Source organism: Aquimarina muelleri DSM 19832 (genome assembly GCF_000430665.1).
Lineage (GTDB): Bacteria > Bacteroidota > Bacteroidia > Flavobacteriales > Flavobacteriaceae > Aquimarina > Aquimarina muelleri.
Genome location: NZ_AUML01000002.1, coordinates 1 through 115,343 on the forward strand (window position 1 = coordinate 1; position 115,343 = coordinate 115,343).

Below are 115,343 nucleotides of genomic sequence, written 5' to 3' on the forward strand. Positions count from 1 at the left end.
ATTACCAGTACTCCAACAACCATATCCAATACCCCAAAAATGTCTGCCCCAATATTTATGCTTCAATTCAGGAAATTCCTCTTGAAGCTTTCTAGAACTTCTGCCTTTTAATTTCTTAACTAAATCACTTACTTTTTGAGATGGACGATACTCTAAATGCATATGAACGTGATCTTTAGAAATCACTCCCTTTAAGATTTGAATATCCTCAGAATCACATATTTGTATCAATAGAGAACGACAGCGTATCTGAATATCACCTTTCAAAACATGATAACGATATTTTGTACTCCAAACTATATGAACGCTCAACCGAGAAACACTATGACCATTTGACCTTTGTTCTTGCATAAAACAAAGATAAAGGTTTTTAGAAGCTAAAGCGAAATGCACTAAAGTACATAGTTTTAACTATTTTTGAGACCAATAAATTAATAGATTTAATCAAAAGAGTTTGATTTGGAATGCATTTGTAAAAAAATACTTTTTCTTTATATTATAATTTAGGAATACAAAATTAAAAACACTCCTATCATAATACCCAATAATGGAATTAATTTCTTTCGCTTATTTTTTTCTTTAAAAACAAGACCACCAATAACAACAGCAATTAATATCTGACTTCGTTTTATAGCAGATAATAGCATAATTAATGCTTCAGGATCTTGTAAGGCTTTAAAATAAAAATAATCTGCAGCTTGTAATAAAATACCAACAGCTACAATAGTCCACCTCCATTTAAACTCTTTTCGTTTTTCAACATAAGGAAACCATGTTATCGATAAAATGACCAATAAAATTAATATAGTGTACCAACAAAACCAAAACTGTAAGGTTTGTGGATTCAACTCCAAATGTTGAATTAAGAATTTGTCATATAAACCACTGGAAGCTCCTAAAAATGTTGCTCCAATAATAGCGAATATCCATTTATTACTTTTAAAATTAATCCCTTCTTTTTTTCCTATTTTAGAATATAGCAATACTGAAAAGATAATAAGAAAAAAACCTATCCATTGTAAAAAATTAGGTTTCTCCTGATAAATTAAAATAGCACCAATAAAAGTAAAAAAAGGACCAGCTGAACGTATCGGAGTAACAATAGTTATAGGCAAATGCTTTAAGGCTTGATATGCCAAAACCCAAGATGTTGTCATTATCATTGATTTCACAAAAATAAAACCATGAGTTTTCCAAGAAATGCTAGTAATCTGAAATCCTATTTCTTTAGTATATTCTGGAAAATAGAGAGAGCCTATAAAAAATGGAAGAAGTAACAAAAATCCAGAACAAATTGTGCCCAAAAGCACAGGAAAAACTTCATTTCCTTGTACCGCATGTTTTTTACACAAATTATGTAATCCTAAAAAAAGTGCTGCCAATAAGCCTAAATACATCCACATGGCGCGAATATAGTTTTTTAAGCCATTTTATAATTAAAAAACTAAGTGATTTTTATGATTTTTAGAAATAACCAATTTTATTTAAATGTATAGCGTTGCTCATCTGTTGAAGATGCATTTAGTAATTGATTAAATGTTCTTATAGTATTAAAATTTCGGGTAATTTCTCCAGATACAGCGACTCCAGAAACACCTGTCTCTAGTATATTTGTAACATCTTCTATAGTTATACCTCCAACACCAATAATTGGAGTTTCAGTTTTTAAGATCTCTGTAATTGCAGTATATCCATTTAAACCTAAAGCTGTACTTAAAATGTCTTTGGTTGTTATTTGTCTAAAAGGACCTAAACTAATATAATCAACTTCTTTACCAATTAATGTTTCGCAATCTTGTAAGGTATTTGCTGTACCACCAATAATTTGCCAAGAGTCTAAATATTTTCTGACTATAGTAGGACAGTAGCCTGTTTTTTTTAAGTGTACACCATCTGCTTTAACTTCTTTTGCTATTTTGTAATGATCGCTAATAATTAATCTAGTTTGAAAATGAGAAGTAATCTCTCTGGCTTCTTTTGCTAATTTTAAAAGTTTTTTTGGGGAAATATTTTTAAAACGTAATTGCACTAATTCTGCGCCAGAGGTACATGCTTTCTGGATGTTTTCCAGATGTTCTTTGGGAGAATTTCCTTGAGATATGTAGTGTAGTTTAGATATAATCATGTCTTAGTTAATTATTATTGGATACATTTTACCAAATAAACTTATGCTTAAATTAAAAAAAAGTTGTGTTCTAATATTTTGCATTTTTAAAGGTATTCATAAAAATATCTTTCTTAACTATTACACAAACATAGTAGTGTTTAATTAAGGACATGTTATAATATATCCTAATAACGGTACCTTAAATACTAACTATTTTGGAATGTTCCATAAAGTAAGACTCAAAACGTTTTAGTTTTGGATGTATGTTTTCTGAATATAATACAAATTGGCATTTTTTAATACTTTGAGTAATCGAAACAAGAGCAGTATATACTGAATTTTGAGTTAGAAATTCAGCATCGTCTATACTAAATATCTTTAGTTGAGAAGTACTTACTCCATTCAATAAGAACAACTTGTTCATGGTCTTGGGTGTAGAAATAAGAATATCTACCCCCATAAATATTTCTGATTTTTGCACATCAATATGAAGCTGTTCATACCCTACATAAACTCGTAATGAATTATGTTTAGTATATGTTAAAAAAGCATCATATAATTCCATAGCTTTTTCCTTATTTTCTACAAGAACTACGGCTCTTGGTGCATTTCCCACTGCTTCACATTTTAATTTTTGCAAAGTTGTAAGTATAAGCGTAGTTGTTTTTCCACTATCCTTTGGAGCGGTGCAAAAAACATTAGCTCCACTTTTTATTACAGGAATACTACTTTTCTGAAAAGGAGTAGGTGTTGTTATTTCTAGATACTCTAGCTTCTCTTGTATATCGGAGTGTAATTTTTTAAAAGGCATAGAAATTAAAGAGGTAACAGTTTAGCGTAAAATTCATAAATAATAAAAGCAAATATACTACCTAGAAACGAAATAAAAGGACGTAATCACTTTTTCTATTTTAGAACTCCAGTTGCTGATATGCTATTAAATTAATAAAACCCTTATATAAAACAAATAATACATTTACCAAAAGGGCACTTTCCTTTGGTAAAAATGAAGTTAAATCTATCTTAATTGATATAAGTCAACAGTATTGATTTTTATAGTAATGTAAATTTGTAATATTAATAAACTATAAATACAGTATATGAGCAAACAACATTTATTAACTCCATATAGTAAAAACATTACCCTAAATAACAGAATTGTCATGGCACCTATGACACGTAGTAGGGCAAATAATGAAGGTAATGTACCAACTGATGATTTACATGGTTTGTACTACGAACAACGTGCATCAGCAGGTCTAATAATTACAGAAGGCTCCCAAGTATCAAGTAAAGCCGTAGGTTATATAAATACCCCTGGTATCTTCACAGAAGCACAATTACAAGGTTGGAAAAAAGTAACAAAACGAGTACACGATAAAGGTGGAAAAATATTTATTCAATTATGGCATGTAGGGCGTATATCACATCCTGATTTTCATGATGGAGAATTGCCATTATCCGCATCAGCTATAAATCCAAATACTAAGTCATATACTCCAGAAGGATTTAAAGATACTGTTACACCTAAGGAAATGACTATTACTGATATTAAAACTACGGTTAGCGATTTTCAAAATGCAGCAAAAAATGCCGTAAAAGCAGGTTTTGATGGAGTAGAAATACATTCCTCTAATGGCTATTTATTTCATCAATTCTTTAGTGAATCCTCTAATAAAAGAAGGGATGAATATGGTGGTAGTATAGAAAATAAAACTCGTTTCTTTTTTGAAGTATTAGATGCCATGAAAGAAGTGATCCCACAGGAAAAAATTGGAGCACGTTTTAATCCATCACTAAATGGTCTATTTGGTATGACTATAGATAAAGACACAATCCCAACGTTTGAATACATCATTAAAAAATTAAATAATTATAATTTAGCATATGTACACCTTTCTGAGCCATTTACAGATGTTTCAGAAACACCATATGCCGTAACAGAAATTGCTAAGCATTTCCGTCCGCTATATAATGGAACATTAATGATTAATACAGCGTTCGATCAAGAAAAAGGAAATAAAATAATTGAAGAAGGATATGCAGATTTAGTTGCTTATGGCAAACCATTTATCTCAAATCCAGATTTAGTGGAGCGTTTTAAAAATAATTTAGATTTGGCAGAATGGGATCAAGACACATTTTATACAACAGGAGCAAAAGGCTATACAGATTATCCTAAAACCTCAAAATAAATAGTTTAACTAAAACACGTAGCTTTGAAATCATTTTATGGAGAAAATATTATTATGGGGATAACGCGTATTGCTATATCTTTAATTCCATCCTAAATTAACATCTGGAAACTTATTATGTTTTCTGTTTTATTTTAGATCAAAAAGCAGTACCTAAAATGATTTTAGATACTGCTTTTTTGTTGTAACTCGAGTTCGATTAATTAATATTCAGATGTCCCATAAAAATCGTCAATTTGAGTAATTTTCCGTATCAGTATCTCGACAAATCCTGTCTTGAATTCGATACAAAATTCTTAGCAGAATTTTACTCAAACAGACGTATTTCAAAAATGAATCGAACTCAGTCCATCAATGGACAAATCCAAATAATTAGTCATATGATAAATTTGTTGTATCACTATAAATATTTTTTTTCACTACACTTATCCAGTATAGATATAATTACTGACTATAATAAACTCAACTTGTTTCGTACAATCTATATTCTTTAATTGTTTCTTTTAAATAGGTAATACCCTCTAGATACATAAGGGAAAACACTCATTATAAAGGGGGTAAAAACCTATTGTATCATGCTTACCTATAAATTAATTTAGCTACTCAATCAAGATATAAAAGATCTCTTGATACAATTCTAAATATTAATCATAATACTTTTTAGATGAATTATTTAAAAAAACTTTTTCCTAGCATAGTTAGTATTCAAGATTTAACAAGAATAGGTGCTAGTCTTACTTTTTCTATCTGTTTTGCAGAACTGTTTTTTAAATTTGGAAGTTTTACTTTAGAATGTTTATCATTTCTTATTCTATGGTTTTTTACCAATAAACTCATTGACTTCTTAATGATGAAAAAGAAATAACATGAAAACAATTACTATAAAGCAAATCAAGTGTTTCGAAAATGAAGATTTAGCAGGGGATGATGAAATACGTCTCGAAATTAGAGCCGATGGTAATACTACAGACACCTTACATAATGAAGATTTTAATGATGGAGAGACATGGACATTAAATAAATCTTATAATTTCACTAATCATATACAGTTTAAGATGATGGAAGGGGATTGGCCAGATCCTGATGATCATTTAGGAACACATATCATTAATTCGAACACCTCTCTTATTAATGCAGCAGTATCTTTTACAAAGGACGATGCTGATTATGAATTGCTATTTGATCTTATCGTTCAAAACACAACGACCCCTGCAGAAACAACTGATCCACTCACAGGTTCTATAACAATTCGCCAATTTTTTAGTAGAATAGGAAAAGGCATTATTCCCCAAGCAGAATATGATAATTATATTGAGGATAATAGGCTATACAGAATAGGCAATGAAGTTATTAGTCTAAGAGATACTTTTCAACGTCATAGTTCTCAAGATGGTAATAAAAGTAACACAAAATGGGTTCGCAATTGGATCCAGACTCATTGCAACTATAGAAGTCCGGATACGTATATAGGAGATAAACCAGAAGTGTCCTCAGCAGTTAGCATTTTTTTTACAGGAAAAAATTGGAAAACAGTTAAAAATGAAAAAAGTGTTCAGATTTCAGGATTTCAAGACTATAGCAGAGTTACTTATACAGATAATCCATTTACTCATGAAACCAGAGATTGGAACTGGGATGTAATTCCAGACCCTCAATTCATGTATTTATTAGGAGAAGGGTATAAAGGTAAGGGGAGTGGAACAAACAGAATACCTGTTATTCATAATGAATGGGAAACAGGATCATTTCCCTTGCAATGGCGTCCATTTTGGGGAGAATATCTTACCTTTTGGGGGCGTCATATATGGGATGTAGGACATGCCCCAACAGTTACCGAAATTCATCCAGCACACACTATTATAAGAGAACATACCAGTGCTGCTCCCATAGGAACAAATAGAGTAGTGGTACCTATTAATGAAGCATATATTGGTATGGGGTTATCTGGGGGGTATCCAGGACATAGCGGAGATAGATGGGATGCAGAATTTGGAGGAGTTCCGGATGATGTATGGGGGGATACTACAGATTGCTGGTCTACAAATCTAAAAAAACATCCAGTTAAATTTAAGTTTTACCCACCTGTTAAAAGACCCAATAATAATGCTACTCTAAAATTTAACATAAAACTTTGTCAACATATTTTAGTAAATAACAATAATGAGTTAGACGATTTTCTCGAACTTACCCAAAATGATAACCCAGCCTATGGCGGAGAGGATTTAGCATTCAGAGATTGGAATACAACTTCTGGTTTTAGTAGAGAAAATACCAGTAATGAGTTTAAGCCTTCTTTCACTCTTAAAGAAGGCCCAGATGGTATGCAATCCTATTATGATGTTGTGATAGACTTAAGCGAAATGTCTAAGATCCCTGTGGGCTATCATGCAATCATTCAATGTGGGTGGAATACCACAGCAAATACTACATTACAAAAATATGAAGTAACTTTTAAAACCATTAAAGCACTATCAACAGATGAATGGTATGATGATTGGCATTTGTATTATGGGGTTAATGGCCTTTGGAGTGCCTGGTGGACTGATGATTTTGTAGAAGAGGGGGATACCTATACACACAATAAAAAATTTAGTTTTTGGACCGTAGATGATATGCCTATTGTAATTAGAGATACAGGTATAGAATGGGATGGAACAGATTATGCTAATGAAAAACTAGATACTATAGATCTAATTCTTAAAGGGGCGGATCACTTTAATAGTCTTCGAAGTAAAGCAGCCACAGACGATCACTTAACAATACTCTCAGATACTTCAAATATTATCGAGTTTAGAGTAAAGGGAAAAGGTGGAGATACTTCACATCAATGGAAGATAAAAATCGAAAAAAAATAAACTGTATTATGAATATAATACCACAAATAGAATTAGCGATCACCCAAGGAAGATTACTAAAAAGGCTCAAAAATACAAAAGGAACCCACAATTATATAAATCCAATAGAATTAGCAATTCCAGCTTTACTTTCCGTATCAGGAGGACCTAAAGAAATAGTGCCCTATTATCAAAATACTTCCGATAATATAAGTGATATTAAGGTAGTTTTCAAAGGTATATTATACCATACAGCCAATGCAATGCTTACTCATAACAAAAAATTAGGCGAAATGGCACTCAATCATCCCGCAATACGTGACAAAATTCATGTCGGCCCACTTGCTCGATTAACATATCCAGAAAAAACAACTAGAGCTCTGGGATTATTATTCGTAGATACATCAACATATTTAGGATTACGTAATAAAGGAAATATGGATTGGGATGATGGTACTTATGAAACTGCAATGGCAATAAGCTATCTTTGGAGAAGGGTTATGACCGATAAGTTTAAGTTAACCCAATCGCATAATCAAGTTCATTTTGAAACCAGAATATATTTAAAAAACTTGTTGAAAAAATATCCAGACCAACCCTTTGTTCGGTTTGTAGAAGAACGCTTTAAAATGGCATGGTATTTAAAAAATGATCCACAAAAAAAAGAAGTTAAAAATTATTTCTCTACACTTTCTAAAATCAAAGGTACAGATGATACCTCTAAGTTATGGCGTTTACTTAGTAATTCATCACTCATTGATTTTGGTTTACGCTATCCTGATCCAGAACTACTACAAGAAAGTTTTGAAAATCTGGAATCTGATTTAGAACAAAAAATAATAGAACAACCTGCAATACAACTAGCGAAGGCAAAAATGTTTGCACAAATTAAAGATACTACTTCAGTAAAAAAAATAGCATTAAAACTTTCTAAATATAATAGTATATTTTATAAAAAAGAGTCCATACAACTCTACAATATAATTGGAGACACAAAAAAATCAACCCTTTTACAAAAACAACTTTTAAACACACAAAATTATGGCAACTGATATTCGATTAGATAATACTGTAGTAGAAGTAATTGGTAATTTCACCAATTTCAAAAAAACAAAAACCAGTAATACTTCCGTACAAATTGATTCCAGATATGGTAACATTACATTAGGAGGTAATAATCAAGATGGTGATTTTACAGTAAAAAGCAAGAATGGCGAAAATACATTATCTATTAATGGTGATGGTGCGAATATGGTACTCGGAGGAGGTGGACAAAATGGAGATTTTTATGTCAAAAACAACCAAGGTAAAAATACGGTTCATATTAATGGTAAATATGGTAACATTGCTTTAGGAGGTAATGGTCAAGACGGTGATTTTGTAGCACTTAATAAAGAAGGAAAAAATACAGTTAACATTAATGGATTACATGGCAATATTATATTAGGCGGAAATGGACAAGATGGAGATGTGCTGGTAAAAGATAAAAATGGAAATACAACTATACATTTAGATGGAACTGCTAAAAGTGCAAGAATAGACAATAACCTTTCTGTAGGTAATACTGGATCAGGAGGAGATATATTTGTAAAAAACAATGAAGGAAAAAAGACTGTTTTTTTAAGTGGTGATCAAAATAAAATTACAATAGGGTCAACTACAAATAGCGGGAAAATAGATCTTAAAAATGCAGATAATATTAGTGTAGTTTTTATGGATGCAGAAAATAAAACAGTAACCATTGATGGCGAAATTTTCTTAAAAACTACAGATAGCACAACTTTGGGGGTATTAGCAGAACTTCAAGCTTTACGCCAAGAGTTAGAAACCTTAAAAGCAACTGTAAATGATTTGTAAACTACCATATTCTTAAAAAAGGTAACACTATAAATTCACACACAATATGTCTGGAATGGAATGATTAATTAATAGTTTTAATTTTGGTATGCTTAATGAATACTATATATTACACCAATAGTATGATTATATAAACATTCAATTATGTCAACAATTAGAAAAACGATCACATTTACAGAAAAACAAGATAAGTGGATCAAATCTCAAATTAAGGCAGGAGAGTTCACAAATGATAGTGAATATCTTCGTGATTTAGTAAGACGTGACCAAGCTAAAAAAGCAAAATTTTCAGTACTTAAAGCTGCTATAACTGAAGGTATGGATAGTGGTATTAGTGATAAATCTGTGTCAGATATTATGAAAGAAGTGGAAGAACGTATGCGAGCGGATGGGCGTTTATAAAATATCAAGAAAAGCAGAGATGGGTCTTTTCAAATTATATGAATACGGAATTGAAACATTTGGGTTAAAACAGGCACAAGCATATTTAATGGGAATGCACGATATGTTTCAGATTCTATCAGACAATGTCAATCTTGGGCGTGATGCATCAGAGTTTATTTTATCATTAAAACGATTTTCTTATAAATCTCATTCTATTTTTTATTTGGCTACAGATATTGATGTTTTGATTGTTCTTGTATTGAATCAAAGTATGGATTATGAAAAAAATTTATAGATTTTAATTCACATTTTTGATACAATTTTATATAATGCAAATTATGAATTACAGTTTTGTATTATAATGTACTTGCGTGAAGTTTAATTTATAAAAAGCAATCGAGCGCATAGGCAGCGGCAATACGGCACCCATTCGATGATAGGAGAGTAGGGAAATGTGTGTGGAATGGGAATATATGTTATTATTTTAAATTGTTTAAATCATTTTCATCACATTGTATTACAATATATAATAAAATGTATTTTTGAATAAAAAAAGAATTAAAGAAATCAATGGAATCTAGGATATATAATACTGAAGGAATTAAGTGAAAAAAAATGTCTATTTATGATGTTGCAAATATTTTGAAGAACATAGTATATTAAATAACAACCAGTTGATTTATTCTTTGATGTTTTTATATTCAGCTGATATAATAGATTTTAGTGAACCTTACATTTATGCTAAATGATTAGATTAAGAAAACTCTATACATTTCCTAAAATCACTAAACCTATATTTTTAAAGATGGGATAAATTTCATTTTAGGTAAACGTGATTTATCATCCAATAAAACCAATGATGTTGGGAAATCTATGTCTATGGAGTTTCTTAATTTTTGCCTTTTGAGAAGAGAAGATGGAAGTAGGGTTCTTAAAATTCCAAAAACGATTTTAGATCCAGATACTCAAATATGTTTGGACATTGAAATTAATAGTAAACCTTTAACAATAGGCTTAGGAGAACAATTAAAAAAATCATTTGATCAAGTTAATAGTTTTAAATAAAAAGTAGAATCTTTTCAAAACCATATTATTCTAGGACGATATTAACCAAATCTGATAGGTTTATTAGAGGAAATAAATATTCTGAAAAATAACATTTTATATAATGAATAATAAAGATATACGTTGGCATCAACGTTTAAGTAACTATAATAAAGCATTAGCACAATTTAATAAGGCTATCAATATAGCTAACGAAAGAGAATTAACTGAATTAGAACAACAAGGTTTAATTCAATCGTTCGAATTTACGCACGAATTAGCTTGGAATGTAATGAAAGATTATTTTTTTTACCAAGGTAATCCAGAAATACGAGGTAGTAGAGATGCTACAAGAGAAGCTTTTAAATTTAACTTAATAAGTACTGGAGAAATATGGATGGATATGATTATTAGTCGTAATAAAACCACTCATACTTATGATGAGGATACAGCTAATGAAATTGTTAGTAATATCTTAAATGATTATGTTCAGTTATTTAATGATTTTAGTGTTAAAATGATTGAGTTAAGAGAAGGAGAACAACAAGATTTATTTGAAGAAGAATAAATGAAATATGGTTTAAGCAAGATATCAATTGAAAAAATACTTGAAGTATTTAAAGCTAACTCGGAAATAGAAGAAGCAATTATCTTTGGATCCCGAGCTAAAGGTAATTATCGTGAAGGATCAGATGTAGATATTACGTTAAAAGGGGATAAATTAACTTTTGATAAATTATTAAGAATTGAAAGCCAAATAGAGGATAAGTTCTTACCATATAAATTTGATCTATCAATATTTGAAAATATCGATAACAAAGAATTAATAGATCATATAAATAGAATTGGTAAGGTGTTTTATAATAGAAAAAGTCTATAAATTCTTTAATATTATGTAAAATAGAATTTAAAAGTTTAAAATCTGTAGTCATATCCTCACTTAATACCCAAGAAACTACTTTGTCGGTCTGCTAAATCTATAATAACGGTTAAATAATTCCATACGCGATTTTTAATAAGAGCAAAAAGGTTAGCTTTTATTTTGGCGTTGACAAGCGTTGGATAATTGTGTGTAAAATAAAATTGAATCACTGTGGGATATTTTACATAATATTACATTATAGCTACGAATGATCTTAACGTTTCTCAAATTGGCTTTTACATAATTGCTGACGATATAAAACACCTGACGGTGTTATGATATCTGCAACTATGTAAAATGCAAGCATCCGCCAATTTGCTACAATAACATTTGTACTATAATGTTCTGCGTTATGTAACTTTGCTTTGGTAAAAAGCTTTTACCAGAACTAATCTTCTTTTATTTTTTTCTTTCTAGAAGTTTCTTTAAAAAATGTAATGGAATATGCTTTTCCCAAAGCGAAGATAGGAGCGAAGTGGGAATGTGTATGGAATGGGATTATTCTTTCTAATCTTCAATTAATTACGGAATTCCATAAAAAGATACTTGTTAAAATTAACTAAATTTGAACTATGGATTATTTTACACTTTGCGTCACTTTTATTTCTCTTTTATTAGGTATAGCCTATCCTATCCTGATACAAATTACATCAGAAGACAAGTATTCTTCCGAAGCTATACTTGACCTTTTCGAAACCAGTAATAGAAAGAGATTTTTTACTATAAATTTAATAATATCTCTGGTTTTAGTCCTCTTAGTATATCTAAAATTCCCACCTCTTTTTTCATTCAACGTTGAGTGGATGGATTATTTATTTAATAATTCAGCCAAGATTTTGCTTTTAATTTTTTCTGTTCTTCTCATAATAAATTTCTTTAGACTTATTAATTTAATACAGACATTTTATAGAACCACTAGACTCATAGACTTTTTAGGCAAACAAAGGAAAAAGGTAATTGAGAAAAATGATTTTACTTCTTTTGAGGGAATGTCTGATATTTTGTTTTGGTCTATCCAAAATCAAAATTTAAAAGTTGCTAGAAAAGTTAGCGGTTATTTTTATGAACTATTTCAAGAATATAGAGAGAATTGGGATAAAGAACAGGATAAAAAAAATGAAGGTTTAATTTACCCTGATTTATTTTATGGAGTGGTTTATAATACGATAGAGCAAAGTGTAAAAGCGGACAAAAACAGTTTCAAATTTTTAGAAGCTAGAACAAGCGGTTTAACTTGGTTACTTGGGGAGTTTAGATGTCCAAAGATTAGTGAAAGAACTTATGTCTGGATGTGGAGAAATATTGTATTAGCAATTGAAAATAATCGATTGGATTTAGTTTTTATGCATTGGAGTAGTGCGCATCAATACTTTCAAATGAATTTAGAGTATTTAACTCCTGAGTATGACAATTCTTCTAGAGAATTAATAGTAACAAATCAAAAATTAATAGATGAAAGAGCTAATGAAAGAGAACTTTTCTTAGAATTTCATTACGCATTAGGAGGATTACTTCTTTATAAAAACAAAATTAAATTCATTAAAAAATTGTTCAGCTATACGACAAGTCAACCAGCTGATTATTATTTGTTACCGATACATATGAATCAAGTTTTTCATATGTTTTTTAAGTTTTTTGACCCAAATGAAAGACATTTTCCGTGGATAACTACCAAATATTATTTTCCAGATTTGGATGGAGTAGGGGCTCAAGGAGTTATAAAAAATTGGATATGTCAGTATATTGGAATACTGTTCATAAGGCAATTTAACATTCACGCATATTACACATATCAAGTTCCAACTGAAAATCCAATTTTGCCAACTACTACATCAGAAAAAAGGCATTGGCTTGATAATATAAGTTACTTTAAGGAAATAATTAAAACTAAAGTTAATGATAAAGAATTAATGAAAATTTTAAATTTCAAAATTGATTCTCAATATTTAGATAAAATAAATAATATAGAACAAGAAATTAAGAATGACTTTGATTATGCAGAAAGAACAGCTGTTCCTTTGGATGAAAAAGTCGAATTGTATTTTAATACTGTAAAGCAACTTTTACCACCAACATTTGAATCATTAGAACTTATTAATAACAATAGCAAAGAGCCTGAAAAAACTGAAACAGAAGTTTTAAATATAGTCGGACAAACTAATTTAACTGAAAAGGGTTCTTTTACGGACAATGGAATTGCCCATTTAAATTTTCATAGCTTTTTGCCTGAAACAACAAATAGAAGAATCAAAGAAAACTTATCTTCAATTTTTTATGTAAAATCGAATGAACATTATTACGTAACACAAGAAGATGCCTTTAAATCATTAGACAATCTTAAAATTAAATCAGATAAACATATTATTATTCTATTTGGGATAATGAATTTCTCTTATTACATCAATAACTTAAATATCCAAGGTCTATCTGAAAAAGATTATAAAGGAATTAAAATCATACATTTTCCCGTTAGCGTTAGAAATGTTGGAACTTCATTATTTGTGCTTAAGAAAAAGCATTTGCCTTGGATAGGTTTCAATGAAATTCCAGATGAGCATATTAACCTCTACGAATTAAAGCTATTAAATGATAAGTATAAATTATATAGTACAGTATCAGATTTAAATACTAATAATGAATTACGAGAAGCAATAATTAAAGAGGGAAAGGATAAAGATACAGATTTAGAAAAATATGTTTATCAAGGAATTAACTTTAGGACAACTCTGAGATTTAGTAAAAAACTCAAATTAGTTAGAATTCAAATCAAAGGATATTTTGATAATGGAAGAACTGTTAATAGTTTGAGTGATATCAAGAAGTTTTAGGAAAATGTTAGAGTAATGAAGGGGGTTCTTTAAAGCTAATCTCTATAATTTTGGAGTTGAATCAATGTCCAAACAAAAAATGATATATATACTTACAATACATAGTGAAAAAAGATAAAAAATATTACGGAGACATCTGGTTTGTAGGTAAAGAAGATAAAAAACAGTTTTGTGTTCTCTTTTTTAAAGATGATGATATATTTCTTGAAACAAACCTGTGCTCTGAAAAAAGAGTTTATAAAGAATTACAAATTGTAGGCACATTCACAGGTGTTGGTTATGTTACGTTTATTGATTGTAGAATCCAAAACTCTGCTTCTGGTATCTCAGAACTAAGAATATATAGACCTAAATATACATTTGTTAGTACAAGTCATTTTATTAATGCAATTGATTTACAAATCAAGGAATTCTCTGTTGTAAATAATGCTATTGTTAAATGGGTTAATTTTATGAATTGGTTCGATACTCAAACAAATAACTTATCAACGAAAGAGTTTAAAGATGAATTCAAGATTGAAAAAGAAGGACTAATAATCGAAATTCAACATTACATAAATTATCATTCAAAAAATCGTTCAGAACTCCATATAACAAATAAAGGAGCCATAAAGTTTACTTTAGATAAACCAGTCGCAATTCTCAAAGCTATTGAGATTTATAATCAGTTCCAAAAAGTATTACAGCTATTAAGAGGTGGCTCAGAAAAATTTAGTGAGTTTAGCTTTAAATGTCTTAGTTGCAATGAATGGAAAGAACTTTATTATAATGACAAAAATTTATCTAAAAAAACACCCACTTTTGTCCATACAAATTATGATGAGATAACAGATGATTTGAATAAAGTCTTGGAAGTAGTTTATAATGATAATGACTTTAAATTTTGTCTTGATAGATTGATGGAAAATTTTATTACCAACCACTCAAGTCATAGCAAGAGATTTACAAATAGTATATCAGCATTTGAAGCATATTGTAAAATATATTCTGGTATTAATCCTCCTAACTTAAAGAAATACATAAAACATTATAAATCTGCTTTTAAGTTAATAGGAAAACTAACTGATGAAGATTGGGAAACGTTTCCTAGTAAACTGATAAGGTCTAGGAATTATCACATTCATAGTGATTTAAAAAATAAAAATATTTTTACAGATTTCGAGCTATTGTATATTAGTTTTTTAATTGATTATGTTATTGGGTATCTACTTTTAAAAAACATAGACGCTTCTAATTTATTACTTGATAAATTTATAATGCACGGTAATTCTGTATATGTAGATATGAAACGTACTAATCAAATATTGGGAACAAATCCATTAGAGAATGAATAGTGAATATTTAAAATACGAGCTAAAAGAATTCAATTTAGAATTATTTTCAAAACCAAATGGGAGGGAAGGAGTTGATTTTTTAATAGGAGATTACCAATTATGAATATAAAAGATGAAATCTTAGTCATACACAAGGTTTTTGAGTCCATAAGTAATAAAGTTGTGTCTGAAACTGATGATAGGGTAAGTAAAACATTTAAAATAAGCGACTTACCCAACCACAAAGACTTTACTATAGATGTAAATGCACACGCAAATTCGAGAAATATATTTACCGAGTTAGATAAAATAAAATGTGATTGTTTATATTGGTTTGATTTAAAAACAGTTGAACAAGCGAAGGAATTAAATAACCTTTTAAATAAATATAGAGAGACTAACATAAAAGGGACTGAAAGTTATAGAAGTGTGCCTGCAACAAACAAAAATGATAATAGTAATGTTTTATATGTAGGTGTTCGTCGTGGTGGCTATACTAAAAAATGGAATTTAACAAATATCACTGGAAGAATTAATCAACATCTTGGTTATTATCACAATGGAAACACACAAGGTTTGCAATTAATACACTTTGCAAAAGATTGTGATTTTGATATAACAATTAACGTTATTAAAATTGAAAATCCCAATAGTATTTATCTAAATATAATTGAGAAAATAGTTGCACAAAAACTAAAACCTCTTTGTGGTAGACATTAAACATTATGTAAAATAGAATCTAAAATCTCAAAAATGGCCTCAGAAAACTTTGGGCTAAACAATAGGCAAAGGAGCGTCCATATTTTAGAGGTCTAGTACTAAGGTTTAATCAAAGTTTTCCATATTCATTCTAGTTATAAACAATCTTATAAGTTAGAATGTTTTCTAAAATATAGCGACTGCGCCGTACATTGTTTCCAAAGTTTTGTGCAGCCTTGATTTTTTTGTTTAGCTCACGCGTTAATATTTTATTGGAGTTCGTGAATCTCCTAAAGTCGATTTCTTTTTTTATCAAGACAAAAAGATATGCAAACCCTTAGAATGTTTAATCTGTGTTCTGCAGATAGCATGTGTATAGAAATTATCTCGTCAGAGTAATTTTATACTTATGCGGCAACCTTCACGAGAATAGCGTAAAAACTTTTATCACGTATATTTTATCAAATACGCGATTTATAAATTACCTAAAAGTGTTTGCTTTTTTTGGTGTGGCCAAGCGATGGCAAATTGTGTGTAGAGAAAAATGCATTGAGCATTTTTATTTACAAAACAATAAAGCGGTCGGGCGCGGCAATTTTACATAACGGCAAATTATAGCTACAAATGGTAAACGTGAGGTTTAATCATAAACGCTACAAAATAATTTTAATGACCCCAGTAGCTACGATTATTATGAAATAGAATTATCCTGGGATATTTTACATAGTATTACATTATAGCTACTAATAATAAACTGGCGTGAGTAAAACGGCTGTTACATAAATGCTAACGATATAGACCTAAAGGCGCTATATCTGCATCTATGTAAAATAGAACCGAAAAAGTTCTATTCGCCGTTTTACTCATATATTATATTTGTACTATAATTTATATTATGTAAAATAGAATGTTTTAAAACAGCTACTCTATATTAGAATTGCTGTTTTAAAATTTATTTATGATTTTGGTGTTTTAAGCTTTTCTAAAACGTAACATATTTATCTTACCAAGATATCGGCACATAGTCTTTTAAAAATTTTCCTGCCCAATGTTTTCCTGTATTGATACCGTCAAATAATGGATCCATAACTCGTGCTGCACCATCTACAATATCTAATGGCGGTTGAAAATCATGTAGTTCTTCTTTTCTTTTTGCCAAAATTGCAGGATCTTCGTCTGTAACCCAACCTGTATCTACAGCATTCATAAAGATTCCTTCTTTTGCTAAACTACCCGCCGCTGTATGCGTTAACATATTTAAAGCTGCTTTTGCCATATTGGTATGCGGATGACGATCTTCCTTAAAAAAACTATGAAACTTTCCTTCCATAGCAGAAACATTAATTATATGTTTTTGCCCTGTATAGTCTTTTTTCATAATTTCAGATAAACGATTGCATAATACAAATGGCGCTACCGAGTTTACCAATTGTACTTCTATCATTTCTGTAGTTTCAATTTCTCCAAGTTTTAAACGCCAACTATTTGTGGTTCTTAAATCTACTTGCTGTAAATCTGCATCCAACTCCCCTTCTGGAAATACCTCCTTAGCAACCAGTGAATTATCAAAACTATATGGTATTTGTGATAGCTTTGCAGATGCTCGTAAACCTATTCCTGGTTCTGGTCCATGCCAAGTTACTGGCATATTTTGATTAGATGATGCTCCTGTAGTCAATGCTTGCAATTCTTGTAAACACTCCAGATGATCTACTAATACGTCTTTAGCATATTTTGGTAATTCTTCTATTGGCAATTGCTCATTTTCCATTAAATGGGAATAAAACCCAGCAGGACGCCTAACCGTTTGTGCAGCGTTATTTATTAATATATCTAAACGCTTATACCGTTGCTCTATAAAATTACAAAAAATCTCTACACTAGGTATATGTCGTAAATCTAACCCATGAATTTTTAACCGATGTCCCCACGAAGTAAAATCATCTTCTCTAGAAAAACGTAATGCTGCATCTACAGGAAAACGTGTAGTTGCTACTACCGTTGCACCTCCTCGTAATAGCATTAAAGCAATATGGTACCCTATTTTTAAACGGGATCCGGTAATTATAGCTACTTGCCCTTTAACATCGGCTGTTTGAAAACGTTTCGCATAATTAAAATCACCACATTCGCCACACATAGTATCATAAAAATGATGTAGTTTGGTAAATTCGGTTTTGCATACATAACAATTTCTTGGTGAAGATAATTCTGGTTGCTCTGTATTCCTGATTTCAGATACTGGAAGCAATTTTGGAGCTACAAATACGGTAGCTTCTCGAGCACTTCGTATTCCTGTTTTTTTACGGGCATCTTTGTTTCTTGCAGCAATCTTACGCTTTGCCGCTTTTTCAGAGTCCTTTTTTCTTTGTTTAAACTCCTCCTTATTAGGTCTGGATAACATCCCTGCAGCTTTCATTAACGCGACTCTTCGCTCTTCAGAAATATCAAAAATAGTATTAGTATTAGATATTAATTTTTCTAATGTTATAATGCACTGATCTATTTCTTCGATAGTAACTCCTTGTTTACTATCTATTTCATTCTGTTCCATAAAAAAAAATAAGCTGGCAAATTTAGTTTTAAAATCGGTATCTATACCATCTTATTTAAACATTTTACCTAAGTAAGTGACGAAAAACCATACTTTAGCATTAATTATTGATATTCAATTAATTACACATGAATTTGTTTTGATATAGTGTTATTTATGAATAGATTCCGTTCTTCAACGGAATGATAAATCAGCTCATCTCCATATTGTGTGTATTTTGTCATGTATAAAGACATTTTATGTATAAAATTTTAGGAGGACTTCTACGCAAAAAATCTCCTGTTTTCATACATAAATATCATACTTTTGCGTCATGTCAAAAAAGAAGCTTGCACAATTAGAGTTTATAACTCTAATGGCCTCCCTAATGTCAATCGTAGCACTTGCTATTGATGCTATTTTACCCGCTCTGGATAATATTGGAAAAACAATCGGAACCACACAACTTTCGGATAATCAACTGTTAATAACCATGATTTTTTTAGGTCTGGGTATTGGTCCATTAATTTTTGGCCCTATTTCTGATAGTTTAGGCAGAAAACCGATTGTTTATATTGGTTTTTTAATATTTATTGTAGCTAGTTTTATTTGTATTTATTCTACGAGTATAGAAATGATGGTTTTTGGCAGAATCTTACAAGGAATTGGACTTTCTGCCCCAAGGACTATAAGTATTGCAATGATAAGAGATTTATTTACAGGAGATTATATGGCACGTATTATGTCCTTTATTACCGTAGTATTTATTTTAGTGCCTATTATAGCACCAGCAATGGGCAAATTTTTTCTGGATCATTATAATTGGCAAGCAATATTTTATGTACAGCTTATATTTAGTATTCTGGTTTCTATCTGGTTCTGGAAAAGACAAGCAGAAACCTTAGAGTTATCTAAGCGAATAAAATTTACTCCCACTATTTTTATAGATGGTATAAAAGAATTAGTTAAACATAAAACTACAATTGGCTTTACCATTATTTCTGGCTTTATTACAGGTTCTTTTATGGTATACCTAAGTACCTCTCAACAAATATTTGAGCAACAATATCATTTAAAAGAAGAGTTTCCTTATATTTTTGGGCTTTTGGCAATATCTATTGGTTCTGCTATTTTTCTAAACGGAATATTTGTGATTAAATATGGTATGGAAAAACTGGTAACAGCTTCTTTATTTGCTTTTTTTGGTGTTTCCTTATTGTATATTCTACTATTTTATAATTCTCCCAACCCAAGTGTCGTTGTTTTGTTATCGTTTTTTGCAATGCAATTTTTTTCTATTGGCTTTTTATTCGGAAATTTAAGAGCTCTCGCAATGCAACCAATTGGGCATATTGCAGGAATCGGTGCAGCAATCACTGGCTTTATTTCTACTATCATGGCTGTTCCTATTAGTATGTACATAGGTAAATTTGTAAAAGACTCTACTTTGCCTTTATTTATAGGTTTTTTACTATGCGCAACACTATCTATCGTTATACTTTTATACTTAAAAATAATAGGAAAAACAGAAAGATAAATTATTAATTTCATTACATTTCTTCTTAGAATGATGTTTGATTATCTGTATCTTTAAAAATTTACTTTTAGTATATGAAAATTTTTATTTACATAGTAATAAGTATGTTTTTAATAGAAGGAGTCGCTCAGAATATTCTTACAAATGAATTAGCTCCTAATCCAAAACTTGATTATACTCTAATTAATGATTTTAAAAGACTTGAATTTGATAAAGAAAAATCTAGAATATCTTTTGATTGTAAAGAAGGAAATACTTCTGGTACCATTTCTGGGTTAGATTTTAAAATTAAATTTAACCCAAAAGACCCTGAAAATTCTAGTTTTATTGGAACTGCCCTTGTAAAAACATTAGATACCGATAATTTTTTAAGAGATGGTCATCTTATGTGGGAAAAATTCTTTTATAAAAAAAAGTACCCAAAAATATTATTTAAAAGCACCCACGTAGTTGCCTTTGGCGAAAACACATACAAAGTTATTGGTAATTTGACTATAAAAGGGATAGAAAAAGAGGTTATTATTACATTCTCCCAAGATGATAAAAAATTACTGGGTATTACCACTATTTATACTAGTGATTTTGGAATCCATATTCACGAAAATCGAGAACAGAATAAACTGGATGTACGTTTTTATTTTCCTATTCTCCCATAATTTTTTAGATCAAAGCTACAAATGCCGAGTATTGCCCATGATGCGTTATCGATATTGGTATTGGTGTTGTTTTTTGATCTATACGTATAGTCGGTACGCCATTATTATCCTTTTCAAAACAAATTAAAGATATATGTGTATTTAGTTTTTGACAGATAATTTTCTTTGCTTCATAGCGTATGTCTGCAATATTTTCATAAACCGAAGAAAAATAATCTTTATCCGAAATCCTAGCAATTGTATACATATATGTATCCTTAATTTCTGTATTTGTTTTATAGACCGAATTATCGATATACACTTTCCCTACTAGGGTACACTCAAAACTTTTTGGATTGAGCGCAGGAGATAGCTTAAAACGCCTTTGATGAGCTTTATATACAGCTTCTTTCATGCTCCAATATTTCCACACTAACATTTCAGGATTTTTAGAGCTCAAAATATCCTTTTGTTCGGCACTGGTACATATTTTTTGTAACCAGCCCCTTCTCTGCCAATTACTTTGCTCTTTGGCTACTTGAAGATCTACAATATCATTGCCGATCATTTTGCTTTCAATTTTTGTTCTATTACTTGTATAGAAGCTTTAACGGTTAACATTTTTTCCATTGCTTCATTATCTATTTCGATATCAAACTCATCTTCTACATCGAGTATTACATCTACCAAATTAGCTGAATTAATCTCCAGATCTTTTATAAAATCGGTGTTTTCATTAAGATTTTGAAGCCCTTCTTCATTTTGCACATACGGCGTTATAATTACCCTTAGTTTAGATAGTAATTGTTCTTTATTCATTTTTTTGTGTTTAAATCGTCTATTTTAGGAATACTTTTTAAAAATAACACATGCATTTACATCTCCAAATCCAAAACTAGCTTTGGCTATAATGTTTGGAGAAAAATCTAGTGTACGAGTAGGAATTTTTTCTCTATTAATTAAAGATGCAATTTCTGGATGCAGATCTTCACAATTTATGTTACCAAACACATAATTTTCTTTAAGCTGCAATACCGTTGCAACACTTTCTATACTTCCTGATGCTGCAAGACAATGCCCTACCATACTTTTTAAGGAATTAATATAAGGAAAATCTTCTCCTTTTCGTTTTAATGCTTCACACCAATTTTGTATTTCATCTACATCTTTAATCGTAGCAGTTAAATGTCCATTTATAACATCTATATCCTCAGATTGTATACTTGCATTATCTATTGCTTTACGAATACAACGTTGTACTGCTTCATTATTGGGAGCGGTCATACTACCGCCACCACGTTGTCCACCACTATTTACATGACCTCCTAATATTTCGGCATATATAGTTGCTCCTCTTTTTTTGGCACTCTCCAAGCTTTCTAGAACCAAAGCTCCTGCTCCACTACCTGGTACAAAACCACTAGCAGTAGCACTCATAGGTCTGGAAGCTTCTGTTGGGTTATCATTGTATTTATATGGTAAAATGCGCATAGCATCAAAACCTCCCCAAACGTAAGGACCACTATCACTAGTACTTCCTGCAAGGATAACTTCTGCTTCGTTATTAGTAATACGGTTATACGCCATTAAAATAGCTTCTGTACCTGTACTACAAGCAGAAGAATTAGTGGTAACCATATTTCCGCAACCAATCATCCCCCCCAAAAAAGCACTAATCCCGCTCGCCATAGTTTGTGTAACTGTTGTGCTTCCTAATCTTCTAACATTTCCATTATCTACTTTATAAATGGCTTCTCTAAATTTATCTACTCCCAATATTCCTGTACCAAAAATCACTCCTGTATCCCAAAGAGGAATATTTGATTTGTTTACAGAAAACCCTGCATTTTGCCATGCATCCATACCTGCCATCACTCCATATTCCATACCAGAAGCACTTAAACCTTTTAATTGAATAGAGTTAAAGTAATCATTTAAATATTCTTTTTTATATATTGGTAAACCAGCTATTTGACACGAAAAATTTAATCTTTTTAATTCTTCAATATAACATATACCACTCACCCCCTTTTGAATATTTGAATTAAATTCTGAAACGTTCGTTCCGCTTGAAGAAATTACCCCTAACCCCGTTATAACTACACGTCTTTTATTCATTATTTATAGCAAGATTAATAATAGATATTATTTTTTGCAACCCCTTTTTTGCTTCAGGTAAGATTGGTAAAAAAGGCCAAATATGTGGCATCTTTTCACCAAAAATTACATCGACAGTTGTTTTATTTAGTTTTTCTATTTTTTCAACCAATATTTCTTGATCTGGTGTTAAAATATCGTTACTAGCCATAAAAAGATGTATTGGAGGAAAGTTTTTAAAGTCTCCATATAAGGGTGAAATTAAAGGATCTTTTAATGATCGTTCTCCAGCACACATTTTTTTTGCTGATTTCACTCCTTTTTTACTAAGAATAGGATCGATTAAATCTATAGATTCTATTTTTGGATTAGTTAAACTAGCATCAACCATAGGCGTAATAGCAATCAATCTACTCGGAGTTTCTTTTTCTTCTTTTAATAGTCGCTGTGTAAGAGTCATTATTAGGTTTCCTCCTACAGAATCCCCAATCAAAATAATTTTAGATGGATCAAATATTTTGATAGCTTCTAAATAAACTTGATATATATTTTCTGTTATTGTTTTGATAGTATATTCTGGTGCTTTTGGATAATCTACCACCCAAGCACTAGAACGTGTCTGTTTTACAATTTTAGAGATAGTTTTCCAGTTTTCTTGAGTTGGACCATAAATAAAAGCTCCACCATGACAATATAATAATAAGAATCCTGTATCTGCTTCATTAGGCCAAATGTGGGTTACTTTGCTATTATAAATTTTTTTAGACTCAAATTTCAATCCTAATAGCAGTCGTAAATTTGGAGTATGTATGTCTTGTTTTCTTTTTTTTAAAAAATCAATTGGATCTTTGGTCCAAGATTTTTTTTCTCTTTTTATTTTAAGTGCTAATTTTAATAATGAATACCTTAAACTCATACTTTATTTTTGTTAAATGCCAATCCTGACACTATCCCTTTAGCAACTAAAACACCTTTAGAGTTATGCATTACTACATTACATTTTAATTTATTAAATCTGAAATAAACTTTATTGGCTTTAACAATTACTTTTTCTTCAGGAAATACAGGCTTATAAAAATTCATTTCGTTGCTAGTCATAGCAACTCCAAAGTCCTGTGTATCCCAAACTCCTTTTAGCAAATAAATACCAAAACAAGCTAATCCTATCTGCGCCATACATTCTGTAAGTATAACACCAGGAGTAATAGGGGTATCTATAAAATGTCCTTCATAAAAATATTCATCTTTTTGAAATATATAATTCCCTATAATATGATCATCATCTACCTCTATTATTTCATCTACAAATAAAAACGGTTTGGTATAGGGCAATTTTTGTATGATATCTTTATTCATCAAAATAATTGGATTAAAAAGCACATCCATTTGGTAATGGCTCTACGGTTTCTAAATTACTGGCAAAAGTATTACCCAAAGTACTTTTTTTAAATCCTTTGGCTATACTACCTGTATATATTTTGGTACTATATCCTGTAGTATTCATGTGTACGCGTATATACACCTTTTGCTCTTTTGTTATTTTTACAGGGCCACCTGACCTTACAAAAGGTTGTTCGTGTACATGGCTATGTGCCAAAACTCTACGGTAGATTAGTTTTTTATCCTCAGAGATAACTTCCCACCAATTTGCATATTGATCACACCCTTTATCAGGGCTTTGGATACCCACACTAAAAGAGTACCCATTTTCGATACTTGTAACCGAAACACTGGTTACTTTTGCTTCGCTATTAGAATTATTATCTAAATTCTGCGCAATACTATTATCTTTTTTACAAGACATTGTATACAAAAGAAATGGTAGAAATATAAGTAGTCTATTTTTCATATCTTATAACGTTAATTAATGGGTTCATTTTTTGTATTCTATAAATTTCTGTTATGTTTTAAAACTTTAATTCAAATGCTCTCCTCCATTTACAGGAATGACACAACCATTAATCCATGCTGCTTCATCTTTACATAAAAGATATGCTACATTTGCAACATCCTGAGGTGTTGTAATTCTATTAAATGGATTTCGATGTATACTATGCTCTATTATTTTTTCATAACCTGGGATAAGACGCAAAGATTGTGTGTTTACTGCTCCTGGTTGTAAACAATTAGCTTTGATACCGTATGGCGCAAACTCTAGAGCTATACTTCTTGTAATTGCTTCTAAAGTTACTTTTGCTGCAGAAACTGCTGCATAATTCTTCCATGCCTTTGTATTTCCTTCACTTGTAAAAGAAATAACTCTGGCATCTTTGGTAAATAATTTAGCGTTAAAAACAGATATTACCCAGTCGTACAGGCTTATTGCCATAGCATTTATGGTTAAATGAAAATCATCATTTTTTAATACTTGTTCTGCATTAATCATAGGTTTTAGATTTCCTTTTGCAATACTATGTATTATTGTTTTTATGCCCCCTTCATCTGTAATCTGAATAATTTTCTCTATTGTTTCTGCTCGTTTTTCTGGTTTTAACATATCTATATGAAAAGAACAAAACTTTACTTCTAAATTTTTAATTTCTTTAAAATCAATTTCAATTTGTGGTAGTTCACTTTTACGATTGCGGTAGACAATAATAATATTCATGCCATGTTGTGCTAATTTTTTAGCGGTAGCTAATCCCAAACCACTACTACCACCTAAAATAAGCGCCCATTCATTTTTATTTTTAAAATCTTTGTTCATCTCATTTGTAAGATTTCTTGTTTATAAAAAACTACTGATTATTTACCATTCCAGTAAGATTCGTTGTGCTGTGAATCCTGGTCCAAAACTTAACATCAACCCTGTTTCTCCTGTCTTTGGTGTTTGCTCCATAAAGCGTTCTAACACATAAAGCACTGTAGCGCTACTCATATTACCATATTCTTTTAAAACAGCTTTAGTATCGTCTATATTTTTACCCAAATATCCAAAAAGATCTTCTACAGTTTGCACTATTTTTTTTCCTCCGGGATGAAAGATAAGATGATCGATATCTTCGATGTTTTTACCATGTTTTTTCAAAAACGGATGGATTATCTCGGGAAAATGTTCTGCGATTGTTTCTGGTACTTTAGGATCTAATATCATTTGTAAACCGCCATTGGTTACTTGAAACCCCATCATAGATGTTGCATTATAAAAATGATACATTTCATCTCCTAAGATTTTAGGCCCTATAGCATCTTTTTCTGAAGATAAAAGCGCACATGCTGCTCCATCCCCAAAAATAGCCGCACTTACCATATTGGTCATGCTATAATCGTTTAACTGAAACGTGGCCGTAGGAGATTCTATAGCAACTACTGCTGCTCTCTTACCAGAGTTTGCTTGTAGAAAATTCCTTGCATAAATAATACCAGAAACCCCTGCTACACATCCCATTTCTGTAACTGGTAGCCGTACAATATCTTGTTTAAGATCAAGATCATTAATAATATATGCATCTACAGAAGGGATCATAATACCAGTACAACTAACCGTAATTATATAGTCCAGAGATTTTGGATCCCAATTTGCTTTTTCTAACGCTTTTTTAACCACTGATATGCCTAGTTTTTTTACTTCTCGTACATAAATATCATTCTTATTCTCAAAAGAAGTAGCAGAAAAAACCTCTTCGATACTCATAATACCATAGCGCCGATCTACAGCTGCATTTTCAAAAATCTTAATTACTTTTCTTTTGAAACGATCATTCTGAGCGGCCAACCATGTAGAAACATAAGGCAAGATATCTTTCGTATCTCTCACAAATTGTGGCAATTGTTTGGCAACAGTAACTATTTTTACACTCAATATCTTTGTTTTTAAATTTTATTACTCTTTTATAAGAATCCATCTAAATCTGAAAGCCCATTTCCAATCTACCATGTATTTAGATACATTTATTTCTTTAGAAAACTGTAAGAGTTCTTGTTTATTAAACCCTCTTTTTATAGAAACCAATCCATCATTTTTTGCTATATAACTTTTAATAAAAAAGAAACTAAATATTTTAAAAAGATAATATGCAATTACACTACGATGCAAATCATTTATAATAACTGCTTTATTAGCAAGTATAAAAGACTTTTGCACTATTTCTTTAATCTGTTCATTATCAAAATGATGCAATGTTAATGTACTAATTATAATATCACAAGAAAACTTTGAGGCATCTATCTCTAAAATATTTTGTTTAAAAAATGATATTTCTGGATAAGACTCACTCATTTTTTTGGCACTTTGTAAACTTTTTTCGTTTAGATCTATTCCGATTAATTTTACGTTTCTTTTTTTCCTTCTGAATATCTCTGCTATAATTCTTAGCATTTCTCCATCTCCACATCCCAAATCACAAATAATAATTTCTTTTGATGTAGGCACTTTCTTAATCAATCTGTGTATTGCTTTAATGGTGATATTATTACCTCCTAACCATCGATTTACTTTAGAAATATCCGACAAAGCTTTTTTTAATGCTTCTTTTTCTGTGTTTGGATCATCCATCATCTCTAGTTCCTTGCTTCTATGCTTAAAGTTTACAGACATACTAATGGTTCTCCGTGGGTTTGTTTTATAATTTGGGGTACAATACCCGGTATTGCATTTGCTACCAAATAAGAAATATACTGTAGATTTTCGTTTAATACTATTTTTTGTAAAACTCTACCAGCATATAGTCTCTTGTAAAATGTATTCTTCCATTTTAGACTATATTCTTTTTCTATATATGTTCTATGCAATGATGTACTATCATAATTATTAATCAATAACTCGCTTAGTATTTTTGCACTTTGTATTGCCATTGCCATACCATTTCCACAAAGTGGATGAATTAAACCAGCTGCATCTCCTATCATAAAAACGTGGTTCTCCACAGGTTTTTTCTTTTCAAAATTAATTTGACTTATAGTTATTGGGGATTCAAAAAGAGGTTCTGCATTCTTAAAAAAGTGATTTAAAAAAGGATTTTTACACAGTACTTCTTTTTGAAAGATAGCTATGTTTTTATATTTTTTAAAACTATCATAAGAAACTAGATAGCAAGAATTTACTGTATTATTTTCCACCATAGAAAGCCCACAATATCCGCCTTTAAAATTGTGCAGAGCAACAGTATCTGGTATTATATCTGCCTTATAGTGTGCTTTTATTGCTAACCAAGGGGATTTTTGAAAAGCAAAATCTCTTTTTAGAGTTTTATCTAACTGCGTTCGTTTGCCATATGCCCCGATTACATAATCGCTAGTTATTTCGTGATTATTAGATGTAGTTATTGTAAATATATCTTTTTGATAGGAAACACCAATTACTTGATCATTTATTAATAAAACTCCTAGTTTTTTTGCTTTTTCCCATAGGTAATTATCTAAAGTATATCTACTAATACCAAAACCTCCTAATGGCATAGTACTATTTATACTATTTCCTTTTTGAGTACTAATGCAAAACTTTGAAATAGATACAGGTTTTAGAGAATCTAGATCTATATCTAAAAAATCAAAATAAGGTAATACTTCATTTGATATATACTCTCCGCATACTTTGTGTTTAGGATATGTATCTTTTTCAATAATAGAAACAAAAATTCCTGCTTTAGCCAAATGTATAGCACTTATTAACCCTGCGAGTCCTGCACCAATTATAGTTATATGTAAATGTTTATTCAAGTATTGAAGGTACATAAAATTTGAGCATAAAAAAATCCCAACTATTTTAGTTGGGATTTTAAATATTGTGTAGTACAATAACTTATTATTGTTTCACTTGTTTTTTAGCATCTTGCTTCATTTTTTCATTAGCAACAACACCAAGTTCCACTCTTCTGTTTTTAGCTCTACCTTGTGGGGTTGTATTATCATATTTTGGAAGTGTTTCTCCATGAGCATAAGTTGTAAGACGACTTTTACTTATTCCTTGGGACACCAAATAATTGGTGACTGCGTTCGCTCTTTTTTGAGATAATGTCATATTATAAGTGTCATCTCCAGTACTATCTGTATGTCCTTCAACAATTATGTTTGTATCTGGATATTCTTTAAATATACCTGCAAGTTTATTAAGATTAGTTTTTGACTTTGTGTTAATATCTGATTTATTAGTAGCAAAATAAACACCACTATTTTCATCGAATACAATATTAACTCCTTCTCCTACTCTGGTTACTTCTGCTCCAGGTATTTCAGATTCGATTTTTTGAGCTTGTTTATCCATTTGTTTACCGATAACACCACCAGCAACACCACCTACGACACCACCTATTACAGCTCCAAGGGCAGAATTTTTACCTTTTACATTATTCCCTATGATTCCTCCCAGAATAGCTCCAGCAGCAGTACCTAATACTGCTCCTCTTTGTGTTTTATTTGAATTTTTAACAGCCTCACAACTTGTTAAAATTGTAATTGCAATTACAGCCGCTATTATATTTTTAAGATTTGTATTCATTATTTAATGATTTGAGTTATTGTATTTTATTAAAATTCATGGTGATCACAAAAGGTTTACCTTCCAAACTTACAGTCATTGCCCAAGTCATTGTAGCATCATCTAAGTGTTGTAAAGCCATTCTATATCCAGCATTATTATTTGTACTCTTTTTCTTTTCGTCAACTGGTTTAAACATGAAGTAGTATTCTCCATCACCTTCTGGTTTTGGGATTGTAAATCTAAAATTTCTTGCTCCTGTAGAAATACAACTACTTTGATTTACATTATACATTCCTGTATTATTATTAGGAATAAATTTCCAAACACTACCTGTAAAACATTCTGCAGTAGCATCATTATAAAGTTTGACATCAAAAATACCTTGACGATCATAAGAGATTTTATCAAGTGACCACTCCCCTTTTAATGTTTTTTTGGCAGCAATAACAGTTTGTTGTGTAGTATTACAAGAAGCTAGTAATACTACGGCAATCAATAAGATAAGTTTTTTCATGGTTATAAATATGGTTATAAATTTTTGTTTCATAAAAATAGCTAATAATGTTAACGTTTCAAAGATTATTATATTTCTAATTAAATAAATATTAATGGAAAATATAAATGAAAAACTTCGATGAAATACACCTATTTCAGCCAAATTTAAAATAAAAGAAATATTTCTTTATTACACATAATATTAACAAGAAAATACTTTAATAATTGTCTCTATTAAAAAAATAATTACCTCAAAATAAAAAATAAAAACTTGCTACTACTTCTTATTTATTAAGACTCTGTAGGATACGGTAAGATTAATAAGTAAAGAAGGAGTTAAAAAAAGAATGGGATACCTAATATTTATAGATAATACTACATTAGTGTGATATACAACACGAAAATATTGCTGTTTTCACGTAAACAAATCTAAACAAATTATATTTAATTTGTACGCGAGTATAACAAGTATTAAGTCATAAAACTACAGATGCAAATCCAGCAAGACAAATCATAAATATGTTTAAAATAACAATGAATAAAATCTATATTCTTTATGAAACTCGAGGTTTTTTTTTATATAAATTTTTAATCTCTTACGCTATAAAATATTTAATAAATAAACAATAATCATACTTACTCTAAGGGGGCTTAGAAATTTTCATCAACAAAACATGAAAGAAATAAAAACAATAGGGATAATAGGAATGGGAACCATCGGTAATTCGATTTCTTATATTTTACAACAAGCAGGTCTAAATGTAATTGGGTTTAAACATAAAAATAGAGGAGGACAAATGTTTAAAGAACTCATGGAAAATGGTAAAATAGAAATAGTCAATGATACAGGGTATGACATATTTCCTAGAAAGGATACTTTACAAATAAAAGTTACCTCTTCTTTACAAGAAATTGTGGCTAAATCTGATTTAATATTTAATTGTTGCCTCTTTCCTCAAAACTCAACAATATATGAGTTTAGTAAATTAGAAAAAGCATCCCTTAAAAAACGAAAAATCCCAATTTTAGCTATTCCAGGAACCTTAGGGACTAATTGGTTAATTGGTCTGGAGAGTCTAAATGTAGGGTTAATGGGATGTTCTCCTATATTCGCAACAAAAAAAGATACCCATTCTCTTGAAGGTATAACCACAAGCTTATTAGATTTTAAATCAAAAATACCTATAGGTTATGATGATTTAGAAACTCGGTTATTTTTATTAGACTTTCTAAATGAACACTTTAAATTTAAAAATAATGCTTCAACTTTTATAGATGGAGGTAGTTCTATTCAAACAGCTTTAAGTTCCCCTGTTTCAGCAATAAATGCGTCAGCAATTTGTGATAATGCTGAAAAGCTTATCCATTCAAAAAAAGAAACAATAAAGGAAGATATATATATGCTAAGTGAAGAATACTCCCTGCTCTTCCAAAAAATTTTTGATGAGCAATTAACGGTAGCCAACCTATTACAAATTCCGAAACCTCAAACCATAAAAGAATGGTTACGAAATCGTAAAAAAAATATTCAAGCTGATAATATAACTGAGATGCTAGAAGAAATCTATAAAGAAAAGTACATTACTATTTCAAAACAAGATAGACGCTTATCAGAAACATTTTATGCATTATCCTATTTTAGTTTTTTTGCAGAAGCACTTGGGCATACGGTATCTACAACAAATCATTTACTCTATAAACTCAATGACTTACAAAAATCTGTCAACACAGATCCTTTTTCTGAAAATATTATTTTATCACTTAAACAATCAGCAACATCATACGCTGAGCATATAAAGGTAAAAAGAAACTCAAATAAAAGAAAAGAAACCCAAATGGTATGATATTGATAGGCTGTTGGTTGTATTGAACTATTAAAACGATTTTTTCTGTTTTTTTTAATACTATCCGTTTTTAATAACCTGAGTTAGATTCATCTAAAATGTATCATTTTGAGTAAAGTTCTGCTAAGAATTTTGTGTCGAAAAGTAGCTTCTCAGTACTAAAAATCTATTCTCAACAGCTCTGTTGATTTTGCCAAAGTATAATTTTTTATCCATGTCATATTGAGCCTTTCAGAAGGCTCAATACAGGCTGACTAATGCGAAAAATCGAACTCGAGTTAGTAGTATGAAAAAACAATTTGTAGATTACATTGGTATAAGATGAAACAAAAAATATCTATCTCATTTTGTCAAAATTTACTATAAATTTCATTACTATTTTTAGGAATATTTTTCAAATATATTTATTTTTTTTATCTGAAAGAGTTTTCATAAATGGAAGAATAATTATTTAAATTGTATTATTCTTCCTTGTTTCTCGGCACTCTAAATAATAGAATAAGACCTATAATAAAAAAGAGAACTAAAAAGAGAATTGAATACCTAACGCTTCCTGTTATTTGAGCTATAATACCATAAGAAAACATACCTATTACAATACCAAGTTTTTCGGATACATCATAAAAACTAAAATAGGATGCTGTATCTACAGCATTTTTAGGCAAAAACTTAGAATATGTAGACCTAGATAAAGCTTGTATTCCTCCCATAACTAGTCCAACAACTGCTGCTGTAATATAAAATTGAAATGGCGTTGTTATTGTATATGCATATACACAAATCCCTATCCATATAAAATTAAGAGAAATAAGTACTTTTATATTCCCAAATTTTGAAGAAGCCTTGGATGTTAATATCGCTCCAAGCACAGCCACTAATTGAATCAATAGAATACTTATAATTAAACCTGTAGTTGCATTTTGTTCACCCCAGTCAAGTTCTTCGATTCCGAAATAGGTTGCAATAAGCATGATAGTCTGTACTGCCATACTATACACAAAAAAAGCACTTAAATACCTACGTAGTTTTATATTATTTTTAAGGGCTTTCCATATCATCTTTAGTTCTTTAAAACCATTAAAGACAACGGCTTTAGTCAGCACGTCTTTTTTGTTCCCTTTTGGAAGATAATAATAGGTGTACTGACTAAAACCAATCCACCACACTCCTACCATTATAAAAGATAATCTAGTTGGCTCTCCTTCATCTTCAAAACCAAACCAATCATATTTCAAAATCATAATTAAATTAATAATCAAAAGGATTACACTACCCACGTATCCTAAGGAATATCCTTTTGCACTAATTGCATCTTGTTGCTCTGGAAATGCAATATCTGGAAGATAAGAGTTGTAAAAAACTAAACTAGCCCAAAAACCAATTAATGCTAAAAAATAACATAACAAACCAAACCAAAGGTGCTCTAAACTAAACCAATACAATCCTATACAAGATAATGCTCCTAAATAACAGAAAAATTTAAGGAATTTTTTTTTATTTCCTATGTAATCTGCTATTCCAGAAAGTAAAGGACTAATTATAGATACGGTTAAGAATGCTAAAGCAGTTACATAGCTTATTAAAGAATCATTATTAAAGTCAAAACCTAAAAAACGTATTGTATCATTAACTATATCCCCTTTATCGTTTCTAACAATAGTTAATGCTCCCCAAAAAATAGGAAATATTGCAGAAGAAATAGTTAAATTATATACTGAATTCGCCCAATCATAAAATGCCCATGCATTCAATAATTTTTTACTTCCTTTTGGTAATATTTCACTCATTTACTATAGAATTTTTATAATTATCTTATTAGACTATTTGATAATAAACACTGTATTCATTGCAATTTACAATATATATAAAAAGCTGTTCTGAATATGTTCAGAACAGCTTCCAAAGTAAGTATAATCTTTTTAAAATTTATACTCTTTACAATTATTTAAAAGTAGTTACTCCAAATTTTCTAGCTTCAGCCTTTGCAGAAGGAGACCACGCTGTAAGATTAGCAATACGGGTATCATTTGATGGGTGTGTACTCATAAATTCTGCTGGTGCTTGTCCTCCACTATTAGCTTTCATTCGTTTCCATAATTCTGCAGCTTCATCTGGATTATACCCTGCAATAGCCATTAACTGTAAACCTATACGATCTGCTTCGGTTTCATGACTTCTACTAAAAGGCAACATTACACCAAACTGACTACCTAAACCAAATGCAGTACCTACGATTTGTTGTGTTTTTGAATCTTTACCGCTTACTGCAATTGCGGTTGCTGCTCCTGCTACCTGCTGAATTTGACCAGCACTCATTCTTTGTTGACCATGATTTGCTAATGCGTGAGCAACTTCATGTCCCATTATTGCTGCTACTCCTGTTTCATTTTTTGCAATTGGTAAAATCCCTGTATATACTACAATTTTGCCTCCAGGCATACACCAAGCATTGACCGTTTTATCCTCTACAAGATTATACTCCCATTTATAATCTTTAAGATATCCTTGATATCCATTAGCATTTAACCAACGTTCTGAGGCTTTTGCTATCTTTTGTCCAACTCTGGTAACCATTTCAGCATCAGTTGTACCTTTTAATACCTTGTTTTCTCCTAAAAACTGATTATACTGCTGAAAAGCCATCGGTAATATCTGAGAGTTAGGCACTAATGCTAATGTCTGCTTACCAGTAAAAGGGTTAGTAGCGCAAGACATAAATAGCATTATGGTTCCTGTTATAACTATAAATTTTCGTGTGTTCATATAGTATACTTTCTTGTAAAAATTCATTCGGTTAAAATTACAAAAATTACTGCCTACATTTTATAACAATTTATAATATTTCTTTTAAATTATCTATATATTACTTTAATGATCGATAAAATGCATCTATGCAGATACAATATGTAATTCTGTAAAATCTTTTGGAACTATTATGATATTATTTTCACTATCAAATTTTATACTTTCTAAGGAAACAACAACGTTATCAATTTCTATTTCATGAATTTTAAAAGGAAGTCCTATTAGTTTTATCTGCATTGTTTCATATTCGGTAATATAACTACCATCTTTATGTTGTTGTATAATTATCTCATTTTCTTTTCCTGTAAATGAAAAACTTCTAAGACTAAATCTTCCTTTGGCATAATCATAACCATCATGCGCATCTTCATATACTTTAGAAACTTCTTTGTTTCCTAAGCAATAGTAGGCTTCTAGTTTTAATTCTTCTATTTTCTTTTCTCCCACATATTGCTGTATTGGATATTTGGGGATGATAGCTCCTTCTTTTATAAATAACGGAATAGTATCTAGGTCTGCATCTACCCATTGTTCCATTCCTCCTTTTACATAGTTTCCTGTCCAGTAATTATACCAATTTCCTCTGGGGATATACATTCTCCGACCTTTAGCATTTGGTTCTTGTATAGGGCAAACTAAAATTTGATTTCCAAAAACAAATTCATCTGTTCTGTAATGAGTTTGTGGGTCTTTTTGATCAAATAGTACTAAAGATTTCAGCATAGGAATCCCAAATTCTGCATACTCCCAAAACATGGTATACAAGTATGGTAGCAATTGATATCTTAATTGAACATATTTTCTGGTTACTTCTACAATTTCTTCTCCAAATGTCCAAGGTTCTTGATTACCATGATCTCCAGAGGAATGGGTACGACAAAAAGGGTGAAATACTCCCAGTTGAATCCATCTGGCATACAACTCGCCTGTCGGGTGTTCTGCAAAGCCGCCAATATCACTACCAGTAAAAGACATACCGCTCATACTCATACGTTGTGCTTGAATATTAGCTATCCAAAGATGCTCCCATGTTGCTACATTATCACCTGTCCAAGAGGAAGTATATCGTTGTGCACCAGAGTAAGCTGATCTGGTAATAATAAAAGGTCGTTTTGGATAAGCAAACCGTTTTACTCCTTCATACGTTGCTCTTGCCATTTGGGTGCCATAAATATTATGTGCTTTTCTGTGGCTACAGTGGTTACCATCATAATCATGTCGTACATCGTTTGGAAATGTTTTACCAGGCACTTCCATTACCGCAGGCTCATTCATATCATTCCATACTCCTTTTACTCCAACCTCTCCTATAATTTCTTTAAATAATCCAGCCCACCATTCTCTAACTTCGGGATTTGTAAAATCTGGAAAAAAACATTCTCCTGGCCATACTTTTCCTCGCATATAAGGACCATCGGCTCTTTTACAGAAATAATCATTGTTTATTGCTTCTTTATAGACAAAATAATCATTATCAATTTTAATACCTGGATCTATAATTACTATGGTTTTAAAACCTTTTTCTAATAGCTCTGATACCATCCTTTTGGGATCTGGAAAATATTCCTTATTCCATGTAAAACATCTAAAACCTTCCATATAATCAATATCTAAATAAATGGCATCACATGGGATTTGAAGTTCTCTAAATTTATTGGTTATTTCTTTTACTTTGCTTTCTGGATAATAGCTCCATTTACATTGGTGATATCCTAATGCCCATAAAGGTGGTAACTCTGGCTTTCCTGTAAGATCTGTGTATCGAGTAATTACTTCTTGCATATCAGGGCCATAAAAGAAATAATAGTTCATTTCTCCTCCTTGTGCCCAAAAACTAGTTACATTACGTCTTTCATGACAAAAATCGAAAAAGGTTTTGAATGTATTGTCAAAAAAGATTCCGTAAGCTCTTTCTTCATGCATACCAATATAAAAAGGAACACTTTTGTATAAAGGATCTTGGTCTTTACCAAAAGCATATTGATCTGTAGCCCAGTTCTCTACACGTTTTCCTTTTAAGTTAAGGTGCATAGGCTTATCTCCAAGACCATAATAACATTCTCCTTGCGGTGCAGATTTGCTCATTTTTACAATATTCCCTCCATATTGATGACTTTGTTCCCAATGAAAACCCCAATCATCTTTGCAAACAACATTATCATCCTTATCATATATAGTTACATGAATATTTACTTTAGAAATATGGATGCTTATTTTTGAAGTAGTAATAATATATGCTTTTTCATTTTCTTCTACTTTTAACATACTATATCCTCTAGCTCCTGTTTCACTAATAGCATAGGAAAAATCTTTTTCAAAATTAGTATCCGTTGCATATCTAAAGCGAATAACACTTCCTCTTAATATAGTAAGTTGTAAAATCACTCCATTATCTGTAGTGAAATTAAGTTTATCTACATTTTGTGAAAAGGAAATTATTTTACCCGGAAACAAATTCCCTTTTTGTTCTAATTCTGTATTTATAATCATATAATTATCTTCTTTTTAATTAGGTTTGGATATATAAAAGAACAATATCTAAATTGATTTCGAAACAATTTGTATTAGTATTTATCCATAAAAAATATATGAAAACGTTTGATTTTAAGACCTTCAAGGTCTTAAAATTCCAAGCATCGACAAAGTGCATCTGGACATCTTCTGACCTCATTTAGCTTTCGATGAAGTAGACCTAAACACTTTATAACTTTATCCAATCACCGGCGAAGTGTGTCCAAAAGAATCACTTGCACAATGTTATTGCTTTATCTTAAAAACCACTGTTGCAAGGGGTGGTATTGTAATTTCTGCTGCATATTTTCGGTATTGCCAATTTTTAAGCATAATTTTTATTTCTTCAGTATTAGAAATACCACTTCCATTATATTTTTTAGCATCGCTATTAAAAACTTCGACTAGTTTACCTTTTTTTGGTAATCCAATTCGATAATTAGTTCTTGGTACAGGAGTAAAATTGCATACTACAATTAAACTATCCTTTTCTTTAGTTCCTTTTCTTATATAAGCAATAACAGAATTTTGATGATCTTCATAATTAATCCATTCAAAACCAGATATTGTAAATTGTTGTTCGTATAATGCTGGATTATTTTTATATAAGATATTTAAATCGATAATTATTTTTTGAATTCCCGAATGATAGTCATATTGAAGCAAATGCCAATCTAAACTATGTTGAAAATCCCATTCTGCTCTTTGTGCAAATTCTGCTCCCATAAACAATAAATTAGTTCCTGGGTGCGTAAACATGTAACTATATAATAATCTAAGATTTGCAAATTGTTGCCATTCATCGCCTGGCATTCTACCAATAATACTACTTTTACCATGTACTACTTCATCATGGGATAATGGAAGCATAAAATTTTCTGTGAATGCATACGTCATACTAAACGTTAATTCGTTTTGATGATGTTTTCTGTATACTGGTTCTTTTGCAAAATATTGAAGAGTATCGTGCATCCATCCCATCATCCATTTCATTCCGAAACCTAATCCACCAAGGTAGGTAGGTTTAGAAACCATAGGAAAAGATGTGGATTCTTCTGCTATCGTTTGCACATCAGGAAAACTTGCATAGATTTCTTCATTTAGCTCTTTCATGAAGGTAATTGCTTCTAAGTTTTCTCTACCACCAAATATATTAGGCTCCCATTCGCCTTCTTTACGCGAATAATCCAGAAAAAGCATAGAGGCAACTGCATCTACCCGTAAACCATCAATATGGTATTGGTCTAACCAAAAAATGGCATTACTAATCAAAAAGCTTTTTACTTCATTACGTCCATAATTAAAAACTAAACTTTTCCAATCTGGATGGTACCCTTTTCTTTTGTCGGGATGTTCATATAAACTAGTACCATCAAAAAGACCTAACCCATGAGCGTCTTCAGGGAAATGAGAAGGTACCCAATCTAAAATAACACCAATATCGCTGGCATGAAATTTATCGACTAAAAGCTTAAATTCGTCTGGATATCCAAAACGAGATGTTGGCGCAAAATATCCTGTTAGTTGGTATCCCCAAGAAGGGTCATACGGGTACTCCATAACTGGCATTAGTTCTACATGAGTAAATTCCATTTTTTTTACATATGAAACCAATTCATCTGCCAGTTCTATATATGATAAAGATCTGTTTTCTTCTATATTTTTTTTCCAGGAACCTAAATGTACTTCGTATACAGAAAAGGGCGCATCGTTCGTATTATGCTTTTTTCGGTTCTGCAACCAATTATTATCGTTCCATTGATACTCATCTTCCCATACGACAGAAGCAGTTTTTGGTGGATGTTCACACCGTCTGGCATAGGGATCTGCTTTTTCTGTCTGTATATCGTTATGGTTAGAATGTATTTTATACTTATAGATATCTCCTTTTTTTATATCGGGGATAAATCCTTCCCATATACCAGATTGATCCCAACGCACATTTAAAAGATGCTCACCTTCTGCCCAATGATTAAAATCACCGACTACAGAAACTGATTTTGCAGATGGTGCCCATATTGCAAAGTATGTTCCTGATATTCCATTTATGGTGGTTAGATGAGATCCCATTTTTTTAAATAGGCGATAATGTTTACCTGCTTTAAAAAGATGGATATCAAATTCTGAAAATAAACTATAAGAGGTTACAATACCCATATACACATTTTTGGTTATAATTTAAACCCATCTGGAATTACAGTTCCTTTTTTTATTACAACAACTCCTTCTCGTATTACATAGACATCTTGTTCTGTGTCTTCTAAATGAGCTCCTCCATTTATAACAACATCATTTCCTATACGTACGTCTTTATCAAGTATGGTATTATTTATATAACATCTATCCCCTACTCCTATTGAAGGAATTCCTTCTTCATAATCTTTATCTAATTCTTGCATATCTTGATATGAGTTAGCTCCTATCATATATGTGTTCTTAATACTAGTATCTTTGCCTATTCTGGATCTAATACCGATTACAGATCGCTCTATTTCTTTAGCATTAATAATACAGCCTTCTGCAATCATGGATTTATCTAACCGGGTTCCCGAAATTTTTGATGGAGGTAATATCCTCGGTCTGGTTAAAACAGAATTGTTTTTGTTAAATAGGTCAAATTTAGGTACATCATCTGTTAAACTAATATTGGCTTCAAAAAAAGCAGGAACATTACCTATATCTGTCCAGTATCCTTCGTATTGGTATGCAAGAACTTTATTTTTAGTAATAGATTGCGGAATAATTTCTTTTCCAAAATCTATAGTATCCGTATTAGATAATGTATCTATTAATAATTGTTTATTGAAAATATAAATCCCCATAGAGGCTAAATAATTTCTCTCTTCTTTTTGCATTTCCAGGCTTACTTCAGACTCCCAACCAGAAAGTTTTTCTAAACTTGGTTTTTCTATAAAGGAGGAAATAAAACTATGTTCATCTGTTTTTAAAATCCCAAACTGAGTAGCTTCTTTAGATTTAACGGGTATGGTAGCTATAGAAATATCGGCTCCTTTATTAACATGAGCGTCTATCATTTCATTAAAATCCATTTTATATAGTTGATCTCCTGATAATATTAAGGCGTATTCGAACTCATGATTTAGTAATTGATACATCGATTGTCGAACTGCATCTGCTGTGCCTTGATACCATGTTTTATTATCGGGAGTTTGTTCTGCTGCCAATATATCCACAAAAGCATCACTAAAAGTACTAAAAACATAAGTGTTTTTAATATGTCGGTTTAATGATGCTGAATTAAATTGTGTAAGTACAAACATCCTTTTTATATCACAATGAATACAATTTGAAATAGGAATATCTACTAATCTATATTTTCCGGCTATGGATACTGCGGGTTTAGACCGCTGATCTGTAAGGGGTGATAGGCGGGTTCCTTGACCTCCTCCTAGAATAATGGCTAGAACTTTTTTGTTGATCATTTATATTGTATTAGTGTTTCATATATGGTTACATATTGATGTGCAGACCGACTCCAAGAGTGATCGATTTGCATTATTTGTTGTTGTATTTCCCTATATTTTTTTTGATCATCATATAAAGTAACAGCTCGTTTTATAGCATGGCAAACATCCCATACAGAGGCATTATTATGGCATATTCCAAAACCATTTTCTCCTATATCTATGATGGTATCTTTAAGCCCTCCTGTTCTTCTAACTATTGGTATAGTACCATATCGCAATGCGTATAACTGATTTAATCCACAAGGTTCTACTCTTGATGGCATTAATAAAAAATCTACTCCAGAGTATATGATATGAGAAAGTTTTTCATCATACCCTATAAATACATTATAATTACTAGAAAACTCTTTTTGCAAGGATTGTAAACGTTTTTCTGTTTCTAAATTTCCAGAACCTAAAATCAAAATATTAATAGTTTCATTATTAGTTAAGTATTCTTTTACAATGTCTGGTAAAAGATCTGCGCCTTTTTCTCCAACAAGTCTTCCTATAAAACCAAAGAGTGGTTTATCTATATCTAAATTAAAATAATTACATATCCATTTTTTATTTCTTTTTCGGTTTTCTGTAACATTTGTACTATTGTAATTTTTAATAATCATTGGGTCTGTTTCAGGATCCCATATTTTGGTATCAATACCGTTAAGAATCCCAACACATTTTTTTTGTTCATCCTTCAAAAGGTTTTCTAATCCATTGGCTTTTTCTTGTAACTCTTGCATATAACTAGTGGAAACTGATGTTACCTGCCAGGCACACTTAATACCTGATGCTAATGGGTTAATACAGTTATCCCAATCTAATAATCCTATTTTTTCTTTATCAAAATCTGGTAAATAATTTATCTTATCCAAAGATAACTGTCCTTGGTATTGTGCATTATGAATAGTTAAAACGGTGGGTATTCTTTGTAACTTTTCGTACATATATACGTGAGACATCATAAAAGGTATTAATCCCGTATGATGATCATGACAATGTATAATATCTGGAATAGCATCCATATTAGATACCCAATCTAAAACTGCTAGCTGAAAAGAGATACATCGCTCTATATCATCTTCATAATTATATACATTTGGTCTATCTAATAATCCTTCGATATAAATTAGATATGCATCAAAACCTAGATCTGGAGATATTATTTTTTTTACATAAAATACATGTGTAATATCGGCTAACCGTATCGCACTTGTATAAACAGTTTCTAACTTTGACTTTTGTATAAATGTATTGCTATAAAAAGGAGTTATTACACTGGTATTACCCCCTAGTTCATTTTGATATTTTGGCAATGCACCTACTACATCTGCCAATCCACCAACCTTGGCTATTGGATAACATTCGAAACTTGTATGAAGAATGTTCATAAAGAAAATTTGCCTGTTATTTAAATCATTTAAAGTTATGAAAAATGAAATAAAAAAAAGGTGTTATTATCTTAAAAAGAACAAGTTATAATGATTATTTAATAAAAATGTAATTGAAATTTTTTATTATAATTACTCTGTATTTATAACGAAGTAAAAGCCATAAACTTTGGGTTGTTTTATCGTTATTTATGTATTGTTCGTAAAGCTTTTTTTATAATATATCCTGTTTCTTTTGTTTGTGATTGTGTTTTCCATTTGTTGCACACTTTTAGTACCCAATCTGGTCTTGTTTTACTCGCGTCATTTAACCAATTTCCTACAGAATCCCTTACATATTTAGAATCATCAGATTTAAGTGGATCTAATATTGTTATTGCTTTTTCTGGAGATTCTTTGAGTTCATCAATTTTTTTAGTCCATACACCGATTGGTCTTATAACCTCTACTGCAAATCGTCTTATATTCTCCTCTTTACTAGAGGTCCATTTGGATAAAATACCTATTGCAATATCTAAATTATCTATAATAGTATCTTTAGAAGAAAATATTGCTACTTCTCTAACTCCAAAATGAGAATCTGCAGCAAAAGGTAGAATTACTTCTAGTTTTTTATCAATTTTGATTTCCCGAGAACCTAACCAATATGCAGCCCAACATCTAGGAACATCAGATATATGATTGGAAAGATAATTTATTATATCTGGATCATTCGTTAATTGTAAAAAAGTAAGTCCGATTACTTTAGTATTAGAATTTGCTGAAGGTTTTTCTTGTGCCGATATACTTTCATAAAAACTATCATACCAATCTAATTTTCCTAAATCAGTTAAGATATTTTTTAATAAAATTAATTGATCTACTGCTAACCACTCAATTAAATTAGCGGTTTGGATATTTCCTTTATTTAAATATTCAAGAACTGTTTTATCTAAATCTTTAAAGCTTCTGGCTCCTTTTCTTTTAAGAATATATTCTGGTATCATTTTATAAAATTAGATTAAAGTAGTTAAAATGGTAGTATGTAAAACATAACATAATTAATCTCTAAATATCATTCTTCAAATTGATTAAACATATCAAAATAATACATTTGCACTGATTGTGATTTTATTACTGAAAAAGCAATAGTAGCTTTTTCGTTTTGGGCAAGATCTGCTGCTGCAGATTTAGCAGAGTTTATATCTCTCCAATAAATAATATCCATATATTTTCCATTCTCATTTTTAGCAGTTATTCTCTCTACAAAACCATAATATAGTTTTACAATATCATTAAGAGAGGACAATGCCTTTTTAGCATCTTTTTCTGTATATCCTGGATTTATTTCAAATAAAACTACCTCTACTACTTTGGGTTTATTATTAGTTAATATTAGATTTTGATTAGGTTCTTTTACACAATCAAACAATAGGTTTATCATTATAATTAAAATTAAATATTCAAAATTTTAATCAAAACTAACTTGTACTTAAGACACCCCTATGTCAGTAGTGTTTTTAAGAAGAAGCATAAAGATTATAGGTTTCGGCATATTTTTTATAATACTCTTCTAAGCTAAAATGTTTTGGAGGAAAGAGTTCTTGTGTTTCGATAAGATTTATTATACGATCGGTTCTAAATTCTCGATAATCATTCCTTAACCTGCAATGCGCAATCATAATCCAAGTATTGTTTGTAAAGTAAACACCTAATGGCTCTATTAATCTTTTACTAAACTCTTTAGAGGCTGCAGTGTACTGGATCTCTAAAACCCTAAAATCAGTAATCGCTTGTTGAATAACAGATAAAGAGGTACTAGGTTTTATTTTTTCTCTATTATATGTAAATACACGTTGCTCTAGAATTTGTAGTTTTTCTTTTTGTGTAGTTTTCAATACTGCTATTACTTTATCTATAGCTTCTTGATATTCGTTAATAAGAGATTGATCATTATTTGTTTTTATAATTTTAGAAGCTGTAAGTAAGGCATTAGCTTCTTTTTCGGTGAACATAACTGGAGGTAAAGAATAACCATCCACCAAAAAATACCCAGTTCCTGCTTCTGCTCCAATAGGCACTCCTGCATCGGTTAATGCTTGCATATCTCGATAAATAGTACGTAAACTTACCTCAAACTTATTGGCTAATTCTGCTGCTTGAACAATTTTTTTAGATTGCAGTTTTACTAATATAGCTGTTAATCGATGTAATCGTTTCATTATTCGGATTTGGTTTGGTTTGATGTTGCAATCTCATCCATTTCACTTAAATCTGTTGTATTATTAATAAAACATTCTGTTTCTTCCATGTTTTCTTTTGTTTCGATGGTAGCTAATTTAATTGAGTTCATTTTTTTATCTCTTATCATTCCACCAGTCATTATCAAACTAGTTCCTATAATGACAAATAATAAAACCCCTGGCTCAAATCCTTCAATTATTGCTTCGGAAGGAATTGCATAAAACAATAGTACTGTAATCAATCCTCTTGGAGCTATAAATAATTGAGGAGAAATATCTTTCCCTATAAAAAGACGTAACAAGCCGTATCGTATAACATAAATAGATATTAATATTAAAATGCTTATTACGGTAACTTTTAAACTTAAAAGAGAAGATAATACTATAGTTACTCCGAAAATAACAAAAAATAAAGTACGAACAACAAAAGCCGTTTCGGCAGTAATAACATGTAATTCGTGATAAATAGATTTTGCTTTTTCGAAATCAAGGTATCCTCTAAGTTTTCCTTTAAAAAACAATTTCATATTAGCTATTACCAACCCAAAAATTAAAATAATGATTAAAGAAGATAAATGCATTTTTTTACCTAGTGCGTATAGTAATAATAACACCGCAATAAGCAAAAAAAGTTTAACTGGACTTTTGATTTTTTGAAATATCAAGATAATAGCATAGCTCGCTATTAAGGAAATTATGATAGTTATGATTAAATTCAAAAAGAAGCCTCCGACACCAGTATCCTCTGCAGGATTTAATCTACCTATAAGAAAATAAAAGAGCATAATACCCAGAATATCAGAAAATGTACTCTCGTAGATATGAAATTCTTTTTTTGTATTAGATAAGGAAGAAACACTTGGTATAATAATAGCGCTAGAAAGTATCGATAAAGGAGTAGCATATAACCAAGCTGATAGCATTGTCATTCCTGGTATTAAAGCCTTTAAAATTACTGCAGCAATAAATGCAGAAGCGATTAAACCAATTAAGGCAATAGCTAATGATTTAAAAATAGGCATTAATTTATCACTTTTTAACTCTAACTCTAAAGCTGCTTCTAATACAATCATAATTAGACCTACTATCCCCAAAACTTCTAACATAGGAAAAAAATCAATGACATCTCCTCCAAACGATTTAAGAATATATTGAAAAACAACTCCTAAAACAATCAATAATAATACTGCAGGAACATTAGTCTTTTTTGCAACTCCATTAAAAATAAAAGATAAAATAATAGTTAATGAAATTCCAATAATAACATTGTAAGAAGAAAATATTTCCATAGAGTAGGTATATAACCAGATAATGTAAGTCGATTTGTAAACGAAGGAAAAGATAGTAAATTATTTTGAGTAAAGAATTTAGTCATTAATCATTTTATCTTCGTTAAATAAGTAAAAAAAAGGAATCTGGGTTTATACTCAGTAAAAACTTTCTCTTTCATTTCGAGGTAAGCATTGAAGAATAAAACCCTATAATGTGAATTAAAAACGAAATACTTAAATTTATCGTCTGTATTTATTTTTAAAAGAAAATATATGTCTAATAAAGGATTAATTATAAAAGAACGAAGCCGTGATATTGGTGATTTTTTAGTTGGTAGACTTATACCTTTTAGAAAAAAAAGAATGGTCGGTCCTTTTGTATTTATTGACCATATGGGACCAACTACTGTAAAAAAAGGACATTATATAGATGTCGATCAGCACCCTCACATTGGTTTGTCTACATTAACCTATATGCTCGAAGGAGAATTACAACATAGAGATAGTACTGGTACAAACCAACGCATTTTTCCAGGATCTGTAAACTGGATGGTTGCAGGAAAAGGAGTTACCCACACAGAACGGACTCCAAATGATCTTAGAAATAAATCCGAGTTTAGTATTCATGGGTACCAGATTTGGGTGGCTTTACCCAAAGAACAAGAAGATATTGAACCAGAATTTCATCACTTTGAATCTAATAGTCTACCTAGATGGAACGATAATGGAACTGAATTTTGCTTGATTGCAGGAAACGGGTATGGCAAAAAATCGCCAGTACCTGTACATTCTGAATTGTTTATGGTCGAAATAAAGACGAAACAACGTTACGAATTACAAGTTAAGGGTGAATTACAAGGGGAGATCGGAATTTGTATTATAAAAGGAGCTATTGAAGCTTGCAACGACGTTATTAAAAAAGGTAATATGCTTGTTTCTAAAACCGAAGACACTTGTTCTGTAGTTTTACAACCCGAAACACATGTATTATTATTTGGAGGACAACCATTTAAAGAAGAACGTCATATATATTGGAATTTTGTGTCCTCTAGCATTAAAAAAATCGAAATAGCTAAATTACGCTGGCAAAATAACGAATTTCCAAAAGTTAGTGATGACAATACCTATATTTCTCTACCTAAATAATGTTTTGTTTTTTAAAGAGGATACGCTTTTAATCCAATGTATAATACCCACATTTTAAGTAAGCACCTTCAGGAAACATAATAGGATGATCTATATCGTGATATGTCTTTTCTAGTATCTCAAACGTTCTTCCAGAAGATAGAATACTCTCTTCAGAGATTGCGAAAAAATCTTCTGCGATAACTCTTGAGGAACAAGATGCCAACACTAATATCCCTCTATTTACTACTAATTTAGCTCCAAGTTTTGCCAATCTGATATAACTGTTTTTTCCTTTAAGTATTTCACTTTCTCGTTTTGCAAATGAAGGAGGATCAATAACTACTATGTCGAATTGTTTTTTTTCGTTTATCAATGTTTGCAAACCTTCAAAAGCATCTGCTACTATAACTATATGTTTTCCTGTATGCGTATTTAATTTGGCATTTTCTTTTGCCATATCCAGTGCTTGTTTGCTTATATCTAAACTAGTAACTTCTTTAGCTCCTCCTTTTAAAGCATGAACCGAAAAACCTCCTGCATAAGAAAACACATCCAAAACAGTCTTATCATCTGCTAACTCCCCTACTCTTTTTCTATTATGACGATGATCTAAAAAATATCCAGTTTTATGTCCATGAATTACATTTGCAGAAAATAAAACACCATGTTCTTTAAAAATAACTACCTCATTTTCTAGTTTCCCATAAATAACTTTTCCATCTTTTAGTCCATACAAATTTCCTTTTGTTTGTAGTGATCTACTTAATCTTAAAACTACAGTTTCGCACTTTGTAATAGAAATTAGATGTTTTACAATCCAGTTTAAATAAGGTAACCAAATATGAGAATATAATTTAATTACTAAAACGCTATCATAAATGTCTGCAATAAAACCCGGAAGGTTGTCATTTTCACCAAACAATAATCGGTAACTATTTGTATCTGTTTCTAACAAAGCTTTTCGTTTTTCAAAAGCCAGAATTATTTTATTTATAAACCAATCCTCATTAATTTGTGCTGATTTACCAAATTGAATAAGTTTTATGCGTATAGGAGAATAAGGATCATACAATCCACAAGCTAAAAATCCATTTTTCTTGTTGTCATACACTATAACTATATCCCCAGCCTCTCCTTCTGTATTTTGCTTAACAATACTTTCCGAAAATACCCAAGGATGTTTTCGTTTTACCATCTTTTCTGCAGAAGGCTTTAGTTTTACAGCTAATCTTTTTGTTTCTATGTTTTGTATAATATTCATCACAAGCAAGAATACTATATTTTTTGATATTCTGTAAAAATAAATAAATAAAAAACGAGACTATTTTTATAAAGTCTCGTTTTTAAAATAGATTTTAGAGTAATTTTTAATAATTAAGAAACCTTAATAAAATATTTTCAAAAATATTCTATTAATAAGACCCTACATTATCTAGGCTTTGTGAAATTTGATTTGTGTAAATATTTTAGCTGATTTAAACACACCATAATTTAACAATGTAATACTTATTTCAAAAATAATATATTATCCATTATAAACATATACGGTAAAAACATAAAAAAAATACTGTTTTTAATCAAAAAAATACTCACCTCTAGATAAGTGCTCTATAAATAGCCTTATAGCTAATCTATATAAGTAACTAGCTTACCATAATTAGAAGAACTCATTTTAAATTTTTATTACATCCATTTAACATATTTATAAAATTAAATATATACATTTGTATTATGACTGATAAAGAAATATTAGAAATCCATAAAGTTTTGTCCAATTCTACTAGAATGGATATTTTAAAATGGCTAAAAAATCCTGAGGCAAATTTTCCTCCACACAAAGACTTAGGGCATTTTAATGACGGAGTATGTGGTCAAAATATTCAAGATAAATCTGGTTTATCACAACCAACAATATCTCATTATCTAAATAATATGCAAAAATGTGGATTACTTATTACCACACGACATGGTAAATGGACCTATTTTAAAAGAAATGAAATAGTTATTCAGCAGTTTTTAACCTCTATCAATAAGGTTTTATAAAAAAATATAGCTAACATATTTACAAAATTAAATATATAATTATAAAAACTCACTTCATGGGGATAAAAAAGTAAACATTGAAGCTATTAGAGAAAAAGAAGTTTCCATTATGTTTATTAAACTAAAAAACTTGATAAGTACTGGTACTATAATAGAAGAACTAACAAAAAATAAATAGAAATTATATGAAAATATTAGTTATAGGTTCTACAGGAACCATTGGATCTGCTATATATAATGATTTAAAAAAAGATTATAATACTGTATATGGTGCCCACAGAAATAGTCAGTCCTACTCTATTGATCTCACTAAAAAAGAATCTATACAAGCATTATTTAAAAAACTACCAAAATTGGATAGTATAATTAATGCAGCAGGAACTGCTGTATGGAAACCTTTTTCACAACTTACTGAGGAGGATTATTATGTTGGTATACAAAGTAAACTAATGGGACAAGTAAACTTAGTTCATCTAGCACAAGAGTATCTAAATGATAAAGGTTCTATAACATTAACAACTGGTATTCTAGCAGAACATTATGAACCAAATGCTGTAGGTTTATCTTTAATAAATGGCGCGATACACAGTTTTGTTAAGTCAGCATCAAACGAATTAATACGTGATATAAGGCTTAATGTAGTAGCTCCAGGAGCTATTGCAGGAGCTTTTCCTGAGGATAAAAAATTCGCAGGATACCTCCCTGTTAAAATAGAAGATGTTGTAGGTATTTACAGGCAAATTCTTAATAACTCTAGCACAGGAGGAGTGTATAAAATATATTAAAAATTAAAAAATTAAAAGAAATGAAAATTCCAATATATCAAATCGATGCTTTTACTAAAACTTTGTTTGGGGGAAATCCAGCTGCAATTTGTCATTTACCTTATTGGTTAGAGGATCAAACCCTACAAAATATCGCCATAGAGAATAATCTTGCAGAAACAGGATACTTTGTAAAAAAGGAAGATATTTATGAAATAAGATGGTTTATGCCACATGCAGAAATTGACTTGTGTGGACATGCTACTTTAGCATCGGCTTATGTTATTTTTAATTATCTTGATTCTACAATTAATGAAATAACGTTTTCTTCAAAAAGTGGAATTTTGAAAGCTAAAAAAGAAGAAAACGGATCTATCACTCTAGATTTTCCTTCTAGACCACCTGCTCCTATTGATATTCCTGATAAAGTACGTAAAGCATTAAAATCAAACCCTATTGCTACTTTTGCTGCCAGAGATATAGTAATCGAACTCTCTTCTGAAGAAGAAGTAGTAAATGAAATCCCTAATCTGGATCTGTTAAAAGATTTACCTTATCTATGTATTATAATTACTTCTACAGGAAAAAACGCAGATTTTGTTTCTCGTGTTTTTGATGCAAATGGTATTATTCAGCCAGAAGATCCTGTTACTGGGTCGGCTCATGCTACCTTAGTTCCTTTTTGGGCAAAAAAACTAAATAAAACTACTCTTAAAGCGCAACAGTTATCAGTACGAAAAGGAGAATTAGATTGTAAAATAGATGGAAATCGTGTTTTTCTTAGTGGATATTCTGTTCCCTATTTAATAGGTGAAATTGAAATATAAAAATCACTCTTTTAAAAAACATTATTTATGGAAAATTAGTTTTAAACTAATTTTCCATAAATAATTGATTGATTTTGGTTCTTAGTTTTCGTTTATAATCCTCTTCTAACCAATCTCTATAGTTTTTGGTGCTCTTGCTAATACAATAAGAATATCTACGTACTCGATATTCTATATCTTGATCTAAAAGCCTACTTAAAATTCGAGCGTCAAAAACATCTTCACTATTCTGAACACACATCTTTGCATGCTGTTCAATAGAGTTTTCTAATACCGTCAAACTTCTTAGTCCAAATTTTTTGGTTTTTGAATACTCTTCTTCTATATCAAATTGAATATCTTCAGAGTTTTCAAATTCTCTTCGTAATTCATCAGGGAGTACATATTTAAAATTTCTTTCAATTTCTTCATCTCCTACTAAATTATCATAATAAAAATCTGGTGATCTAAAAATAGATTGCCAATCCATTTCTGCATTCCATAAACCAAATCTTGCAGTATTATTTCCTAGGTCTAATATATTAAACTCTGGTTTTGTTGGTAAAATTCGAGATCCCCTACCTATCATTTGAAAATATAAAGTAAGGGATTTTGTAGCTCTATTAAGAATAACTGTTTCTACAGTAGGCTCATCAAATCCCGTAGTTAAAATACTAACCGAACTAAGTATTGCATCCTCAGTATTCTTAAACCAAGCCAAAATATCTTCTCTTTCTTGTTTACTATTTGTATTATCTAAATGTCTAATAGGGTATCCTGCTTTCCTAAAGGTCTCATACACATAAATAGAAGTATTGATACCATTATTAAAAATCAATGTTTTTTTACCTTTAGATCTTTCTTCATACGCATGCAAAAGTTTATCCTGCATTTGCATATTAGTATATAACTCTTCTGAAGATTTTACAGTATAATCTCCATTCATTCCAATCTTTAAAGATCCCAAACCTACATCAAATGTATAAATTACAGGTTTGGCTAAAAAACCACTTTTAATTAATGAATTTATTGTGTCTCCTACAATCAATTCATTATAATTATCCTTCATAGGAAGCTTCATATTAGAACTAAGCGGTGTAGCTGTAACTCCCAAAATAAAGCAATTTTTAAAAAACCTAAAAAGCTTTCTAAACGAATTATAATGAGCCTCATCAATGATTACCATTCCTACATTATGCAATTCTACATCATCCTCATTTAGCCTATTATTTAGAGTCTCTACCATAGCGACAAAACACATATATTCGTTTTGATCATCCAGTTCTTTTACAGAACTATTTATGATTTTGTTTTTAACTCTAAATTCTTTTAACATTTTAGAAGTCTGAGCACAAAGTTCTATACGGTGTGTTAGAACTACCACCTTTTTTTTGGTAGACTCTATGTATCGCCTAACGATCTCAGAAAATATAACCGTTTTTCCACCTCCTGTAGGAAGTTGATATAACAAATTATATTTTTTCGGAAACTCCTCTAATCGGCTAAATATCTTATCGATATCTCGTTGCTGATAATCGTATAGTACTTTTTGTTCTTTTTTATCAATATCTGTGGGTTGTAATCCCATGAATCTTTTATTAAAATAAGCTACAAAACTAAGCACTTTTAAAGGTTATATGAAAGAATTCTTAAAATATATTTCCAGAACTTATAATTATTAAATGTTAATTATTCATAATTGTTTAAGTGCAAAGCCTTTGTTATTTTAATTTTAACGTTCAAAATCATATACATATTCGATGCCTAAAATTGATAAAGATTTAATTCCTGTTCAAACACTTTTAATTCCAAAACCAATTTTATATACTGCAAAAATTTTAAATATTGTTTCTCCTTTCTTAGCTTCCAAGTATGCTGTCAGAATATTTTTAACTCCTTTTAGTTACAAAATACCTGATAGAGAAAAAGGAATGTTTGAGCAGAGTAAAAAGGAAAAAGTCTATGTGCAAAAAATTAACAAAGAAGTAATTGTGTACAACTATGGTATTTCTAAAAAGAAAATCCTTTTAGTCCATGGGTGGTCTGGGAGCGGCACACAACTATCCAAAATTGCAGATCAATTATTAGATCATGGGTATAGCACTGTTAGTTTTGATGCTCCTGCACATGGTAGAGCACCAGGCAAAAGAAGTATGCTGACATATTTTATCGAAACTATATATCAGTTAGAAAAAACACATGGCCCTTTTGAAGCTGCAATAGGGCACTCTTTAGGTGGAATGTCATTATTAAGAACGACTAAATATGGTTTAAAAATTAAAAAATTAGTTATAATTGGTACTGCCAATAGTATTTCTGCTATTACTAAAAACTTTGTAAAAAACTTACAACTAGATCAAAAAGTAGGAAAACTTTTAAAAGCATATTTTGACAAAAAATATGGAGAAGATTTAGATAATTATTCCGGAGCTGTTTCTGCAAAAGGAATAACCGTACCAACATTAGTAGTACATGATATAAATGATGTAGATGTTCATTACAGTGCTGCTCAAGAAATTAGTGATAATTTAGAAAACAGTGAATTATTAATAACCGAACAGCTAGGACATAGAAAAATCTTAGGAAACCCTAAAGTTATCAATAAGATTATAAATTTCATTTTGGAATAGTTCTTGCAATGTTATTCAAAGCAAATTTGTACGACTATTAATTAAAACTTTAGTTAACTTTATTTAAAAAAGATGAAACATTTAATTTTAGCATGTTTGGGAGTTCTAATAATAAGTTGTACAAGCAATGCTCAGAAAAACACAATAAAAAAAGATAAAAAATATGCTGTTTCCAAAGCTAATGCAGAATGGAAGGAGATTTTATCCTCTGAACAATATTATATTTTAAGACAAGCAGGAACCGAAAGGCCATTTTCAAGCCCTTTAAACAAAATATATACTCCAGGAGTATTTCATTGCGCAGCATGCAATACCCCTATATACGAAAGTAAATATAAATTTGATAGTGGTACTGGTTGGCCAAGTTTTGATCGAGCAATAGACGGAAGTATTGATAAAGATGTAGATCATAAATTAGGATATGCAAGATCCGAATTGCGATGCGGAACTTGTGGCGGGCATTTAGGTCATGTATTTAATGATGGACCTAAAGAAACTACAGGAATGCGGCATTGTATTAATGGCGATGCCATGACTTTTACACCTAATAAAAAATAAAATGAGTAAATACCCTATTAAAAAAACAGAAAGCGAATGGAAGACACAACTTTCTGAAGAACAATACAGAGTATTACGACAAAAAGGAACCGAAAGACCTTTTACAGGAGAGTATAATATGCTTTTTGAGAAAGGTACTTATATTTGTATAGCGTGTAAAGAACCTTTATTTGATAGTACTTCCAAATTTGATTCTGGATGTGGCTGGCCTAGTTTTGATGCATCTATAGAAGGCGCTATAGAATACATAAAAGATTCCTCGCATGGTATGATTAGAACAGAAATAGTATGTGCAAACTGTGGAGGACATATAGGGCATGTTTTTGACGATGGACCTACCCCCTCTGGACAACGATATTGTGTAAATTCTGTTAGCATAGACTTAGACAAAAAACAAAAATCTTAATAAACAAAAATTGATATTCATGAAAAAAATCTTAACATTACTATTTTTAGCTACATTGATGCTCACTTCTTGTCGAAATGATGATGATGTTGATTTCGATACTATTGGGCAAACTTTTGAAATTGATAGAGTGAATTTTGTAACACCAGAATTTGTTGTTAACATCCCTTACCCTGAGAGCATACAAGTCTTTGACGCTGATGTTGTATTAGTATATCGTTTAGAAGAAGTTATAGATGGTCGTGAAGTTTGGGAACCACTACCTACAGCACCTATCTTTTTAAATGATGTAGACAACACTACTATTTCATATAGATTTAATTTTACATCACGAGATATAGATATTTATTTAGAAAGTAATAACAGAAACTTAACCCCTCCAGATCTTTACGGTAATCAAGTATTCAGGATCGTAGTAGTACCTTCTGCTTTTGCAAAAAATACTAAGGTAGATCTATTAGATTTTAATGCAGTACAATCTGCACTGCATTTAGAATTTTAGAAAAGATAAAATTGTATTTATCGTTATTATAACAGATAAACACGATAAAAAATATCAAAAATTAACACCAAGTTACATAAACTTGGTGTTTTTTTATTAGATTTCGTGCTAATCTTATTAGTAGGGAATATCTAAATACTTTTTTCATTAGCTGAATTATCCTTAAATTCGTGACTTCAAAAAATTGACACTTATGAACACATATGATATCATCGTTTTAGGTAGTGGCCCTGGAGGGTATGTAACTGCAATAAGAGCCTCACAATTAGGTTTCAAAACCGCTGTTGTTGAAAAAGAGAGCTTAGGAGGAGTATGCTTAAACTGGGGGTGTATTCCTACAAAAGCGCTATTAAAGAGTGCGCAAGTATTTGAATATCTAAAGCATGCCTCAGATTACGGGCTTACTATAGATAACTTTGATAAAGATTTTGATGCCGTTGTAAAACGAAGTCGCGATGTGGCAGGTGGGATGAGTAAGGGAGTTCAGTTCCTTATGAAAAAAAATAAAATCGATGTTATTGAAGGCTTTGGAAAATTAAAAGCCAGCAATAAAGTAACAGTTACCGGGTCTGATGGAAAAGCAACAGATTATGAAGCTAAACATATCATTGTTGCAACCGGAGCAAGATCTAGGGAGCTACCTAATCTACCTCAAGATGGTAAAAAGGTAATTGGATATAGAGAAGCTATGACTTTAGAATCACAACCAAAGAAAATGATTGTTGTAGGTTCTGGAGCTATTGGTGTAGAATTTGCACATTTTTATAATGCAATGGGTACAGAGGTAACCATCGTAGAGTTTTTACCTAATCTTGTTCCTTTAGAGGATGAAGAAGTTTCTAAACAATTTGAACGTAGCTTTAAAAAAGCTGGTATTAAAGTTATGACAAATTCTTCTGTAGAAAGTGTAGATGTAACAGGTAATGGCGTTAAAGCAACGGTAAAAACTAAAAAAGGAGAAGAAATTCTTGAAGCTGACATTGTTTTATCTGCAGTAGGTATTAAAACAAACATAGAAAATATAGGCTTAGAAGAATTAGGGATTGCCACAGATAAAGATAAAATCGTCGTTAATGATTGGTATCAAACCAATATTCCGGGGATTTATGCAATAGGAGATGTAGTTCATGGTCCTGCACTAGCTCATGTAGCCTCTGCAGAAGGAATTACTTGTGTAGAAAAAATTGCAGGAATGCATGTAGAACCTATAGATTATGGTAATATTCCAGGATGTACTTATGCTACTCCCGAAATTGCCAGCGTAGGAATGACGGAAAAACAAGCTAAAGAGGCTGGGTATGAGTTAAAAGTAGGTAAATTTCCTTTCTCTGCTTCTGGTAAAGCTAGTGCTGCAGGAACCAAAGATGGTTTTGTAAAAGTTATTTTTGATGCTAAGTATGGCGAATGGTTAGGATGCCATATGATAGGTGCTGGTGTTACCGATATGATAGCAGAAGCTGTTTTAGGACGTAAACTGGAGACTACAGGTCATGAAGTATTAAAAACCATACATCCTCATCCAACGATGAGTGAAGCTGTTATGGAAGCTGTTGCAGATGCTTATGGCGAAGTAATTCATATTTAATCTTTAAAATTAAAAGATTAACTCTAAGTGTTTTTCCTTATAAACACTTAATCGTTATGACTGTTTTATAAATTAAAAAGTGCGAGGTTAATTTTAAAATTAACCTCGCACTTTTTAGTATATATTCTAATTATCTAATTCTTTCCTTTGGTAAGTTTTGTTCCTTTTTATTACTAAAACAAACGTATATACTTGTTATTTTTTATTTAACAAAAAACTTTGAATTGCAAGTGTATAACTTTGCATACCAAACCCTAAAATTATACCTCTAGCATTAGGGGAAATATAAGATTGATGCCTGAATTGCTCTCTTGCAAAAGTATTAGAAATATGAACTTCAACTACAGGAACAGATATAGCCTTAATTGCATCACCAATCCCTATAGATGTATGAGTATACGCACCTGCATTAAGGATTACTCCATCAAATTTATCTTCTGCTTCTTGTATTTTAGTAATTAATTCCCCTTCCATATTAGATTGAAAATAAGCTAATTCAGTTTCTTTAAACTGAAATTGTAGTGTAGTAAAAAATTCTTCAAAAGTTTGATTACCATAGATATCAGGCTCTCTTTTTCCTAATAAATTAAGGTTTGGTCCATTTAAAATTAATATCTTCATAAAACTATTAAATTTATTTAGAAATCATATAGATCATATTTACAATCCTTCGTTTTGTCTTCTGTTATTCTTAGTTTTAAATAAATATCCAACAGACAATTGTGCTACAGAATGATTAAAATTAATATCTGACGTATCTAGACTATTAATATTAGTTAAGCCTAAATTATATCGCAATTGAAAAAACAACCCACTTTCTAACTTATACCCAGCTCCAAAATTCCAACTAAAATCAAAATCACTAAAAGCATCAAAAAATTCATCTGGAGTATCCTTTGCAGATTCTGCAGCATTTGCTAAAGTTGCAAATTGTGGACCAGTTTCTAAACTAAATCTATCTGCAAAATAATATTTTGCAATAACAGGTAGTGCTAAATAATTTAAACTAATTTTATTCTCTACCCCTTCTTCTTTAAATCTATATCCTTGAGCAGAGTATAACACCTCTGCTTGCAAAAAAAAACGTTGGGATACGGGAAACTCTATAACAGCCCCCAAATGCATACGCACTCTTGCATCTGTGTTTTTTATATCTCCTGCTATATTTGCATAATTGGCTCCAAATTTAAATCCTGCCCGTGTATACAATTTTTTATTTTCATCTTGCGCATACAAATTAGTAACCGAAATGAACAATAAACTCGTAGTAATTAGAAAAAAAATACTTTTCATTTATTTATATATTTTTAAACAGCTTAGATACATATAACTTCTAAATAACTTTAAAATTCATAGATTAAATACATATGACCTGCTCTTTATTTAGATTATTTACTCAAAAGTAATTTTATTTTTCAATAATCTAATATATAGCTATAAAAAAAGCATTTCGACAAATTCGAAATACTTTTAAATAATAGTTATTAAAGTCTAAAAAATAAAATCAATAAGCTCAAAGCAAGCTCACTAGGTATGTTTCCTAAAATATATTTTGTTTTCGAGCCAAACTTTAGGAAATTAAATTCCACAATGTGGATTAAAACTTATACCCTACTGAGAATTGAGCCATAGAATTTTTCTGTTTAACATCATCAAAACTTGCTGCATCATTTATATTAGACAATCCTATATTATACCGAGCATCAAAGAAAGCCCCCATATCTAATTGGTACCCTAAACCTAAAATTACTCCAAAATCAATACTCTTAAAATTATCATCTATATCTGTTTCCTTATTTACATCCATAGCTTCAACTTTACTTTTTGCTGAAATTAAAAAACCAATCTGTGGTCCTGCTTGGAGAGTAAAACCTTGAATCACATAATATTTTGCTATTAAGGGTATGTTAATATAATCTAACTTCATTGTAGTTTTTGCAGAAAGACCTAAGAGATTGTTTTTAAATTTATCTCCTTGTGAAGAATATGATACTTCTGGCTGAAAAGCAAATTTATCTGTGATTGGAATCTCAACAACAGACCCTAAATGAAAACTTGTTCTCCCTTCAAAACCCTCAGTATTATCACCAGAAATATTTGCTAGATTAACACCTGTCTTAACACCAAACCTTACATCTTCTTCTTGTGCAATAGTTATTAAACTAAAAGAAACTAGAACTACAAATATTAATGTTTTTTTCATAATAATAGGTTTTATTAATTAGAGAACAAAAATAATTTTTTTATCTATTCGGCAAACTATAAATAATTATTTATAGTTAATACCTTTACAAATCAAACAATAACTCACTAAAAACAAATACATTAAATAAATCAATTTTAATTTCAGATAGTTTTATATAAATCACTTAGAATTAAGAAAAAGAATCTATATTAAAATTTAGTAACTATTTAACATTTTATACAAGTAATATACCTACTTTTGCAGGCAATTTTAAACCAAAATAATTATTATGAAAAAAATAATCTTAACTGCATTGGCAGTAGTAAGTTTTACTTTGGCAAGTGCTCAAGAAGAAAATGGATCAGGATTTGCTAAAGGAGATGTATTTATCTCTGGAGGATTTGGATTTGGATCTGAAAAAACTGGAGACGACAAAACAAACACGTTTAATATATCTCCAAGAGTAGGTTTCTTTGTTTCTGAAAATATTGCAGCGGGAGCAAGAATAAACTTTTCAAGTGAAAAACGAGAATTTGGAACTAACGAAGAGACATATTCAACTACAAGTTTAGGAGCATTTGGAAGATATTATATATCTCCTGCAAGTAAATTTTCTCTTTTTGGTGAATTAGGAGTTGATTACATTGCTTCAAAATTTAAAGAAGAAGGTGAGCCTGATGATAAATCAAATGGATTTGGATTTGGATTTGCTCCTGGTGTAAGCTATTTTATTAGCAATAACTTTGCTCTTGAAGCTACATGGGGTATTTTAGGATACAGAACTGTTAAGCCAGATGTTGATAATGCGGAATCAACTAATAACTTTGATTTTGGAGTTGACTTACAAAACATCAATCTTGGTTTAGTATATAAATTCTAAAAAAAAATGCTGAGTTCTAAATAAAAATATATCTAAGAATTATTTTATATTTACTAGAACAAGCTTAAATTTTTAGTAGAAATACCATCTCATCTATTTGAGATGGTATTTTTTATTTTAGAAATAATTACACTCTATCGAAATAAACTATTTGATAAAAATTAAGAACTAATTAACATAGGATACAGGTAAATTAAATAGTTTCGCTATGAATTTTAAACACTTCAAATACAATGAAAAGATTGTTAATAATTATCACATTAACTATCACGAGTTTAACATCTATATGTGCTCAAAATAAAGAGCAAACTTTAAAAGGGAAATGGCTAATTGAAGCTAATACTAATTTTGGTAGTGCAAGTTCTGCTAATACCAGTATTCAATATACAAATTTTTCGGATGACAAAGGCTCTATATTAAACCTTGGGGCAGAAGCTGGATATTTTATAATGGATGATTTAGCCCTCAAAATAGGGCTTGGCTATGGGTCTGTAGATACTGGTAAAGAATCAAAATCATTAAACACTTTTTCTTATAAAATAGGTGCCAAATATTATATTAAAGGAATCATCCCTTTTCAGATTAATTATAATGGCGCTAGTGTAGAACAAAAAGAAAATCCATCCTATTTTGGTATTCAAGGTGGTTATGCTATTTTCTTAGGAAATACAGTAAGCATAGAGCCAGGGTTAGGATATGATTTTAGTCTAAATGACAACTTGTATTCGGATGTTTTTCAATTTAATATAGGGTTTGCTATTCATCTATAAAAATTTAAAATGTGAAATGGAGTCATGCAATAAAAGATTTTGAGCATTATTTACGCATTGAAAGAGGGCTTTCAGAAAACTCTATCATTAGTTATATTTTGGATATAGAACGATTATTAAAATTTCTTAACGATCAAAATATTACCACTACTCCCCTATCTATTGAAAAGGATATCGTGCAACAATTCATTTTTGAAACTGCAAAATTAGTTAACCCTAGATCACAATCCAGAATTATTTCTGGTTTAAAAAGTTTTTTCAATTATCTTGTTTTTGAAAATTATAGAGAAACTAATCCTATGGAACTTATTGAGTCTCCTAAAATAGGAAGAAAATTACCAGACACTTTATCTGTAGAAGAAATTGATCTTATTATCTCTCATATTGATTTAAGTACACCTGAAGGTGAACGCAATAGGGCAATCATCGAAACTTTATATGGATGCGGCTTACGAGTAAGTGAATTAATTACCTTAAAAATATCTAGTTTGTTTTTTAACGAAGGATATATTAGTGTAACAGGAAAAGGTGATAAACAAAGATTTGTTCCTATTGGAGATGTTACTAAAAAGTACATTTCTATTTATAGAACAGAAATCAGAAATCATATGGATGTTAAAAAGGGGCATGAAGATACATTATTTTTAAATCGGAGAGGCAAAGGACTTACTCGGGCTATGATTTTTACAATTATAAAACGATTGGTAGAAAAATCTGAAATACAAAAAAAAATTAGCCCACACACTTTTAGACACTCTTTTGCCACTCACCTACTAGAAAACGGAGCAGATTTAAGAGCCATACAGTTAATGTTAGGGCACGAAAGTATTACTACTACAGAAATATATATGCATCTAGATAGGAGTCATTTAAGAGAAGTTATGAACAGTTTTCATCCCAGAAAAGGATAAAAAAAAGAGTAATTATTAGGTTCATATAATTACTCTTTTTAATTTACTAATTAAGATACTTTAATTTGGTCTTGTTACTCTGCCAGAAGGCACTTCTGTAAAAGTATCCATAATTACCGTATTTTCTGATCCTGTAGTTATTCCAGCTGTCTTAACAAGTGGTCTTATAAAAAATGGAGCAGGGTCATTATCCTGAAAGGGTTCAATAGTAATAAAAACTTTTTTGCCAGTTACTTTTGCAGGTAATGTAATTCCTGTTAATGGAACCTGACTTGGTATAACAAGAAAATCTTCTCCAGGAAATGCTGGCACTGTTCCTCCAGAACCTTTATAAAAGTTTCCGTCATCAGTTACATTAGTTTTAGAAAATGTACCTGTCGACAAGGTCTTTCCATCAAACTCAACCCATCCTTCATATTTCCACCCTTTTGCTAATGAAGGAAGAGATAAACCTTCTTCTCCTGCACTATTCCTAAACCATACTCCAAACTCATCATTACCATTATCTACACCATTCACATTATCTGTAGGTGTTGCTAAGAAAAACTGACCTGAAACATTGGTAAGATCTGCAACAACAGACGAAAAACTAAGCTGTGCAGAAGTACCTTTAAAATCCCTACCAATATTTTTGCATCAGAAGGTATATTATCATTATCTCCTTTGGGCTCTATTGTTACAACAAATTGTGTTGCTTTTTCTATATCTGATACCAATACCTCTAACTTTACAAGTCCTGAAGGGTTAGTAAATTTTGAAATTGGCTTTGCTACTCCATCTACAATAAGCCAACCTTGATAAGAAGTACCTCCATTTAGAGTTTCTAAACCAATAATATCTATTGTGATAGTCATAACAGCAGGACCGTCATCATCATTAGAACATGAAGTGAATAATACTAGTATAAAAACAGGTATTAAAGTTAAAATTTTTCTTTGTCATCATTTTGCTTTTTAATCTCGATACATAATATAGACGTTTATATACTATTGTTGAATAGGTTCTTCTACATTTGAAGTTTTAAATAACTCTAAAAATGAAGCTCCTATATGAGAAACTATTTCACTAGCTATTAATCCTTCAAAACTGGTTTTTTGTACTGCTATATCTCCAGCACTCCCATGTAAATATACACCAAAAACAGCAGCATGCAAGGGATCATATCCTTGTGATAGCAATCCAGTAATCATACCTGTAAGTACATCTCCACTTCCTGCTGTAGCCATACCTGGATTTCCGTTATTATTTACATATAATTGATTTTCAAATACTGTAATAGAATTAGCACCTTTAATTACAATTATACAATTGTGTGTTTTTGAAAATGCTTTAGTTTTTTCGATTTTATCAAAATCATCTTTCCAATTCCCTATTAATCGTTCTAATTCTTTTGGATGTGGAGTTAATATGGTGTTTTTAGGGAGTTTTTCTAAAAACTTTGGATTATTTGCCAGAATATTGATCCCATCAGCATCTATCAAAAGTGGGGATTTATTCTCGCTTAAAAATTCTTCAAAAGCTTTTGTAGTTTTAATGCTTGTTCCCAAACCTATTCCTATTCCTATTGCAGAAGCTTTAAAATCTAATTTAATATCCTCTAATTCATCATCATTATCTGTAATTACCATTGCTTCTGGAACAGTACTTTGCAACACTTCATATCCACACTCTGGTATATATGCTGTAACTAACCCTGCACCTGTTCTTAATGCTGCCTTAGTTGCTAGAACAACACTTCCTGTTTTACCATAACTTCCTCCTATAATAGCACAATGCCCATAAACCCCCTTATGACTAAACTTAGGTCTTGGTCGATATAATGGTAATACTTCATTCTTACTTATTAAGATACCAATTCCTGGACTTTGGTTTAGAAAGGAACGATCTAATCCAATATCAATAACTTCTAGATCTCTAGTATAAATACCGGTTTGTGGTAAAAAGAATATTAATTTTGGTAATTGAAATGTTACAGTTATATCTGCATAAATAACTCCTTCTGGATCATCCGGAGCTTTATCTGTATACAAACCAGAAGGAATATCTATAGATAACGTAAAGCATCTTCCTTTATTAATATGTTTTATTAGCAATATTACCCATGGTACTAAAGGCCTGTTTAAACCAATACCAAAAATTGCATCTATAATCATATCTTCCCTATTAATTTCTGGTAAATCTGCTTCCGATTTAAGTTGTATAGGCCAGTTTTTAGATATTTCTTTTAATCGGTCATAGTTTATCAAAAAACTTTTGGATCTATTATCGCTAAAATTTACTATATATGTCTTTACATTATATCCATGTTCTAGTAATAATCTAGAAATCACAAGACCATCTCCTCCATTATTACCAATACCACAAAAAACATGAATTAAAATCGGAGAGCCTTGTAATCGATTATGAATTAAATTAAAAGTTTGTGTTGCAGCACGCTCCATCAATTCTAAAGATGTAATTTGTTCTGTATTCATTGTGGCTTGATCTGCTTCTCGCATCTGTTGTGCAGAAAATATTTTCATAGATTATAATTTGTTTTAATAACTGTTTAATTTATAAATATATCATTAAAAATTACTAGTAATTCTTTTAATTCCTAAACCAAAGTCTATTAATATTTAAATACTAACTTACATTATCGTTAAATTATCAATTTATATAAGAATATGATATTTAAAAACGTTATTTATTATTGAATTAGCAAAAGTTTAAGAACACCATTATTTTAATTTTCTTTAAAAGTAAAAAATTATACATTTGAACTCACAAAGTAAAGCAAAGTAATGTTTAGTATCGTTCTCTTATCGGCTTTATTACCCTTCTTAAGAACTATAATTGTTTCTAAGACTTCTTCTTCTATTATTACTACTGGTACTACAATTATTATTACCCCTAGGGGTTAATTTATATATACTTTCGGCATAATACACATGTAGTTTACATAAAAAACTATAGTAATCTTTATTATTAACTTCAATCTAACTAAAAAAATATCATGAACGTTCTAAAATTTGGGGGTTCTTCTGTAGCAAATGCAGAAACAATAGAAAGCGTAATAGAAATCATAAATCAACAATCTCAAGACCAACGATTATATGTTGTAGTTTCAGCCTTAGGAGGTGTTACAGATCTTTTATTACAAGCAGGAGCAGAAGCTTCTGCTAATGATGAAAATTATAGAAATACGCTCTTAGAAATTGAAAAAAGACATCTAGAAACTGTTAAAACCCTTATACCTGTTCTATCACAAAGCGCAATAATCAGTAAGGTTAAAGCTAAACTTAACTCCTTAGAATCTTTATGTGAAGGAGTTTTTCTTTTAAGTGAACTATCGGTTAAAACAGCCGCTGTAATTGCTAGTTTTGGAGAAATTCTATCTTCTTATATTATTTATGAAGCTGCAAAAATAAGAGGATTGGATATCATTTTAAAGGATTCTAGAGAGCTTATTATTAAAACTAACAATACCAAGGTTACAATCGATTATAACGAAACTAATCAAAGAATTAAACAGTTTGCAGATAATAATACTCATAAAATAAGTATTTTTCCTGGCTTTATCGCCAAAACACAAGAAGATGAACCTACTACTTTAGGAAGAGGAGGTTCTGATTTTACTGCTGCAATTCTTGCTGCGGCCATTAATGCCAAAGAGCTACAAATATGGACTGATGTTAGTGGTATGTATACTGCTAACCCTAAGTTGGTAAAACAAGCAAAACCAGTATATCATATTTCGTATCAAGAAGCAATGGAGCTTTCTCATTTTGGAGCAAAAGTTATTTATCCCCCTACCATACACCCTGTTTTAGAAAAAAACATTCCTATTGTAATTAAAAACACATTTAAACCCTTAGATCAAGGTACATTAATTACTAGAAATGTTACTGATAGAAAAAAACCAGTTACAGGAATTAGTCATATCGATAGCATTGCAATCATCTCTTTAGAAGGAAGCGGAATGGTTGGAATACCAGGATTCTCTAAACGTTTATTTGAAGCATTATTTTTAGAAAACATAAACGTTATTTTAATTACACAAGCATCCTCTGAACATTCTATATGTCTTGCTGTAGAAGCTGTAGAAGCAGAAAAAGCTAAATCTACATTAGATGTAGCTTTTGAATTTGAAATATCGAAGCACAAACTAGATCCTGTAAAAATAGAAAATAATGTAGCCATTGTAGCTTTGGTTGGTGATAATATGTATCATCACCAAGGGCTGAGTGGCAAAATGTTTAGCACTTTAGGTAAAAACAATGTAAATATAAGAGCTATTGCTCAAGGAGCATCAGAAAAAAATATTTCTGTAGTAATTGAAGAAAAAGATATCAAAAAAGCTTTAAACACATTGCACGAACAATTTTTTGAAGTAAAAACAAAACAATTAAATTTATTTATAACCGGTGTAGGAAATGTTGGCAGCAAGTTATTAGAGCAATTACAACAACAAGATAAATACCTTAAAGATAAATTACGATTAAAAATTCGTGTAGCAGGGGTTTCTAATTCTAGAAAAATGGCTTTTAACGAAAATGGAATCGACTTGAATATATGGCAAAAAGCTTTAACTAATGGTGAAAAAGCAGATGCGGTATCCTTTTTTACAAAAGCGAAAGAAATGAACCTTCGTAACTCTATATTTGTAGATAACACCGCCAATCCTGATATTGCAAAAATATACAAACATTATCTGGCAGAAAGTATGGCTGTTGTTACTTGTAACAAAATAGCATGCGCAGATGAATATCCTAATTATGAAGAACTGCAAGACTTATCCAGAAAGTTTAATGCTCCTTTTTTATATGAGACAAACGTTGGGGCTGGGTTACCAATTATAGATACTCTTAATAATTTAGTAGCATCTGGAGACAACATACATAAAATACAAGCAGTCTTATCTGGTAGTCTTAATTTTGTGTTTAATAAGTATACAAAAGGAGTTACTTTTCATGATATCGTAAAAAAAGCACAAGAAGAAGGGTACACAGAACCAGATCCTAAAATTGATTTAAGTGGAGTTGATGTAGCACGTAAAATTTTAATCCTTGCTCGAGAAAGTGGTCAAGTTATGGAACTTAGTAATATTGAAAAAGAAGCTTTTCTTCCTTCAGAAAGTTTAGAAACAAAAAATGTAGAAGATTTTTTTATATCTCTAACAAAAAATGAAAAGCATTTTGAAGAAATACTCGAAGAGGCTAATAAAAAAGATTGTAGATTAAAATATGTAGCTCAATATGAAAATGGAAAAGCAAAAGTTGGACTACAACACATTCCTATAAATCACCCGTTTTATAATTTAGAGGGTAGCGATAATATTGTACTATTTTATACCGATAGATATCCAAAACAACCACTTATTGTTAAGGGCGCTGGTGCTGGTGCGGATGTTACCGCATCGGGAATATTTGCTGATATTATTAGAGTAGGAAAAAGTAAATAATAAAAACTAATGCAAAATTAATATGTTATATAATCCATTTAACCCTTACTTACATCAGGATAAATCTGGTAATATAAAAACTATAAAAATTAATAGATGAAAAGCATTAAAATATTTGCACCCGCTACTGTTGCTAATCTTTCTTGTGGATTTGATGTTCTAGGGTGCTGTTTGGATACTATAGGAGATGAAATGATTATTTCTATTACAGAAGAGCCTGGAGTAAAAATCACAAAAATAGAAGGAGCAGACCTCCCTTTTGAAACTCATAAAAATGTAGCTGGTGTCGCTGTAGAATCCTTTCTTTCTGCATACGGAAAAGATATTGGAGTTACTATAGAGATTTACAAAAAGATTAAAGCTGGTAGTGGTATTGGTAGTAGTGCAGCCAGTAGTGCTGGAGCTGTATGGGCTATAAATCATCTTTTAGGAAATCCATTTACACCACAAAAATTAGTAGAATTTGCTATGCAAGGTGAGAAATTAGCAAGTGGTAATGCACATGCCGATAATGTAGCCCCTGCCCTTCTCGGTGGTTTTACTTTAGTAAGAAGCTACAGCCCATTAGACATAATAAAATTACATTCTCCTAAAGATCTTGTAATGACAGTAATTCACCCCCAGATTGAGGTAAAAACATCCGACTCTCGGTCTGTTATTAAACACAATGTTACCCTAAAAAAGGCGATCCAACAATGGGGAAATGTTGGAGGTTTGGTAGCTGGCTTATTTACAGAAGATTATGACTTAATAGGAAGAAGCTTAGAAGATGTAATTATAGAACCTTTGCGATCTATTTTAATTCCAGAATTTGATACTGTAAAAAAAGCTGCAATACAAAAAGGAGCTCTAGGAGCTGGAATATCTGGATCAGGACCATCCATTTTTGCTTTAAGTAAAGGAATGAAAACAGCTAATGACGTTGCAGATACTATAAAAGATATATATAGTAAAACAGGAATTGATTTTGATATTCATATATCAAAAATTAACGATCAAGGAGTTAAAATTATAAATTAGAATTAATGAAGCAAATAAAAAAAATATCTACAGAAGCCCCTTGGGAGGATATTGTAGGATACTCCAGAGCCGTAAAAATAGGAGATATAATTGAAGTTTCTGGTACAACAGCAAAAGGAGCTAATGAATATGAACAAACCATTGCAATATTAAAAGCAACAAAAAAAGTACTAAAGGAGTTTGATGCAGAGTTACAAAATGTAATAAGAACTCGAATTTATTGTACAAATATTACTAATTGGGAACAAATAGGAAAAGCCCATGGAGAATTTTTTGGCTCTATAAAACCAGCTACCTCTATGGTAGAAGTATCCAAACTTATTTCTCCAGAAATTTTAGTAGAAATCGAGTTTTCTGCTGTAGTATAACTTAAATAAAGAATAATAAATAATGCAATATCATAGTTTAAATAATAACGCGCCAAAAGTAACATTCTCTGAAGCTGTAATAAAAGGTTTGGCTCCAGATAAAGGATTATATTTTCCTGAAAAAATTACTCCCTTACCTACATCATTTTTTGAGAACATTGAAAATTTAGATAATGTAGAAATCGCATATCAGGCTATACAACAATTTATAGGTACAGAAATTCCTGAAGAAGAGTTAAGAGATATCTTAAAAGATGTGTTAAACTTTGATTTTCCAGTAGTAGAAATAGAAAATAACATTGCAACTTTAGAGTTATTTCATGGCCCAACTATGGCGTTTAAAGATGTAGGTGCACGCTTTATGGCAAGGTGTTTAGGATATTTTAATAAAAATAATGAAAACCATGTCACTGTTTTAGTTGCAACCTCTGGAGATACAGGAGGTGCCGTGGCTAATGGCTTTTTGGGAGTAAAAGGTGTAGATGTAGTTATCTTATACCCTACAGGAAAAGTTAGTGACATACAAGAAAAACAATTAACAACTTTAGGACAAAATATAACAGCTTTAGAAGTGGATGGAGTTTTTGATGACTGTCAAGATATGGTAAAAACTGCTTTTTTAGATACCAGTATAACTGATCATAAACAATTAACTTCTGCTAATTCTATAAATGTTGCCAGATGGCTTCCTCAACTATTCTACTTTTTATTTGCTTATAAACAAGTAAAACATTTAAAAAAAGATATTATTTTTTCAGTACCTAGTGGTAATTTTGGTAATATCTGCGCAGGAATTGTAGCTAGTAAACTAGGCCTTCCTGTAAAACAATTTATTGCATCTACCAATGTTAATGATACTGTAGTTCGATATTTAGAAACATCTACCTACGATCCTAAACCATCAAAAGCAACTATCTCTAATGCAATGGATGTAGGTAACCCAAGTAACTTTATAAGAATACAAAATCTTTTTAACAATAACTTTTCTGCTTTAAAAAACAACTTTTCTGCTTATAGTTTTACCGATGATCAAACCAAAGAAGCAATGAAAAAAATATATAATAAAAATGGGTATATAACAGACCCGCATGGAGCTGTAGGGTATTTAGGGCTTAAAAAACAAGATTTAAAAAATAATGATTATGGTATTTTTCTTGAAACTGCTCACCCAGTAAAATTCTTGGATATCGTTCAAGAAACATTAGAGACTGTTGTAGAAATTCCTTCTCAAATTGAAAAAATAATGCATAAAGAAAAACATAGCATATCGATTAAAAGCTATGAAAACTTAAAAGAGTTCTTACTTAAGTAAGAACTCTTTTTTACATTTTTGACAATACTATTTTTTATTCTTTTGCTAAAGATTTCATTACCTTATATACTATATTAGTAGTAGATGCAAGATATTTAAAATTTACGGTAGTATATTTATCTTCACTTTGACGAACATATGGTGAATTATCAGCATTCTTTAATTCTGCAGTAAGCGTAACAGTTTCAAAACCAAAATTAGCAAAGAATCTGCTTTCTGGTGTAGCAACTGTTCTTTTATAGATCGGGACAGGAGATTCTATACGATATAAAGATTCCAGACTTAAATTTGATGCTAACATTTCAATAGCTCTGTCTTCATCATTATCCCATCCCATATAATCAGATCTGTGCATTGAATGTATCTTATACTCTTCGTCCTTTAGCTTTTTAGTAAACATTCTAGTACCAACCATATTGCTTTTCCAATGGTCAAAAAACACGATCATAAAATTTTTATTACGTTCTTCCATTTGTGCTATTTTCATGGCTACGTAATAAGCTATTGCTACACCCGTAGCGTTGTGAACTGCACCTGGACTACCTTCTACAGTATCATAATGTGCTGCTATCACAATCCATTGGTCATTACCATTAGTAGCAGGAATTTCTGCAAATACATTTGCTCCATTAAATATATTCCCTTTTTTGTCTTTCACATTGTACTCATGCTTATCAGGTTTAAGATCTAAATCTTTTAAAGAATTAAATAAAAAATCTGCCGTAACTTTTCTTTCAGAATTACTAGATCGACTTGTTAATTTTTTCTTACCTTTTATAGGTTCATGCCCTGTAAGTTTTGCTACAATAGTTCGTTGCACATTAATAATCTCGGCTTCTATTCGATCCTGTTCAGTTTGGGCTGGGGCCACCTGAACCGCGAAAACAAATAGTAATAAAAATATTCTATAATACTTCATTTTTTGTAGGTTTTGTATTCTTTTCCCTTTAACACAAATTTATAAAAAATCTATAATTAAACAATTTTGTAATTTTATCAAAAAAAAACTCTTATTTATGACTTATTCAAAAATCATACCTTTTATCTTTATTTTCATTTTTTTTATACAATGTAGTAAAAATAATAATGAAAAAAATTTATTGCAAGCCTCGGATAATTGGAGAAGCGAAGTTATTAAATTTCCTTTAGATTTTGCCACTTCCTTGCAATATTCTGGTATAGAATATATTCGTTTTGCTCCTGGATGGGGAAAAGAAAATGCTATGGATTATTTTTCTTATGTTTTTTTATGGCAGATAGATCAAAACCCACAGTTATCTACCCAAAAACTTGAATCTGAAATGGAGTTATATTTTAATGGTTTAATGAATACAGCTCCTGTAACAGAATCAAATAAATTTAAAGTCCCTCATCAATCTAAAGCTTTTTTTGAAAAAGTAAATGATTCTGTATATGTAGGAAAAATAATTACTCATGATGCTTTTACAACCAAAAAGGAGCTTAATCTAAACATAATTATAGATTATAAGTTTTGTAACAAAACAAAAAAACATTTAGTTTTATTCAATGTTTCTCCAAAACCTCTAGAGCACCAAATTTGGAAAAAATTAAATAAAATTGTTATTAATACAGATTGTTAATAGTCTATTACGTACTTAAAATTAAGAATAAGGGGGTATATCATTTTATGGTTAATTTGGTATTATACCTTTTATTATTCTAAATACCCTTGTTACTTTGTAGAAAAATTAATTATTAATAAAGTATAGGCTATTTTATCCAGTCTAATCGTGTTGGTAAATTTGGACGATCAATGAGGTTTTATATTTTATTTGAGTTTATTTATTATAAACCATTGTAATGCTATAATGGATTTAGCATCATTTATAATTCCCGATTTTAATAATGTATCTATTTTTGACGCATCAAACTTACATAACAAAATGTCTTCGTTTTCTTCTTGTACTCCTCCTCCTATAAATTCTTTATCTTTTTCAACAACTTCACCAAAATACAGATACATTCTTTCAGAAGAGCCTCCTGGAGTAGCATAAAATGTAGAAACATGATCTAAACAATTCACTTTATATCCCGTTTCTTCTTTAACTTCTCTAATTGCACATTCTACAGGGTCTTCATCAAATTCTAATTCTCCTGCTGGAATTTCTTTAAGCCAGCCTGTTCCTTTTTTAATTGTAGGATATCTAAACTGATTTATAAATATAAGTTGATTAGTATCTTTTTCATGTAATAAAACAGCAACACTATCTCCACGATCCAGCATTTCTCTAGAGCAAGTTATACTAGTTTCTTTATAAAAACTATCATGAATAATTGTTGCTTTTTTAATTTTCAAAAAACCATTATAGACTAACTTTTCATTCAGAACATTATATTTCATTTGCTTAATCTTCAATTTTATGATTAATAAGATATGTTTTTTTAAGGATAAATAAAACCAATTATCTTTTTTAGTATCCTGGATTTTGTTGATCAGCAATATTTGGATTTACATTAATTTCATCAATAGGTATTGGTAAAACTGTTTTTGAAGAAGGAGAAATAACCTCAATGGGATAAGTATCTTGTCTAAACTTATTAAAAGTAATTCCATATCGAGTAAGATCAAAAAGCCTAAAACCTTCATACGCTAATTCTTTTCTTCTTTCTAATAAAATCTTATTCAATAGTATCTGTCCTATTTCTGTAGTAGCCTCTACAGGCTTAGAATCTGCTCGTTGAATAATTATATCCAGTGTTTGTTGTGCTTCTGTTACCTCATTCAAATGTGCGTGGGCTTCCGCCTTTATCAAATATATTTCAGATAACCTTAATACTTGTATGTTATCATCTTTTATTGCAGTACGAGGAAACTTTGTAACTAAATTTGTAGAGCCAAATTTTGGGTAAAGCTCTTTTCTAATATCTGTATCAGACAATGTGTTTTTAAAATCATTTGTTGCAAAAGCATCTTTAAGTTTTAGATAGAAATGACCTATAGAGTTTATGCCTGAATTATCTGTTTTTATATTTGAAACTACAAATAGGCTTTCTTTATTAAAATCCTCTGTCCAACTATTTATATATTCATTTCTTGTAAGTAGGGTTTTATTACTATTCAAAATTACATCATCAGCCATATCCCTTGCTCCTTCCCAATTTTGCATATGTAAATATACTCTTGCTAATAAGGCTTTTGCTGAAAAAACATCAAACCTAAAAAGAATCGATTCTTTGTGCATTAAATTTATAGCTAACAAAAGATCTTCTACAATCTGAGCATATACTTTTGCCGTTGTACTCCTACCTGGTTTTTGGATATTTGCTCCATTTCCTAATAACTCAAAGTCTGGTATAGGTACTCCTAAGTGGGATGCTCCTGAAGTAAAGTTGTAAGGCTGAGCAAATAATAAAAGAAAATTATGATAAGTTAAAGCTCTTAAAGCATACATTTCTCCTATATAATGATTTGCCTTTTTTTTTTCACTTTCAATAAAAGATATGGCTTTTGCTTTATTGATAACTATTGAGGTTGTAGCAATTACACGAGACATATTATTATAAGTCTCTTCTACTCTACTGTCATTCGAATTTACAATATAATCATCAAACTCTAAAAACCTACCTGTATTGTCGAATGCATTTATAAAGGCATTATCAGACATTATTTCTGGAATTAAAATAAAGTTTCTGTTATAATACCCTGGATTTGCTAAAAAGCTATATGCTCCATTAGCCGCTAAATTTAAAGAATTTAAATCTACGATGGTTTCGTTTACTTCTACCGAGTCTGAAAATCGTTGTTCTAAAGTATCCTCACAGGATAATAATGAAAGTAATATAAAACTATATAATATGTGTTTTCTCATAATAATTATTTCAAAAAGTAATATTCAAACCTAGAAACAATGTCTTAGAAATAGGAATTTCTTGATTTAATCTACCATTATAGCCTGATTCTGGGTCTCTTTCTAATCTATTATCTTTTATAAAAGTATATAGATTGTTTCCTTTTATGTAAACCCGAAAATTAGAAAGTTTTAATTTATCGATTAATCTTGGCGGAAAATCATAAGAAACTGTAGCTTCTCTTAATCTAACATAACTACCATCATAAATAAATCTACTAGATGTAAATGCAGAACTACCAGATTGCTCATTACCATATACAAATATTGGAACATCTGTTATATCTCCTGGTTTTTGCCATCTTCTTTCAAATGTTCCTCTACTTACATTACCTGTAGAAGAAAGTCTTCTGTATCCATCACTATTAGTAAATCTATTCCATGTATCATACACTAAACCTCCCCAAACTGTATATAATTGAAAATCTAATGTAATCCTTTTATAAGAAAAAGTGTTTCTAAGACCTGCATAAAAATCGGGCGTTGCTTTACCAATAATTACCTCTTTTGCATCCTTATAATTGGCAGTTACTTTTGTTCTTGTATCATCTGTATACCAGAGTGCATTACCGTTTTCCTGATCAACTCCTGCATATCTTGGCATATAAAATGTTTCTATACTCTCTCCTAAAGCTATTATTCGGGTTTGATCTATTATAGGTCTATTTTCTTTATCTGTTAGTTTTGTGATTTTGTTTTCATTTTTTGAAAAACTTAGATTTGTTTTCCAATTAAATCCGTCATTATCAGAAATAATATTTTGAGTAGTTATATTTAGTTCAAGTCCTTTATTTTGCATAGATCCAATATTATCTGCAATATCATTTCCATCTTCAATATTAAACTCTCCTCCATCTCCATTTGCAGCAGAAATTGGTCGTAATCTAAGTAGATCTTTTGTTTTTCTTAAATACCAATCCAAGCTACCTTGAATCCTATTATTAAAAAAAGAATAGTCCATACCAATATTAAAGGTTTTATTTAGCTCCCATTTTATATTAGGGTTTCCTACAGAAGTAAAAATCAACCCTGGGTTTCCGTTATAATCATTAACGTTAAACAAATCAAATATTCCTGTTTCTGGGTCATTACCATTTATTCCATAACTTGTTCTTAGCTTTAAATCTCCTATAAAATTAGCTGAATTCATAAAATGCTCATTAGCTATATTCCAACCTATTCCAACCGACCAAAATATTGCGTATTTATTGTTCTTTCCAAAAGTTGAAGATCCATCTCGTCTTATAGACCCACTCATTAAATAAGTGTTGTTATAAGCGTATTCAGTATTAAAAAACATTGAATTAAGACCTTCTTGAGCCTTATTTGTAGAAGCTAAAATAAATAAGCTACCATTATTTAAGTCTTCAAAACCGTCAGGTATATTTTCTACAATAAGGTCTGTAAATTTATTTCTAGTTTTTTGTAATTCATATCCTCCAAATACCGCTAGGTTATTTTTTTTCCAATTTAAATTATATCGCAATAAGTTTCTAAATAACCAAGAAAATAAAAAATTAGAATCTTGCTCTCCTCGGCCTCTAGGTTTAGCATCTCCAAAACCAGAAGGTAACCTAACAAAATTATCTTGAAATGTTTGATTCATACTTATTAATGATTCGTAAATAAGACCATCAAAAATCTGATAAGACAATCCTGCTCCAGCAAGTATTCTATGATTTATATCCTTTTGTATTTCTTCTTGTGCTTGGGCGATTGGATTTTGTGTATCATTAAAATTAAAATTAAAAGTGCCATCTTCGTTAAAAGGTGAAATATCCGGTCGTAACCTGTATATAGATCGAACTGGATTAGCAAATAATCCTCCTGTAGGTCTTTTTTTAGAAATCGATTTATTATAGGTAATATTAACGTCTATCTTAAAATCATCTGTAAACTCATGATCTATCTTTAGTCTTGTATTCATTCTTTCAAACTGCGAGGCTAGAATAACCCCCTCTTGATTAAAATATCCCCCAGACAAATAAAATCTAGTATGATAAGAACCTCCTTTTATAGAAATGTTATGTTGTTGATACAATCCATCTCTGGTAAGTAATTGGTACCAATCTGTATCAATATCTGGCCGAAAACCATTACTTATTAAAAAATCGAGAGCTTCTGTATCATTATCTCTTATTCCTGCATTTTGAACTCCTTCAACTAGTAATTCTTGAAATTCTTTTGTGTTTAATGCTTTAAATCTACTTGCAACTGATGGAGAGGAAAGACCTGTCTCAACCTTATATGTTACTTGAGTTTCTCCTGAGATCCCTGATTTGGTTTTTATAACGATTACGCCATTTGCTCCTCTTACTCCATATATTGATGTGGCTGCAGCATCTTTTAAAACAGAAATTGCTTCAATATCATTAGTGTTAAGAGATGCTATTATATTAGGGTCTTTTGTTTGAAAACCATCTATTACATATAGTGGAGAGGCAGATTGAAAAGAACCAACTCCACGAATTCTAACATTTGGTGTAGATCCAGGCTGCCCACTTCTAGAGATTACTTGTACCCCTGCAATATTACCTTGAATACTTTCTTGTATGGATGTTCGAGATCCTTTAGCTATGATTTTTGGATTAATATTTGACATAGAACCTGTTAACTTATTTTTTTTTTGGATTCCATACCCAGTAACAATAACCTCTTCAAGATTGCTTATATTTTCTCTTAAAACTATATCAATCGTTCTTTTAGTCACTTTTGTTTCAATAGTTTCAAATCCAATATATGAGAATACTAACTTGTCCCCTAGATTAGCTTCAATTTCGTAATCTCCATTAAAATTAGTTAAACTTCCTTTATTAGTATCTTTAACCCATATATTAACCCCTGATAATGGAAGATTTTTTTCGTTTATTACAGTACCTTTTATAATACTTTGTGATCTCAAATTATCGTTTATATACTTGTTTTTTTCGATATAATTCAAAAAATTTTCCAGAACCTTTCCTGATGTTTTTGTGTTTTTAGGGAATAAAACAATTTGATTTTTAATTATCTTGAAGTCAATATTGGTAGTACTAAATAATAGCCGTAATACCTTTCTAATTCTATTATCTTTAGACTTTAAAGACACCTTTTTTGATGTATCTATAAGATTATTATTATAAAAAAAGCGATATTTACTTACTTCTTCTATGTTTTCAATTACTTTTTGTAGAGGAGTATCCGTTAAAGAAATAGAAATACCCTGAGAATATACGTTAAATGAAAATAAGTTCGTAACGATAAAACAAATAAATAATGAATAAATTTTCATAATACATATTAGATGTTTTAAAAAACATCTTAAAGTTTTTTTTTGAAATTTTATATAACATTTAACTCTTTTGATTAGCGAGTTTGACTAAAACCTTACAAGAAGTCGATGTTATAATATTATCTTTTTCTTATTCAGAATCTAGTATGATTTTATTATTTTCATACCTATAATTCATTGGAGAAGATAATTTAAGAAGCTCAAGCACTTCTTCTAAGGTTAGATTATCAAATTTTCCTGTATATTTATATTTGAAAAGAGAATCTGACAGGATTACAAATTCTATATTATAATTTCTTTTTAAATCAGAAATAACTTGTTTTAGTGGCGTTTTATCAAAAATCAATGTTCCATCTTGCCAAGCAAGAATATTTTTAGAGTTTACATTATCAACACTTATATTATTATTATTTATATTAAAGGTGGCTCTTTCTGATGGTTGTAAAAGGACTGATTTTTTATTTTTATTTTGAAAAACTTCAACTTCTCCTGTTATTAATGTTGTTTCTGTTTTTTCGTCATCAGCATAAGATTTTATATTAAACGAAGTTCCTAAAACTTTTATTTTAATATGATCTGTATTTACTATAAAAGGTTTATTTACATTTCTTTTTATATCAAAAAATGCTTCTCCAGTTAAAGTAACCTTTCTTATATTATGGTCAAATTTTTTAGGAAATGAAATACTGCTTCCAGAATTTAAAACAACAATAGAGCCATCAGGTAATGTAATTTTTTTATGATCCCCAAAACCAGTTATAACGTTTTCTATATTAGATCCTAAAAACTCTGTGTTTTCAATATTTTTGTTAATATTAGAGAAGGTATTAAAAACAAACCAACTGATAAAAGGAATTATTATTATGGAAGCAACAACAGCCGTATAATAGGTCTTTTTTTTCTTATAACTTTTGGCTAAAAAATAACGGTATTGTAAATCCGTATTTGGATGACTAAATGAATCTAAAGTAGACGCAATATACTCTGCTTTAAGTATATTAAAGTGTTTTTGGTTTTTATCATTATTCCTTATCCATTCTATTACCAGCCTCTTTTCATCTGGAGTAGATTCTCCTTTAATGTATTTTAATAGATCCTTATCTTGCATTAATATCTTCTTATATCTATATAGACGTATAAAAATTTAGTTTCCCCCTAATGTACTTTTCTTTTTTTAAAATAAAGAAAGAAATTCCCGAAGATGCAGTCTCATATGCTTTAAAGCTTTAGACATATGATTTTCGACTGTTTTTACAGAAATATCTAATTCCCCAGAAATTTCTTTATTCTTTAAACCATCTATTCGACTTTTTATAAATACTTCTTTACATTTTTCAGGAAGTAAATTTATACTCCTTAGTATCTTTTGTTCTAATTCTTTCTCTATAATAGATGAGGAAATGTCATCTGCAAGTGCTTGATAATTAAGAAAAGCTTCAAGCTGTAATGTGTTATTTACACTACTGAGTTTAGTTTTTTGAGATCTTAAATAATCAAGACAAGAGTTTTTTGTTACTTTAAACATATACCCGTTAATATTTGCAGAAATAGACTTTCTTTTTTTCCAAATTTTAACAAATACATCCTGCACTATTTCTTCTGCATCTTCTTTATTAGAAACATAGTTTTGAGCTACATACAGTAATTTAGAATAGTAAAGCTCAAAAAGTATTTTGAAAGCTTCCTTATTCCCTTCATTAATATTTTTAATGAAAAAACTATTTGTTATTTGTAGTTCCTTTTTCAACCAATGTTATTATTCATGTAAAGGTAAATGTTTTTCTTAATGCTATACTAACAAATAATTAACATTAAAAACTTTATCTCAATATAGTTATTGTTAAAAATTTAATGAAAATAAAACACAAAACTCTGTTTTTTATTCTTATATCTTATTCAAATTTTAAAACTAACGATTGTTTTTTAAAATTATTTTCTTAATTCTATATTATCTATTGGCTTAGTAGTCTATTTATTTTATAATAGTTATTTTTATTTATAATTTAAAAGCATTGTGTACCTACATAAAGTTTTTTACTTTCGGCATCAATTTTACAATCTATTATATTATGCAAAATACTGCTTTAACAGAAACTCATATTGCATTAGGTGCCAAAATGGTTCCTTTTGCTGGCTTTAACATGCCTGTATCTTATGAAGGTGTTAATTTAGAACATGAAACAGTACGTAACAATGTAGGCGTTTTTGACGTGTCACACATGGGTGAATTTCTTATAACAGGATCTGTTGCTCTGGATTTAATCCAAAAAGTTACCTCTAATGATGCTTCAAAATTAGTTAATGGAAAAGCGCAATACAGCTGTTTACCTAATGAAAAGGGTGGTATTATAGATGACTTGATTGTATATAAAATTGCAGACGAAAAATACCTTTTGGTAGTAAATGCTTCTAATATTCAAAAAGATTGGGATTGGATTAGTAGTCATAATAGTATGGGGGCAACAATGAAGGATTTATCTAATGAATATTCTTTATTAGCTATTCAAGGTCCAAAAGCAGCTATTGCAATGCAAAGTTTAACTTCAGTAGATTTAGAAACAATGAAATTTTATACTTTTGAAATTGCTGACTTTGCAGGAATAGAAAACGTAATTATATCGGCTACAGGATATACTGGTAGTGGTGGTTTCGAAATTTATTGTAAAAATTCTGAAGTACAACAAATATGGAATAAAGTATTTGAAGCTGGAGCTAATTATGATATTAAACCTGTAGGTCTTGCCGCAAGAGATACATTGCGATTAGAAATGGGATACTGTCTTTATGGTAACGATATCGATGATACTACCTCTCCTATCGAAGCAGGACTTGGGTGGGTTACTAAATTCTCTAAAGACTTTATCAATGCAGAAGCTTTAGCAAAACAAAAAGAACACGGAGCAGAACGAAAATTAGTAGGTTTTGAATTGGATGAAAGAGGTATTCCTCGCCAAGGGTATGATATTGTAGACAGTAACGGCAAAATTATAGGGACAGTTACCTCTGGAACTATGTCTCCATCTTTAGGTAAAGGAATTGGACTTGGATACGTTCCTTCTGTTTTAGCTCAACCAGGAAGTAAAATTAATATTCAAGTACGTAAAAATGCTATTCCTGCTACAGTAATAAAACTACCTTTTTATAAAAGCTAATTTTTTATAATAAAAATAACATAGTTAAGTTTCAAATGTTACAATTGTAATATTTGAAACTTAACTTTTTTATAGAACTAATATTGAAAAAAATTTTAATCATAGGGGCTAGTGGATTTATAGGTAATGCACTTTATAAAGAGCTTAATTCTTATTTCGATACGTATGGTACATATTGTACCGATAACCGATTCTTTGAACAAAATCAAAAGTTCTTTCCATATGATATGGAACTTGAAGATATTTCTATTTTACTAGACAATCTTAAACCATCTATTATTATTACTGCATTAAGAGGTAATTTTAATTCTCAATTAGATGCACACCAACGAATAATACAATGGATACAACAAAACAAATCTCGATTAATTTTTATTTCTAGTGCTAATGTTTTTGATTCTTTTAGTAATTACCCTTCTTATGAATATGATAAAACACTAAGTGATAGTGTATTTGGTAGATTTAAAATAAAAATTGAAAATGCTTTAATGCGATTACCTACTAATAAATATGTAATTGCTCGGGTTCCTATGGTATTTGGCGCTACTACTCCTAGAATTAAAGAAATTAAAACTCTTTATGACCTCAAAGCTCCAATAGAAGTATTTCCGAATGTGATCATTAATGTAACCTCTATATCTAAATTTACACAACAAATACATTATATTGTAAATCGTAATAAAAAAGGAATATACCATCTAGGTAGTACAGACTTAATTTACCATTTAGATCTTATTAAAGAAATATGTGATACTCTAGAATTAGATGAGCCTATTTTTAAACAAGTATTTGACTCTAATAATGATCGTTACTTAGCTGTTTTACCAAGAGATAATAAACTGCCAAAAAATCTACAAACAACTACTAATGAAGTTATTAATTCTGTAAAAACAAACTAAACCTTAACAAATTCATAATTACCTATTTCTAATTAACGATTCCTACTATCTTTGTAATATGATTGAAGAAGGAAAAAAAATTATATTATTTGATGGTGTTTGTAACTTATGTAATAGTGCTATAAACTTTATTATCCAACGAGATAAAAAAAGTATATTTCGCTATGCTTCACTACAAAGTGAAATGGGCAGAAAATTAATAACAGAAAGAAAAATTGATACGTCTAAATTAGATTCTATTTTATTAATTGATCCTAAAGTAGCTTATTATTATAAATCAACAGCTGCTCTACAAATCGCAAAACAGCTATCCGGATTATATCCCTTACTCTCTGTTTTTCTAATTTTCCCTACTTTTTTTAGAGATTGGATATACAATATAATAGCCAAAAATCGATATAAATGGTTTGGTAAAAAAGAAAGCTGTATGATTCCGACCCCAGAACTTAAATCTCTCTTTATCGATCAATAAAACTCTTTATTTTTTTAAGGGATAACAATCGAAGTCTTTATTGAATTTTCTAATTTATATTGCTCTGTATTATATTTTTTCCTAAGCTCATTAGATTGAGCATCTAATTTATTTATGTTATCAATATGAACTATACTAAGGCATATTACAGCAAATGTAATAAGTATCATAGGTAATAAAAGACGTTTCATGGTTGTAAGCATTTTTGTGTGATGCTACAAATGTATATATATCTATTATTAGATATAAGGGGATTTTAACTAAGATTACATAGGGGGTTTTCCCCCCTATTTTATACCTATTTACAATAATCTCCTTTAAAAATAGAACTTTAACTAAATCAAAAGACCTCTTTACTCAATTACGGTTTATCTAGAAATAACAATATTCTATATTTCGAATGACAACAAAAACTATATATTATGAAAAACACCATCTTACTACTATTTCTTTTATCATTTATAAGTGTTTCAGGAACCGAAAAAAAGATAGAATCTACTATACAAGAAGTAACTGTCTTTTTAGAAGGAGCACAAATAAAAAGAATAGCATCTATACCTATAATCCCTGGAACTAATGAAATAATTCTATATGATTTATCGTCAGATATTGATGAAAATAGCATTCAGATATCTGGATTAAAAAATACATCTGTATTATCTCTTAATTACAGTATTAATTATCTTGAAAAAGAAAATATATCCACAGAATTAAGTTCTTTAAGAACACAGTTAAACCAATTACTTTTAGAGAAGAATAGTCATAACAACGCTATTTCTGGTCTTAAAGAAGAAAAAAAATTTTTAGAAAACAACCAACGATTAGGAAGTGATACAACGCCAATAACCTTAGAGAAAATAAAAGAAATTTCTGAGTATTATCGAAAAAGATCTACTGCAATACATAATGATATATATACCATCACACAAAAATTAAAAATACTAGAAGAAAACATCGTTGCCACCAGAAACGAAATGATCCAACTAGGTAATAATTCTAAAAAAGAAAGAGGGGAAATAACATTAAAAATCAGTGCCCCTATTGCAACCAACTTATTACTAGAAATACGTTATAATGTTACAAAAGCTGGTTGGTTCCCTATATACGATCTTAAATCAAATAGTATTCAAACACCACTCAACATATCTTATAAAGCTAATGTTTATCAACAAACAGGTACCGATTGGAAAAACACCAAATTAATTTTATCTACAGGAGATCCTAATACTAATAATCAAAAACCAGTCGTAAACACTAAATACTTAAATTTTACCAATGGTAATTACAGAAACAATTATACAAAACAAAACTATGGATATAAATACAACCCAACTATTCGAAAAGTAACCGGAATTATTGCAGCTCAAGACGGATTGCCTATTCCTGGAGCAAATATTATAGAAAAAGGTACTAGTAATGGCGCTATATCCGATTTTGATGGACGATATACCATAAATATAGGAGGAGGAAGAGAGTTGTCTTTTTCTAGTATAGGGTTTTCTTCTAAAACATTGCCTATTTATTCTTCTTCAATGAATATACAATTAGAAGAAAATCATGAAAGTTTAGAAGAAGTTGTCATCTCAGGATATTCATCATCTTCATTAAGTAGTAGAGTTTCTGGTGTAAATATAGAACAAGAAAAAAAAGAGTATAACCAAATTGTAGAAACTAAAGAGACTGGGATAACTAATACTCGATTTAAAATCAAAAAGAAATATACTATTGGTTCTAATGCAGATATTACCACAATTGAAATAGATAATTTTGATATGCCCGCAGAGTACCAATATTATACTGCTCCTGAGCTTAACGAAAATGTATTTCTTACTGCCAAGCTAGGAAACTGGGAACGATTTAATTTATTGCCTGGTGAGGCTAATATTTATTTTGAAGGTAGCTTTGCTGGAAAAACAAATATAGACCCTCTTGCCTCTACAGATAGCTTGACAGTATCTTTAGGTATAGACCCAAATATTATTGTAACTAGAGATCAACTTGATAATTTTAAAAGTAAATCATTTACTGGTAGCAATAAAATTGTAAATTATGGATATAAAATCAATATCAAAAATAATAAACAAAATAACATCACAATCACAATAGAGGATCGCATACCTATCTCACAAAACAAGGAAATTAAATTAGATAATATTCTTACAGATGCTTCTTTATATAATGATAAAACAGGTATCCTACAATGGAAACTCAATATTGCCCCTAATCAAAATATAGAAAGAAAGTTTTCGTATCAAGTTAAATATCCAAAAAATAAAAAAATCAATCTTTAACGATTAAATGTTACTTTAAAACCATCTCTAAATTGATCATCAATGGTAAATTGATTTGTGGTAAGTTCAAAATTACCAATATTTTTATCATCGATGATCAATTCCTTAGAATCGTTTACCACTAAAATAGAATATGTGTACGTTCCTGATGATAGAACATCATACACATCATTCGTATTTTTATTAGTGATTTTTACAGTCTTTGTTTCTTCATTAAACACCCAAATAATCATCCCTTTTTTAAAATTCTCATTTATACCAATAAGTCCTCCTGTTACATTAGCTAGGCTCCACTCCCCTTGCAAACCCGATAAATTTGAATTAAGGCTAGTATCATCATCTTCACTACACCCAATTGCTAAAAATAATACATAAACAAAGTATTTCATCTTTTTCATATCTAAATTAGTATAGAGGATTGGTTTACCCCCTTAGTTGCGTCGCTAAAATGTTAAAAAAATCAATAACCTCGGAGCTAGCTCACGAGGTATACTTCCGAAAATATATTTTATTTTCGAGGCAAGCCTCAAAGAATTAAACCCTACAATGTGGATTAAAGTCTAATAAAATCATTTCCTATACTTTCTATTTCGTCTAATAATGCAATTAAATCTTCTTTTTGAGTTAATGGATTCATAATTGTAGTTCTTAGATAACGCTCCTCTCCTATAGTGGTTTGAACAATATAAAACTTACCTGATCTAATTAATTTTTGATGAATCTCATTATTTAATGTATTAATATTAGTATCGAAATTAGTGTATCTAAAATTAACAATATTTGCTTGTGGATCCATCGCTAGTTCAAAATAAGATCTTTGTTTGATGGTTTTTGCAAAAAACGCAGCCATATCATATAAATGATCTACATTTTTTTCAAATATTTCTTCTCCATAGGTCTTTAGAACAGCATATACTTTAATAGACATCATGGATTTTGTGCATTCAAAAGTTCGTTTTCCAGAATTATACCATTCTTGTGTGTCTTGTGAATCCCAAAGATATTGAGCTTTTTGTACAAAAGTTTGGTATGCATTTTCTGCTTTCTTAAAAATTAATGCGGTATTTAAAGAAGGAGTCATCAACATTTTATGAAAATCAATAACAACAGAGTCTGCCCGTTCAATACCATTAGTTAAATATTTATATTTTTCAGAAAACACAACTCCTCCTCCATGAGCTCCATCTACATGAAACCATACCTTATTTTGTTCTGCAAAATCAGCCAAAATATTTAAATCATCATAAGATCCGGTAGCAGTAGAACATGCACAACCAATAATTGCAATAACATGAAAACCCTGAGAAGTTGCTTTATTAAAATATTTATCTAAGACCTCTACATCTATTTTAAAATCTTTATCTACCGGAACTTTAATAATACCATCACTACCAAAACCTAAAATCCTTGCTGCTCTATCAATACAATAATGAGCCTCTTCAGAAACCATAACTGCTAATTTTTCTTGATTACCATGTTCCCAAATTGGTGATGGAGCTTTAGCTTTTCTAGCTGCCAAAAGTGCTGTAAGGTTAGCTAATGTACCTCCTGATGTTATAAACCCTGAAGCTTCATCTGTATATCCTAGTTTTTTTGCCACCAGATCAGTAACAATTTTCTCGATAGCATTAGCAGCCATACCCATTTCGTATACCCCAGTGCCATTATTAAGCAAATCAGACATAAGTCCTGCTAAGGTAGAAATCAAAGCAGGAACAGCAACTTGATGACCTATATACCTGGGATGATGTACATGTATAGAATGCTCTATAATGTTTTTAAAAACATCCATAACCCCTGAATCTGAAGAAAAATCTTGTTTCCAAAATAAAAGCTCTTCTTCTGGGTCTTTATACGGAAGTACTGGATAATCCTTGTCCTTTTGTGTTTTCTCTAAATAATCCGAAAGCAAATCAATTAATTGATGCCCCATATCTCTAAAACCGGAAGGATCATAGGCCTTTTCTAGTGTATCTAAATTTCGTATGGTATGTTGCATCTTTTCTATTTTAAAACTATAATATCTATTGTTTTACTATTTCTTATATATCAAATGTAACTATCTATATTTATAATAAAAAATGCTTAATTTTCATAGATTAATAACAAAAAGGCATTAATGAATATACAACAATTAAAAAGTGTAGTAACCTTATCTGAAAAACTAAACTTTACAAGAGCTGCAACAGAGCTAAACATTGTTCAACCAGCATTAAGCAGGCAAATTAAACAGTTAGAAATAGAGATTGGTGCTGTTATCTTCAAAAGAGATAAACGTAATGTTGAACTAATTCCTGCTGGACATTATTTTATTAAAGAAATCAAAAAATTACTTTCTGGGTTAGAAAAAACAACTAAACAAACCGCTAATATTCATAACGGGCATGTAGGAGAAATTAAAATAGGTTTTACACATTCTATTATGCAAACAATTTTACCTGATATTTTAAAAAAAATTCATTTACAAACGCCAGGTATAATACGATTTACGGATGAGAATTGCGTATAAATAATTGCAAAGGTTTTTCGCTAGATTGATGAATCAAATTAAAGAATAGCCATAGTTATTGTTTCATTTTATGAAGAAAATATAGTAGAAAAAGAATGCGATTATATGCGAGATTTTTATTAGTAAATCGTATAAAAGCAGTTTTAAAAGAAATGAATAATAGAGATCAATATTTAGCATTACAAAAAAATAAATTGGATATCTGTTTTGCTACCAACCCACTGGTGCCTTTTAACTTAAAAAACAAAGTGTTACACATCGATAATTTTGTCATATTATTGCCAGAAAATCACCCTATAAATAATAGCAATTACTCCTCTTTTTCTGTATTTGCGAATGAAGATTTTATATTTCCCTCAGTAGCAGATGGCCCTAATTATGTTCATATATTAGAATCCATATGCATGGATGCAGGTTTTACCCCAAAAATTATTCACGAAACCGATTCTGCCAGTACAAGTTTTAGACTTGTAGAAGCTGGACTGGGAATATCCATCGAGTCTATTTCTTCTTTGTCGGGACATGAATTTCCTATCAAAAATATTGAATTAAAAAATATAAAACAAAAAGCTAAATTAACTATGATGTGGAACCCAGAAAAGGAATCAGAATACCCTATATTATTTAATTTACTTAAAAAATGGAGAATTAGCTGATATCATAAGGATACTACTATATAACAGTTATGTATTATAATCGTCATCCCAATTTTTAATCTTTGGCTCTCCTAATTTATCTACTGATTTTGCTACAATCATAGCTACAGTAGCATCTCCAGTAACATTAACAGTAGTTCTTAACATATCTAAGGGTCTATCTACTGCAAAGATTAGCGCTAAACCTATTGGTAATTTATCAGAAGGAAAACCAATTGCCTCGAGTACAATAACCAACATTACCATTCCTGCTCCAGGAACAGCTGCTGATCCTATAGATGCTAACAAAGCGGTTAATACAATAGTAATTTGATTACTAAAAGTTAATCCTTCTGGCCACAATACTTGCATAATAAAAACAGAAGCTACAGCTTGATACAAACTTGTTCCATCCATATTTATAGTCGCTCCTACTGGTAATACAAAACTAGACACTTCTTTATCCACACCTATATGCTCCTCTACTCGCTCCATAGTAACCGGAAGGGTAGCTGCACTAGAGCTTGTCGAAAATGCTAACAATTGCGCAGGACTAATTTGTTTTAAGAACCATAGTGGTGATTTTTTGGTGATAATTGCTACCAAAGTACAATAAAACACAATCATTAAAACTAATCCCAAAATTACAATTCCCGCATATTTTAACAATGCTAGTAAAATATCTGGATCATCTGAGGTGACTACAACATTAGCTAATAAAGCAAAAACAGCAAACGGTGCGGTAAGCATAATTAAGTCGACCATTTTTAATACCACATCATTTAAACTATCAAAGAATTTTTTTAAAGGTTCTGATTGTGATGGTTTTATTAGTAACATACTAATTCCAAGAAAAATTGCAAAAAATATTACTTGCAACATCATTTTATTATCACTCATCGCTTTAACAGCATTTTGCGGCACCATATCTACAACAAATTGTAATGGCCCACTTTGCTTTTGCTTACCTGCTTCTGCAATACGTTCTGATATTTTAGAATTACCTGCGTACTCTGTCGTTAATTTTTCAATAGTTTCTGGAGTAATACCATCACCAGGTTTAAAAATATTAACTAATAACAACCCTATAGTTATTGCTATTACTGTAGTTAAAATATAAACCACAATAGTTCTTCCCCCTATTAATTTAAACTTTGAAATATCTTTTAAATCTGAAATACCTTTAATTAAAGATGCCAAAATTAAAGGAACTGCAATTAGCTTTAATAAATTAACAAAGATTGTCCCTAAAGGAGCAACCCAATCCCCAGTAAAATCTTTACCCCAAGAAAATGTTGTCATTATAAAACCGAATAATATACCCAATATCATTCCGATCATTATTTGCCAATGCAGTGCTATTTTTTTCATATATTTTTTTGATTTCAAGTCAAACAGGGTCGAAGATATAAATTAAAAACAAAAAAACATGATCGAGGCTACGAAATACGAAGTAAAACGCATAATTTTTTGATGTATTAATGTTTTTGAAAAACTGTATATAATTATAATTACTTCTTAATTGTTTTGTTTAACAACCAATAATCTACCAGAACTAATGCCGCCATAGCTTCAACGATAGGTACTGCTCTAGGAACGACACAAGGATCGTGTCTTCCTTTACCTTGCATGGTTACTATATTTCCTGCTTTATCTATAGTTTCTTGATCTTGCATAATAGTAGCTACAGGTTTAAAAGCAACATTAAAATAAATATCCATACCGTTAGATATTCCTCCTTGTATACCTCCGGATAAGTTTGTTTTAGTAGTACCATCTGTATTAAACAGATCATTATGTTGACTTCCTTTTAATACTGCTCCTTCAAATCCGCTTCCGTACTCAAAACCTTTTACTGCATTTATAGATAGCATAGCTTTTCCTAACTCTGCGTGTAATTTATCAAATACTGGTTCCCCTAATCCTACAGGTACTCCGGATATAGCGCAACTCACAATTCCGCCAACGGTATCTCCTTCTTTTCTAATCTGCTTAATATAGTTTTCCATTTCTATTGCCATTTCTGTATCTGGGCAACGTACTATATTACTTTCTGTTATAGAAAAATCCAATTCTGTATGATTTTTATTTAACTTTAAAGGTCCGACACCACTTACATACGCATTAATTTTTATTTCTGGCAATACTTGTTTTGCTATAGCTCCTGCTACAACTCTACTTGCAGTTTCACGCGCAGAAGAACGACCACCTCCTCTATAATCTCTTACTCCGTATTTTTGATCATATGTATAATCGGCATGAGAAGGTCGGTAAGAATCTTTGATATGAGAATAGTCATTAGATTTTTGATTTGCATTTTTTATAGCAAAACCAATAGGAGTTCCTGTAGTGACTCCCTCAAAAACACCAGAATAAAACTCTACTGTATCTGGCTCTTTACGTTGTGTAACAATAGCGGATTGACCTGGTTTACGACGATCTAGTTCTGCTTGGATTTCTTCTAAATCTAATGTGATCCCTGCGGGACACCCATCTATGATCCCTCCAATTGCTACTCCGTGTGATTCTCCAAATGTGGTTACCTTAAAAAGATTTCCAAATGTATTTCCAGCCATGAATGCATTTTTTACAAATGTAATTGTAAATCTTTAAAATATACTAGTAATAGCTCTTTAAAATCTCTGTTTTTACACTTCTATATGTCTCTTTTATGGGGATCACAAAACATCTGTTCTTTTAAGTTAGAAAATTTTTATTTTAATATTTTTTTGTGTTCTTTATAAGAAACTAGATAAAAGTATTAAGATATATTCTACTTTTATATCGTATTTTAAATTAAAAAAAAGATACTAGTATATTTACTGTATGTTAAAATTTTAGATTAACTCGTATTCCAAAATAAAGATCGTTTTTAATACTATTTTTTTGAAAATATAAATTTTATACTATAATTTGAAAAATTGAATCTTTTCTATGATTGAAACTATAGTTAAAGTGAAAACAGATGTAGAACAACTAGCAAAACAACAGTTGTATCCTGTTTTGCAAAAAAAAATTGACAAGGCTATTTATTTTCTTGAAAGTATATTTAGCTTACATAATGAATTAATTGATAATCCCGCTTTTACAAAAGAAAATAAAGAAGAAATATTAGACCTTTTAATTAGGTATAAAGAAGAATTATCTAAGCTAGTTACCAATTATTTGGAAGAACTAAGTTTAGAGAATACTACTCCTGTATTTCCTAAATATATCGAAGAATTTGAAATCTATAAAAATGAAGTAGAAAATAATATAACAATAACACAAGACAGAGATCGATATTTTGCAATTACATCAGATAAAAGATATGTAAGGGTTGGCAAAATATGTAAAAGAACTGTTTTTAATATTTCCAAAATACCACAAAAAATAGGGAATGGTTTTAGATCTGTATTTAAAAAACCTAAAAAACCAATCTTATACAGAAATCAAAATATTGATCTGCAAAATATTACATCTTATTATTATACGAGTACACTTCTACTTCATCTTAATCCAATTATAAATGATATTAATAAAGAAATCATAACAACCTTAAAGAAATACTGGGATTTTGATAAAAATGTGGATACTAATATTGTTACTTGTCTAACCAAACAAGAGACCTTTACATTGCCTATTAGTAATATATCTACTACTCTTTTAGAACCACTAAAAAGTAAGAAAAACGAGGTAATGAGTCAATTATCAGAAGCTCTTGTTAGTGTTTTTAAACAATATGAAGTAGCTGTTTCTAAAGCAGGAACTTTTGAGCTTTCTAATACTAATTTTAAAACCTCCAAAATTGTTAAAAAAGAATCTGAAGCTTTACATAATGTCCTAAAAAATAATTTAAAATGGAATACTACTTTTACTATTTTAAAAGATGATTGGGATATTGATATAGAAGTTTATACGATCGTTTTAAAAACACATTTAGCATACAGTCAATTACATAAAAAAGTATCTAATCGGGGAATCAAAATTGCTGAGGAATTAAACACAATTAGTGAATATGAATTAGCTGCATATCAAGCTATAGATACTATACAAGATCAAAAAAAGTTAAAACCTGTAATTTTAAAAGAAATTGAAGGTCTTAAAACACATTTTAAAAATAAAATTATACCCCAAGCTACTCAGGCTATTACGAATCTAGAATTAACTTCAGTAATTAATGAATTTGAAAACTCACAACAATATCTATTAGCTAATGTTTCTAATAAAAGAACTATTTCTGATAACGTAGATTTTCTAAAACCAACTTCTAATTCTGCTATAAGCTATATTTCGCCTTTCGAATTGATAAATTATGAAAGCTGGCCGATTTTTTTTAAAAATATAAATAATACCAAAGTAGAAATGTCTTCTACATTAAATATGGTATTGCAAACCCTTAATGAATTAGGGCAGATTGCAGAATTTAATTTAGAATCTTCCTTAGAACTTTTGGATAGTAAAGATCCAGAAAATGATTCAAAAACAATTGCCCTGCAAGGTTTACAAAGAAGTCTTGATAAAATTAAAGAAGTGAAAGAATCTACTTTATCTTTTGATAATCAATTAAACAATCTGCTTTTTAACAGTTTAGATAAGTTCACTAAAAATCTAATTAGTTTTACCGAGAATGAAAACATCTTTGATATAAAGCTAATCATAGCTAAAGCCAAATCGGTTGAAAAAAGTAAAGCTTTAAGAAAAAAAATTAAAAACAACATAGTTTATGCTATACCAATAGCAGTTTCTTTCATTAAGATAAATTTTAAAAAGATAAAAGATCTTGTTATAGGAATATTAACTCGATCTGGAGTATTAAAAACTACAGGAGTTAACACAGGAGAGGTATCTGATTTTCTTATCGAAACAGAAAAAACAGTAGATTTATTGCCATTTGTTTACCAAAGATTATTTCGATCAGAAACGCTTTATGATGAAAATTTATTTGTTGGAAATACTAATAAAACCGACATCTTATTTCTAAGCTATACTATTTGGAAAAAAAATCGTTTTGCAGCAGTAATGATTGTAGGTGAAAAAGGTTCAGGAAAAACAAGCTTACTTCGTCATTTTCTTGAAAAAAACAATACGATATCTCGAACCAATATTATTACTCTACAAGACACTATATATGATCCAGAAGCTCTTTTTGATGTAATGAACACATTTTTCTCTGAAAAATTAAATAATCTGGAAGATTGGGTAACATTTTTAAATTCTAAAAAGAAGCAAGTTATCGTTCTCGAAGATATTCAACATCTATATTTTAGAAAAATTAATGGCTTTAAAGCATTGCAAGTTTTATCTGAACTGATAATCCGTACACATGATTCTGTATTCTGGATTTGTACATGTTCTAAATATACTTATCAATACCTCGATAAATCTATTGGTTTATCTGAACAGTTTTCGCAAATTATCCATATAGATGACACTACTAATGATATGATGACAGAGGCGATCATGAAAAGACATAAAGTAAGTGGGTACAACCTTTATTTTGAAGAACCTCCAAAAGAGTTTCTAAATAAAAAATACGACAAAGCAACAAATTCAGAAAAACAAAACATACTGCAACTAGAGTATTATAAAGATCTAAATAAGATAGCAAAAAGTAATTTTAAAATTGCTTTTATGTACTGGTTACGTTCTGTAATTAAAGTTTCTGGTAGTACTATTCACATGCGCTCCTTAAAAACAATTGACTTATCTTTTGTAGAAAAATTATCTACCGCAAAAATATTTATCTTAAATAGTATCCTCCTTCATGAAAAATTAAAAATAGAGCATATTTACCAAATTTCAAGTTTAGATAGTGTACAAACAAAAAGGGTTGTAAGCTCCTTATTAGAGCATGGTTTTCTTGTGATTAATAAGGATTATTATTCTATAAATACTCTGTTATACAGACAAGCAGTTATTATGTTAAAAAACAAAAATTTCATACATTAATTCCTATGAAAAATAAATTTTTAGTTATATGTATATTACTTTTTTCTTGTTGTGTTTTTTCGCAACAAGATACTGTTTTAACTAAAAAAACAGAGATTCCAATTATTACTAAGACAAAAGATAGTATTGTCCTAGAATCATCAAAATCTACATCCGACTCTATAACAAATAGTTTAAAAAACACAGAGAAAAGTATTGCAAAAGAATTAACTCCTCCTCCAATATGGGAGTTTTTTTCTGTAGGAAAAATAGTCTGGTCTTTAATATTTATATTTTTAGGCTATTTTTTAATAAAATTTATTGTTTCTGCACTCGAACGTTTCTCTGAAAAATCTGCAAATCATAGAATTACAATAAAGGGATTGATCCCTATTGTCAAAATTTTTGGTTGGATCTTTATTTTCATATTAATTATTATGGGAATTTTTAGACCTCCAGCTGCTACACTAATTGCTGTATCCGCTTCTTTAGGAATCGCTATAGGATTTGCAGCACAAGATATTCTCAAAAATATTTTTGGAGGTGTAATGATATTACTAGACAGACCATTTCAAGTAGGTGACAAGATTGAAACTGGTAGCTATTATGGAGAAGTGGTCGAAATCGGTCTTCGATCCATACGAATTGTCACCCCAGATGATTCTCTTGTTAGTATTCCTAACGGAGAACTTATGAATAAGTCAGTATCTAACTCTAATAATGGTGAGGCTAACTGCCAAGTAGTTGCAGAAATATATTTACCAATTACCATAGACACTTATAAAATAAGGCAAGTAGCTATTGAAGCAGCACAAGTTTCAAAATATATCTACTTAAACAAACCAATCACTGTTCTTTTTTTTAATGAAGTTAAAGAAAGGCGTTCTTATCTAAAAATGAGACTAAAAGCCTATGTAGTGGATATTAGATATGAATTTGTTTTTAAAAGTGATCTGACCGAGATTGTGATCCAACAATTATTAATAGAAAACCTTGTTGATCCAAAAGATCTTAATTAAACTGTAATACCTATTTAACTTTGAAACCGCATATATAAATCCTTTCTTTTTTCCTTTTTCTTCGTGAAAAAAGAAACACAGAGGTATATAACTAAAAGTATTAAAAAAAGTAACTTTTTAATAATCTAAATGGTACAAATAAGAATCAGATACACATTACACTTATTTACATTAAATTAATACTGTAGTTTTTTCATAAACACTTCTTAACAATAAACTTATACTGTAATAATCTATGATTTATAATCCATTGCTTTATTTGTATAACCATTGTGTGTTGTATGAAAAAACGTACTGTAGAACTTGTTGTAATTTCTGATATCCATCTTGGTACTTATGGATGTCATGCCAAAGAGCTTCTTAATTATTTAAATAGTATCAAACCAAAAACCCTTATTCTTAATGGAGATATTATAGATATTTGGCAATTTAGAAAGCGTTATTTTCCTAAATCTCATCTTAAGGTTATTAAAAAAATTATTTCGTTTGCCTCTAAGGGTACAGAAGTTATTTATATAACAGGCAATCATGATGAAATGCTTCGTAAGTTTAGTGATGCCGAAATGGGTAACTTTAAACTAGTAGATAAACTTGTTTTAGAATTAGACGGCAAAAAAGCATGGTTTTTTCATGGAGATATTTTTGATGCCTCTATCCAAAATGCAAAGTGGTTAGCAAAATTAGGAGGTTGGGGGTATGATATGCTCATACTTTTTAACCAGGCTATCAATTGGATCTTAGTTCGTATGGGAAAAGAAAAATTCTCTCTTTCTAAAAAAATCAAAAACAGCGTTAAAAAAGCTGTAAAGTATATTAATGATTTTGAAGATGTTGCTTCAGAATTAGCGGTTAAAAACAATTATAATTATGTAGTTTGCGGTCATATTCATCAACCACAAATGCGAGAATACACCGATAAAAACGGTTCTTGTTATTATTTAAATTCTGGAGATTGGATAGAGAATTTAACGTCATTAGAATACCATGAAAAAGAATGGAAATTGGTGCATTATGAAAGGGAATCTATGGAAGCTTTTTCAGAATCTATGGAAGAAGATTCTGAAAACATAAATATCGATCCAAAAGCACTACAAGCCTCTTTTATAATGAATCAAATAATTACAACGATTAAGTAAATTTTTTACCTATACCTACTAAAAAAAACTTATAAAAACAACTCTTTTTTATACTTAATAAAGAAAAATCAATCCAATTTTTCTAAAAGTTCTTTAGCTTTTAGAAAGTTAAAATTTTTCTTATTTTGAAGAATTAAATGCAACGTATCTCTCGCTTTTTGTTCTTTTCCCATTTTTAAATATACCAAAGCAGTGTACCAATACCCTTTAGAGCTATCCAACGAATCACTTTTTAAAAGCATATTGAATGTTTGTAACGATTTTTGATACTCCCCTATCTCAAGATACGATACTCCCAAATAAGATAAGATATAAGGAGTGAAATCTGAAGTATTCAAACTATTAGAAAACACATAAATTGCTTCTTTATATTTTTTATCAAAAAATAATTGTTCTCCTTTAGCGAGGTTATCTTGCACATTTCCTTGTGTTGTTAAGGAAGGTAGTTCACTCCAATCACTATATTCCATATATAACGAATCTGTTATTTGAGATGCATTAAAATATTGTACCATTACCACGATACAAATTACAGATGCTATAGCACAGCAATAATAAATCCATTTTTTACTTTGGTTTAAAGGTTTTTTTTCAAAATAAATATTCCCTGCTTCTTTTATACTTTTTATAGTTTTAGAATATTCTTCACTTCTTCTTAAATTTTTAATTTCAACTATCTCTTTATCATTCTTTTTATTCTTTCTTAAAATCCATTCGTTTTCATTTAAAGCATATTTTAAAGCTTTATGAATTTCTACTTCCTTTTGTAACTCTGCATTAGATAAAAGGCTAGACTCAAATACTTCTTTATCAATAACACTCATATTACCAGATAAATACGCTTCAATTTTCTGGTATACACTATCATCAAATTCCATTGCAGTATTTTATATTAGTAAAATCGATTATCTGATTTTATCATTTTAATTAACTTATTTTTACATTTAAATATTCTTTGCCTAGCTGTATTGATAGTTGCATAAGATAGTTCCTTAATAATTTCCTCATAAGGAACATCATTAAAAAAAAGTGCTAAAATCTCTTTACAATTATCCGATAGCAGTGCAAATTTTTCTTGATACAATTCTAATTGTTCTTGCTCTAACATAAATAACGCAAAATCGGTATCTTTATCTACTAGTGTGGTAAAACCATCTTTTATTACCCGCTTTTTTTGTCTTTCTAACTCTCTTCTCCACATATTTTTACAAATTGTAAACATATAAGCTTCAAAACAATCGATATTAAGTTTTCTTTCTTTAATTCCTATAACAATATATAATAATGATTCTTGAAAAATATCTTTTGCCTGCTCGTGAGTGCCTTTATTTTGTAAGATAAATCGTAGCGCTTTTGGAAAAAATCTTTCATAAATTTCAACAATAACAACACTATCACTTTTTAAGAGTCCTTCAATAAACCTATTTTTTACATTTATAATATTCTTCATGAAGTTAACCTCTTTGGTTTTCTTTTTTTATATGGATGTGGGTTAATATCAATCTTAAATGTCTATTTTAAAACATTTTATCTAATTTGAATTTTTATAACCCACAATTTATAGTTAAAAAGTAAATGATGCTCTAATCAAAATAATATAAATCAGTGATCCTAAAAAAACTAAAGATTAAACCAACATTACTTTTAATTTAGTTAAAATATATGGGTAATAAATTTATTTTTTATACACCATAAGATAAAAGTAACATTTAAAATACAAATGAAATGAAATGTTTAAAACCTTTATTTGCTTCACTAATACTATATTTTTTCATTTTTGGTTGCGCCCCCGAAGATTTAGATAAACCTATAACAAACCATAATTCTAATAAAAATAATGCTGTTAATCTACCTGTTAAATCTACAAATGAATTAATTATAGAATATAAACATGGTATGAATAATAGCATGAAAAATAATTTAAGAAGAAAATATAATGTGAAACGTTTTGAAAAATGTGATTGTATTAACGATAGAATAGAAAAATGGGAGTTTGATCCAAATGTAGATATTGAAGGAAGAAATGATCAAATTACTCAGGAAGGTGGTGTAGAAGGAACAGATTATCAATTTTTTTATGCTAATGAAAATATATCACCAACAACTTTATCAACTATTACCTCTAGTCATAGTAACGAATTAATTACCTCTTTTTTAAAACCTAATTCTACGCTAACAATAGCTGTTCTTGACACAGGTATAAATTTAAATAAACTACCACATAGAGATCCGTTTTTATATACCTTAACATCTAATGAAATACTTTGTAAAGAAAATGAAGCAGGAGAAGAAATATCTGGATGGGATTTTATAAACAGCGATAATGATATATATGATGATAATGGGCACGGAACTATTGTAAGTAGTATCATTAAGTCTAAATTAGATAATGAAAACATTACTAATTACCAGATATTACCCGTTAAGGTATTTAATCATTTAGGAAAAACATCTACTTTTAAACTATTATGTGGTTATTTATATACGGTAAACAAACCCTCTGTTTCTATAATTAATATGAGTTTTGGATGGTATAGCGCACCTAGTAGATTATTATATAAATTCATTTCTGAAAACCCTGATATTCTTCACATATCTTCTTCTGGTAACGATAATCATGATAACGATTCCGTTGCTCATTATCCTTCATCATACGATAATAATAACGTTCTTGCCATTGGTAGTTTTAGTATTCGAAACAGATCAGAAATAGTAAAATCTACTTTTTCTAATTATGGTAATACTAGTGTAGATTTTTTATCGGTAGGGGATCAAGTATCTTTTTATGATAATACAGGAACACATTATCTGGTTTCAGGAACTTCGTATGCTGCTCCTTTAGTAGCTGCAAAATCTGCTATACATTATCTATCTGGATATACAACACCCGTAGAGATTACCAATCAATTACGAATTAACGGAACCTCATTAATTTCTGGATCAATGCCTACTTATTACGGAGATAGGATTATTGAATAAAATAAATCTTACTTAAATATTAATTGTATAGTAAGCATCTTTATTTTTTTTAACAAAAAAGATTCCTATTTTAGAGGAGTCTGTCTAAAAGTCAAAACTATATACACTTGTTTTTTAGACAGGCTCATTCTAACTCAATTATATGAGATTTCACTACTCTTTTATTATATATTTATGTATTGTATCTTCTATATATGCGCAAAACACTAAAGATTCTTTCTTAAAGATTGAATATAACAAGTTGGAAAATTCAACTTTAGAATATGATTGTAAAGTTGAAAAAATTCAGCGCCTTTTAGAAAGTGAAAAAAACAGAAACAATCCAATAACCATAAGTTATTTATATAATGAATTTGGGAAATTTAATTTTAGAAATAAAGATTATAAAAATGCAATACAAAACACTCAAAAAGCATTACAAATTCAAAAAAAATTTATAGATACTATTCCTTTTGCTGTTAATAAAAGTTATAATAATCTTGCGTATATGTATCTCTATTCTGGAAACAGAACAGAAGCTTTAAAAACTTTTAAAACCTTAATTAAACAATCTTATAAAGATAGGTATACTATTATGGCATATACTATTGGTCTTAATAATCTTTATATCGAACAAGGAGATTATTATAAGGCAATAAACTATCTTAACGAAGCAGAAAATAGTATTAAACAGTCTAATGACTCTATCCTAAATAAAGAAAAATACCGTGTTTATTTAAGTTTTTCACGTGTTTTTTCTGAAACTATGAAAAAGGAACATTATGCAAAAGCCATCGAATATTTAAAAAAAACAGAAGAGAGCATCTTACATCTGCCCGAAAAATTTAAAACAAAAAATCAGATCATAATTTATGCAAGATATGGCTATATATATGATAAAATAAAACAATACAAAAAAGCAATTGATTATTACAAAAAGGCTCTAACATTAAGTTTACATACAACTCCCAAAAGCAAACACGATATTGCTACCACATATAATGCCTTAGGATACATTAATGCTAAACTTGGTAAAGATCTTTTAGCATTTGAAAATTACCAAAATGCCAAACAATATGATTCCTTACGAACTGCAATCTATGATAATCTAGGAGACTATTATTTAAAAAAACAAGACCATGAAAATGCTCTTAAAAATTATCAGAAAGCAATATTTTATGGTATAGATCAATACAATAATTTTGATTTAAAAAAACTTCCCTCCATAGAAAAATTGACGCAGTCTTATAATAAAGTTAATTTAGTAAATGATCTAAAGGACAAATCAAATGCTTGGTTAAATTTCTTTTTAAAAACGAATAATAAAGAATATCTTAAAAATGCATTAGAGACTATTACTCTGGCAGATAAATTAATAGATATTATTAGATTAGAAAGTACCGAGCAGCAGTCTAAATATTTTTGGAGAGAAAAAGGCATCGATCTATATATGCTCGCTACCTCTATTTGTTATGAATTACAGGATGTAAAAAAAGCTTTTTTCTTTATGGAAAAAAGCAAATCTTTATCCTTACTAGAAAATTTAACTCATGAAGAAGCAAAAAAAAGAGGTGAACTTCCTGAATATCTTCAAGAAAAAGAATACAGCTTAAAACATAAAATACACGAAACTAAAGAATTACAAAAAACAGACTCCCTACTCTCTGAGCTAGAAAAACAATCTTTACTATTCAAACATAAAAAAGAATACGAAAACTTTATTAGTTCTTTGGAAAAAGAATATCCAGAATATTTTCAATATAAAAAAGAAATAGCCATTTCTTTATTTAATGAAAGTTATTCTAAAATTACATCTTCTTCTACCGATTTGATACAATATATTATTACAGAAAATGAAGGATATGGTATTTATTTAAATAAAGAAGGTACTCATTTTTTTAAGATACCAAACATAAAACAGTTACTTAATGAAATTAGATCTATTCATAAATTTAGTACTAAACCACTTAGTACACAACTACAATTAGATACTTTTAGCAAAACATCCAATTCCATTTACAAAAAATTATTTCCTTTCGACACTACTTCTATCCTATTGAAAAACAATAAATTACTAGTAATTCCAGATTATATATTGCAAAATTTTCCGTTTGAAATCTTACTTACATCTCCTGTTTTAAAAGAGAACAAAATACCCTATTTAATATATTCTACAGAGATAAGTTATGCATACTCAATGTCTTTATTAAAAAAAATAGAGCAAAAAAAAAGAAATCCCACATCTAATTTACTAGCATTCGCACCTATACACTTTCAAAAACATAAGTTAACTAGCTTGAATAGAAGCGAATATAAAATGACAAAAATACAAAAACTATTTCCTGGAGAAATATTATATCAAGATCAGGCTATAAAATCTAATTTTGTTAATAATGCTAATAGATATAATATCATACATTTATCTACTCATGCAAACTCTACTAATAATCAGGAGCCTTGGATAGCTTTTTATGATAAAAAAATCACTTTAAACGAATTATATTTTATTAAAAACCAGGCAGATTTAATAGTTTTAGACGCATGCGAAACCAGCATTGGGGATATACAACCAGGTGAAGGTGTTATGAGCTTATCTCGTGGTTTTTTTCAATCTGGATCTAAAAGTGTAGTTTCTTCCTTATGGAATACCAATGAAAAATCAAGCTCAGAAATTATTCTTGATTTTTACAAAAACCTAAAAAAAGGAAAAACAAAATCAGAAGCATTAAGACAAGCTAAACTTCGTTATCTAAAAGAACATCAATTATCTGAAAACTCCCCATATTTTTGGGCTCCATTAATTTTAACCGGTAGTACGGAAAACCTAATAGCCTCTGCAAACAATAGTAATCATAATTATCTTTACTGGAGCATGTTATTACTTATTACTTTGGTAATTGGTAGTAGTATTTGGTATTATTACAGATCCTAATATATTTTTATAATTACCATTCTAAGCCTTTATTAAACTTAAGACTTAGAATGGTAAAAAATTACTACTTCAAACTATAATTAGTCACACCACCAACATCCTAAATCAATAAATGCCCAAAAGAAATCAAATGAGCTAAACCCTCCAAATTCATTACCACACCAATGAATTCTTTGTAAACTTATGGGTTTTCCATCATTTAAAACCCCTTCAAATACAGACACAGGTTCGTTATTGTATTTATGCCAAACATAAACCCGTTTATTATTAACTAAATGCTCTGTATAAGCTATTCCTGTAAATTTAGCCTCGACAATTTGATATCTCTTTAGATCATTTTTAGTAATATTCAAATCTTCTAAAAAGGATTCTAACGTTACTTTACCCCCAACTGGATAATCTTTAGTATGTATAGTGCCATAATCTTCATGATAATCTAAAGTAATTTCTTTTCCTCTAAAAGGAACTTTTACTTCTCCATGTTCAAAATTACTTCTATCTACTTTGTATACTCCTGCGGGAATAATAATTTCATCCATTCCTAAATGTATAGACAGTTTTTTTCTTAGTACTACATCTTCTTTTAATATAAAATCAGGCTCTTCTAAACTTCTTGAAAACACCATGTGCAATTGATCTCTTTCTACACGAAATGCAATTACTCCATTATCTTTATCCTCATTACCATCCATCAATACCTTAAATGCTTTATGTAATTGCTCTGCAGAACTTATTACTCCTCCATTATTAAAAACAGATCCCCATCCTATAACAATATCGCCATCTCCATCTTTAAAACAGACACCAGGACCAGTAGCACAAGTGCCATGGCTAAATCGCCAATCCATAGATAAAGTCCATGGTGCCATATGTACTCCAGAGTGTTTATTATCTATATTTTGTTTTTGAATCAAAACTGTTTCTTCTTCTTTAGAGCAAGCAAATACTATACTTAAAAAGAATAAAAGCATTAATTTTATTAAATGATTTTTCATGATTTTTGGTTTTAATTGTACCCTACTCTTTTATATAGGTTTTTCGGGATTCACCTTTTTAAAATAGATCGATCTATACCTAAGTGTGTAAAATCAAAATTCATTACCCACAAAAGAAAATAATTTTTATGGGTAATGAATTTTATGAATCTGCACTTTACTACGATCGATCATTAGAAACCTCAGAAAAACTCTGAGGATATTATTTACTCTTAAAAACATTTAGCATGAAATCAAATCAAAACATTAGTTTATGGAAACTAAGAACACAATCTCTAAAATCCATACCCGCTATTTTCTTTATTGCCCTAGTTTTCACAATATCTAGCTGTGAAAAAGAAGAAATCACTAACGAGGATCTAAAAGAAATAAACTTTAAAAACGTTAGTAATTACACACTTGATAACATTCCTATTATAAAAAATAATCAGGATATCAATATCTTAATGCAAAACCAAGAAGATAAAGATGAAGAAAAGCTAAACAAATATCTATATGAAATAGCTCTAGCTACACGAGATTTAATAAAAGACGATAATTTTAATAAAACCATCATACAGATGGCAAAAGAGTCTGGAATAGAAATAGCATTTTTGTTAGATTTAGAAAAAATTGCACCTCGATACTTTGATATAATTAATAAAAATCTAAAACGTAATGGATTATCCTTGCAAAGTATTGCAAATGACATGACCCATACTCCTATTTCTTCAAATCCTGAATATCCAGAAACCGCCGAAATAGAAAAATATGTGCCTGGTATTTTTATTCCTAATCTGGATCAAATAGATAGTAACAAACAACCCATAATATCTGCAAATACTGAAACAGATTGTACTAATAATGAGCAAATAGAAGATTTTATTGTATCCTGGTACTTTACAAATAGTGGAGAATTAAAAGAGATTATCCTAGGTGAAGAAACATCTCTTAAAACATCTAATCCATTATTTTTAATAGATCATGCAGTCAAATTTAAAAGACAAAAAATAACCAATAATGTTTTAGAAGAAAATACTCCAGATACAAAACAAAACAAAAGTGTAGCCCATACCAAATCATTATCTTACAAAATTAAAACAGGATATCGTTATGAAAATTCAGGTAAATCTGAATATTGGATCGATGCACGTAGAATCAGAAGTGATGGTGCTGCATGGATGTTTTATAGCTCCGTTCCTGGAGGAAAAAGATTAGTAAAAGTCCCGAAAAATCAAATTAACACGACAGTATATTCTTCAAAAATTCATGCACCTCAATTCTGGCTACCATACTCTTATAATAAATTTTATTGGAATACCTATGAGAGAGATTGGAATAGAAGTAGTAAATCACTAGGATCTGCCACTAATTGGGGTACTACAATAACTTTAGAAGGGCGAAGACGATATTCTGGAGATTGGTATGCATGGATCCCTAGCACTGTTAATATTCATAATACTCCTTTTGAGTGGTACGGATGGGAAACTTGCGTAAACTTTACCAGTTGGAAAGCAGAATATCAAGTATGTAAAATTGAATAATATATAGTGACCTTATTATGATAAACTGATAAAATAGTTACAGATCATATTAATTTAATAAGTTAAAAAGAGGGGTGTAATTTACTTAGATTACATCCCTTTTACTTCCTTTTTAATTTCAAGCCAAGTAATATGTATCTTTGACAAATAAATTAACGATTCTTAAATAAAAAAATATGCTTGGTTTAAAATTAGCAACAGATCCTCGTTGGGTGACTATCGCAGAGTCTAATATCGAAGAAATTTTAACCGACCATGCATGGTGTGAGCAAAAAGCAGCTACAAATGCCATTACCATTATCACCTTAAATTCTGAATATACCGATTTAGTTACTCAACTATTAGCCTTGGCTCAAGAAGAATTGCAACATTTTGAAATGGTACATGAAATTATTAAAAAACGTGGATACAAATTAGGTCGCGAGCGCAAGGATAGTTATGTTAACGAATTATTTAAATACCGTGTTACAGGAAGCAGTCGAACACAAGCTCTAATTAGTAGATTATTATTTTCTGCAATGATAGAAGCTCGTAGTTGTGAACGTTTTAAACTACTTTCTGAAAAAATAAAAGATCCTGAGTTATCAAAATTCTACAAAGATCTTATGATTAGTGAAGCTGGGCATTATACTACTTTTATTAATCTGGCTCGTAAATATGGCGGTGATATAGATGTAGATAAACAATGGGCAGATTTATTAAAATTTGAAGGAGAGCTTATTCAAAAATATGGCAAATCTGAAACCATACATGGATGATATTGTAAGATATAAGAACTAGAATCTTTTTAAAACAAAATATGAAAGTCTAGTATAGATCAAAAATACTTGAAGTCCTGGCCAGATAAGCTAACAGAACTTCAAGTTGTATATTTTTTTACACACTTCGTGGCTTAGTGCCTTTTTTTAATTCAATTCTTAAATAAAATCACATACTATCTCTTATAATAGTGCATTCTTCAAAATACTTATGGGGTGTTGTGATTCGCGTTTAGTACCATCCTTTATTTGATGCCTACAACTTGTCCCTACTGCTGCAATAATAACACTATCTGGAGTATTTCTAACTGCTGGAAACAAGGTTTGTTCTCCTATTTGCATGCTAATGTCATAATGCTCTTTTTCATACCCAAAAGACCCCGCCATACCACAGCATCCAGATGGTATTATAGTTACCTTAAAATTTTCGGGCAAGTTTAGTACTGTAAAGGTATTATGGATACTGGATAATGCTTTTTGATGACAATGTCCATGCAATTTAATAGTCCTTTGTTCTTTAATAAATTGATCAGGATTTATATTCTTACTTTGTATTTCATTGTATAAAAATTCATCAATTAAAAATGTATGTGCTGCTATAGATTTTGCTTTTTCTTTATCCTTTGCTAATCTTAAATATTCATCCCTAAAAGTAAGAATTGCTGATGGCTCTAATCCTATTAATGGAGTCTCATTGGTTATTAAATCACCAAAAACATCTATATTATGGTTTGCAAGTGCTTGTGCTTTTTCTAATATTCCTTTAGAGATAAAAGTTCGTCCACTTTCTTTATGATCTACTACTTTAACTTTATATTGTAATCTAGTAAGCACCAAAATTGCGTCTATGCCTATTTCTGCATCCAGATGATTTGTAAATTCATCTATAAAAAAATAAATAGTTTTTATCGGTTTTTCTGGTTGTATTTTCTCTAGATTTTGGGTACACCAATTACGCAAAGATTGTTTACTTAACAATGGTAAATCTCTATTTTTAGCAATCCCTAACCCAGATTTTAAAAGCCCAGAAGTTAATTTATTTTTAAAGAAAAAATTGGTTATTCCCGGAGCAATTCTTCCAAACTCATTTAACCTATTAGAATTTGCAAATAATCTGGTACGCATGGATACTCCATTTTCTTTTTGGTATTGGTATTCAAATTCCGCTTTTAGAGTTGCCATATCTACATTAGATGGGCATTCACCAGAACAACCTTTACAACTAATACAAAGGTCTAAAACTTCTTTTAGCTCTTTATTATTAAACTTATTTGGTTTTTCACTATTCGTTAAAAACTCTCGTAAAGCATTTGCTCTTCCTCGGGTAGTATCTTTTTCATTTCTAGTAGCTCTATAACTAGGGCACATGGTTCCTCCTGCTTCTACAGATTTTCTGCAATCTCCACTTCCATTACATTTTTCTGCAGCTCTAAGAATACCTAATGAATCACTAAAATCAAGTAATGTAGAGATCTCTGGCTCTTCTCTATCTATTTCATATCGTAATTGTTGATCCATAGGGTATGCATCTACAATCTTACCTGGATTAAAAATATTATATGGATCAAAAGTTCTTTTCAGATCTTTTAATATCTGGTAATTCTCTTCTCCTATCATAAAAGGAATATACCCTGCTCTTACAATACCATCCCCATGCTCACCGCTCATAGAACCTTTATATTTTTTCACTAAAGAAGCAACTTCATCTGTAATCTTTTTAAATAAAATTACATCTTCGCTTTTTTTAAGATCCAGAATTGGTCTAAGATGAATTTCCCCTGCTCCTGCATGTGCATAGTATACTGCTTGTTGCTCATACGATTTCATCAAATTGCTAAATTCCTCTATATAATTAGCCAAATCAGATATTGCCACTGCGGTATCTTCAATACAAGCAACAGCTTTTTTATCCCCTACAATGTTGCCTAATAATCCTAATCCTGCTTTTCTAAGTTCTAATGCTTGATTAATTTCTGATCCTTGTAAGATAGGATTTGCATAGCTTAGCCCAGAGTCTTCAAGTGTTTTTAATAATTCTTGCTTTTGTTTTGTTAAATCCTCTATATCCTCTGCCCTAAGCTCTAACATTAAAATAGCCTCTGGATCCTCTACAATAAAAAATCGGTTTTTAAATTGTTCGATATTGTTCTTTGTACAGTCCAAAATGGTTTTATCCATCATTTCACAAGTATATAGAGAATGTTGCATAACAGGCACTACAGCCTTCATACAATCCTCTATACTTTTAAAATGTGCAGCAATCATTAATGATTGCTGAGGTGGCAAATCATCTAATTGTAATGTGATCTCTGTGGTAAACGCCAACGTGCCTTCGCTACCCGACAAAAGTTTACACATATTAAATGGTGTAGCAGTATCCAAAAAAACACTAGAATCTATCAACTCATCAATGGCATACCCTGTATTACGCCTGTGAATTTCAGGCTTAGGAAAATTATGTGTAATTTGTTCTTGAATAGCCTTAGGAGAAAGTTCTTGATATATATGTTTATAAATCTTTCCTTCCAAAGAATTTAATTCTTTTTTAAAATCAAACTCCTCTCTTGATAATTCAGAAAACACAGCCTCACTTCCATCAGATAAAATAGTATTTAGTTTTAAAACTTTATCTCTCGTAATACCATATTGTATAGAGGTTGTACCACTACTATTATTACCAACCATACCTCCAATCATACAACGATTAGAGGTAGATGTATTGGGGCCAAAAAATAAACCCAGTGGTTTTAAAAATCGGTTAAGATCATCTCTAATTACACCTGGCTCAACTATTACTGTCTTTTTCTCTTTATCTATCGAGATTATTTTAGTAAAATACTTAGAAACATCTACTACAATTCCATCCCCTACACATTGCCCTGCAAGAGAGGTACCCGCTGTTCTTGGAATAAGCCCTATTTTGTTATTAGAAGCAAATGAAATTATCTTTTTTAAATCCTTTGTAGATTTTGGAAAAGCAACCGCAGCAGGAATCCTACGATATACAGATGCATCGGTAGCATATAAAGATTTAATTAACTCATCAAACTCTAATTCTCCTTCTAGTTCTTTTTGTAAAGAAAACCATAAACCTTTATCCATCATAAGTATTTTTTTTCCCTAATGAATCTAAAGAAACTTGTCTTTTAAAATTAGTATCAAAACAAATAAAGCTATCCGTTCCAGCAACACCTTCAATTTGATGTACCTGATCGTATAATATTTTTCGTAAATGTTGGTTATCGTATGCAAAAATAAGAAAGAAAATTGCGTGTTGCCCAGAAACATAACTGCACTCTAATATTTCGGGTATTTTTTTTAACCCCTCTACAACATCTGATGCATATCGTGCTTCCTTAAGAGTAATTCCAACATAAGATTTGGTTTTAAAACCAATTCGTTTCTCATCGACAATAAACTCTGCCTTTTGTATAACTCCTTGTTGTTTTAGTTTCTTAATCCTTTGGTGTACTAAAGAATTTGAAATCTTTAAATTATCTGCTATTTGTGAGAAAGGTTTTCTTGCATCTTCTCTTATTTGCAATAATATTTGCTGGTCTATATAATCAAAATGATTCATACTAATCAAAAAATTAAAAAATTAAATGTCAAAATGATACTACAGCAACTCAATTAAATCAATTTGACATAAAAAACATCTAATAAATAGCAATATAAGCATTCATATATAAAATGATAGTCAAAACTAATAATTTTGTAGCATATAAAAACATAATCAAGATGAATTTGACATATTTTTTTGAGGAACTTTGGAAACAGTATACAGAAAAGACTCCTTCTGCACAAAAAATTAAAACTTTATTCGAAACAGAAGGTAACACTGTTTTTAATGATCATATTGCAATACGTACTTTTAATGACCCTAGAGTAAATATTGATGTCTTGGCTAAACCATTTATTGCTTTAGGTTATGAATTTAAAGAAGAATATTTTTTTAAAGCTAAAAAGTTATATGCAAAACATTTTGAACATAAAAGTGATCCTAATGCACCTAAAATATTTATCAGTGAATTACTTTTAGAAGAGTTTTCTGTAGAATTACGTGATATTGTAAAAGGTGTTTTAGGCACTGTCGATCCTAAAATATTTTTAGAAGAAGATCTTATTTTAAAAGGAAGAATATGGTCTAATCCATCCTTTGATATTTATCAAAAACTTCTTTCTGCTTCAGAATATGCCGCATGGATGTATGTTAATGGATTTTGCTCAAATCACTTTACTGTAGACGTTAATAAGTTAGATACTTTTGAAAATTTACCTCAAGTTAATGACTTTCTTAAAGAAAATGGGTTTAAAATGAATATTTCTGGTGGGGAGATAAAAGGTTCTCCTTCTCAATTGTTAGAGCAATCCAGTATTTTAGCAGATATTGTTACTGTTAAATTTGAGGAAAACGTTAAAGAAATTACATCTTGTTATTATGAGTTTTCTTATCGCTACAAAAATGCAGATGGGATTACTTTTAATGGATTTATTGCAGACTCCGCTGATAAAATATTTGAAAGCACTGATATGCGGCAACAAAATGAACAATCTTAATATTAACAAAAATTTAAGGCTTTAGTTTACAGAAGAGGGAATTTGTGACGTTATATTCGAGAATTAAAAATTAAACTATTTACTATGATGAAACGTATTTTAATTTTCGCTATTTTCTTACTAGGTTCTGTTAGCGCCGTAAAAGCACAAGAAATCTCTAAACATGCATTAGGGCTTCGTTTAGGAGACGATGATGGCTTTGGAGTCGAAGCTTCTTATCAGTTAGGTTTGGGAGATTCTAACAGATTGGAATTTGACTTGGGATGGAGAGATTTTAATTATGGAGATGCTGTAAAAATTGCAGGTATTTATCAATGGGTATTTAATATTGATAAAGGATTTAACTGGTATGTTGGTCCAGGAGGAGGTCTTGTATTTGTAGATTATGACAATGATAGATTTTTAAGAGACAACAGAAGCGAAACCTATTTTTTTATAGCAGGTGATATCGGTATCGAGTACAATTTCGACTTTCCTTTATTACTTTCTTTAGATTTTAGACCAGAAATTGGTTTTGGAGACAACGATGATGATCTGGATTTTGATATCGGACTAGGAGTTCGTTACCAGTTTTAATAATTCTCTATAAAACCAACAGTCTCGAAATTATTTCACGAGACATTAAAAAAAACCTATCGTTCCTAATGTATTGCTAATGCCCTTTCATACAAAGCAATATATTTAGGAACGATTTGATTTACATCGAATCGTTCAGCTTCTTTATAAGCATTCTCCTTAAAGACATTAAGTATAGTGTCGTCTTCTAAAATTCGAATAGCATTTTCAGACATTTCTTCTATATTACCAACCTCACTTAGATATCCCGAAACCCCATGATTGTTTACCTCTGGTATTCCTCCTGCATTACTAGATATTACGGGTACTTTATTAACCATTGCCTCTAGTGCAGCTAATCCAAAACTTTCTCTTTCTGATGGAAGTAAAAACAAATCTGAAAAACAAAGTATTTTATCAATCTCATTACTATTTCCAAAAAATACCACTTTATCTTTAATCCCTAACTCTCTGCATTTTTTTTCAGCAGATTTACGTTCTGGCCCCTCTCCTACCATTAATAATTTTGCAGGCATTTTTTTCTGAATATTATAAAATATATCCACTATATCTGTGATGCGTTTTACTGCTCTAAAATTACTTATATGCGTTACAATACGTTCTTCAGGAAGCGCCATTAATTCTCGTTGGCAATCTGTAAAACTTGTTTTTCTTTGACTTATATCAATAAAATTTGGTACTACTTCAATCTCTTTTTTAATATCAAACAAACGTAAAGTATCTTCTTTAAGGCTCTCAGAAACCGAAGTAACTATATCACTATTATTTATACTAAAAGTAACCGCTGGTTTATAAAACGGGTGATTTCCTACCAAAGTTATATCTGTACCATGTAGCGTTGTTACCATAGGAATATAAATACCTTCTTCTTCTAACATTTTTTTTGCCATGTACCCTGCGTATGCATGAGGAATGGCATAATGTACATGAAGAACATCAATTTCATATTTTTTAATAGTATCTACTAACTTACTAGACAATGCCAATTCATAAGGTTGATAATGAAAAAGAGGATATTTAGGTACCGATACTTCATGAAAATGAATATTAGGACTTAAAAGATTTAGACGAACCGGTTGTTTATAAGTTATAAAATGTACATCATGATTTAACTTAGCCAACGCAATTCCTAATTCTGTAGCCACAACACCACTACCCCCAAAAGTAGGATAACAAACAATAGCAATTTTCATTCAAATAATTTTTCTTGTGGTACAAGGTACAAGAAAATTAGTATTGGATTTTGTTAAAGGATTTGTAAAAAACTTATACAAGAAAAGAAAAAGCAGATCATAAGCCGGATTCTGTTCTTTAATAAATCAAAGTCCTTATCATTTATCTAGGCCAGTAATTACTTACTGGCTCCAACCGCCTACCCTCCAACATTGGACGCACAACCCTCAAAAGCTGGTTTACATGGCGTTGCACCGTATAGAGTTTACCTGGTTTCACTACAGCATTATCTGTACATACTTTCTGTTGCACTTGTCCTCGTCTTACGACGGACGGGTGTTACCCGCTATACTGTGCTATGGTGTCCGGACTTTCCTCTCTTCGCTAAAGCGAACAGCGATAAGGTGATCTGCTTTGCTGCAAAAGTATCATAATTATAAGATTTCAAATCTGAATTATGAATTATTTTTTGGATGTTAATAACTAACAATAAAAATCGAAAGCTAAAATTCATTATTTCTAGGCAATTTTTAACTTTGTAGCGATGGAGCATTTTATAGTATCGGCCCGTAAATACAGACCACAAACCTTTAAGGATGTTGTAGGACAGCAAGCTATTACAAATACTTTGCTTAATGCCATAGATAACAATCATTTGGCTCAGGCATTATTATTTACAGGACCTCGTGGTGTTGGAAAAACATCTTGTGCCAGAATCTTGGCAAAAACAATTAATCAGGATGGAAACGAAAACCCTGACGAAGATTTTGCTTTTAATATTTTCGAACTGGATGCTGCTTCTAATAACTCTGTTGATGATATTCGAAGCCTTATAGATCAGGTACGAATCCCCCCTCAAGTCGGAAAATATAAAGTGTACATTATAGATGAGGTACATATGCTTTCGCAAGCAGCCTTTAATGCGTTCTTAAAAACCTTAGAAGAACCACCTAAACATGCTATCTTTATTTTAGCAACTACAGAAAAACATAAGATAATTCCAACTATTTTATCACGTTGTCAAATATTTGATTTTAAGCGAATTACCGTTACAGATGCGAAAAATCATTTAATGCAGGTAGCCAAGCAGGAAGGAATTAATGCAGATGAGGATGCATTGCAGATTATCGCTCAAAAAGCAGATGGAGCAATGCGAGATGCTTTATCTATATTTGACAGAGTAGTTAGTTTTAGTGGAAAAAACCTTACTAGACAAGCTGTTACCGAAAATCTAAATGTATTAGATTATGAAACCTATTTTACAGCAACCGATTTAATAATCGACAATAATATTCCGCAATTACTCTTAGAATTTAATGAAATTCTAGCTCAAGGATTTGATGGGCATCACTTTATATCTGGTTTGGCATCTCATTTTAGAGACTTATTGGTTTGTAAAAACCAAGCTACTATACATCTACTCGAAGTAGGAGAACAAACCAAAACCAAATATTTTGAGCAATCTAAGAAATCTCCACATGAGTTTCTTATTAAAGGTATTGATCTCGCTAACGATTGTGATCTAAAATACAAAACCAGCCGAAATCAGAGACTACTGGTCGAATTATGCTTAATGCAGCTTGCCTCTATCCTTACGGATGGAGAAAAAAAAAATGACCAACCCTACATAATTCCACCTTCTTATTTTAAAGAAAAAGGAATTAAGGCTATTAAAATTTCTTCTGAAGTAAAAGAAAAAGCTTTAGAAAAAGTAGAGACTGTTAAAAAACAAGAGATAGTTTCTACTTCTATTGAACATAAAGAAGAAACACCAACATCTTCGACCAACCAAGAAACGGTTAAAAAAGGTACCTCTACTTCTACTCCTATAGAAAATTCTAACAGTACAATATCTCAACCTGTAGTTCAAGAGAAAAAAAATCTTTTAATACAACGAGAAAGAAAGACTTCGGGATTATCTTTAAGTAGTATTAGAAAGAAAAAAGAACATGAAGAAAATAAAGAGGAAAAAATAGTAGATCCAAAAAATCTACCTACTGAAGAATTTACAGAATCTGAAATGCAAGCTGCCTGGGTGGAATATGGCAAAATGCAAGATAAAAAAGGAGAACGTATAATTGGCTCTATGTTCGCCATGAATATACCTTCCCTACAAGATGGTGCTATTATGCTAGAACTGCCTAACCAATCGATGAAAGTGGATTTAGAAAGTGCACAAGCTGGATTATTACAATTTCTATATAAAAAATTAGACAATTATAGTATTGAACTAAAGATAACAGTAAATGAAGAGGCTTCCAAAAAGTATGCGTTTACCCCGCAAGATAAATATGAAAAACTTCGAGAAAAAAATCCACTCATAGACAAATTACGCTCTTCTTTTGATTTGGATATATAATATTGTCTTTTTAATCAATAACATAGTAAATTTATGCATGAATGATGATTCTCAAAATATATTTTCTTTTTGAAGAAGATTCAAAAAATTAGATCTTCTAGTAAAACTTAAAAAATAATATGTCTTTTTAATACTCATAAAGCAGTTTATCATCAGAATTTTTTATGTTTAATAAGATTTTAGTTTCTTCGACCCTTAACTCACTAATACCAAATGTTATTTCTTTTGTAATAACAGCCTGACAAAGTTCTTCATTTTTTAAAGACACTTTCAAATTTCTTTGTGGTGGATCTGATTCCAATATCTCTTCAGAATCAATAAGTTTTACTTCCCAGGTATCGCCACTACAGCCACTAGAACTGAAATTAATTCTTAAACAATCTTCCTCTATTTTTAAATTATTTATAGACAGGTTGCCATTAGATTCATCATATTGTTCTGAACTAATTATAACTAATTGATCACAACTATTTGTATTATTACTATCATCACTATTACACGCTAAACTTCCAAATATTACAATGAAACCAATTATTTTTTTATAATTCATTTTAATTTATTTTAAAATAAGATGAATAAAGATCTATTAGGTTGCTTCGAATAAGCATTAGAAGTTCATTTTTAATTTTTAAATAAAAGAATTAATATTTTCTTTCGAATCTTAGTTCTATACTAAGTTACTTCATAAATTTGTATTTATTATTAAAAACTATCAGAACCATGCTAGGCTTAAAACTTCCTACCGACCCTAGATGGGTTAATATTGTAGAAAAAAACATTGAAGAAATCCTTACAGATCATGCTTATTGTGAACAAAAGGCTACTTCTACTGCAATATCCCTTATTGTTAGTTTTCCTGAATACACCGAGTTGGTACAGGAGATGACTAAGTTAGTAAAAGAAGAAATTAGCCATTTTAAAATGGTGCATGACAAAATTATAGCCCGTGGATGGGTTTTAGGAAGAGATAGAAAAGACGAGTATGTATTACAATTAGTCACTTTTTTTCCAAAAGGAGGTAGTAGAACAACGCAACTCGTTCATCGCTTATTATATGCTGCACTAATTGAAGCCAGAAGTTGTGAACGATTTAAATTATTATCTGAAGAGCTAGAAGATCCAGAATTGGCAGATTTTTATCGAAGTTTGATGGTAAGTGAAGCGAATCACTATACCATGTTTTTAAACTTTGCTCGTCAATACGGCGACCGAGAGGAAGTTGATAAAAAATGGCAGGATTTATTAATTTTTGAAGCTAATATGATGAAAGATCTTAGTAAAAAAGAAACTATCCACGGATAAACATAAAGATATATATAGTACTAAATAGAATAAGGCTATCGTTGGATAGCCTTATTCATTACATCACATTTTAGATTACTATAAAAACCTGAACTGTGAAAACGGGCTTTCAAACTATTTTTATTTAAGAATTGATGTTTCTAGTTTTTAAAAAGGAATGAAAGCCGATACTTTATAAAATTCGTCTGAAGCACCAACATCTGAAACCAGATTTGCTCCACCAGAGAATCTAAATGCCATTCCATTATCTAATTTTAGTTTAACAGATGGCCCTAAAAATCTATATACTTGTGTGTTTTTATTACCAACTGTTTTATTTTCTAAATTCATGAATGCTAATTCCTCAAAAAAGGCTCCTACAACTACTCTTTTACTTATGTTTACTCCAGGAGCTGCCCATAATAAAAACAAATCTCTTGTATCGATTGTTTCTCTATCCCGAATAGATTTATAGTAGGCAACATACCCTTCTATATCAAAAATATTGTCATGATATGCTAAGAAAAAATTAGGAATAACAGCTTCTGCTATCTGGGTTCCTTCTAAGGTAGAAAAGAATTTTCCGTGTGCTAATCCTATTCCAGGATTTAAATATAATTTATTATCTGCTGCTTTAAACCCTAGACCCATTCCTGTTTCTAATAATTGATCGCTTCCAGAATTTACATTTCCGAAAGAAGTATTTGTCCAGAACATACTATAAAAAGTAATATCAAAATTTTTATTGGTTTCAAAACTTCCAACAAATAATGGGGAGAAACCGGCTACACTATTTTGTATAACCTTAACTGCTAGATTTGCTTTCTTTTTAGTCTCTTGTTTGGTTTCTTCTTGTGCTTGTATCAAGCTATATTGCATAAATAATGCTACAAATAGTATTATGATTTTTTTCATGATATGATTTCTTTTAAATAAGTTTTAATAATTAAAATGTTTGAATGGTTTGTGTTTGATTAGATTTACTAAAATCTGGCGTTCTTTTTTCTACAAAAGCCTGCATGCCTTCCTTTTGATGCTCTGTTGCGAATAAGGCATGAAATACTCTTCTTTCATAAAGTACTCCTTCTCGAAGGCTTAATTCGGTAGCTCTATCTACAGCTTCTTTAGCTATCATTACAGTGGTTTTACTGTAAGACGCAATTAGTTCTGCGGCTTGTAAAGACTCTTCTATTAACTTATTTGATGGTATTACCCTAGACACCAATCCCGATCGCTCTGCTTCTTCTGCATTCATTAATCGACCTGTTAGAATTAAATCCATTGCTTTGGTTTTACCGACCATTTTGGTTAGTCTTTGTGTACCTCCAATTCCCGGTATTACGCCTAGCTTGATTTCTGGTTGCCCAAACTTTGCAGTTGTTGAAGCATAAATAATGTCACACATCATAGCTAATTCGCACCCGCCTCCGAGAGCATACCCTGATACAGCAGCTATTTTTGGGGTTCTTATGGACGTAAAAGCCTCCCATCCAGCAAAATAATCTTCATGAAACATATCCAAATAGGATTTATCCTTCATTTCTTTTATATCTGCTCCTGCTGCGAATGCTTTTTCTGACCCAGTGATCACAAAACACCCAACTTCTGGATCTTTATCCAGTTTTTGCATTACAGATACCATTTCTTGCATTAATGCTGTGTTTAGTGCATTTAATGCTTTTGGACGATCTAAAGTTATAATCGCCACCCGTTTTCTTTGTTCGATTTTAATATTCATAGGTTTCATTTTTGCATAGTATCTCCTACCGTCTTTCTTATTTTAAAAGAAAGACTTTATAATATTTGTAGATTTTACTATGCGTTATTGTATAAAAAGTTGATTTTGTGTTACTGTTTGCAGTTTCTTAGGAGTCCCAAATCGCTCCATAAGCAGGGATCCCTCTGCTTTCCATACCGTAGACTACTTGCCAGGTAAGTTTTTTATTAGAAATACAGATTACGGCCTCGGCATTAAAGTCTTTATATGCTTTATATGCCAGCTTTACCATATCTGGTTTTCCATGTGCGTCGGTATCCCATATTAATGCTTCTGGTTGTGATTCAAGAATTTCATCTACTAACTCATTTCCGTACGTTTTTCTTGGGTTTCGTGTTGCCCATATTAAACGAGCAGGAGTCTCTTGTGAAAAAAGATGTGGTAAACATGGTCCGATACCACTACCTGTGGCTACCCATATAACTTTCTTAAATAATTTATCTACATTTCCTACTCCTGCGGTTGTTATACCTTTTACCCATAAATGTTTTGGCATATCATCTATAAGATCTCCTGTCCAATCTCCCGCACGAGAAATTGTTAATCTAAATCCTTCTCTACCAGGTTC

106 protein-coding genes and 1 other RNA gene (1 of these 107 running past the window's edge) are annotated in these 115,343 nt (G+C 30.2%); 50 read left to right on the forward strand and 57 right to left on the reverse strand.

Annotated elements, in window-relative coordinates; all coding sequences use genetic code 11:
• From tnpA to H527_RS0101330, 4 genes are all read right to left on the reverse strand, one after another.
• A partial coding sequence (gene tnpA / locus H527_RS0101315; protein ID WP_027411035.1) for an IS200/IS605 family transposase occupies positions 1-351 on the reverse strand: 351 nt, incomplete at its 3' end.
• A 152-nt stretch (positions 352-503) separates the two neighbouring features.
• Positions 504-1,403 carry a DMT family transporter gene (locus tag H527_RS0101320; protein ID WP_027411036.1) on the reverse strand — a complete coding sequence of 300 codons (900 nt, stop codon included), beginning with the start codon at positions 1,401-1,403 and terminating at the stop codon, positions 504-506.
• A gap of 77 nt (positions 1,404-1,480) precedes the next feature.
• The gene (locus tag H527_RS0101325; RefSeq protein WP_035087119.1) at positions 1,481-2,125 is read right to left on the reverse strand and encodes a thiamine phosphate synthase; all 645 of its coding nucleotides are present in this window, start codon (positions 2,123-2,125) and stop codon (positions 1,481-1,483) included.
• A 181-nt stretch (positions 2,126-2,306) separates the two neighbouring features.
• Entirely contained in the window at positions 2,307-2,918 is a 612-nt protein-coding gene (locus H527_RS0101330) for a DEAD/DEAH box helicase (RefSeq protein ID WP_027411038.1), read from the reverse strand.
• A 289-nt stretch (positions 2,919-3,207) separates the two neighbouring features.
• Between H527_RS0101330 and H527_RS0101335 the strand changes: the two genes are divergently transcribed.
• From H527_RS0101335 to H527_RS0101405, 13 genes are all read left to right on the forward strand, one after another.
• Positions 3,208-4,302 carry an alkene reductase gene (locus H527_RS0101335; RefSeq protein WP_027411039.1) on the forward strand — a complete coding sequence of 365 codons (1,095 nt, stop codon included), beginning with the start codon at positions 3,208-3,210 and terminating at the stop codon, positions 4,300-4,302.
• Between the two features lie 664 nt (positions 4,303-4,966).
• On the forward strand, positions 4,967-5,167 hold the full coding sequence (locus H527_RS23825; protein WP_155837779.1) for a hypothetical protein: 201 nt from the start codon (positions 4,967-4,969) through the stop codon (positions 5,165-5,167).
• Position 5,168: 1 nt separating this feature from the next.
• A complete protein-coding gene (locus tag H527_RS0101345) occupies positions 5,169-7,157 on the forward strand; it encodes a hypothetical protein (protein ID WP_027411040.1) in 1,989 nt (662 codons plus the stop codon).
• A gap of 8 nt (positions 7,158-7,165) precedes the next feature.
• The gene (locus H527_RS0101350; RefSeq protein ID WP_155837780.1) at positions 7,166-8,188 is read left to right on the forward strand and encodes a hypothetical protein; all 1,023 of its coding nucleotides are present in this window, start codon (positions 7,166-7,168) and stop codon (positions 8,186-8,188) included.
• Positions 8,178-8,993, forward strand: coding sequence for a hypothetical protein (locus tag H527_RS0101355; protein ID WP_027411042.1), 816 nt, complete (start codon positions 8,178-8,180; stop codon positions 8,991-8,993). The genes H527_RS0101350 and H527_RS0101355 overlap by 11 nt, the downstream gene beginning before the upstream one ends.
• Positions 8,994-9,137: 144 nt before the next feature.
• Positions 9,138-9,395: a type II toxin-antitoxin system ParD family antitoxin gene (locus H527_RS0101360; RefSeq protein ID WP_027411043.1), complete on the forward strand. Its 258-nt coding sequence runs from the start codon at positions 9,138-9,140 to the stop codon at positions 9,393-9,395.
• A gap of 19 nt (positions 9,396-9,414) precedes the next feature.
• A complete protein-coding gene (locus H527_RS0101365; protein WP_162143801.1) occupies positions 9,415-9,672 on the forward strand; it encodes a type II toxin-antitoxin system RelE/ParE family toxin in 258 nt (85 codons plus the stop codon).
• 608 nt (positions 9,673-10,280) lie between these two features.
• Complete coding sequence (locus H527_RS0101370) at positions 10,281-10,442, forward strand: hypothetical protein (protein ID WP_155837781.1); 162 nt, start codon at positions 10,281-10,283, stop codon at positions 10,440-10,442.
• 103 nt (positions 10,443-10,545) lie between these two features.
• The gene (locus H527_RS0101375; RefSeq protein WP_027411046.1) at positions 10,546-10,989 is read left to right on the forward strand and encodes a nucleotidyltransferase substrate binding protein; all 444 of its coding nucleotides are present in this window, start codon (positions 10,546-10,548) and stop codon (positions 10,987-10,989) included.
• Positions 10,990-11,301: a nucleotidyltransferase domain-containing protein gene (locus H527_RS0101380; protein WP_027411047.1), complete on the forward strand. Its 312-nt coding sequence runs from the start codon at positions 10,990-10,992 to the stop codon at positions 11,299-11,301.
• A gap of 614 nt (positions 11,302-11,915) precedes the next feature.
• Complete coding sequence (locus tag H527_RS0101390; protein ID WP_027411048.1) at positions 11,916-14,171, forward strand: hypothetical protein; 2,256 nt, start codon at positions 11,916-11,918, stop codon at positions 14,169-14,171.
• Between the two features lie 104 nt (positions 14,172-14,275).
• Positions 14,276-15,505 carry an ApeA N-terminal domain 1-containing protein gene (locus tag H527_RS0101395; RefSeq protein ID WP_027411049.1) on the forward strand — a complete coding sequence of 410 codons (1,230 nt, stop codon included), beginning with the start codon at positions 14,276-14,278 and terminating at the stop codon, positions 15,503-15,505.
• Between the two features lie 99 nt (positions 15,506-15,604).
• Complete coding sequence (locus H527_RS0101405; RefSeq protein ID WP_027411050.1) at positions 15,605-16,204, forward strand: hypothetical protein; 600 nt, start codon at positions 15,605-15,607, stop codon at positions 16,202-16,204.
• Between the two features lie 982 nt (positions 16,205-17,186).
• Here the strand turns inward: H527_RS0101405 and H527_RS0101410 are convergent.
• Entirely contained in the window at positions 17,187-18,737 is a 1,551-nt protein-coding gene (locus tag H527_RS0101410) for an SDR family NAD(P)-dependent oxidoreductase (protein ID WP_027411051.1), read from the reverse strand.
• Positions 18,738-19,050: 313 nt separating this feature from the next.
• Between H527_RS0101410 and H527_RS0101415 the strand changes: the two genes are divergently transcribed.
• The gene (locus H527_RS0101415) at positions 19,051-20,253 is read left to right on the forward strand and encodes a multidrug effflux MFS transporter (RefSeq protein ID WP_035087121.1); all 1,203 of its coding nucleotides are present in this window, start codon (positions 19,051-19,053) and stop codon (positions 20,251-20,253) included.
• A gap of 74 nt (positions 20,254-20,327) precedes the next feature.
• Entirely contained in the window at positions 20,328-20,909 is a 582-nt protein-coding gene (locus H527_RS22950) for a YceI family protein (protein WP_051316579.1), read from the forward strand.
• A gap of 4 nt (positions 20,910-20,913) precedes the next feature.
• Here H527_RS22950 and H527_RS22955 read toward each other — a convergent pair whose 3' ends face one another.
• The 12 genes from H527_RS22955 to H527_RS0101480 all read right to left on the reverse strand — a co-directional run bounded on the left by H527_RS22955 (position 20,914) and on the right by H527_RS0101480 (position 29,917).
• The gene (locus H527_RS22955) at positions 20,914-21,456 is read right to left on the reverse strand and encodes a 4'-phosphopantetheinyl transferase family protein (RefSeq protein ID WP_051316580.1); all 543 of its coding nucleotides are present in this window, start codon (positions 21,454-21,456) and stop codon (positions 20,914-20,916) included.
• Positions 21,453-21,707 (reverse strand): acyl carrier protein, encoded by a 255-nt coding sequence (locus H527_RS0101430; RefSeq protein WP_027411053.1) that lies wholly within the window; start codon positions 21,705-21,707, stop codon positions 21,453-21,455. Before H527_RS0101430 ends, H527_RS22955 begins: the two co-directional genes overlap by 4 nt.
• A gap of 24 nt (positions 21,708-21,731) precedes the next feature.
• Positions 21,732-23,006 carry a beta-ketoacyl-[acyl-carrier-protein] synthase family protein gene (locus tag H527_RS0101435; protein WP_027411054.1) on the reverse strand — a complete coding sequence of 425 codons (1,275 nt, stop codon included), beginning with the start codon at positions 23,004-23,006 and terminating at the stop codon, positions 21,732-21,734.
• Positions 22,999-23,901 carry an alpha/beta hydrolase fold domain-containing protein gene (locus H527_RS0101440; RefSeq protein ID WP_027411055.1) on the reverse strand — a complete coding sequence of 301 codons (903 nt, stop codon included), beginning with the start codon at positions 23,899-23,901 and terminating at the stop codon, positions 22,999-23,001. Before H527_RS0101440 ends, H527_RS0101435 begins: the two co-directional genes overlap by 8 nt.
• Positions 23,898-24,341, reverse strand: a complete 444-nt coding sequence (locus H527_RS0101445) for a 3-hydroxyacyl-ACP dehydratase FabZ family protein (RefSeq protein ID WP_035087181.1) — start codon at positions 24,339-24,341, stop codon at positions 23,898-23,900. Before H527_RS0101445 ends, H527_RS0101440 begins: the two co-directional genes overlap by 4 nt.
• A 13-nt stretch (positions 24,342-24,354) precedes the next feature.
• Positions 24,355-24,834 (reverse strand): hypothetical protein, encoded by a 480-nt coding sequence (locus tag H527_RS0101450; protein ID WP_027411057.1) that lies wholly within the window; start codon positions 24,832-24,834, stop codon positions 24,355-24,357.
• 66 nt (positions 24,835-24,900) lie between these two features.
• Positions 24,901-25,692 (reverse strand): SDR family oxidoreductase, encoded by a 792-nt coding sequence (locus tag H527_RS0101455; protein WP_027411058.1) that lies wholly within the window; start codon positions 25,690-25,692, stop codon positions 24,901-24,903.
• A 42-nt stretch (positions 25,693-25,734) separates the two neighbouring features.
• Positions 25,735-26,787 carry a type III polyketide synthase gene (locus tag H527_RS0101460; RefSeq protein WP_027411059.1) on the reverse strand — a complete coding sequence of 351 codons (1,053 nt, stop codon included), beginning with the start codon at positions 26,785-26,787 and terminating at the stop codon, positions 25,735-25,737.
• 21 nt (positions 26,788-26,808) lie between these two features.
• Positions 26,809-27,522, reverse strand: coding sequence for a methyltransferase (locus H527_RS0101465; protein ID WP_027411060.1), 714 nt, complete (start codon positions 27,520-27,522; stop codon positions 26,809-26,811).
• Positions 27,513-28,643, reverse strand: coding sequence for an NAD(P)/FAD-dependent oxidoreductase (locus H527_RS0101470; protein ID WP_229809223.1), 1,131 nt, complete (start codon positions 28,641-28,643; stop codon positions 27,513-27,515). Before H527_RS0101470 ends, H527_RS0101465 begins: the two co-directional genes overlap by 10 nt.
• 85 nt (positions 28,644-28,728) lie before the next feature.
• Positions 28,729-29,421: a YiaD family glycine zipper/OmpA-like lipoprotein gene (locus tag H527_RS0101475; RefSeq protein WP_027411062.1), complete on the reverse strand. Its 693-nt coding sequence runs from the start codon at positions 29,419-29,421 to the stop codon at positions 28,729-28,731.
• A 16-nt stretch (positions 29,422-29,437) separates the two neighbouring features.
• Positions 29,438-29,917 (reverse strand): lipocalin family protein, encoded by a 480-nt coding sequence (locus tag H527_RS0101480; RefSeq protein WP_027411063.1) that lies wholly within the window; start codon positions 29,915-29,917, stop codon positions 29,438-29,440.
• A gap of 655 nt (positions 29,918-30,572) precedes the next feature.
• Between H527_RS0101480 and H527_RS0101485 the strand changes: the two genes are divergently transcribed.
• Entirely contained in the window at positions 30,573-31,742 is a 1,170-nt protein-coding gene (locus tag H527_RS0101485; RefSeq protein ID WP_027411064.1) for a hypothetical protein, read from the forward strand.
• Positions 31,743-32,203: 461 nt separating this feature from the next.
• Here the strand turns inward: H527_RS0101485 and H527_RS0101490 are convergent, their stop codons facing one another.
• The 10 genes from H527_RS0101490 to H527_RS0101535 all read right to left on the reverse strand — a co-directional run bounded on the left by H527_RS0101490 (position 32,204) and on the right by H527_RS0101535 (position 45,427).
• Positions 32,204-33,529, reverse strand: coding sequence for an MFS transporter (locus tag H527_RS0101490; protein ID WP_027411065.1), 1,326 nt, complete (start codon positions 33,527-33,529; stop codon positions 32,204-32,206).
• A 154-nt stretch (positions 33,530-33,683) separates the two neighbouring features.
• A complete protein-coding gene (locus H527_RS0101495; protein ID WP_027411066.1) occupies positions 33,684-34,505 on the reverse strand; it encodes a M48 family metallopeptidase in 822 nt (273 codons plus the stop codon).
• A 126-nt stretch (positions 34,506-34,631) separates the two neighbouring features.
• Positions 34,632-37,037, reverse strand: coding sequence for a glycoside hydrolase family 31 protein (locus H527_RS0101500; RefSeq protein ID WP_027411067.1), 2,406 nt, complete (start codon positions 37,035-37,037; stop codon positions 34,632-34,634).
• A 267-nt stretch (positions 37,038-37,304) separates the two neighbouring features.
• Complete coding sequence (glgB, locus tag H527_RS0101505; protein ID WP_027411068.1) at positions 37,305-39,215, reverse strand: 1,4-alpha-glucan branching protein GlgB; 1,911 nt, start codon at positions 39,213-39,215, stop codon at positions 37,305-37,307.
• Positions 39,216-39,229: 14 nt separating this feature from the next.
• Positions 39,230-40,501 carry a glucose-1-phosphate adenylyltransferase gene (locus H527_RS0101510; protein ID WP_027411069.1) on the reverse strand — a complete coding sequence of 424 codons (1,272 nt, stop codon included), beginning with the start codon at positions 40,499-40,501 and terminating at the stop codon, positions 39,230-39,232.
• Positions 40,498-41,916, reverse strand: a complete 1,419-nt coding sequence (locus tag H527_RS0101515) for a glycogen synthase (protein WP_027411070.1) — start codon at positions 41,914-41,916, stop codon at positions 40,498-40,500. Before H527_RS0101515 ends, H527_RS0101510 begins: the two co-directional genes overlap by 4 nt.
• Positions 41,917-42,101: 185 nt before the next feature.
• Positions 42,102-42,902: a DNA alkylation repair protein gene (locus H527_RS0101520; protein WP_027411071.1), complete on the reverse strand. Its 801-nt coding sequence runs from the start codon at positions 42,900-42,902 to the stop codon at positions 42,102-42,104.
• Positions 42,903-42,970: 68 nt separating this feature from the next.
• The gene (locus H527_RS21160; protein WP_035087126.1) at positions 42,971-43,339 is read right to left on the reverse strand and encodes a hypothetical protein; all 369 of its coding nucleotides are present in this window, start codon (positions 43,337-43,339) and stop codon (positions 42,971-42,973) included.
• Between the two features lie 76 nt (positions 43,340-43,415).
• Positions 43,416-44,117 carry a helix-turn-helix transcriptional regulator gene (locus H527_RS0101530; protein WP_035087128.1) on the reverse strand — a complete coding sequence of 234 codons (702 nt, stop codon included), beginning with the start codon at positions 44,115-44,117 and terminating at the stop codon, positions 43,416-43,418.
• Positions 44,117-45,427, reverse strand: a complete 1,311-nt coding sequence (locus H527_RS0101535) for a cation:proton antiporter domain-containing protein (RefSeq protein WP_027411073.1) — start codon at positions 45,425-45,427, stop codon at positions 44,117-44,119. The genes H527_RS0101530 and H527_RS0101535 overlap by 1 nt, the downstream gene beginning before the upstream one ends.
• Before the next feature lie 255 nt (positions 45,428-45,682).
• Between H527_RS0101535 and H527_RS0101540 the strand changes: the two genes are divergently transcribed.
• Positions 45,683-46,555 carry a pirin family protein gene (locus H527_RS0101540; protein ID WP_027411074.1) on the forward strand — a complete coding sequence of 291 codons (873 nt, stop codon included), beginning with the start codon at positions 45,683-45,685 and terminating at the stop codon, positions 46,553-46,555.
• Between the two features lie 28 nt (positions 46,556-46,583).
• Here H527_RS0101540 and H527_RS0101545 read toward each other — a convergent pair whose 3' ends face one another.
• Entirely contained in the window at positions 46,584-47,798 is a 1,215-nt protein-coding gene (locus tag H527_RS0101545; protein WP_027411075.1) for a class I SAM-dependent rRNA methyltransferase, read from the reverse strand.
• Positions 47,799-48,268: 470 nt separating this feature from the next.
• Between H527_RS0101545 and H527_RS0101550 the strand changes: the two genes are divergently transcribed.
• From H527_RS0101550 to H527_RS0101560, 3 genes are all read left to right on the forward strand, one after another.
• Positions 48,269-48,580, forward strand: a complete 312-nt coding sequence (locus H527_RS0101550; protein ID WP_027411076.1) for an ArsR/SmtB family transcription factor — start codon at positions 48,269-48,271, stop codon at positions 48,578-48,580.
• Between the two features lie 185 nt (positions 48,581-48,765).
• The gene (locus tag H527_RS0101555) at positions 48,766-49,365 is read left to right on the forward strand and encodes a short chain dehydrogenase (RefSeq protein ID WP_027411077.1); all 600 of its coding nucleotides are present in this window, start codon (positions 48,766-48,768) and stop codon (positions 49,363-49,365) included.
• Positions 49,366-49,385: 20 nt separating this feature from the next.
• Positions 49,386-50,171, forward strand: a complete 786-nt coding sequence (locus tag H527_RS0101560) for a PhzF family phenazine biosynthesis protein (RefSeq protein WP_027411078.1) — start codon at positions 49,386-49,388, stop codon at positions 50,169-50,171.
• Between the two features lie 46 nt (positions 50,172-50,217).
• Here H527_RS0101560 and H527_RS0101565 read toward each other — a convergent pair whose 3' ends face one another.
• On the reverse strand, positions 50,218-51,738 hold the full coding sequence (locus tag H527_RS0101565; protein ID WP_035087130.1) for a DEAD/DEAH box helicase: 1,521 nt from the start codon (positions 51,736-51,738) through the stop codon (positions 50,218-50,220).
• A gap of 172 nt (positions 51,739-51,910) precedes the next feature.
• Here H527_RS0101565 and H527_RS0101570 point away from each other — a divergent pair, with 172 nt between their 5' ends.
• The 5 genes from H527_RS0101570 (at position 51,911) to lpdA (ending at position 55,831) form a co-directional block, all read left to right on the forward strand.
• The gene (locus tag H527_RS0101570) at positions 51,911-52,780 is read left to right on the forward strand and encodes an alpha/beta fold hydrolase (RefSeq protein WP_027411080.1); all 870 of its coding nucleotides are present in this window, start codon (positions 51,911-51,913) and stop codon (positions 52,778-52,780) included.
• Positions 52,781-52,852: 72 nt separating this feature from the next.
• Complete coding sequence (gene msrB / locus H527_RS0101575) at positions 52,853-53,338, forward strand: peptide-methionine (R)-S-oxide reductase MsrB (RefSeq protein WP_027411081.1); 486 nt, start codon at positions 52,853-52,855, stop codon at positions 53,336-53,338.
• 1 nt (position 53,339) lies between these two features.
• On the forward strand, positions 53,340-53,744 hold the full coding sequence (gene msrB / locus H527_RS0101580) for a peptide-methionine (R)-S-oxide reductase MsrB (RefSeq protein WP_035087132.1): 405 nt from the start codon (positions 53,340-53,342) through the stop codon (positions 53,742-53,744).
• Between the two features lie 19 nt (positions 53,745-53,763).
• Positions 53,764-54,246 (forward strand): hypothetical protein, encoded by a 483-nt coding sequence (locus tag H527_RS0101585; RefSeq protein WP_027411083.1) that lies wholly within the window; start codon positions 53,764-53,766, stop codon positions 54,244-54,246.
• Between the two features lie 193 nt (positions 54,247-54,439).
• Positions 54,440-55,831 (forward strand): dihydrolipoyl dehydrogenase, encoded by a 1,392-nt coding sequence (gene lpdA, locus H527_RS0101590; RefSeq protein WP_035087133.1) that lies wholly within the window; start codon positions 54,440-54,442, stop codon positions 55,829-55,831.
• A 195-nt stretch (positions 55,832-56,026) separates the two neighbouring features.
• Here the strand turns inward: lpdA and aroQ are convergent, their stop codons facing one another.
• The 3 genes from aroQ to H527_RS0101605 all read right to left on the reverse strand — a co-directional run bounded on the left by aroQ (position 56,027) and on the right by H527_RS0101605 (position 58,034).
• Positions 56,027-56,452, reverse strand: a complete 426-nt coding sequence (aroQ, locus tag H527_RS0101595) for a type II 3-dehydroquinate dehydratase (RefSeq protein ID WP_027411085.1) — start codon at positions 56,450-56,452, stop codon at positions 56,027-56,029.
• A gap of 39 nt (positions 56,453-56,491) precedes the next feature.
• Positions 56,492-57,124 carry a porin family protein gene (locus H527_RS22960; protein WP_051316582.1) on the reverse strand — a complete coding sequence of 211 codons (633 nt, stop codon included), beginning with the start codon at positions 57,122-57,124 and terminating at the stop codon, positions 56,492-56,494.
• Between the two features lie 304 nt (positions 57,125-57,428).
• Positions 57,429-58,034, reverse strand: coding sequence for a porin family protein (locus H527_RS0101605; RefSeq protein WP_027411087.1), 606 nt, complete (start codon positions 58,032-58,034; stop codon positions 57,429-57,431).
• A 271-nt stretch (positions 58,035-58,305) separates the two neighbouring features.
• Between H527_RS0101605 and H527_RS0101610 the strand changes: the two genes are divergently transcribed.
• The 3 genes from H527_RS0101610 (at position 58,306) to xerD (ending at position 60,577) form a co-directional block, all read left to right on the forward strand.
• A complete protein-coding gene (locus H527_RS0101610; RefSeq protein ID WP_027411088.1) occupies positions 58,306-58,896 on the forward strand; it encodes a porin family protein in 591 nt (196 codons plus the stop codon).
• Between the two features lie 233 nt (positions 58,897-59,129).
• A complete protein-coding gene (locus H527_RS0101615) occupies positions 59,130-59,666 on the forward strand; it encodes a hypothetical protein (protein WP_027411089.1) in 537 nt (178 codons plus the stop codon).
• Between the two features lie 11 nt (positions 59,667-59,677).
• Positions 59,678-60,577 (forward strand): site-specific tyrosine recombinase XerD, encoded by a 900-nt coding sequence (xerD, locus tag H527_RS0101620; RefSeq protein ID WP_027411090.1) that lies wholly within the window; start codon positions 59,678-59,680, stop codon positions 60,575-60,577.
• A gap of 60 nt (positions 60,578-60,637) precedes the next feature.
• Here the strand turns inward: xerD and H527_RS22965 are convergent, their stop codons facing one another.
• The 3 genes from H527_RS22965 to H527_RS0101630 all read right to left on the reverse strand — a co-directional run bounded on the left by H527_RS22965 (position 60,638) and on the right by H527_RS0101630 (position 63,099).
• On the reverse strand, positions 60,638-61,096 hold the full coding sequence (locus tag H527_RS22965) for a hypothetical protein (RefSeq protein WP_051316583.1): 459 nt from the start codon (positions 61,094-61,096) through the stop codon (positions 60,638-60,640).
• A 17-nt stretch (positions 61,097-61,113) separates the two neighbouring features.
• On the reverse strand, positions 61,114-61,431 hold the full coding sequence (locus tag H527_RS22970; protein WP_051316584.1) for an anti-sigma factor: 318 nt from the start codon (positions 61,429-61,431) through the stop codon (positions 61,114-61,116).
• Between the two features lie 132 nt (positions 61,432-61,563).
• Entirely contained in the window at positions 61,564-63,099 is a 1,536-nt protein-coding gene (locus H527_RS0101630) for a bifunctional ADP-dependent NAD(P)H-hydrate dehydratase/NAD(P)H-hydrate epimerase (RefSeq protein WP_027411091.1), read from the reverse strand.
• Between the two features lie 473 nt (positions 63,100-63,572).
• On the opposite strand from H527_RS0101630, the gene thrA reads away from it, so the two are divergent.
• The 4 genes from thrA to thrC all read left to right on the forward strand — a co-directional run bounded on the left by thrA (position 63,573) and on the right by thrC (position 68,720).
• On the forward strand, positions 63,573-66,020 hold the full coding sequence (thrA, locus tag H527_RS0101635; RefSeq protein ID WP_027411092.1) for a bifunctional aspartate kinase/homoserine dehydrogenase I: 2,448 nt from the start codon (positions 63,573-63,575) through the stop codon (positions 66,018-66,020).
• 96 nt (positions 66,021-66,116) lie between these two features.
• Positions 66,117-67,040 (forward strand): homoserine kinase, encoded by a 924-nt coding sequence (locus H527_RS0101640; RefSeq protein WP_027411093.1) that lies wholly within the window; start codon positions 66,117-66,119, stop codon positions 67,038-67,040.
• A gap of 5 nt (positions 67,041-67,045) precedes the next feature.
• Positions 67,046-67,408, forward strand: coding sequence for a RidA family protein (locus tag H527_RS0101645; RefSeq protein WP_027411094.1), 363 nt, complete (start codon positions 67,046-67,048; stop codon positions 67,406-67,408).
• Positions 67,409-67,430: 22 nt separating this feature from the next.
• Complete coding sequence (gene thrC, locus H527_RS0101650) at positions 67,431-68,720, forward strand: threonine synthase (protein WP_027411095.1); 1,290 nt, start codon at positions 67,431-67,433, stop codon at positions 68,718-68,720.
• A gap of 34 nt (positions 68,721-68,754) precedes the next feature.
• Here the strand turns inward: thrC and H527_RS0101655 are convergent, their stop codons facing one another.
• Positions 68,755-69,639: a M28 family metallopeptidase gene (locus H527_RS0101655; protein WP_027411096.1), complete on the reverse strand. Its 885-nt coding sequence runs from the start codon at positions 69,637-69,639 to the stop codon at positions 68,755-68,757.
• Between the two features lie 97 nt (positions 69,640-69,736).
• Here H527_RS0101655 and H527_RS0101660 point away from each other — a divergent pair, with 97 nt between their 5' ends.
• Positions 69,737-70,321 carry a hypothetical protein gene (locus H527_RS0101660; protein ID WP_027411097.1) on the forward strand — a complete coding sequence of 195 codons (585 nt, stop codon included), beginning with the start codon at positions 69,737-69,739 and terminating at the stop codon, positions 70,319-70,321.
• A gap of 188 nt (positions 70,322-70,509) precedes the next feature.
• Here the strand turns inward: H527_RS0101660 and H527_RS0101665 are convergent, their stop codons facing one another.
• The 5 genes from H527_RS0101665 to H527_RS0101685 all read right to left on the reverse strand — a co-directional run bounded on the left by H527_RS0101665 (position 70,510) and on the right by H527_RS0101685 (position 77,607).
• On the reverse strand, positions 70,510-71,082 hold the full coding sequence (locus H527_RS0101665; protein WP_027411098.1) for an NUDIX domain-containing protein: 573 nt from the start codon (positions 71,080-71,082) through the stop codon (positions 70,510-70,512).
• A 70-nt stretch (positions 71,083-71,152) separates the two neighbouring features.
• The gene (locus H527_RS0101670) at positions 71,153-72,550 is read right to left on the reverse strand and encodes a RagB/SusD family nutrient uptake outer membrane protein (RefSeq protein ID WP_027411099.1); all 1,398 of its coding nucleotides are present in this window, start codon (positions 72,548-72,550) and stop codon (positions 71,153-71,155) included.
• A 10-nt stretch (positions 72,551-72,560) separates the two neighbouring features.
• A complete protein-coding gene (locus tag H527_RS0101675) occupies positions 72,561-75,860 on the reverse strand; it encodes a TonB-dependent receptor (protein ID WP_051316585.1) in 3,300 nt (1,099 codons plus the stop codon).
• A 130-nt stretch (positions 75,861-75,990) separates the two neighbouring features.
• Positions 75,991-76,968, reverse strand: coding sequence for a FecR family protein (locus H527_RS0101680; RefSeq protein WP_027411101.1), 978 nt, complete (start codon positions 76,966-76,968; stop codon positions 75,991-75,993).
• Positions 76,969-77,034: 66 nt separating this feature from the next.
• A complete protein-coding gene (locus H527_RS0101685; RefSeq protein WP_051316586.1) occupies positions 77,035-77,607 on the reverse strand; it encodes an RNA polymerase sigma-70 factor in 573 nt (190 codons plus the stop codon).
• A 322-nt stretch (positions 77,608-77,929) separates the two neighbouring features.
• Between H527_RS0101685 and gcvT the strand changes: the two genes are divergently transcribed.
• From gcvT to H527_RS0101700, 3 genes are all read left to right on the forward strand, one after another.
• Positions 77,930-79,012, forward strand: a complete 1,083-nt coding sequence (gene gcvT, locus H527_RS0101690) for a glycine cleavage system aminomethyltransferase GcvT (protein WP_027411103.1) — start codon at positions 77,930-77,932, stop codon at positions 79,010-79,012.
• 83 nt (positions 79,013-79,095) lie between these two features.
• Positions 79,096-79,911 carry a sugar nucleotide-binding protein gene (locus tag H527_RS0101695; protein ID WP_035087138.1) on the forward strand — a complete coding sequence of 272 codons (816 nt, stop codon included), beginning with the start codon at positions 79,096-79,098 and terminating at the stop codon, positions 79,909-79,911.
• A 58-nt stretch (positions 79,912-79,969) separates the two neighbouring features.
• Positions 79,970-80,383, forward strand: coding sequence for a thiol-disulfide oxidoreductase DCC family protein (locus H527_RS0101700; protein ID WP_035087140.1), 414 nt, complete (start codon positions 79,970-79,972; stop codon positions 80,381-80,383).
• Between the two features lie 14 nt (positions 80,384-80,397).
• Here the strand turns inward: H527_RS0101700 and H527_RS21175 are convergent, their stop codons facing one another.
• Entirely contained in the window at positions 80,398-80,574 is a 177-nt protein-coding gene (locus H527_RS21175; RefSeq protein WP_155837782.1) for a hypothetical protein, read from the reverse strand.
• A gap of 231 nt (positions 80,575-80,805) precedes the next feature.
• Between H527_RS21175 and H527_RS0101710 the strand changes: the two genes are divergently transcribed.
• The gene (locus H527_RS0101710; protein ID WP_027411106.1) at positions 80,806-82,674 is read left to right on the forward strand and encodes a DUF4139 domain-containing protein; all 1,869 of its coding nucleotides are present in this window, start codon (positions 80,806-80,808) and stop codon (positions 82,672-82,674) included.
• On the opposite strand, the gene H527_RS0101715 is transcribed toward H527_RS0101710, so the two are convergent.
• The gene (locus tag H527_RS0101715; protein ID WP_027411107.1) at positions 82,671-83,063 is read right to left on the reverse strand and encodes a hypothetical protein; all 393 of its coding nucleotides are present in this window, start codon (positions 83,061-83,063) and stop codon (positions 82,671-82,673) included. The genes H527_RS0101710 and H527_RS0101715 overlap by 4 nt on opposite strands.
• A 164-nt stretch (positions 83,064-83,227) precedes the next feature.
• The gene (locus tag H527_RS0101720; RefSeq protein ID WP_027411108.1) at positions 83,228-84,673 is read right to left on the reverse strand and encodes a pyridoxal phosphate-dependent decarboxylase family protein; all 1,446 of its coding nucleotides are present in this window, start codon (positions 84,671-84,673) and stop codon (positions 83,228-83,230) included.
• A gap of 120 nt (positions 84,674-84,793) precedes the next feature.
• Here H527_RS0101720 and H527_RS0101725 point away from each other — a divergent pair, with 120 nt between their 5' ends.
• Complete coding sequence (locus H527_RS0101725; RefSeq protein ID WP_027411109.1) at positions 84,794-85,183, forward strand: LysR family transcriptional regulator; 390 nt, start codon at positions 84,794-84,796, stop codon at positions 85,181-85,183.
• A gap of 95 nt (positions 85,184-85,278) precedes the next feature.
• Positions 85,279-85,839, forward strand: a complete 561-nt coding sequence (locus H527_RS0101730) for a LysR substrate-binding domain-containing protein (RefSeq protein ID WP_027411110.1) — start codon at positions 85,279-85,281, stop codon at positions 85,837-85,839.
• A 27-nt stretch (positions 85,840-85,866) separates the two neighbouring features.
• On the opposite strand, the gene H527_RS0101735 is transcribed toward H527_RS0101730, so the two are convergent.
• Positions 85,867-87,189 (reverse strand): dicarboxylate/amino acid:cation symporter, encoded by a 1,323-nt coding sequence (locus tag H527_RS0101735; protein ID WP_027411111.1) that lies wholly within the window; start codon positions 87,187-87,189, stop codon positions 85,867-85,869.
• 140 nt (positions 87,190-87,329) lie between these two features.
• Complete coding sequence (aroC, locus tag H527_RS0101740) at positions 87,330-88,394, reverse strand: chorismate synthase (RefSeq protein WP_027411112.1); 1,065 nt, start codon at positions 88,392-88,394, stop codon at positions 87,330-87,332.
• A 358-nt stretch (positions 88,395-88,752) separates the two neighbouring features.
• On the opposite strand from aroC, the gene H527_RS0101745 reads away from it, so the two are divergent.
• The 3 genes from H527_RS0101745 to H527_RS21185 all read left to right on the forward strand — a co-directional run bounded on the left by H527_RS0101745 (position 88,753) and on the right by H527_RS21185 (position 93,883).
• Positions 88,753-91,749, forward strand: a complete 2,997-nt coding sequence (locus tag H527_RS0101745; protein ID WP_027411113.1) for an ATP-binding protein — start codon at positions 88,753-88,755, stop codon at positions 91,747-91,749.
• A gap of 5 nt (positions 91,750-91,754) precedes the next feature.
• Entirely contained in the window at positions 91,755-92,747 is a 993-nt protein-coding gene (locus H527_RS21180) for a mechanosensitive ion channel family protein (protein ID WP_035087144.1), read from the forward strand.
• 281 nt (positions 92,748-93,028) lie between these two features.
• Complete coding sequence (locus H527_RS21185; protein WP_035087146.1) at positions 93,029-93,883, forward strand: UDP-2,3-diacylglucosamine diphosphatase; 855 nt, start codon at positions 93,029-93,031, stop codon at positions 93,881-93,883.
• Between the two features lie 68 nt (positions 93,884-93,951).
• Here H527_RS21185 and H527_RS0101760 read toward each other — a convergent pair whose 3' ends face one another.
• Both H527_RS0101760 and H527_RS0101765 read right to left on the reverse strand, forming a co-directional pair.
• A complete protein-coding gene (locus H527_RS0101760; protein ID WP_027411114.1) occupies positions 93,952-94,761 on the reverse strand; it encodes a tetratricopeptide repeat protein in 810 nt (269 codons plus the stop codon).
• A 14-nt stretch (positions 94,762-94,775) separates the two neighbouring features.
• A complete protein-coding gene (locus tag H527_RS0101765) occupies positions 94,776-95,333 on the reverse strand; it encodes an RNA polymerase sigma factor (protein ID WP_027411115.1) in 558 nt (185 codons plus the stop codon).
• Positions 95,334-95,608: 275 nt separating this feature from the next.
• Between H527_RS0101765 and H527_RS0101770 the strand changes: the two genes are divergently transcribed.
• On the forward strand, positions 95,609-96,862 hold the full coding sequence (locus H527_RS0101770; RefSeq protein ID WP_027411116.1) for a S8 family peptidase: 1,254 nt from the start codon (positions 95,609-95,611) through the stop codon (positions 96,860-96,862).
• 142 nt (positions 96,863-97,004) lie between these two features.
• Positions 97,005-99,773, forward strand: a complete 2,769-nt coding sequence (locus H527_RS0101775; RefSeq protein WP_027411117.1) for a CHAT domain-containing protein — start codon at positions 97,005-97,007, stop codon at positions 99,771-99,773.
• Positions 99,774-99,853: 80 nt separating this feature from the next.
• Here H527_RS0101775 and H527_RS0101780 read toward each other — a convergent pair whose 3' ends face one another.
• The gene (locus H527_RS0101780; RefSeq protein WP_155837784.1) at positions 99,854-100,768 is read right to left on the reverse strand and encodes a hypothetical protein; all 915 of its coding nucleotides are present in this window, start codon (positions 100,766-100,768) and stop codon (positions 99,854-99,856) included.
• A gap of 227 nt (positions 100,769-100,995) precedes the next feature.
• Here H527_RS0101780 and H527_RS0101785 point away from each other — a divergent pair, with 227 nt between their 5' ends.
• Positions 100,996-102,291: a hypothetical protein gene (locus H527_RS0101785; protein WP_027411119.1), complete on the forward strand. Its 1,296-nt coding sequence runs from the start codon at positions 100,996-100,998 to the stop codon at positions 102,289-102,291.
• Positions 102,292-102,467: 176 nt separating this feature from the next.
• Positions 102,468-103,049, forward strand: a complete 582-nt coding sequence (locus H527_RS0101790; protein WP_027411120.1) for a MiaE family protein — start codon at positions 102,468-102,470, stop codon at positions 103,047-103,049.
• A gap of 183 nt (positions 103,050-103,232) precedes the next feature.
• Here the strand turns inward: H527_RS0101790 and H527_RS0101795 are convergent, their stop codons facing one another.
• Complete coding sequence (locus H527_RS0101795) at positions 103,233-106,151, reverse strand: FAD-binding and (Fe-S)-binding domain-containing protein (RefSeq protein WP_027411121.1); 2,919 nt, start codon at positions 106,149-106,151, stop codon at positions 103,233-103,235.
• Positions 106,144-106,629, reverse strand: a complete 486-nt coding sequence (locus tag H527_RS0101800) for an Lrp/AsnC family transcriptional regulator (protein WP_035087149.1) — start codon at positions 106,627-106,629, stop codon at positions 106,144-106,146. Before H527_RS0101800 ends, H527_RS0101795 begins: the two co-directional genes overlap by 8 nt.
• Before the next feature lie 161 nt (positions 106,630-106,790).
• Between H527_RS0101800 and H527_RS0101805 the strand changes: the two genes are divergently transcribed.
• Positions 106,791-107,609, forward strand: a complete 819-nt coding sequence (locus H527_RS0101805; RefSeq protein ID WP_027411123.1) for a DUF1338 domain-containing protein — start codon at positions 106,791-106,793, stop codon at positions 107,607-107,609.
• 87 nt (positions 107,610-107,696) lie between these two features.
• A complete protein-coding gene (locus H527_RS0101810; RefSeq protein WP_027411124.1) occupies positions 107,697-108,185 on the forward strand; it encodes a hypothetical protein in 489 nt (162 codons plus the stop codon).
• Positions 108,186-108,250: 65 nt separating this feature from the next.
• Here the strand turns inward: H527_RS0101810 and bshA are convergent, their stop codons facing one another.
• Both bshA and rnpB read right to left on the reverse strand, forming a co-directional pair.
• On the reverse strand, positions 108,251-109,378 hold the full coding sequence (bshA, locus tag H527_RS0101815; RefSeq protein WP_027411125.1) for an N-acetyl-alpha-D-glucosaminyl L-malate synthase BshA: 1,128 nt from the start codon (positions 109,376-109,378) through the stop codon (positions 108,251-108,253).
• An 85-nt stretch (positions 109,379-109,463) separates the two neighbouring features.
• Positions 109,464-109,774, reverse strand: an RNA gene (rnpB, locus tag H527_RS23000) — RNase P RNA component class A.
• A 128-nt stretch (positions 109,775-109,902) separates the two neighbouring features.
• On the opposite strand from rnpB, the gene H527_RS0101820 reads away from it, so the two are divergent.
• The gene (locus H527_RS0101820) at positions 109,903-111,717 is read left to right on the forward strand and encodes a DNA polymerase III subunit gamma/tau (RefSeq protein ID WP_027411126.1); all 1,815 of its coding nucleotides are present in this window, start codon (positions 109,903-109,905) and stop codon (positions 111,715-111,717) included.
• A gap of 127 nt (positions 111,718-111,844) precedes the next feature.
• Here H527_RS0101820 and H527_RS0101825 read toward each other — a convergent pair whose 3' ends face one another.
• Positions 111,845-112,267 carry a hypothetical protein gene (locus H527_RS0101825; RefSeq protein WP_027411127.1) on the reverse strand — a complete coding sequence of 141 codons (423 nt, stop codon included), beginning with the start codon at positions 112,265-112,267 and terminating at the stop codon, positions 111,845-111,847.
• A gap of 170 nt (positions 112,268-112,437) precedes the next feature.
• Between H527_RS0101825 and H527_RS0101830 the strand changes: the two genes are divergently transcribed.
• Entirely contained in the window at positions 112,438-113,019 is a 582-nt protein-coding gene (locus H527_RS0101830) for a MiaE family protein (RefSeq protein WP_027411128.1), read from the forward strand.
• A 147-nt stretch (positions 113,020-113,166) separates the two neighbouring features.
• Here H527_RS0101830 and H527_RS0101835 read toward each other — a convergent pair whose 3' ends face one another.
• The 3 genes from H527_RS0101835 to H527_RS24365 all read right to left on the reverse strand — a co-directional run.
• Entirely contained in the window at positions 113,167-113,913 is a 747-nt protein-coding gene (locus tag H527_RS0101835) for a DUF6733 family protein (RefSeq protein ID WP_027411129.1), read from the reverse strand.
• A 31-nt stretch (positions 113,914-113,944) separates the two neighbouring features.
• Positions 113,945-114,736, reverse strand: coding sequence for an enoyl-CoA hydratase (locus H527_RS21190; protein ID WP_051316601.1), 792 nt, complete (start codon positions 114,734-114,736; stop codon positions 113,945-113,947).
• A gap of 127 nt (positions 114,737-114,863) precedes the next feature.
• Positions 114,864-115,343 carry the end of an amino acid adenylation domain-containing protein gene (locus H527_RS24365; RefSeq protein WP_211235721.1) on the reverse strand. The gene runs 2,538 nt beyond the window's last position, so only the last 480 of its 3,018 coding nucleotides appear in the window; its start codon lies off the right edge, out of view — the gene reads right to left on this strand; it ends in the stop codon at positions 114,864-114,866.

Coding starts and splice junctions, on each gene's coding strand:
- H527_RS0101320 (WP_027411036.1), bottom strand. CDS start 1,403: ATGTGGATGTATTTAGGCTTATTGGCAGCACTTTTTTTAGGATTACAT.
- H527_RS0101325 (WP_035087119.1), bottom strand. CDS start 2,125: ATGATTATATCTAAACTACACTACATATCTCAAGGAAATTCTCCCAAA.
- H527_RS0101330 (WP_027411038.1), bottom strand. CDS start 2,918: ATGCCTTTTAAAAAATTACACTCCGATATACAAGAGAAGCTAGAGTAT.
- H527_RS0101335 (WP_027411039.1), top strand. CDS start 3,208: ATGAGCAAACAACATTTATTAACTCCATATAGTAAAAACATTACCCTA.
- H527_RS23825 (WP_155837779.1), top strand. CDS start 4,967: ATGAATTATTTAAAAAAACTTTTTCCTAGCATAGTTAGTATTCAAGAT.
- H527_RS0101345 (WP_027411040.1), top strand. CDS start 5,169: ATGAAAACAATTACTATAAAGCAAATCAAGTGTTTCGAAAATGAAGAT.
- H527_RS0101350 (WP_155837780.1), top strand. CDS start 7,166: ATGAATATAATACCACAAATAGAATTAGCGATCACCCAAGGAAGATTA.
- H527_RS0101355 (WP_027411042.1), top strand. CDS start 8,178: ATGGCAACTGATATTCGATTAGATAATACTGTAGTAGAAGTAATTGGT.
- H527_RS0101360 (WP_027411043.1), top strand. CDS start 9,138: ATGTCAACAATTAGAAAAACGATCACATTTACAGAAAAACAAGATAAG.
- H527_RS0101365 (WP_162143801.1), top strand. CDS start 9,415: ATGGGTCTTTTCAAATTATATGAATACGGAATTGAAACATTTGGGTTA.
- H527_RS0101375 (WP_027411046.1), top strand. CDS start 10,546: ATGAATAATAAAGATATACGTTGGCATCAACGTTTAAGTAACTATAAT.
- H527_RS0101380 (WP_027411047.1), top strand. CDS start 10,990: ATGAAATATGGTTTAAGCAAGATATCAATTGAAAAAATACTTGAAGTA.
- H527_RS0101390 (WP_027411048.1), top strand. CDS start 11,916: ATGGATTATTTTACACTTTGCGTCACTTTTATTTCTCTTTTATTAGGT.
- H527_RS0101405 (WP_027411050.1), top strand. CDS start 15,605: ATGAATATAAAAGATGAAATCTTAGTCATACACAAGGTTTTTGAGTCC.
- H527_RS0101410 (WP_027411051.1), bottom strand. CDS start 18,737: ATGGAACAGAATGAAATAGATAGTAAACAAGGAGTTACTATCGAAGAA.
- H527_RS0101415 (WP_035087121.1), top strand. CDS start 19,051: ATGTCAAAAAAGAAGCTTGCACAATTAGAGTTTATAACTCTAATGGCC.
- H527_RS22950 (WP_051316579.1), top strand. CDS start 20,328: ATGAAAATTTTTATTTACATAGTAATAAGTATGTTTTTAATAGAAGGA.
- H527_RS22955 (WP_051316580.1), bottom strand. CDS start 21,456: ATGATCGGCAATGATATTGTAGATCTTCAAGTAGCCAAAGAGCAAAGT.
- H527_RS0101430 (WP_027411053.1), bottom strand. CDS start 21,707: ATGAATAAAGAACAATTACTATCTAAACTAAGGGTAATTATAACGCCG.
- H527_RS0101435 (WP_027411054.1), bottom strand. CDS start 23,006: ATGAATAAAAGACGTGTAGTTATAACGGGGTTAGGGGTAATTTCTTCA.
- H527_RS0101440 (WP_027411055.1), bottom strand. CDS start 23,901: ATGAGTTTAAGGTATTCATTATTAAAATTAGCACTTAAAATAAAAAGA.
- H527_RS0101445 (WP_035087181.1), bottom strand. CDS start 24,341: ATGAATAAAGATATCATACAAAAATTGCCCTATACCAAACCGTTTTTA.
- H527_RS0101450 (WP_027411057.1), bottom strand. CDS start 24,834: ATGAAAAATAGACTACTTATATTTCTACCATTTCTTTTGTATACAATG.
- H527_RS0101455 (WP_027411058.1), bottom strand. CDS start 25,692: ATGAACAAAGATTTTAAAAATAAAAATGAATGGGCGCTTATTTTAGGT.
- H527_RS0101465 (WP_027411060.1), bottom strand. CDS start 27,522: ATGTCTGTAAACTTTAAGCATAGAAGCAAGGAACTAGAGATGATGGAT.
- H527_RS0101475 (WP_027411062.1), bottom strand. CDS start 29,421: ATGAATACAAATCTTAAAAATATAATAGCGGCTGTAATTGCAATTACA.
- H527_RS0101480 (WP_027411063.1), bottom strand. CDS start 29,917: ATGAAAAAACTTATCTTATTGATTGCCGTAGTATTACTAGCTTCTTGT.
- H527_RS0101485 (WP_027411064.1), top strand. CDS start 30,573: ATGAAAGAAATAAAAACAATAGGGATAATAGGAATGGGAACCATCGGT.
- H527_RS0101490 (WP_027411065.1), bottom strand. CDS start 33,529: ATGAGTGAAATATTACCAAAAGGAAGTAAAAAATTATTGAATGCATGG.
- H527_RS0101495 (WP_027411066.1), bottom strand. CDS start 34,505: ATGAACACACGAAAATTTATAGTTATAACAGGAACCATAATGCTATTT.
- H527_RS0101500 (WP_027411067.1), bottom strand. CDS start 37,037: ATGATTATAAATACAGAATTAGAACAAAAAGGGAATTTGTTTCCGGGT.
- glgB (WP_027411068.1), bottom strand. CDS start 39,215: ATGGGTATTGTAACCTCTTATAGTTTATTTTCAGAATTTGATATCCAT.
- H527_RS0101510 (WP_027411069.1), bottom strand. CDS start 40,501: ATGATCAACAAAAAAGTTCTAGCCATTATTCTAGGAGGAGGTCAAGGA.
- H527_RS0101515 (WP_027411070.1), bottom strand. CDS start 41,916: ATGAACATTCTTCATACAAGTTTCGAATGTTATCCAATAGCCAAGGTT.
- H527_RS0101520 (WP_027411071.1), bottom strand. CDS start 42,902: ATGATACCAGAATATATTCTTAAAAGAAAAGGAGCCAGAAGCTTTAAA.
- H527_RS21160 (WP_035087126.1), bottom strand. CDS start 43,339: ATGATAAACCTATTGTTTGATTGTGTAAAAGAACCTAATCAAAATCTA.
- H527_RS0101530 (WP_035087128.1), bottom strand. CDS start 44,117: ATGAAACGATTACATCGATTAACAGCTATATTAGTAAAACTGCAATCT.
- H527_RS0101535 (WP_027411073.1), bottom strand. CDS start 45,427: ATGGAAATATTTTCTTCTTACAATGTTATTATTGGAATTTCATTAACT.
- H527_RS0101540 (WP_027411074.1), top strand. CDS start 45,683: ATGTCTAATAAAGGATTAATTATAAAAGAACGAAGCCGTGATATTGGT.
- H527_RS0101545 (WP_027411075.1), bottom strand. CDS start 47,798: ATGAATATTATACAAAACATAGAAACAAAAAGATTAGCTGTAAAACTA.
- H527_RS0101550 (WP_027411076.1), top strand. CDS start 48,269: ATGACTGATAAAGAAATATTAGAAATCCATAAAGTTTTGTCCAATTCT.
- H527_RS0101555 (WP_027411077.1), top strand. CDS start 48,766: ATGAAAATATTAGTTATAGGTTCTACAGGAACCATTGGATCTGCTATA.
- H527_RS0101560 (WP_027411078.1), top strand. CDS start 49,386: ATGAAAATTCCAATATATCAAATCGATGCTTTTACTAAAACTTTGTTT.
- H527_RS0101565 (WP_035087130.1), bottom strand. CDS start 51,738: ATGGGATTACAACCCACAGATATTGATAAAAAAGAACAAAAAGTACTA.
- H527_RS0101570 (WP_027411080.1), top strand. CDS start 51,911: ATGCCTAAAATTGATAAAGATTTAATTCCTGTTCAAACACTTTTAATT.
- msrB (WP_027411081.1), top strand. CDS start 52,853: ATGAAACATTTAATTTTAGCATGTTTGGGAGTTCTAATAATAAGTTGT.
- msrB (WP_035087132.1), top strand. CDS start 53,340: ATGAGTAAATACCCTATTAAAAAAACAGAAAGCGAATGGAAGACACAA.
- H527_RS0101585 (WP_027411083.1), top strand. CDS start 53,764: ATGAAAAAAATCTTAACATTACTATTTTTAGCTACATTGATGCTCACT.
- lpdA (WP_035087133.1), top strand. CDS start 54,440: ATGAACACATATGATATCATCGTTTTAGGTAGTGGCCCTGGAGGGTAT.
- aroQ (WP_027411085.1), bottom strand. CDS start 56,452: ATGAAGATATTAATTTTAAATGGACCAAACCTTAATTTATTAGGAAAA.
- H527_RS22960 (WP_051316582.1), bottom strand. CDS start 57,124: ATGAAAAGTATTTTTTTTCTAATTACTACGAGTTTATTGTTCATTTCG.
- H527_RS0101605 (WP_027411087.1), bottom strand. CDS start 58,034: ATGAAAAAAACATTAATATTTGTAGTTCTAGTTTCTTTTAGTTTAATA.
- H527_RS0101610 (WP_027411088.1), top strand. CDS start 58,306: ATGAAAAAAATAATCTTAACTGCATTGGCAGTAGTAAGTTTTACTTTG.
- H527_RS0101615 (WP_027411089.1), top strand. CDS start 59,130: ATGAAAAGATTGTTAATAATTATCACATTAACTATCACGAGTTTAACA.
- H527_RS22970 (WP_051316584.1), bottom strand. CDS start 61,431: ATGACTATCACAATAGATATTATTGGTTTAGAAACTCTAAATGGAGGT.
- H527_RS0101630 (WP_027411091.1), bottom strand. CDS start 63,099: ATGAAAATATTTTCTGCACAACAGATGCGAGAAGCAGATCAAGCCACA.
- thrA (WP_027411092.1), top strand. CDS start 63,573: ATGAACGTTCTAAAATTTGGGGGTTCTTCTGTAGCAAATGCAGAAACA.
- H527_RS0101640 (WP_027411093.1), top strand. CDS start 66,117: ATGAAAAGCATTAAAATATTTGCACCCGCTACTGTTGCTAATCTTTCT.
- H527_RS0101645 (WP_027411094.1), top strand. CDS start 67,046: ATGAAGCAAATAAAAAAAATATCTACAGAAGCCCCTTGGGAGGATATT.
- thrC (WP_027411095.1), top strand. CDS start 67,431: ATGCAATATCATAGTTTAAATAATAACGCGCCAAAAGTAACATTCTCT.
- H527_RS0101655 (WP_027411096.1), bottom strand. CDS start 69,639: ATGAAGTATTATAGAATATTTTTATTACTATTTGTTTTCGCGGTTCAG.
- H527_RS0101660 (WP_027411097.1), top strand. CDS start 69,737: ATGACTTATTCAAAAATCATACCTTTTATCTTTATTTTCATTTTTTTT.
- H527_RS0101665 (WP_027411098.1), bottom strand. CDS start 71,082: ATGAAATATAATGTTCTGAATGAAAAGTTAGTCTATAATGGTTTTTTG.
- H527_RS0101670 (WP_027411099.1), bottom strand. CDS start 72,550: ATGAGAAAACACATATTATATAGTTTTATATTACTTTCATTATTATCC.
- H527_RS0101675 (WP_051316585.1), bottom strand. CDS start 75,860: ATGAAAATTTATTCATTATTTATTTGTTTTATCGTTACGAACTTATTT.
- H527_RS0101680 (WP_027411101.1), bottom strand. CDS start 76,968: ATGCAAGATAAGGATCTATTAAAATACATTAAAGGAGAATCTACTCCA.
- gcvT (WP_027411103.1), top strand. CDS start 77,930: ATGCAAAATACTGCTTTAACAGAAACTCATATTGCATTAGGTGCCAAA.
- H527_RS0101700 (WP_035087140.1), top strand. CDS start 79,970: ATGATTGAAGAAGGAAAAAAAATTATATTATTTGATGGTGTTTGTAAC.
- H527_RS21175 (WP_155837782.1), bottom strand. CDS start 80,574: ATGAAACGTCTTTTATTACCTATGATACTTATTACATTTGCTGTAATA.
- H527_RS0101710 (WP_027411106.1), top strand. CDS start 80,806: ATGAAAAACACCATCTTACTACTATTTCTTTTATCATTTATAAGTGTT.
- H527_RS0101715 (WP_027411107.1), bottom strand. CDS start 83,063: ATGAAATACTTTGTTTATGTATTATTTTTAGCAATTGGGTGTAGTGAA.
- H527_RS0101720 (WP_027411108.1), bottom strand. CDS start 84,673: ATGCAACATACCATACGAAATTTAGATACACTAGAAAAGGCCTATGAT.
- H527_RS0101725 (WP_027411109.1), top strand. CDS start 84,794: ATGAATATACAACAATTAAAAAGTGTAGTAACCTTATCTGAAAAACTA.
- H527_RS0101730 (WP_027411110.1), top strand. CDS start 85,279: ATGCGATTATATGCGAGATTTTTATTAGTAAATCGTATAAAAGCAGTT.
- H527_RS0101735 (WP_027411111.1), bottom strand. CDS start 87,189: ATGAAAAAAATAGCACTGCATTGGCAAATAATGATCGGAATGATATTG.
- aroC (WP_027411112.1), bottom strand. CDS start 88,394: ATGGCTGGAAATACATTTGGAAATCTTTTTAAGGTAACCACATTTGGA.
- H527_RS0101745 (WP_027411113.1), top strand. CDS start 88,753: ATGATTGAAACTATAGTTAAAGTGAAAACAGATGTAGAACAACTAGCA.
- H527_RS21180 (WP_035087144.1), top strand. CDS start 91,755: ATGAAAAATAAATTTTTAGTTATATGTATATTACTTTTTTCTTGTTGT.
- H527_RS21185 (WP_035087146.1), top strand. CDS start 93,029: ATGAAAAAACGTACTGTAGAACTTGTTGTAATTTCTGATATCCATCTT.
- H527_RS0101760 (WP_027411114.1), bottom strand. CDS start 94,761: ATGGAATTTGATGATAGTGTATACCAGAAAATTGAAGCGTATTTATCT.
- H527_RS0101765 (WP_027411115.1), bottom strand. CDS start 95,333: ATGAAGAATATTATAAATGTAAAAAATAGGTTTATTGAAGGACTCTTA.
- H527_RS0101770 (WP_027411116.1), top strand. CDS start 95,609: ATGAAATGTTTAAAACCTTTATTTGCTTCACTAATACTATATTTTTTC.
- H527_RS0101775 (WP_027411117.1), top strand. CDS start 97,005: ATGAGATTTCACTACTCTTTTATTATATATTTATGTATTGTATCTTCT.
- H527_RS0101780 (WP_155837784.1), bottom strand. CDS start 100,768: ATGAAAAATCATTTAATAAAATTAATGCTTTTATTCTTTTTAAGTATA.
- H527_RS0101785 (WP_027411119.1), top strand. CDS start 100,996: ATGAAATCAAATCAAAACATTAGTTTATGGAAACTAAGAACACAATCT.
- H527_RS0101790 (WP_027411120.1), top strand. CDS start 102,468: ATGCTTGGTTTAAAATTAGCAACAGATCCTCGTTGGGTGACTATCGCA.
- H527_RS0101795 (WP_027411121.1), bottom strand. CDS start 106,151: ATGGATAAAGGTTTATGGTTTTCTTTACAAAAAGAACTAGAAGGAGAA.
- H527_RS0101800 (WP_035087149.1), bottom strand. CDS start 106,629: ATGAATCATTTTGATTATATAGACCAGCAAATATTATTGCAAATAAGA.
- H527_RS0101805 (WP_027411123.1), top strand. CDS start 106,791: ATGAATTTGACATATTTTTTTGAGGAACTTTGGAAACAGTATACAGAA.
- H527_RS0101810 (WP_027411124.1), top strand. CDS start 107,697: ATGAAACGTATTTTAATTTTCGCTATTTTCTTACTAGGTTCTGTTAGC.
- bshA (WP_027411125.1), bottom strand. CDS start 109,378: ATGAAAATTGCTATTGTTTGTTATCCTACTTTTGGGGGTAGTGGTGTT.
- H527_RS0101820 (WP_027411126.1), top strand. CDS start 109,903: ATGGAGCATTTTATAGTATCGGCCCGTAAATACAGACCACAAACCTTT.
- H527_RS0101825 (WP_027411127.1), bottom strand. CDS start 112,267: ATGAATTATAAAAAAATAATTGGTTTCATTGTAATATTTGGAAGTTTA.
- H527_RS0101830 (WP_027411128.1), top strand. CDS start 112,438: ATGCTAGGCTTAAAACTTCCTACCGACCCTAGATGGGTTAATATTGTA.
- H527_RS0101835 (WP_027411129.1), bottom strand. CDS start 113,913: ATGAAAAAAATCATAATACTATTTGTAGCATTATTTATGCAATATAGC.
- H527_RS21190 (WP_051316601.1), bottom strand. CDS start 114,736: ATGAATATTAAAATCGAACAAAGAAAACGGGTGGCGATTATAACTTTA.